The sequence below is a fragment of the Vibrio superstes genome (assembly GCF_003569005.1).
GTDB classification, from domain to species: domain Bacteria; phylum Pseudomonadota; class Gammaproteobacteria; order Enterobacterales; family Vibrionaceae; genus Vibrio; species Vibrio superstes.
In genome coordinates, this window is record NZ_BCUR01000004.1 from 1,587,111 (window position 1) to 1,702,453 (window position 115,343).

General features: G+C 44.8%; 102 protein-coding genes, 1 pseudogene and 1 riboswitch (1 of these 104 only partly in view). Of the genes and pseudogenes, 36 read left to right on the forward strand and 67 right to left on the reverse strand.

The genetic code is table 11. The features are described from left to right. Window positions 1-918 (reverse strand): hypothetical protein (locus D5I41_RS15315; protein ID WP_162892846.1); only part of this gene is annotated, 918 nt, incomplete at its 3' end. A 272-nt stretch (window positions 919-1,190) separates the two neighbouring features. On the opposite strand from D5I41_RS15315, the gene D5I41_RS15320 reads away from it, so the two are divergent. The 4 genes from D5I41_RS15320 to D5I41_RS15335 all read left to right on the forward strand — a co-directional run bounded on the left by D5I41_RS15320 (window position 1,191) and on the right by D5I41_RS15335 (window position 4,452). Further along, window positions 1,191-2,501: a TolC family outer membrane protein gene (locus D5I41_RS15320; RefSeq protein ID WP_119010525.1), complete on the forward strand. Its 1,311-nt coding sequence runs from the start codon at window positions 1,191-1,193 to the stop codon at window positions 2,499-2,501. Between the two features lies 1 nt (window position 2,502). Beyond that, window positions 2,503-3,099 (forward strand): OmpA family protein, encoded by a 597-nt coding sequence (locus tag D5I41_RS15325; RefSeq protein ID WP_119010526.1) that lies wholly within the window; start codon window positions 2,503-2,505, stop codon window positions 3,097-3,099. A 130-nt stretch (window positions 3,100-3,229) separates the two neighbouring features. Further along, complete coding sequence (locus tag D5I41_RS15330) at window positions 3,230-3,580, forward strand: DUF2750 domain-containing protein (RefSeq protein ID WP_017027039.1); 351 nt, start codon at window positions 3,230-3,232, stop codon at window positions 3,578-3,580. 65 nt (window positions 3,581-3,645) lie between these two features. Continuing rightward, a complete protein-coding gene (locus D5I41_RS15335; RefSeq protein ID WP_119010527.1) occupies window positions 3,646-4,452 on the forward strand; it encodes a Cof-type HAD-IIB family hydrolase in 807 nt (268 codons plus the stop codon). On the opposite strand, the gene D5I41_RS15340 is transcribed toward D5I41_RS15335, so the two are convergent. From D5I41_RS15340 to D5I41_RS21255, 4 genes are all read right to left on the reverse strand, one after another. Beyond that, window positions 4,444-4,923, reverse strand: coding sequence for a GNAT family N-acetyltransferase (locus tag D5I41_RS15340; protein WP_119010528.1), 480 nt, complete (start codon window positions 4,921-4,923; stop codon window positions 4,444-4,446). The genes D5I41_RS15335 and D5I41_RS15340 overlap by 9 nt on opposite strands. Then, window positions 4,907-5,533: a LysE family translocator gene (locus tag D5I41_RS15345; protein ID WP_119010529.1), complete on the reverse strand. Its 627-nt coding sequence runs from the start codon at window positions 5,531-5,533 to the stop codon at window positions 4,907-4,909. The genes D5I41_RS15340 and D5I41_RS15345 overlap by 17 nt, the downstream gene beginning before the upstream one ends. A 61-nt stretch (window positions 5,534-5,594) precedes the next feature. After that, window positions 5,595-6,338 (reverse strand): hypothetical protein, encoded by a 744-nt coding sequence (locus D5I41_RS15350; protein ID WP_235868928.1) that lies wholly within the window; start codon window positions 6,336-6,338, stop codon window positions 5,595-5,597. Window positions 6,339-6,349: 11 nt separating this feature from the next. After that, entirely contained in the window at window positions 6,350-6,508 is a 159-nt protein-coding gene (locus D5I41_RS21255; protein ID WP_017027044.1) for a hypothetical protein, read from the reverse strand. Window positions 6,509-6,792: 284 nt separating this feature from the next. After that, a riboswitch (glycine riboswitch) is annotated at window positions 6,793-6,900 on the forward strand. An 85-nt stretch (window positions 6,901-6,985) separates the two neighbouring features. Here D5I41_RS21255 and D5I41_RS15355 point away from each other — a divergent pair. Next, window positions 6,986-8,371 carry an alanine/glycine:cation symporter family protein gene (locus D5I41_RS15355; RefSeq protein WP_119010531.1) on the forward strand — a complete coding sequence of 462 codons (1,386 nt, stop codon included), beginning with the start codon at window positions 6,986-6,988 and terminating at the stop codon, window positions 8,369-8,371. A 421-nt stretch (window positions 8,372-8,792) separates the two neighbouring features. On the opposite strand, the gene D5I41_RS15360 is transcribed toward D5I41_RS15355, so the two are convergent. From D5I41_RS15360 to D5I41_RS15370, 3 genes are read right to left on the reverse strand one after another with little or no spacing between them, the layout of a single operon-like run. Continuing rightward, a complete protein-coding gene (locus D5I41_RS15360) occupies window positions 8,793-9,614 on the reverse strand; it encodes an ABC transporter ATP-binding protein (protein ID WP_235868929.1) in 822 nt (273 codons plus the stop codon). Further along, window positions 9,572-10,621 carry a FecCD family ABC transporter permease gene (locus D5I41_RS15365; RefSeq protein WP_119010533.1) on the reverse strand — a complete coding sequence of 350 codons (1,050 nt, stop codon included), beginning with the start codon at window positions 10,619-10,621 and terminating at the stop codon, window positions 9,572-9,574. The genes D5I41_RS15360 and D5I41_RS15365 overlap by 43 nt, the downstream gene beginning before the upstream one ends. Next, window positions 10,618-11,517, reverse strand: coding sequence for an ABC transporter substrate-binding protein (locus D5I41_RS15370; RefSeq protein ID WP_119010534.1), 900 nt, complete (start codon window positions 11,515-11,517; stop codon window positions 10,618-10,620). The genes D5I41_RS15365 and D5I41_RS15370 overlap by 4 nt, the downstream gene beginning before the upstream one ends. A gap of 231 nt (window positions 11,518-11,748) precedes the next feature. Between D5I41_RS15370 and D5I41_RS15375 the strand changes: the two genes are divergently transcribed. Further along, a complete protein-coding gene (locus tag D5I41_RS15375) occupies window positions 11,749-12,282 on the forward strand; it encodes a cobalamin adenosyltransferase family protein (protein WP_119010535.1) in 534 nt (177 codons plus the stop codon). A gap of 240 nt (window positions 12,283-12,522) precedes the next feature. On the opposite strand, the gene D5I41_RS15380 is transcribed toward D5I41_RS15375, so the two are convergent. Then, the gene (locus D5I41_RS15380; RefSeq protein ID WP_119010536.1) at window positions 12,523-13,152 is read right to left on the reverse strand and encodes a LysE family translocator; all 630 of its coding nucleotides are present in this window, start codon (window positions 13,150-13,152) and stop codon (window positions 12,523-12,525) included. 78 nt (window positions 13,153-13,230) lie between these two features. On the opposite strand from D5I41_RS15380, the gene D5I41_RS15385 reads away from it, so the two are divergent. Further along, window positions 13,231-14,712: a carboxypeptidase M32 gene (locus D5I41_RS15385; protein ID WP_119010537.1), complete on the forward strand. Its 1,482-nt coding sequence runs from the start codon at window positions 13,231-13,233 to the stop codon at window positions 14,710-14,712. A gap of 50 nt (window positions 14,713-14,762) precedes the next feature. Here D5I41_RS15385 and D5I41_RS15390 read toward each other — a convergent pair whose 3' ends face one another. After that, on the reverse strand, window positions 14,763-15,611 hold the full coding sequence (locus tag D5I41_RS15390; RefSeq protein ID WP_119010538.1) for a GGDEF domain-containing protein: 849 nt from the start codon (window positions 15,609-15,611) through the stop codon (window positions 14,763-14,765). A 295-nt stretch (window positions 15,612-15,906) separates the two neighbouring features. Further along, window positions 15,907-16,374, reverse strand: coding sequence for a MarR family transcriptional regulator (locus tag D5I41_RS15395; RefSeq protein WP_119010539.1), 468 nt, complete (start codon window positions 16,372-16,374; stop codon window positions 15,907-15,909). Between the two features lie 286 nt (window positions 16,375-16,660). Between D5I41_RS15395 and D5I41_RS15400 the strand changes: the two genes are divergently transcribed. From D5I41_RS15400 to D5I41_RS15415, 4 genes are all read left to right on the forward strand, one after another. Next, on the forward strand, window positions 16,661-17,746 hold the full coding sequence (locus D5I41_RS15400; protein ID WP_119010540.1) for a DUF3179 domain-containing (seleno)protein: 1,086 nt from the start codon (window positions 16,661-16,663) through the stop codon (window positions 17,744-17,746). Window positions 17,747-18,040: 294 nt separating this feature from the next. Beyond that, complete coding sequence (locus D5I41_RS15405; RefSeq protein WP_235868930.1) at window positions 18,041-18,616, forward strand: hypothetical protein; 576 nt, start codon at window positions 18,041-18,043, stop codon at window positions 18,614-18,616. A gap of 138 nt (window positions 18,617-18,754) precedes the next feature. Beyond that, window positions 18,755-19,357: a DUF3157 family protein gene (locus D5I41_RS15410; RefSeq protein ID WP_119010541.1), complete on the forward strand. Its 603-nt coding sequence runs from the start codon at window positions 18,755-18,757 to the stop codon at window positions 19,355-19,357. Between the two features lie 107 nt (window positions 19,358-19,464). Then, the gene (locus tag D5I41_RS15415; RefSeq protein WP_119010542.1) at window positions 19,465-19,815 is read left to right on the forward strand and encodes an EF-hand domain-containing protein; all 351 of its coding nucleotides are present in this window, start codon (window positions 19,465-19,467) and stop codon (window positions 19,813-19,815) included. A gap of 523 nt (window positions 19,816-20,338) precedes the next feature. Here the strand turns inward: D5I41_RS15415 and D5I41_RS15420 are convergent. From D5I41_RS15420 to D5I41_RS15440, 5 genes and pseudogenes are all read right to left on the reverse strand, one after another. Next, window positions 20,339-20,536 (reverse strand): annotated as a pseudogene (locus tag D5I41_RS15420) (DmsC/YnfH family molybdoenzyme membrane anchor subunit); the annotation flags it as partial. 194 nt (window positions 20,537-20,730) lie between these two features. After that, window positions 20,731-21,902 (reverse strand): IS3 family transposase gene (locus D5I41_RS15425; RefSeq protein ID WP_119010543.1). Its coding sequence is split into 2 segments (ribosomal slippage): window positions 20,731-21,632 and window positions 21,632-21,902, totalling 1,173 coding nucleotides; the frame shifts between segments, so codons are not numbered across the junction. Window positions 21,903-21,954: 52 nt separating this feature from the next. Then, window positions 21,955-22,800: a dimethyl sulfoxide reductase anchor subunit family protein gene (locus D5I41_RS15430; protein ID WP_119010544.1), complete on the reverse strand. Its 846-nt coding sequence runs from the start codon at window positions 22,798-22,800 to the stop codon at window positions 21,955-21,957. Between the two features lies 1 nt (window position 22,801). Next, window positions 22,802-23,422 carry a DMSO/selenate family reductase complex B subunit gene (locus D5I41_RS15435; RefSeq protein WP_119010545.1) on the reverse strand — a complete coding sequence of 207 codons (621 nt, stop codon included), beginning with the start codon at window positions 23,420-23,422 and terminating at the stop codon, window positions 22,802-22,804. Window positions 23,423-23,433: 11 nt separating this feature from the next. Next, window positions 23,434-25,878 (reverse strand): DmsA/YnfE/YnfF family dimethyl sulfoxide reductase, encoded by a 2,445-nt coding sequence (locus D5I41_RS15440; protein WP_119010546.1) that lies wholly within the window; start codon window positions 25,876-25,878, stop codon window positions 23,434-23,436. A gap of 199 nt (window positions 25,879-26,077) precedes the next feature. On the opposite strand from D5I41_RS15440, the gene D5I41_RS15445 reads away from it, so the two are divergent. Together D5I41_RS15445 and napF are read left to right on the forward strand one after the other, a co-directional pair. After that, the gene (locus D5I41_RS15445; protein WP_119010547.1) at window positions 26,078-26,644 is read left to right on the forward strand and encodes a molecular chaperone TorD family protein; all 567 of its coding nucleotides are present in this window, start codon (window positions 26,078-26,080) and stop codon (window positions 26,642-26,644) included. 2 nt (window positions 26,645-26,646) lie between these two features. Next, window positions 26,647-27,156, forward strand: coding sequence for a ferredoxin-type protein NapF (gene napF / locus D5I41_RS15450; RefSeq protein WP_119010548.1), 510 nt, complete (start codon window positions 26,647-26,649; stop codon window positions 27,154-27,156). Window positions 27,157-27,212: 56 nt separating this feature from the next. Here napF and D5I41_RS15455 read toward each other — a convergent pair whose 3' ends face one another. Beyond that, a complete protein-coding gene (locus D5I41_RS15455; RefSeq protein WP_119010549.1) occupies window positions 27,213-27,704 on the reverse strand; it encodes an outer membrane beta-barrel protein in 492 nt (163 codons plus the stop codon). A 74-nt stretch (window positions 27,705-27,778) separates the two neighbouring features. Continuing rightward, window positions 27,779-31,684, reverse strand: coding sequence for an ATP-dependent RNA helicase HrpA (gene hrpA / locus D5I41_RS15460; RefSeq protein WP_119010550.1), 3,906 nt, complete (start codon window positions 31,682-31,684; stop codon window positions 27,779-27,781). A 160-nt stretch (window positions 31,685-31,844) separates the two neighbouring features. On the opposite strand from hrpA, the gene D5I41_RS15465 reads away from it, so the two are divergent. Continuing rightward, window positions 31,845-32,096: a DUF6482 family protein gene (locus D5I41_RS15465; RefSeq protein WP_119010551.1), complete on the forward strand. Its 252-nt coding sequence runs from the start codon at window positions 31,845-31,847 to the stop codon at window positions 32,094-32,096. Between the two features lie 401 nt (window positions 32,097-32,497). Here D5I41_RS15465 and D5I41_RS15470 read toward each other — a convergent pair whose 3' ends face one another. From D5I41_RS15470 to D5I41_RS15505, 8 genes are all read right to left on the reverse strand, one after another. After that, window positions 32,498-33,559: a hypothetical protein gene (locus D5I41_RS15470; protein ID WP_119010552.1), complete on the reverse strand. Its 1,062-nt coding sequence runs from the start codon at window positions 33,557-33,559 to the stop codon at window positions 32,498-32,500. 210 nt (window positions 33,560-33,769) lie between these two features. Next, the gene (locus D5I41_RS15475) at window positions 33,770-34,333 is read right to left on the reverse strand and encodes a recombinase family protein (protein ID WP_119010553.1); all 564 of its coding nucleotides are present in this window, start codon (window positions 34,331-34,333) and stop codon (window positions 33,770-33,772) included. A gap of 447 nt (window positions 34,334-34,780) precedes the next feature. Further along, window positions 34,781-35,374, reverse strand: coding sequence for a hypothetical protein (locus D5I41_RS15480; RefSeq protein WP_119010554.1), 594 nt, complete (start codon window positions 35,372-35,374; stop codon window positions 34,781-34,783). Then, complete coding sequence (locus D5I41_RS15485) at window positions 35,364-36,275, reverse strand: hypothetical protein (protein ID WP_119010555.1); 912 nt, start codon at window positions 36,273-36,275, stop codon at window positions 35,364-35,366. The genes D5I41_RS15480 and D5I41_RS15485 overlap by 11 nt, the downstream gene beginning before the upstream one ends. Window positions 36,276-36,537: 262 nt before the next feature. After that, the gene (locus D5I41_RS15490; protein WP_119010556.1) at window positions 36,538-38,121 is read right to left on the reverse strand and encodes a recombinase family protein; all 1,584 of its coding nucleotides are present in this window, start codon (window positions 38,119-38,121) and stop codon (window positions 36,538-36,540) included. Window positions 38,122-38,220: 99 nt separating this feature from the next. Further along, window positions 38,221-39,054 (reverse strand): hypothetical protein, encoded by an 834-nt coding sequence (locus D5I41_RS15495; RefSeq protein ID WP_147094838.1) that lies wholly within the window; start codon window positions 39,052-39,054, stop codon window positions 38,221-38,223. Between the two features lie 137 nt (window positions 39,055-39,191). Next, window positions 39,192-40,562: a MipA/OmpV family protein gene (locus D5I41_RS15500; protein ID WP_119010558.1), complete on the reverse strand. Its 1,371-nt coding sequence runs from the start codon at window positions 40,560-40,562 to the stop codon at window positions 39,192-39,194. A 110-nt stretch (window positions 40,563-40,672) separates the two neighbouring features. Further along, on the reverse strand, window positions 40,673-41,362 hold the full coding sequence (locus D5I41_RS15505; protein WP_119011530.1) for a sulfite exporter TauE/SafE family protein: 690 nt from the start codon (window positions 41,360-41,362) through the stop codon (window positions 40,673-40,675). 140 nt (window positions 41,363-41,502) lie between these two features. Here D5I41_RS15505 and D5I41_RS15510 point away from each other — a divergent pair, with 140 nt between their 5' ends. Continuing rightward, window positions 41,503-41,952, forward strand: coding sequence for a tellurite resistance TerB family protein (locus D5I41_RS15510; protein ID WP_119010559.1), 450 nt, complete (start codon window positions 41,503-41,505; stop codon window positions 41,950-41,952). Here D5I41_RS15510 and D5I41_RS15515 read toward each other — a convergent pair. Beyond that, window positions 41,949-42,479, reverse strand: a complete 531-nt coding sequence (locus tag D5I41_RS15515) for a 3'-5' exonuclease (RefSeq protein ID WP_119010560.1) — start codon at window positions 42,477-42,479, stop codon at window positions 41,949-41,951. The genes D5I41_RS15510 and D5I41_RS15515 overlap by 4 nt on opposite strands. 151 nt (window positions 42,480-42,630) lie before the next feature. Between D5I41_RS15515 and D5I41_RS15520 the strand changes: the two genes are divergently transcribed. From D5I41_RS15520 to msrB, 4 genes are all read left to right on the forward strand, one after another. After that, a complete protein-coding gene (locus D5I41_RS15520; RefSeq protein WP_119010561.1) occupies window positions 42,631-43,263 on the forward strand; it encodes a DUF2760 domain-containing protein in 633 nt (210 codons plus the stop codon). Continuing rightward, the gene (locus tag D5I41_RS15525; protein WP_119010562.1) at window positions 43,263-45,107 is read left to right on the forward strand and encodes an Hsp70 family protein; all 1,845 of its coding nucleotides are present in this window, start codon (window positions 43,263-43,265) and stop codon (window positions 45,105-45,107) included. Before D5I41_RS15520 ends, D5I41_RS15525 begins: the two co-directional genes overlap by 1 nt. A 77-nt stretch (window positions 45,108-45,184) precedes the next feature. Next, complete coding sequence (locus D5I41_RS15530) at window positions 45,185-48,001, forward strand: Hsp70 family protein (RefSeq protein WP_119010563.1); 2,817 nt, start codon at window positions 45,185-45,187, stop codon at window positions 47,999-48,001. Between the two features lie 197 nt (window positions 48,002-48,198). Further along, window positions 48,199-49,326, forward strand: a complete 1,128-nt coding sequence (gene msrB / locus D5I41_RS15535) for a peptide-methionine (R)-S-oxide reductase MsrB (protein WP_119010564.1) — start codon at window positions 48,199-48,201, stop codon at window positions 49,324-49,326. Window positions 49,327-49,426: 100 nt separating this feature from the next. Here the strand turns inward: msrB and D5I41_RS15540 are convergent, their stop codons facing one another. The 9 genes from D5I41_RS15540 to D5I41_RS15580 all read right to left on the reverse strand — a co-directional run bounded on the left by D5I41_RS15540 (window position 49,427) and on the right by D5I41_RS15580 (window position 58,001). Continuing rightward, entirely contained in the window at window positions 49,427-50,359 is a 933-nt protein-coding gene (locus tag D5I41_RS15540) for an alpha/beta fold hydrolase (protein WP_235868931.1), read from the reverse strand. An 18-nt stretch (window positions 50,360-50,377) separates the two neighbouring features. Next, a complete protein-coding gene (locus D5I41_RS15545; protein WP_119010565.1) occupies window positions 50,378-50,851 on the reverse strand; it encodes a DUF2947 domain-containing protein in 474 nt (157 codons plus the stop codon). Window position 50,852: 1 nt separating this feature from the next. Next, on the reverse strand, window positions 50,853-51,443 hold the full coding sequence (locus tag D5I41_RS15550) for an HD domain-containing protein (RefSeq protein ID WP_119010566.1): 591 nt from the start codon (window positions 51,441-51,443) through the stop codon (window positions 50,853-50,855). After that, entirely contained in the window at window positions 51,431-52,024 is a 594-nt protein-coding gene (gene rimJ, locus D5I41_RS15555) for a ribosomal protein S5-alanine N-acetyltransferase (protein WP_119010567.1), read from the reverse strand. Before rimJ ends, D5I41_RS15550 begins: the two co-directional genes overlap by 13 nt. A gap of 8 nt (window positions 52,025-52,032) precedes the next feature. Next, on the reverse strand, window positions 52,033-53,577 hold the full coding sequence (gene tyrR, locus D5I41_RS15560; protein WP_119010568.1) for a transcriptional regulator TyrR: 1,545 nt from the start codon (window positions 53,575-53,577) through the stop codon (window positions 52,033-52,035). Between the two features lie 92 nt (window positions 53,578-53,669). Beyond that, window positions 53,670-54,743 (reverse strand): YcjF family protein, encoded by a 1,074-nt coding sequence (locus tag D5I41_RS15565; protein ID WP_119010569.1) that lies wholly within the window; start codon window positions 54,741-54,743, stop codon window positions 53,670-53,672. Between the two features lie 4 nt (window positions 54,744-54,747). After that, the gene (locus tag D5I41_RS15570; RefSeq protein WP_119010570.1) at window positions 54,748-56,118 is read right to left on the reverse strand and encodes a YcjX family GTP-binding protein; all 1,371 of its coding nucleotides are present in this window, start codon (window positions 56,116-56,118) and stop codon (window positions 54,748-54,750) included. Between the two features lie 72 nt (window positions 56,119-56,190). Beyond that, window positions 56,191-56,376, reverse strand: coding sequence for a hypothetical protein (locus tag D5I41_RS15575; RefSeq protein ID WP_119010571.1), 186 nt, complete (start codon window positions 56,374-56,376; stop codon window positions 56,191-56,193). A gap of 110 nt (window positions 56,377-56,486) precedes the next feature. Beyond that, a complete protein-coding gene (locus D5I41_RS15580; RefSeq protein ID WP_119010572.1) occupies window positions 56,487-58,001 on the reverse strand; it encodes a fumarate hydratase in 1,515 nt (504 codons plus the stop codon). Between the two features lie 160 nt (window positions 58,002-58,161). Here D5I41_RS15580 and pabB point away from each other — a divergent pair, with 160 nt between their 5' ends. The 4 genes from pabB (at window position 58,162) to D5I41_RS15600 (ending at window position 63,053) form a co-directional block, all read left to right on the forward strand. After that, window positions 58,162-59,520, forward strand: a complete 1,359-nt coding sequence (gene pabB, locus D5I41_RS15585; protein ID WP_119010573.1) for an aminodeoxychorismate synthase component I — start codon at window positions 58,162-58,164, stop codon at window positions 59,518-59,520. Window positions 59,521-59,542: 22 nt separating this feature from the next. Then, window positions 59,543-60,142, forward strand: a complete 600-nt coding sequence (locus D5I41_RS15590; protein ID WP_119010574.1) for a CoA pyrophosphatase — start codon at window positions 59,543-59,545, stop codon at window positions 60,140-60,142. Window positions 60,143-60,270: 128 nt separating this feature from the next. Further along, window positions 60,271-61,671 carry an asparagine--tRNA ligase gene (gene asnS, locus D5I41_RS15595; protein WP_119010575.1) on the forward strand — a complete coding sequence of 467 codons (1,401 nt, stop codon included), beginning with the start codon at window positions 60,271-60,273 and terminating at the stop codon, window positions 61,669-61,671. 191 nt (window positions 61,672-61,862) lie between these two features. Next, on the forward strand, window positions 61,863-63,053 hold the full coding sequence (locus D5I41_RS15600) for an amino acid aminotransferase (protein ID WP_119010576.1): 1,191 nt from the start codon (window positions 61,863-61,865) through the stop codon (window positions 63,051-63,053). Between the two features lie 74 nt (window positions 63,054-63,127). On the opposite strand, the gene D5I41_RS15605 is transcribed toward D5I41_RS15600, so the two are convergent. Beyond that, complete coding sequence (locus D5I41_RS15605) at window positions 63,128-63,772, reverse strand: hypothetical protein (protein WP_119010577.1); 645 nt, start codon at window positions 63,770-63,772, stop codon at window positions 63,128-63,130. Window positions 63,773-63,949: 177 nt separating this feature from the next. Between D5I41_RS15605 and D5I41_RS15610 the strand changes: the two genes are divergently transcribed. Both D5I41_RS15610 and D5I41_RS15615 read left to right on the forward strand, forming a co-directional pair. Then, window positions 63,950-65,818: a putative nucleotidyltransferase substrate binding domain-containing protein gene (locus D5I41_RS15610; protein WP_119010578.1), complete on the forward strand. Its 1,869-nt coding sequence runs from the start codon at window positions 63,950-63,952 to the stop codon at window positions 65,816-65,818. A 4-nt stretch (window positions 65,819-65,822) separates the two neighbouring features. After that, window positions 65,823-66,557, forward strand: coding sequence for a 3'-5' exonuclease (locus D5I41_RS15615; protein ID WP_119010579.1), 735 nt, complete (start codon window positions 65,823-65,825; stop codon window positions 66,555-66,557). A gap of 44 nt (window positions 66,558-66,601) precedes the next feature. Here D5I41_RS15615 and D5I41_RS15620 read toward each other — a convergent pair whose 3' ends face one another. From D5I41_RS15620 to D5I41_RS15645, 6 genes are all read right to left on the reverse strand, one after another. Next, window positions 66,602-67,018: a GNAT family N-acetyltransferase gene (locus D5I41_RS15620; protein WP_119010580.1), complete on the reverse strand. Its 417-nt coding sequence runs from the start codon at window positions 67,016-67,018 to the stop codon at window positions 66,602-66,604. Beyond that, window positions 67,018-67,317 (reverse strand): N(4)-acetylcytidine aminohydrolase, encoded by a 300-nt coding sequence (gene yqfB, locus D5I41_RS15625; RefSeq protein ID WP_186811097.1) that lies wholly within the window; start codon window positions 67,315-67,317, stop codon window positions 67,018-67,020. Before yqfB ends, D5I41_RS15620 begins: the two co-directional genes overlap by 1 nt. 90 nt (window positions 67,318-67,407) lie before the next feature. Beyond that, the gene (locus D5I41_RS15630) at window positions 67,408-68,979 is read right to left on the reverse strand and encodes a BCCT family transporter (protein WP_119010582.1); all 1,572 of its coding nucleotides are present in this window, start codon (window positions 68,977-68,979) and stop codon (window positions 67,408-67,410) included. A gap of 109 nt (window positions 68,980-69,088) precedes the next feature. After that, the gene (locus D5I41_RS15635; RefSeq protein WP_119010583.1) at window positions 69,089-70,378 is read right to left on the reverse strand and encodes a TRAP transporter large permease; all 1,290 of its coding nucleotides are present in this window, start codon (window positions 70,376-70,378) and stop codon (window positions 69,089-69,091) included. Beyond that, the gene (locus D5I41_RS15640; protein ID WP_119010584.1) at window positions 70,375-70,899 is read right to left on the reverse strand and encodes a TRAP transporter small permease subunit; all 525 of its coding nucleotides are present in this window, start codon (window positions 70,897-70,899) and stop codon (window positions 70,375-70,377) included. The genes D5I41_RS15635 and D5I41_RS15640 overlap by 4 nt, the downstream gene beginning before the upstream one ends. A gap of 71 nt (window positions 70,900-70,970) precedes the next feature. Further along, window positions 70,971-72,062: a TRAP transporter substrate-binding protein gene (locus D5I41_RS15645; protein ID WP_119010585.1), complete on the reverse strand. Its 1,092-nt coding sequence runs from the start codon at window positions 72,060-72,062 to the stop codon at window positions 70,971-70,973. Window positions 72,063-72,269: 207 nt separating this feature from the next. Here D5I41_RS15645 and D5I41_RS15650 point away from each other — a divergent pair, with 207 nt between their 5' ends. Further along, window positions 72,270-72,935: a DUF2982 domain-containing protein gene (locus D5I41_RS15650; RefSeq protein WP_119010586.1), complete on the forward strand. Its 666-nt coding sequence runs from the start codon at window positions 72,270-72,272 to the stop codon at window positions 72,933-72,935. Between the two features lie 37 nt (window positions 72,936-72,972). Here the strand turns inward: D5I41_RS15650 and D5I41_RS15655 are convergent, their stop codons facing one another. The 4 genes from D5I41_RS15655 to gyrA all read right to left on the reverse strand — a co-directional run bounded on the left by D5I41_RS15655 (window position 72,973) and on the right by gyrA (window position 78,906). Further along, entirely contained in the window at window positions 72,973-73,626 is a 654-nt protein-coding gene (locus D5I41_RS15655; protein ID WP_119010587.1) for an MBL fold metallo-hydrolase, read from the reverse strand. Window positions 73,627-73,778: 152 nt separating this feature from the next. Then, complete coding sequence (locus D5I41_RS15660; RefSeq protein ID WP_119010588.1) at window positions 73,779-75,374, reverse strand: L,D-transpeptidase family protein; 1,596 nt, start codon at window positions 75,372-75,374, stop codon at window positions 73,779-73,781. A gap of 82 nt (window positions 75,375-75,456) precedes the next feature. Continuing rightward, complete coding sequence (locus tag D5I41_RS15665; protein WP_119010589.1) at window positions 75,457-76,053, reverse strand: GTP cyclohydrolase II; 597 nt, start codon at window positions 76,051-76,053, stop codon at window positions 75,457-75,459. Window positions 76,054-76,266: 213 nt separating this feature from the next. Beyond that, complete coding sequence (gene gyrA / locus D5I41_RS15670; RefSeq protein WP_119010590.1) at window positions 76,267-78,906, reverse strand: DNA gyrase subunit A; 2,640 nt, start codon at window positions 78,904-78,906, stop codon at window positions 76,267-76,269. 285 nt (window positions 78,907-79,191) lie between these two features. Here gyrA and ubiG point away from each other — a divergent pair, with 285 nt between their 5' ends. From ubiG to yfaE, 4 genes are all read left to right on the forward strand, one after another. Then, window positions 79,192-79,908: a bifunctional 2-polyprenyl-6-hydroxyphenol methylase/3-demethylubiquinol 3-O-methyltransferase UbiG gene (gene ubiG / locus D5I41_RS15675; RefSeq protein ID WP_119011531.1), complete on the forward strand. Its 717-nt coding sequence runs from the start codon at window positions 79,192-79,194 to the stop codon at window positions 79,906-79,908. Between the two features lie 480 nt (window positions 79,909-80,388). Then, window positions 80,389-82,671 carry a class 1a ribonucleoside-diphosphate reductase subunit alpha gene (nrdA, locus tag D5I41_RS15680; RefSeq protein WP_119010591.1) on the forward strand — a complete coding sequence of 761 codons (2,283 nt, stop codon included), beginning with the start codon at window positions 80,389-80,391 and terminating at the stop codon, window positions 82,669-82,671. Between the two features lie 70 nt (window positions 82,672-82,741). Beyond that, a complete protein-coding gene (gene nrdB / locus D5I41_RS15685) occupies window positions 82,742-83,875 on the forward strand; it encodes a class Ia ribonucleoside-diphosphate reductase subunit beta (protein ID WP_119010592.1) in 1,134 nt (377 codons plus the stop codon). Between the two features lie 22 nt (window positions 83,876-83,897). Further along, the gene (yfaE, locus tag D5I41_RS15690; protein WP_119010593.1) at window positions 83,898-84,179 is read left to right on the forward strand and encodes a class I ribonucleotide reductase maintenance protein YfaE; all 282 of its coding nucleotides are present in this window, start codon (window positions 83,898-83,900) and stop codon (window positions 84,177-84,179) included. 271 nt (window positions 84,180-84,450) lie between these two features. On the opposite strand, the gene D5I41_RS15700 is transcribed toward yfaE, so the two are convergent. Together D5I41_RS15700 and D5I41_RS15705 are read right to left on the reverse strand one after the other, a co-directional pair. Continuing rightward, window positions 84,451-84,786 (reverse strand): hypothetical protein, encoded by a 336-nt coding sequence (locus tag D5I41_RS15700; RefSeq protein WP_119010594.1) that lies wholly within the window; start codon window positions 84,784-84,786, stop codon window positions 84,451-84,453. A 218-nt stretch (window positions 84,787-85,004) separates the two neighbouring features. Then, complete coding sequence (locus D5I41_RS15705; RefSeq protein ID WP_119010595.1) at window positions 85,005-86,264, reverse strand: molybdopterin-binding protein; 1,260 nt, start codon at window positions 86,262-86,264, stop codon at window positions 85,005-85,007. A gap of 214 nt (window positions 86,265-86,478) precedes the next feature. On the opposite strand from D5I41_RS15705, the gene D5I41_RS15710 reads away from it, so the two are divergent. Next, on the forward strand, window positions 86,479-87,348 hold the full coding sequence (locus tag D5I41_RS15710) for a DUF3943 domain-containing protein (RefSeq protein WP_186811099.1): 870 nt from the start codon (window positions 86,479-86,481) through the stop codon (window positions 87,346-87,348). Window positions 87,349-87,579: 231 nt separating this feature from the next. Here D5I41_RS15710 and D5I41_RS15715 read toward each other — a convergent pair whose 3' ends face one another. From D5I41_RS15715 to D5I41_RS15740, 6 genes are all read right to left on the reverse strand, one after another. Beyond that, a complete protein-coding gene (locus D5I41_RS15715) occupies window positions 87,580-89,868 on the reverse strand; it encodes an acyl-CoA dehydrogenase (protein WP_119010597.1) in 2,289 nt (762 codons plus the stop codon). Between the two features lie 29 nt (window positions 89,869-89,897). After that, window positions 89,898-90,560, reverse strand: coding sequence for a TetR family transcriptional repressor PsrA (gene psrA, locus D5I41_RS15720; RefSeq protein ID WP_119010598.1), 663 nt, complete (start codon window positions 90,558-90,560; stop codon window positions 89,898-89,900). 424 nt (window positions 90,561-90,984) lie between these two features. Further along, window positions 90,985-92,169, reverse strand: a complete 1,185-nt coding sequence (gene nhaA, locus D5I41_RS15725; protein ID WP_119010599.1) for a Na+/H+ antiporter NhaA — start codon at window positions 92,167-92,169, stop codon at window positions 90,985-90,987. A gap of 253 nt (window positions 92,170-92,422) precedes the next feature. Beyond that, complete coding sequence (locus D5I41_RS15730; protein WP_119010600.1) at window positions 92,423-93,538, reverse strand: lipocalin-like domain-containing protein; 1,116 nt, start codon at window positions 93,536-93,538, stop codon at window positions 92,423-92,425. A gap of 9 nt (window positions 93,539-93,547) precedes the next feature. Continuing rightward, a complete protein-coding gene (locus D5I41_RS15735) occupies window positions 93,548-96,001 on the reverse strand; it encodes an ABC transporter permease (protein WP_119010601.1) in 2,454 nt (817 codons plus the stop codon). Beyond that, a complete protein-coding gene (locus tag D5I41_RS15740; protein ID WP_017030064.1) occupies window positions 95,982-96,653 on the reverse strand; it encodes an ABC transporter ATP-binding protein in 672 nt (223 codons plus the stop codon). The genes D5I41_RS15735 and D5I41_RS15740 overlap by 20 nt, the downstream gene beginning before the upstream one ends. 167 nt (window positions 96,654-96,820) lie before the next feature. Here D5I41_RS15740 and D5I41_RS15745 point away from each other — a divergent pair, with 167 nt between their 5' ends. Then, on the forward strand, window positions 96,821-98,260 hold the full coding sequence (locus tag D5I41_RS15745) for a DUF2867 domain-containing protein (protein WP_119010602.1): 1,440 nt from the start codon (window positions 96,821-96,823) through the stop codon (window positions 98,258-98,260). 398 nt (window positions 98,261-98,658) lie between these two features. Here the strand turns inward: D5I41_RS15745 and D5I41_RS15750 are convergent, their stop codons facing one another. Genes D5I41_RS15750 through rsuA form a run of 3 tightly spaced genes read right to left on the reverse strand, consistent with a single transcriptional unit; the run spans window position 98,659 to window position 101,256 of the window. Continuing rightward, a complete protein-coding gene (locus D5I41_RS15750; protein WP_119010603.1) occupies window positions 98,659-99,348 on the reverse strand; it encodes a DUF2913 family protein in 690 nt (229 codons plus the stop codon). Then, entirely contained in the window at window positions 99,345-100,538 is a 1,194-nt protein-coding gene (locus tag D5I41_RS15755; protein WP_017030067.1) for a Bcr/CflA family multidrug efflux MFS transporter, read from the reverse strand. Before D5I41_RS15755 ends, D5I41_RS15750 begins: the two co-directional genes overlap by 4 nt. A gap of 19 nt (window positions 100,539-100,557) precedes the next feature. Continuing rightward, entirely contained in the window at window positions 100,558-101,256 is a 699-nt protein-coding gene (gene rsuA, locus D5I41_RS15760) for a 16S rRNA pseudouridine(516) synthase RsuA (RefSeq protein ID WP_119010604.1), read from the reverse strand. A gap of 191 nt (window positions 101,257-101,447) precedes the next feature. Between rsuA and radD the strand changes: the two genes are divergently transcribed. Together radD and rplY are read left to right on the forward strand one after the other, a co-directional pair. Then, complete coding sequence (gene radD / locus D5I41_RS15765; RefSeq protein ID WP_119010605.1) at window positions 101,448-103,184, forward strand: DNA repair helicase RadD; 1,737 nt, start codon at window positions 101,448-101,450, stop codon at window positions 103,182-103,184. A 176-nt stretch (window positions 103,185-103,360) separates the two neighbouring features. Beyond that, window positions 103,361-103,639, forward strand: a complete 279-nt coding sequence (gene rplY / locus D5I41_RS15770) for a 50S ribosomal protein L25 (RefSeq protein WP_017030070.1) — start codon at window positions 103,361-103,363, stop codon at window positions 103,637-103,639. A 302-nt stretch (window positions 103,640-103,941) separates the two neighbouring features. On the opposite strand, the gene iadA is transcribed toward rplY, so the two are convergent. The 8 genes from iadA to D5I41_RS15810 all read right to left on the reverse strand — a co-directional run bounded on the left by iadA (window position 103,942) and on the right by D5I41_RS15810 (window position 113,079). Then, window positions 103,942-105,114, reverse strand: coding sequence for a beta-aspartyl-peptidase (iadA, locus tag D5I41_RS15775; RefSeq protein ID WP_119010606.1), 1,173 nt, complete (start codon window positions 105,112-105,114; stop codon window positions 103,942-103,944). Window positions 105,115-105,122: 8 nt separating this feature from the next. Further along, the gene (locus tag D5I41_RS15780) at window positions 105,123-105,986 is read right to left on the reverse strand and encodes an ABC transporter permease (protein WP_119010607.1); all 864 of its coding nucleotides are present in this window, start codon (window positions 105,984-105,986) and stop codon (window positions 105,123-105,125) included. A gap of 5 nt (window positions 105,987-105,991) precedes the next feature. Continuing rightward, entirely contained in the window at window positions 105,992-106,909 is a 918-nt protein-coding gene (locus D5I41_RS15785; protein ID WP_119010608.1) for an ABC transporter permease, read from the reverse strand. 6 nt (window positions 106,910-106,915) lie between these two features. Next, on the reverse strand, window positions 106,916-108,421 hold the full coding sequence (locus D5I41_RS15790) for an ABC transporter substrate-binding protein (RefSeq protein ID WP_119010609.1): 1,506 nt from the start codon (window positions 108,419-108,421) through the stop codon (window positions 106,916-106,918). Window positions 108,422-108,437: 16 nt separating this feature from the next. Next, entirely contained in the window at window positions 108,438-110,276 is a 1,839-nt protein-coding gene (locus D5I41_RS15795; protein WP_119010610.1) for an ABC transporter ATP-binding protein, read from the reverse strand. A gap of 297 nt (window positions 110,277-110,573) precedes the next feature. After that, complete coding sequence (locus D5I41_RS15800) at window positions 110,574-111,899, reverse strand: metal-dependent hydrolase family protein (RefSeq protein ID WP_162892847.1); 1,326 nt, start codon at window positions 111,897-111,899, stop codon at window positions 110,574-110,576. Between the two features lie 16 nt (window positions 111,900-111,915). Beyond that, window positions 111,916-112,605 (reverse strand): DUF3299 domain-containing protein, encoded by a 690-nt coding sequence (locus D5I41_RS15805; protein WP_162892848.1) that lies wholly within the window; start codon window positions 112,603-112,605, stop codon window positions 111,916-111,918. Window positions 112,606-112,824: 219 nt separating this feature from the next. Further along, window positions 112,825-113,079, reverse strand: coding sequence for a DUF1289 domain-containing protein (locus tag D5I41_RS15810; RefSeq protein ID WP_119010613.1), 255 nt, complete (start codon window positions 113,077-113,079; stop codon window positions 112,825-112,827). Window positions 113,080-113,240: 161 nt separating this feature from the next. Between D5I41_RS15810 and D5I41_RS15815 the strand changes: the two genes are divergently transcribed. Beyond that, complete coding sequence (locus D5I41_RS15815) at window positions 113,241-113,729, forward strand: META domain-containing protein (RefSeq protein WP_119010614.1); 489 nt, start codon at window positions 113,241-113,243, stop codon at window positions 113,727-113,729. Window positions 113,730-113,759: 30 nt separating this feature from the next. On the opposite strand, the gene D5I41_RS15820 is transcribed toward D5I41_RS15815, so the two are convergent. Continuing rightward, on the reverse strand, window positions 113,760-114,146 hold the full coding sequence (locus D5I41_RS15820; RefSeq protein WP_119010615.1) for a hypothetical protein: 387 nt from the start codon (window positions 114,144-114,146) through the stop codon (window positions 113,760-113,762). Window positions 114,147-114,444: 298 nt separating this feature from the next. On the opposite strand from D5I41_RS15820, the gene D5I41_RS15825 reads away from it, so the two are divergent. Next, a protein-coding gene (locus tag D5I41_RS15825) for an NAD-dependent malic enzyme (protein WP_119010616.1) crosses the window boundary here: on the forward strand, window positions 114,445-115,343 show its 5' portion. It continues 790 nt past the right edge of the window; 899 of the gene's 1,689 nt are visible here — the first part of the coding sequence; its start codon is at window positions 114,445-114,447; the stop codon falls past the right edge of the window.

Below are 115,343 nucleotides of genomic sequence, written 5' to 3' on the forward strand. Positions count from 1 at the left end.
TGCGTCTTCATCAAACGCATTAACTGCGCCAACGACTTGACCTTTGGTCGTGCCCTCATTCAAGGCTTCGAAATCATACACATCGTCATTGCGCGCATCACCTGGTAGGTCATCACCAGAAATAAACTCTGGGGCATCATTCACTGGAGTAACGGCAGGGTCGACAGTTACTGGCTCACCATTTTCGATACCATCACTTGGAGTCAAAAGAAACGGCGGAAGTTCTTCGCCTTTGTTGACTAAAGCAGCTCCGGACTCGGTTAATACGACAGAACCATCACCGTCCAGTTCATAGTTAACTGTATCGGACAGAACCACAGTGACAGTGTCACCATCAAGATCCTCAGTAATATAGCGAGCAACAAGATCACCAGCACCTACACCATCATCTTCGATGAAATTATTCACTAACGTGACTTCAATGGTTGGTAAATTATTTGCTGGCTCTTCTAACAGACTCACCGTTTGAATGACAAAAGTTTCAATCGCATCACTCTGTTCAACGGTAATCTGAGCAGGAAACAACCCGTCTGTCTGAAAATCCGTTGTAGCGATGGTTTGTGCACCGTCTCGTTCTACCGCTCCGGTCGCAGTTAAACTAGAGCCATCGTCATCTCCAGATTGAGGATCATTACCATCTTCTGCGGTAGGATCGCCGCCCTGTTCAAGGGAGTCTAAAACACTCTGAATTCCAGACTGTGCGTCTACAGATTGGATAGAATTTTGTTGAGCGATAGATACTCGCAATTCCGTCACAATATCTTCGGGTATAGTTAGGGGGTTTTCGCCTACGGAAAGGATCACGTCACCATCTTGCGGTACATAATCTAAGGGAGCTATTTTGAGGTTACCTTGAGCATCGACGATCAACCAACCGTCGCCAGCAATGACTTCTTGAGCAAATGAGATACTGTCCATGTGTTCTCCTTAGGCGAGTTGTCCCTAATCTAGATGAAACATGCTGTAACATATTTTTCGCCTCTGAGTAAATTTTATACTATTTTTAGGTTTACATCCCATTAATCTTCTCAAAACGAACGGTAAACAATACGAAGCAATTTGCTCATTCAGTTGTTGTAAATAGTTTTGTATTAACTATTATGTACTTAGTGGCCAAAACGCCGTATTGAAAGCAAGTGAAGGCTTCAGTTTTGGTTAAAAAAAAGTAACGGAATACTAGGGAGTACACCTTGAAAAGGATTAAGCTAAGCGCAGTCGCTCTAGCTACAATGCTGTGCAATCCAGTCTCAGCCCAGTCGTTAGAGCAAGCCATCTCATACACTCTTCAAACCAATCCTACGGTCAAGAGCTCGTATAACGACTTCATGTCTTATGTTTATGAAAACAAAGCAGCCGTACGCGAGTACTACCCGAAGCTTGATTTAAGTGCCGGCGTAGGTTGGGAAGACTACACATATGACGATAACCCTGCTCGAGACAGCGACTTCACTGCGATAGATGCGTCTTTGACGTTCACTCAGTTGATTTGGGACGGTTCAAATACTTTAAACAACATGGATAGAACGGCAGCAGAAGCCGAGTCTCTGAGATATAAAGTAATCAGTGACGCATCTGATATCTCATTGGAAGTCGCCAAAGTGTATCTTGATGCTCTGAAGGCCTACGAGATATTGGCTCTGTCCGAGAGTAACCTTGCCACCCACAAAGAGATCTTTAAAGACATCAAAAAACGAACCGATTCCGGTATCGGTTCGACAGCCGATTTATCCCAGGTAGAGGCTCGTATTGCTAAAGCACACGGCAACCTACTGGCAGCTCAGAACAACTTATTTGACACACACACACAATTTACTCGATTAGTGGGTCAAAGCCCGCAAGGTCTTGTTTTTCCTCGTGCAGACGAAACTACCATACCTCTTACCCTATCAGAGGCTATTGATGTAGCGCTAGAGAAACACCCAGTGATTAAGACAGCTAAAGTGGATGTCGATGCCGCTAAATTCCAATACAAACAGTCTAATAGTCCTAACCTACCTACCTTTACCATTGAAGCTGGTTATGACTATTATGACGATGCAGAAGGTACACCAGGCCGACGTGATGAAATGAACGCGACATTGAGAATGCGTTACAACTTGTTCAATGGTGGCGTCGATAGTGCAAACAAAGACAGAGCCGCTTATCAGATGAATAAGTCAAAGGATTTACGAGATAGAGCCTATCGTAATGTCGAAGAAAGCCTTCGTTTATCTTGGAGTGCATTAGATTTAACCCTACAGCAAAAAGAATTCCTCGCTGACCACGTAGACGCAGCATCAGATACCGTGGTTGCTTACGATAAGCAGTACAAAATCGGAAAACGAACTCTTCTTGATCTATTGAACACTGAAAACGAGCTGTTTGAGTCCCGGAAAGGTTATGTTGACGCTTTATATGCTGAGCAATACGCTAAATTCCGAGTGCTTAATGCTACAGGCACCTTGCTTGAGTCTTTGTTAGTAGACGTTCCTGAACAGTGGAACGAGGCGGTGGAGTACTAAGATGAAAAAATTAATTTTAGCCTCAGTAGTTTCACTAGCACTTATCGGCTGTGCTAACGATACCGAAGAGTACATTGAAACACCTCTTCCAGATCAACAAGCGGACCTTCGCGATTTTGATGGCGATGGTGTTATTAATGCTCGCGACAAATGCCCTACAACACCCAAAGGTGCTCGGGTTAACAACGATGGTTGTGAGGAACTTATCGAAGTCTCCCAAGAGCAGAACTTGAAAATCCTGTTCGAAAACGATTCTGCTGAGGTAAATCCTGTTTTCTCTGGACAGATACAAGGTATGGCCGAGTTCCTGAAACAATACCCTGAAACCTCGATTGAGATACAAGGATTTGCTAGTAACCCAGGTGATCGTGAGTACAACCTCGAGTTATCACGCAACAGGGCACTATTTGTTCAAGATAAGCTTATTGGATTTGGTGTCGAACCCAGTCGTGTTACCATCATCGGTTATGGTGAGGATGAAGTGGAAGATGACACCCCTACAGATGAAGCACTAGAGCGCCGTGTAGAAGCCACAGTCGTAGGCTTTAAAGGTGATTTCATCAAGGAATGGACCATCTTCACCAAGCTACCTAAGTAAACAAAAAAGAGCCCACTTAGATACTAGCCGAGCATTTGCTCGGCTTTTTAATTTACTAGACTGTAATTTGTGCCATGCAAAGAATAAGCATGCTAAAATAGCCCGCATATCACACTGTTAGGAAATAACCATGAGCCAATTGAGCAACGATATTCAGAAAAATCTAGAATTGTTTGTTGAACAAAGCAAAGAAGACAATCGTGTTTGGGGTCTAAAAAACGAAGACGGTTGGCTAGCTTGCGACTCTAGCGAGTTTGCTGAAACTGAAGTTATGCCGTTTTGGTCTGACAAAGCCGATGCCCAATACCACAACGTTGAAGAGTGGGCAGATTTCGAAGTAGTGGAAATTCCTTTGGATATCTTTGTTGAAGACTGGCTAATTACCCTATCAGAAGACGGTGTTCTTATTGGCACCAACTGGAATGCTGAACTAGAAGGCAAAGAAGTAGAGCCAGAAGCGCTGGCTAAACTCTACATCTAAACACGTTTTATTTTATCCCTGCCAATTATTGGTGGGGATTTTTGTTTTTAGGTAGGTCATAAATCATGTATAAACTCATCGCTATCGATATGGATGGCACTCTGCTCAATACCGATAAGGTTATCTCAGAGCAAAACAAACTAGCCATCGCAGAAGCAAGAAAACAAGGCGTTACTGTTGTTTTAGCTTCTGGTCGCCCACTACAAGGTATGGTGGATAGCCTAAATCAACTTAATATGAACAGTAATGAAGACTATGTTCTTTGTTACAACGCCGCGATGATTCAAAATATTGGTACCGGTGAAGTCATTCGAGAATGTTTAACCTCCGGTAAAGACGCTAAGCGTATTGCCCAATTCGCACAACTGCGTGGTTGCAACTATCATGCGTTCAGTAAGATTCATGGGCTCATTACTCCTCGTGATAGTCACTACACGCAGCATGAAGCGAAAATAAACGATCTCACCGTGACTCTAATGGATTTCGATACACTGGAAGATGATCACCCTATCGTCAAAACCATGCTGGTAGACCCTATTGAGATCATACAGCCTATCGCAGACAGTGTCCCTGAAGACCTGAAAAATGATTACTCCGTTGTACGAAGCGCACCGTTCTTTCTAGAGTTCAATAACCCACTAAGTAACAAAGGTGAGGGTGTAGAGGCGCTGGCTAAGCACCTTGGCATTAAGCAAAGTGAAGTGATGTGTATTGGCGATGCGGGTAATGACCATGACATGTTGAAATATGCTGGGCTTGCGGTCGTGATGCAAAATGCCGATGAAGAAACCAAATCTTTAGCGGACTATATTACCGATACCAATAACAACTCTGGAGTGGCAAAAGCCATCGAGAAGTTTGTATTAGCCTAGAGCTTTAGTCATGCAGCGAAGATGCGTTTGAAACCCTAGCTTGTTATAGGTTTCAAGCGCATTATTATTGAAATCCCAAACTTCTACATTCAGCCTTTTGGCGCCGCAATCCACAAACTCTTGTTTGATACGTTCAAACAAAGCCAGACCCACTCCATTTGCTCTATGACCTTCAGCGACATACCACTGATCGATGCTGCCAATTAATTCAGACTTTGTTAGTGGCGAAGCCAACTCATAAAGTTGTCCAGCAATAAATCCGCACACTTCATCACCATGAGTAGCAACAAATACAGCGCACTCTGGGGTATCCAAGTAATTGTCTAACTCAGCTTCTAGCTCTATGGGACAAGGTTTTTTGATCAACTCAGCACAGTGCTCATGATGCCATTGATAAAGAAAGCGCCATAATTCGAGCAATTGTTCCCGCTGTGCGTGCTTGGCCCTATTAACGCTATAAGTAACCGACATTTTGCCATACCACCCTAACAGCTAATGCAATCAACACCACACCCGAGATCTGGTCAATAAGCTTGCCCTTATTACGTAACCTTTCCAAGAATATAGGGCTTGATAGCACTAACGTAATAAAAGTGTACCAAAGGCCATCAACAATTAATGGGGTCATCACCACGGTTGCTTTTGCTGCAGTGCTTTCCCCTACAGCGACAAACTGGCTAAACAAGGCAATGAAGAACAAAGCTATTTTGGGGCTAAGGAGCGAGATCAACAGCCCTTCCTTTGCCGACTGTTTGATGCTTACCGCCTCACCCTTTTCTAATGTGCTAGCTATACCATCAGTGGATGTCAGAGATTTATAGCCCAAATACGCAAGGTACCCTGCTCCACACAGTGAAATGGTGACAAAAAGCACTTCAGATTTATGCAGTACGACCGCTAGGCCAATGACGGTGATAAAGGCATAAAAACCTATACCTATAGAATGTGCCCAGGCAGCGGCAAGGCCATTAAGCCTACCACCGGCCAATGTGTGTTTAGTGACTGTAGCGAGACTGGGGCCTGGAGACATGGCACCAAGTAAGCAGATTACAAATAGCGAGAGCCAGAGATCGAGAGACATTAGGTGATCCGATAATAGAAGTAGAGCTCTATGCTATTGATTTATTTTGATAGGTAAAGCCCTATTGCGATTTTTTCTGTAATCCTATGGCTTCACTGGTTTGATCGATTTTGACTATTTTTGCTTGTTTAGCATCTATACTCTCATCGATCTTCTTAAGTCGATCAGAAGCGACTTTCTTACGATCACAAGAGTCGGATTTGGCATCCCAACTCGTGCCATCTAAATAAATCTGACACTCTTTAACAAGGCTATTGAGGGTGTTGATGAGTTTTGCACGCTGAGTGTGGAGTTCATTGACTTCTTGTTGTAGACGCAGCTGGTCTTGGAAGAAAACTTTAGAGGTCTCTAGGACGTTATTTTGTATTTCGGTGCGCTCTTTCAGCGCCTCATTGCTTGCAGTAAGTTCTTCTACAGCCGTTTCTTGTTCCTCAAGGGTGCTTTTTAGTTGCTTGAGTTCAGTTGACAGCTTTTGATTTTCTTTCTGCAGTTGTGCTGACTTATCTTGAAATTCAGTCACAGATTTCGCTGTTTCTTGTTCACGCTCGTTAGTCGTGATGAGAGTTTGCTCTGCTTCAGACAAGTCGGAGCGAAGTTGATTGTTTTCTGATACTAATGTTGAGTGTTCTTGAATGGTTTTTTGGTGATTTTCTCTTTCAACAATAATCTCTTGATTGGTATTGTGTGAAATAAACGCGCTCCCCGCTGCCACTCCAAGTGCAAAACAAACAACGCCGGCTAAAACCGTAGTTTTTGTATTGCCTGCACGAGCTAACATGCTGGATACATTTTTTTTATCAACCACACACTTCTCCATTAGTGAATCAATTCAGTAATCATCAACACCGCAGTGTAGACCACGAAGGCACCAGATAACACTATAACGACCCATTTCTGTAGCTTTTCGTTGGTGTTATACCGCACAAATAGAAAAGCTAGGGCAATCAATATAACGATAGCCAGTAAACGTGTCATTTTACCTCCTCAAAATCCGTTTTATATCAGTTCTACGTTAAGTCTATCAGTTAAGTATTTGTTTTATTTATTCTAGAACAAAAGAATTTTCTATTATCCCCTTGAAACTGTAATGATTTATGTTAGTTTAGCCGCCTGTAAGTAATTTACTTACACACCTAGCGTTTTTAACGCTAGTTCCGATGAAGACTGCAGGAGAGTGACGTTTTATTACGTCCACCGAAGAAGTAAATCTTTCAGGTTCTTGTTTATACGTTCTTGTTTAACAAGTGAGGACTGCAGTTGGAGGAATCTCTGGAGAGAGCCGTACTACGTTGCCGTAGAAATCGGCCGCCGAAGGAGCAAGCCCTATTTAGGGTGAAACTCTCAGGCAAAAGGACAGAGGAGTGAAATTGCGTTTAACTACTTTTCTGTTAATTTTGTTCTATTGATCCGCGTTCACTCTTCTCCTTATATGTTGTTTATTAAGGGGAAAACATGCCATTTTCACAATCTTCGCTACATTCTGTTTTACAATCCATCGACAATTTTGTCTGGGGTCCACCGCTGCTGATCTTACTCGTGGGTACTGGGGTTTATTTTACCTTCAGCCTAGGTCTTATTCAGTTTAGGCATCTTCCTACTGCGTTAAAGATGGTATTCACCAAATCCGGTGACTCCAAGTCTAAAGGTGATGTTTCCGCCTTTGCTGCACTATGTACTGCCCTATCTGCCACTATCGGTACCGGTAATATTGTCGGCGTTGCTACAGCGATTAAACTTGGTGGACCAGGCGCACTATTTTGGATGTGGCTTGCTGCTCTATTTGGCATGGCGACCAAGTATGCCGAGTGTCTACTTGCAGTAAAATATCGCACCACTGACGACAAGGGCGGCATGCTAGGCGGCCCAATGTACTATCTTCGTGATGGTGTTAAATCGCCACTACTCGCCACACTATTTGCCGTGTTTGCGCTTGGTGTTGCTCTATTTGGTATCGGTACCTTTCCTCAGGTTAATGCCATCTTAGATGCCTCAGAAGTGACGTTAGGCGCTGATAGAACCATGGCGGCCATTATTCTAACTGTGCTCGTTGCTATGGTGACGTTAGGTGGAATTAAATCCATCTCACGCGTCGCGGGTAAGGTCGTTCCCACTATGGCGGTAATCTATATTATCTCCTGCTTGGGTATTCTGGTTAATAATAGTGATCAGATCTTGTCGGCGATAGAGTTGGTTGTGGTCTCGGCGTTTACACCGACTGCAGCAAGCGGTGGCTTCTTTGGTGCGAGCGTGATGCTTGCTATCCAATCAGGTATTGCTCGTGGCGTATTCTCGAACGAGTCTGGTTTAGGTAGTGCGCCAATGGCAGCTGCAGCAGCGAAGACGGACTCTTGTGCTCGCCAGGGCCTTATCTCAATGACAGGCACCTTTTTTGACACCATCATCATTTGCACCATGACAGGTTTAGCTCTCATCATCACTGGCGCATGGCAAACGGATCTCGCTGGCGCAATGATGACCACACACGCATTTGCTGTTGGTCTAAACGCCGACACGCTGGGCCCTATCTTGGTATCTGTTGGCTTGTTGTTCTTTGCGTTTACTACCATTCTTGGCTGGAACTATTACGGTGAGCGCTGTGTGGTTTACCTGTTTGGTACTAAAGCGATCTTGCCCTATAAAGTACTGTTTATCGCCTTAGTGTTCTCTGGTGCATTTATGAAGCTAGATATGATTTGGCTTATCGCCGACATCGTTAACGGCTTAATGGCTGTACCCAACCTGATTGGTTTGATTGCTCTACGCCAAGTGGTCATTGCTGAAACTAAACTGTTTTTCAGTCAGCCACTACCCGGTAAGGTAGCTACCCGTTCGTTATAAATAAAATAGAGCCCACTATCGAAAGATAGTGGGCTCTATTTTAGCTGAAAGATGTCAGCCTGACATTCATACACAAATAACTACCGACGCGTCTTGCCAAGCTCTCTTATCGGTAATCTTCAACAGAGTGCGTTCTTAGATTCCCGCTAACAGCACGCGGGAATGACGATTTTACAGCTATTAGCTAACGGCTGGCAGCTTGAAACTTTCGACCCACCCCCCGTTATTGCCAAGGGCTCTTATCGGTAATATTGGGTTTTCTGTACCGTTAGCTGCCCGTTCAGAGCTCTCGGGGACGACGTTTATTAATCGCATGAACATCCATGAACATCAAAGTAGTGATCTAATAAGGCATACACTTTGTTCGTTCACATTTAGAACGACTATCAATACTTGTGTATCAAAGTCAGACTTGCAGCTTTCAGGTTTTTAATTTTTTCACCGCTAAAATATTGGGATTGCCCGTCACCGTATTGGTTGATACTTGAACCTGATAAGGATAGAGAGTTTGAACCAATTCTTGAGTCAGTATCTTGTCGGGCTTTCCATCTGCGATCAATCTTCCGCTTTGCAATAACATCAGACGATCGCAAAACTCTGCTGCTGTGTTTAGGTTGTGAAGCGCGACGACGACCGTCTTCTGCTCTTTTACCAAACTGTGCAAAATATTCATTAATTGGGCTTCATGGCCAATATCTAGACTAGCACTCGGTTCATCAAGCAATATGATGGGTGTGTTTTGAAGTAAAATTCGCGCTAAATGAACCAGTTGCTGCTCCCCTCCGGAGAGGTGATCCACCGTTCTATCCGCTAGATATTCTATATCGAGTCGCTTTAATGCTATCGCGATTTTTTGCTTTTTTTCTTTAATGCTTAAGTTGGCATTATTCACCAAACCAAGGGACACCAGTTCAGTGACTTTGTAGGGAAACTCAACTCGATTGGACTGAGGTAAATAACTTACCTGGGCGGCGCGTTCACTTGAAGAAAGAGCTCCCAACGATTGCCCTTTTATAAAGACATTGCCGGAAGATGGCGTTAAATAGCCACTCAAGTGCTTTAACAAGCTCGATTTACCCGCGCCATTGGGTCCGATAACACCAATCAATGCGCCTGCTTCCACCTCAAAGTTAATCCCTTGCAAGATGGGTTTACCATTGATTTTAGAGAAGAGCTCAACGGCACTAAGACGGGGTTCATTCATAACAACCGACCTTGTTTTTGCACTCTGACCACTAGCCATAGAAAATAGAGTCCACCCAATACTGCGGTGATGATGCCTGCCTTTATTTCATAAGGAGCAATCAAGTAGCGTCCTAGCAGGTCACACACTAGCAAAAGAATAGCCCCAAATAGTGCTGACAATGGCAACAGGCTGATGTGATTAGCCCCCGTTAACATTCGAACGAGATGTGGCACCATCAGACCAATAAATCCAATGGGACCCGCAATAGCGATGGACATAGCAGTCAGTATCGACGCACACAGCAATAAGGCAAAGCGACTTCTCTGTACGTTCATCCCCAGCCCGTGGGCCGCTTCATCACCTATAGACAGGGTATTGAGCCAACTTGCACGCTTTAAGAGCCATACAGACGCCAATATGATGACAGGTAACGGCCAAGCAATATGTTGCCACAAGCGCCCTTCTAGGCCGCCCATGGTCCAAAAAACGAACTGATTAACCTCATACTGTCTAGCAAATAAAAGCACGCCAAGTGTTGCGCCGCCCAGCAGGGATGAAAGCGCTAGCCCCGCTAAAATAAGATAGAGGGTTTGACCATTGCCTGAGTTTTTCGCCAGTACATAGACAAACATGGCGCAAACCAACGCCCCCACGCTCGCTATCACTGGTGTCCATAATGGATTGGATAAAGAAAGCCCTGTAGCAATAGCAATCACTGCGCCAAAGCTACTACCTGCACTGACTCCAAGAACATCAGGGCTCGCCAAAGGATTTCGAAATAAGCCTTGCGTGCATGCGCCAGCGAGGGCTAACGCACTGCCAGCGGTGATTGCAGCGACAACACGGGGTAAGCGAATATGAACAACGATGGCTGACAAGGTTGGATACTGTGAGCTCGCAACCTCTTGCCCTTCAACAAGCCATAGCTTTAAAAATGCAAATAGATCCGCCAAAGCGATATCAACAGCGCCTAAAGTCAATGCAAACCAAATAGAAAGCAAAAGCACGAACAAAGAGCCATAACTATAGAGTCGGATTTTTGGCAGGCTCGAATCTGCAATCATGGAGCTGGCGCTCCTAGTACCGCTTTGTTGACGAACAAAATGGTCTCAACGATATGTTGGCTATAGGTGCCCCGTAAATTTTCAGGTATTTGATAAACGTCCCCATGCCTAATCGCATCAATGCTTCTTAGTGCGGGATCTGTCATTACCTGATTCATGAAGTTTTCTGCGCCCTGCTCGTCACCATAAATCCAGCCTGGGACAAATAGCACTTCGGGATTTAACGCCACCAGCAACTCTTTAGACATAGGGGTCTGCCCAAACTTGTCCGCCTGTAAATCAGAGACCAAGTTTTTAAAACCGGCTTTATCGACAATGAGCTGCCACGTTGATTGACGAGTGCTCGATGTTCCCCAACTGTTGTAATCGAGTACCTTATAATGATGACTGGTAAATATGAGCTCTTCTTCCAGTCGGCGATCCATTTCCGTCACCATGGCTTCCGCCTTATTTTGCTCATCGACTATCTTGCCCACCAGCTTGATCAGCTGTTTTATCTCTTCATAGGTTGACGGTGTAGGTAATAGAAAGACCCTAATTCCAGCGGCGCGAAGCTGTTCTACACGACCTGCATCGCTCCAATTAGCGGCAAACACGAGGTCAGGTTGATTTACTAATATTTGCTCGACATTGAGATCGAGACGAGGAATTGTCGTTGGCATCTTTCCTGCTACTGCAGAGAAGTGTTTATCATCCACTAGATTTGTGACTGAACTGAACTGCTGAGGCTCTATTAAATCCAGCAAGACTTCATCACTAAATAAGGATTTCGATGAGATTTTTTGTGGTGCTGAAGGCAAATGAACCGCAGTGCCACTTGCGTCCGTAACCGTCATTGGGAAACTCGCCCATGCATTTGACGCACAAAAACAAACAAGTAACAAAAAGACGCGCATAATACTTTCCATAGTCTGTTTTATTCGGGTGTTAATTCACTCTTTACTCTGCTTCCTGCAAGACTAGACTGCGCTTGCAGACGTCCTCTGGTTACCCGCAAAGAAAATTGAAGTAATCCGTGATTTTATCGAATAACAGTGATTAGATATCAGATTGGGACATAGAGTAACAATGTTTCTCTACTAACGCATTGAAACATAGTCTAATTGTAAGCCGAAAAGGACGAATAAATGAAATTCAGTGGTAATATCGATGAATTAGCTTACCCATTCATCTTTGAAGAAAGCCCACTTTGTGATTTTGAGATTCTCACAGATGAACTTTGTACTGTCGTCGGATTAGCGCTCTCCGCTATAGAAAATGCTCAGATACGCAGCTCTCTAGACCAACTGCAGCCAAAGATATTTCATCTTAATGGGTCTATACGTGGAAAAAATGGCATATTCGAGAGCGATATAGAACAGCTCACTAAGGAGTACCATTCCTTTAGAAATAGCGTCGCCGATGATCAAAAGCGTTTCGTTTTACCCCGAGGAACGGGCCCTGTAGTACAACTGCACTACTGTCGCAGTCTATCAAAAAAGGTAGTCAGACAGTTGGTATTGGTAGAAACATCCGGGAAGAATGTTCCAGAGACTCTGCCGAGATTTGCGAACCTGCTAGTGAACTACTTTTTTGCTTTAACCCGCGTACTAAACCAAGAGATGGGGATTGATGAGCCAGAGTACGTCAGTATCAATTATCCTGCGAAACCCAAGCTTTAACGCTGACAGCTATTAGCCTGTCTCTTGATCACAAGTCGGACTTTAGGGTTTCTGTCATGCCCGAGTGCTTTTATCGGGCATCTGTTTGTATAATGCCAGCCCAGAAAGCCCTAGGGGATGACGTTTATTAATCGAATGAACATCCCTGAACATCAAAGTAATGATCGAATAAGGCATGCGCTCTGTTAGAGCACATTTAGATCGACTATCAATACTTGTGTATGAAAGTCGGGCTATTAGCTAGAAGCTGCTCACCATCAACTGCGCTCCTAACGCAACCAACACCACACAGGTACACATCTGCAGACGGTAATTAGTTTTGCCATTTGCTAACAAAGCCTTGGCCTTATCGAGCATACTTGCAAGCCCACACTGCCAAATCATAGCTAATAAAAAGTGTATTGAAGCAAGAAACATGGATTGCAGCCAAAGGTTGCCATTTTGGTCGATGAACTGTGGCAAAAACGCGAGGTAAAACACCGCTGTTTTTGGGTTTAACACATTGGAGAGAAACCCTTCCCGAAGAGAAATATAACGCGATACTCCCTTTTCACTGCTGTCTATATGCAATGCACCTACGCCGCGACGCAGGGAGCGAACCCCGGACACGCCAAGATAGATCAAGTAAGCCGCACCCACAATCTTGATACCATTAAACAAATCGGGACTTTGGCTAATGATAGCGGCTACACCAATAGCGGACCAAGTCGCATGAAGGTATAACCCTAAGCAAATCCCCAAACTCGTAGCATAACCATCCCACTTACCGCCTCGACTGGTATTTCTGATCACCAATACAGTGTCTAACCCCGGTGTAATGGTCAACAAGGTCATTGCGGCGATAAAAGTGTATAAGTCGTTAATCTGCATTGGATTTTCTATTGCTGGCTAGGTTGGAAGCAGGAAGTTTGCTAGTCTAAACCAATTCAACACCCTTAAGGAAGAGATATGTCTGCATTTCAATCACTCAAAGACCATTTCCAAAAGATTGATAACTTTAACCACCTATCGGCAATCTGCGGATGGGATGCGGCGGCCATGATGCCCAGTGGAGGCAATGAAGCCCGTTCACGAGCCATGGCAGAGCTATCCGTGCATGTACACAGCTTAAAAACCGAGCCACAACTAGAAGAGTGGTTTGGCAAAGCCTCTGAGCAATCGCTATCAGCTCAAGACAACGCTGTACTGCGAGAGATGAAGCGAAGCTGGCTTATGTCCAATGTGCTGCCAGCTAAGCTGGTAGAAGCAAAGTCGTTAGCAGGCTCTAAGTGTGAGCATGCGTGGCGCACGCAAAGGGGCAATGATGATTGGCAGGGATTTTCGAAAAACTGGCAACCTGTGGTTGAACTGTCTCAAGAAGAAGCGCAAATACGCGCCGAAGCAGCTGGCCTATCTCCTTACGATGCCATGCTCGATATCTTTGAGCCAGGAACAAACAGCGAATCACTGACCAAAATTTTTAATGATGTGAAGTCTTGGCTTCCAAGCCTAATAGACACTGTCATTACTAAACAAAGTACTGAAGCAATTATTGAATCAACGGGCACCTTTGACACCTCAAAGCAAAAAGCGCTGGGCCTTGAGGTCATGAAACTTCTTCAGTTTGATTTTAAACACGGCCGCCTCGATGAAAGCGTACATCCATTTTGTGGCGGCGTGCCGGAGGATGTCAGAATAACCACCCGCTACGATGAAAAAGAATTCATGCAATCATTAATGGGTATTGTTCATGAAACGGGTCATGCACGCTATGAACAGGGCTTACCTTCCTCTCTTTCGGGCAATCCGGCTAGTGAAGCTCGCTCAATGGGTATTCATGAATCACAATCGCTATTCTTTGAGATGCAGCTTGGGCGCAGCGCTCCCTTTATAGGTCACCTCAGCCAGATGGCCACTAAGCAGTTCACCTCACATGACCCGTCACTGTTTGAGCCTAGTAATCTGAACAAGCTTTACACTCGCGTCAAAAAAGACTTTATCCGCGTTGACGCCGATGAACTCACGTACCCAGCACACGTTATTCTTCGCTTTGAGATCGAGCGTGACCTCATCAACGGTAAGATCAGCTACAAAGATGTCCCTGAACTATGGGATTCGAAGATGCAGTCTTATCTAGGACTGTCTACTGCTGGAAACTATAAAAATGGTTGTATGCAGGATATTCACTGGACCGATGGTGCCTTTGGGTATTTCCCAAGTTATACACTGGGTGCTATGTACGCGGCGCAGTTTATGGCAGCGATGAGAAAAACCGTAGATGTTGATGCCGCACTTCATGCTGGAGACCCAAGCCCTATCTTCACTTGGTTGTCAGATAACATATGGTCCAAGGGAAGCTTATCAACCACCGATGCACTGGTTAAAGCCGCGACAGGTGAGACACTAAACCCTATGCATTTCAAACAGCACCTGCAAAATCGTTATTTGTAGATTCATTCAGAGCACCTAATTTAGGTGCTCTGACACTCATTTAGCGTAACCTAGATATCATACGAAAGATCATGAAAATGGCATCGATTATTGCGGCCATTATTCTTCACCTTGTATAACGCCTTATCGGCTTGAAAAAATAAACGCTCAAATTGATTTTCGGCCAAAGGCGCAACGGTAGTACCACCAATACTTAAAGTGACGTCAAAGGGGGCAGCTTCAATCGGCAATGGTATTGATTTTTGTAGCCTAGTCATGACCTCTTCGACCTCTGTTGGTGAAGTATTAGGGCACAGAATAATAAACTCATCACCGCCCCAGCGGGCCAGTAAGTCATAACCTCGGATTTGCTTACGCAAATGCTCTGCAACCAGTACTAAGACCCTATCACCCACTTGATGCCCATACTCATCATTCACTTTTTTAAAGTGGTCAATATCGACAAGGATCATTGAGGTGTCTGTCAAATAGCGCAATGAGCGATCTAGTTCCTTTTTGGACAATTGTTCGATTGCCCGCTTATTAAAGGTGTTGGTTAAAGGCTCTATCTCAGCCATTCTCCTTTGCCTGCGAAACATATTATGAATACCATACGCAATAAGAGCGAGGCCAAGCAGGGCTAATACATCACCAACGAACACATCTACTACAACATTGCCATTGACTAGCGACTTAAATTCACTCACCTCTTCTAAAAATTCATGAGTTTTACAGACCATTAATGACACTAGCCCTAGCTTAACGGTGCAGGCAAGTGTGGTTCGACCGAACACATATATCGTTGTCAACAAAATTAAAGAAGCCGCCTCCAAAAGAAAGTCGGTTTTATCAAGAATTTGAAAGCTAAGGTATAAAAAAGCAGGAAACAGTGCACTAATGGCTATCAACAGATAGTTCATAGTAAGATCACCTTAGCCAAGACAACGTGAAAGTATTGGCTTATTAATGCTTATTATAAGTTGCGGTAAAACACTTAATTCGGTCATTTTAAAATACTAAGGTCTGTGCTGGCTAAGAAAATCAAGCTTAACGCCTTGTTACAAATGTAGCAAATCGACCTTCACACTTCTCAAAGGAAATAATTGCCTTTACGGAGGCAAGTGCCCTGACCTACTCTAGCTTTTGTAAAGCGTCCTCTCAATGACAGCACATTCAGAGGACGTCTTATCCTTCATTGAGAAAACCCAGCTATTGCTACTTATGATGGGCAAGCAAGGCTTTAGTGCATAGACGTGTCAGTTCTTTGTTTTCTTCTTCGGTCAAACAGTCCATGAACTCGGTACGGGTTTCGAAAACCACTTCACTACACACCTTCTTGATCTCTTCGCCACTTTCAGTCAATGCAAGCAATTTAGTTTTCTGATTGTTATCGTCTTTCATTGTCTTTACCCAGCCACGCTTAACCATATTGTCCACTGTGCGTTTTGCCGTGCTTCTATCGTACATTAGATAATTCGCTAGGCTTTGCTGTTTGATGGGCTGATTCTCAAAAATAATATGCATCCCCAGCAACATCTCAAGAGTAACATCAGCGTGCTCACGCAACTTCCCATGCACTAGGTTTCGATGAAGCCTGGTTAACACCGTCATCAAGAATAATGGGCTGTTCTCTAGAACCGGCAGTCGGCGTAGATCTTTTGCAAAAATAGAGTCAGTAGACATAGTGAGTTCTCATTTCAAAAGAAAGTCTTACCCTTCTTTTTATTGTTGTTTATACAACAATAGCAAATATCTAAGGCAATGTCTTGTTTTCATAACGCGCGTTCACAGGTGTCCCTTCACTGCCTAAAACCAACTTAAGCTACTGATATTATGCAATAACCAACTTTAGATCATAAATTGCTCTATTTTTGTTGCATGAGCAACATAGATTGATTATAGTGACCGTATTGTTGAGGGCGCAACATAAACTGCAGGATGCAAAAATAATTAACTAAGAGAGACTTACATGAAAAAAGTAATCTTTAATGTATACGCTGCGGCACTGGCTTCTACTGCCATATTTTGTGCCATTTTAATGACTGAACCTGGACAATCTCTGGCAGTGCCAAGAGACTGGGTTCTGGGATACTACAAAAACCTTTCCGTATTTATCACGCTACAACTTATAGCCTTAGCTGGTTTATGGATTCTTAGCGAAAAGTGGAAAATGTGGAGCCGAAAGCTGATGTCCTTAGCAACCATTGGCGTGTTCATCACTTTCTGGGCTGAGTCTCACGCAATGCCAACGGCATTCCCTACTGAACAATTTAGCGCCGAGTATTTCACTGTAGAAGAAGCGGATGAAAAGATCCCTGCCGAAGATCAGCGTGTCTACGTGGTCGAGCAAGGAGATGAAGTGCGCATATTCCCTCGTTACCATATCCAGTTGCCACACGTTGCAGGTTGGAAGAATGAAGACACCGATTACGCTATTACGTTTTGCGGCTTGTCCAATCTGCCTATGGTTGTGGAAACAGACTATGGGTTGGGCGAAGCAGACTTACAAGTACTAGGTCAAGCTCACAATAACCTGATATTTAAAGATGTGAATAACGGCACTGCTATCCAGCAAGCAACCATGCAGTCTGAATTTACCGACCACAATACGACAGTTGTTCCTAACACTATGATGGATTGGCAAGAAGCAAAAGCCTTATATCCTGAAGCACAGGTCTATCTCTATGCTGCTGACCGCATGATTGATGGTCTGCTATATGACCTATTCGAGCAACCACTTATTAACCAGCGTGATTTGGAACTTGAAACATTTATCTTCCCGACATTGTCACTCACAGATCAACGCATGAATCCTAAGACAGAGATCTTTGGTTACGATAACGGTGAAGGACAACAGATAGCGATACACCCTGACTTTGCTCGCAACAACGATGGTTACCAGTTTGAATTTGGCAACGAGACACTAAGAATTGAAACTGATGGCAGTATCGTTCGTCTAGTAAACGCGGATACCATGCAGCAATTACCCACCCACAACGGCTTCCACTTTGGTATTTGGGCTGAGTACTTCCCTGAATCTGAGATTCTTCAGTAAATAACGGATAATCGTAATAATCCATATTCTTGATGGGCTGTTGTGAGCAAAACGAAAATGTGACACCTTGAAGAGAGACTATTTAACTCTCTGATTTATTTAAGTAGATATAGCACTAACCCACTACGAAAGGGGCTTTATGTTCTGCTGTATTAATAGATGGATTTATTTCGAAGCGGCTTAAGGGCTATAAATTAGACACGCTTTATTTTAAAGCATTAATAAACCCCATAACTCCCCTGACAAGATGATCTTGTCATTGAGTATTATTGATAGAACGTTTCTGGAGAAATCATGATCAAACACTATTCCATCGTCGCTTTAGCTTTCTTATTATCGGCGTGTACCACCGCTCCACAGCAGGGTGATACCGTACTTGAAACGCGAGTCCTAGAGTCTAATACCATCACAACCTCAGCCGCTGTCATTGACATCGATTATGAAGAACGTTCAGTCACTATTGAGAATCAAAACCGTATTGTCGTGCTATATGTGACACCTGAAGTTACACGCTTCGACGATATTAAGGTTGGGGATTTTGTGACCACTGAATATACAGAAACTGTCGCAGTGCATGTACAGACTCAAGATGGTGAGACCCGTATTCAAACCTCTGGTGACTTAGACAAGGCAAAAGAGAGTGTTGATGCAATGGAGCAAGTTCAAGTCGTATCAGATATTTTAGCGATTGATACTACGTTGGGTAACGTCACCTTAAAACAGCCGCACGGTGGTGAACTGACTCTACCTGTTGAATACCCAGAAAATCTACACAATGTCTCTGTTGGCGACCAAGTAGTGATGACCTATACCAAGGCCGTGATTATCTCCATTGACAATCAATCTCAAGAGATGCCCGTTACTCGTTAATAAAGGGCAGAGACTCCGCCTTTTATTACCTACAGCCTAACTTAACCGTTAGGCTTTTTTGTTTCTGTCATCCTTATATGGCTAACGATGTACTGCTAAAATGGAACAGCAAACATCAACACACTCTAGGATGCGTAAATGAAGTTAACCCGATGCAGCTCTTTTCTTGGCCTATTGCTCGTCAGTAACGTCTATGCTGGTCAGCAAATTGTTCAATTAGACGATGGTCGCCAAGCTGTACTCAGCGACGATTTTACTTGGAAGTACCTATACGTCTCCGGTGATGAAGAAGCAGTAGAGCCCACCTCTGTGGCCCCAAGTAACCTCCCTACTACACCCGAAACACGCACCTCCATTGCCGCCTCTACTTCTTTGATCGCAGGTGCCAGCATAATTGTGGTTGATGGCGACAATACCAAAGTTGCTGTAGAGCACTCAGGCGTAGAGATTCACCTTGTTAGTGCGCAGTGGAGTGACGGCCATTTAGTCATTGACACTGAGATCACCAACAATGGTCTGCAACCCGTGATAAAGGCTGACCTCAATATTGATATTTACGATCTGCAAGGCAACTTGCTTGCGAGTGAAGAACACGCGGCATTTCGTTCTATCAAACGCATGGCGGATACCTATCTGCGCCCTCAACAAACCAAGCAAGGCTCGACAATAAAAATTGAGGTAACAAAGCACGAACAATATCAAATTTCATCTGAAATCAGTGAGTTAGATCATCGAGGATAATTTGCTTTTTCATTCAGCCCGTGTCTTTGCACTACTTTACATTAGCTTACACTGATATTCATTCAGGGGCCTATGTTTAAGATGTACAAACAAACGAGGACAGAGCCATGAAAAGCAAATTAACACTATCAATCCTAGCGCTTCTTGGTCTTTCAATTGCACTGGGTGTTAATGCGGCAGGTCAAGCGCGCGGAATGAAAAGCGATAGCCCAATGCCAAACTTTACTGCAATGGATACCAACAGTGATAATAAAGTTAGCGCCGATGAATTCAACGCCTTTAAAGCGCAGCGCATGCAGCAACGCGCTAGCGAAGGACGACAAATGAAAAACGTCTCTAAAGCGGCGACCTTTGATACCCTAGATACAAATGGTGACGGTTATATCGACCAAACAGAGTGTCAAAACCAGCCTTGCGATGGCAGTCGTAAAAGAGGTGGACGAGGACAAAACTCATAAAAGAGCGCTAAAAAAAAGTGAGTGCCGAATTCCTCGTGCACTCACTTTTTTCTGATAGCTGTCAATCTAACTCTTAAACACGCCGCGAACAGGCCAAGTACCTATGTCGGCCCAGTCATCCCCGAGTGCTCTTATCGGGGATCTCAGTAGCCCAAAGATTGCCGATAAAAGCACTCGGCAATGACGAGTATGGTGATGTAGTGTATTAAAGTCAGACTGTCAGCTTTTAGCTTTTAACTTTTAACTTTTAACTATTAACTATTAACTATTAACTATTAACTTTGACCTATCTAAAGACCCGTGGTCATATGCAAGCTGTAAAATAGACCGCGGCCAATGAGCTCCGAGATCCAGATAATCTACCTCTTTAACACGCCGAGCACCTATGTCGGCCCAGTCATCCCCGAGTGCTCTTATCGGGGATCTCAGTAGCCCAAAGATTGCCGATAAAAGCACTCGACAATGACAGGTATGGTGATGTGCTGTATTAAAGTCAGACTGCCATCTTTTAACTTTGACCTATCTAAAGACCCGTGGTCATGTGCAAGCTGTAAAATAGACCGCGGCCAATGAGCTCTGAGATCCAGATAAGTACCAGCGCAACGCCAAGATTAATTGGGTTTACTGATGCTTTGTTAATTAATGGCATAATCCAAATCAACAAACCAAACACTAACAGCGCCACTTGCAACAGCAAGTAGAAACCTAAGCCGTCTACCTCTTTAACACGCCGAGCACCTATGTCGGCCCCGTCATCCCCGAGTGCTCTTATCGGGGATCTCAGTAACCCAAAGATTGCCGATAAAAGCACTCGGCAATGACGAGTATGGTGATGTAGTGTATTAAAGTCAGACTGTCAGCTTTTAGCTATTAACTTTGACCTTGATATGACCCCGTAAAAGTAGACACGGGGTTTTAATTTATTAGTTCGAAAGCATTGGGACTAACTCCATCGAGTGTCCCATGCTTTCTTACTGAATTATAATAATTTACGATATAAAGTCGACTTTGGGTTGTCATTTGCTGACGTGATATTTCACCAAGATTACTCATCCACTCTTTTTTGTACTGTGCAAAGAAGCTCTCTGCACACGCATTATCCCAACAGTTTCCTTTCCTAGACATACTCACGGTAATGTTCCGTTTGTGATGCCAAAGCAATGTATTTTCAGCTGTATATTGGGTTCCTTGATCTGAATGAAATAGTAATTTGTTACCGTCCGGCTTTCTGATCTTCCATGCTCGATTAAGTGTCTTTATGACTAAATCAGCATTGTTTATTTTGCTCGTACCCCAACCAACGACTTTTCTTGAGTATAAATCAAGAACTACACACAAATACTGCCAACCATCCAGACACCTAACCTGAGTAATATCGGATACCCAAACACGATTAGGGTCGGCGACGTTAAACTCTCGATTCAGCAGATTAAAAGCGCTAATGGCATTTGATTTGCTTGCTGCACGACCAAAGCTACGTTTACAAGCTCGAGAGCGATAGCCCATAGCTTGCAATAAGCGTTGGACCTTCGCTTTACTGCACACAAAGCTGTTTTCTATCGCGAGCTTCCAAAGCTTCCGATAACCAGGAATACAGTGTTGTTCGTCGCTGGTAGCCTTGAGAAAATCAGATAATGAACGATTCTCTACAGACCGCTCACTAGGTTCGCTGTTCAGCCATTTATAATACCCTGAACGAGAGACTTCAAAGAGATGGCAAAGCCATTTAATCGGTCGCTTGGCACTATGGTGCTTAGCTATAAATTCAAATTTTATTCTTTTCGACTGTCGAAGTAGTCCTTCGCCTTTTTTAACATATCATTCTCCATTTCAGCCCTTTCAAGCTGCTTTTTAAGACGAGCCACTTCTCGCTCTAGTTCAGCCAAAGAAGACTCTGGGCCCTCGTTCTTAATTGGGTTTGAAGTTTGCTTAGCTGATGTCAATTCGCATCTCCATTTACTCAAAACAGCAGGATGTATTCCTAATGACTTTGCGATTGAGTTTACTGTATCCGGAGACTCTAGTGACGTTTGAACAGCGTTTCTTTTAAACTCGTTGGAAAATATTCGTCTTTGTTTTACTTGCATGACACCTAATCCTTAAATTAGGTGTCTACTTTATCGAGGTCATATCACCTATCTAAAGACCCGTGGTCATGTGCAAGCTGTAAAATAGACCGCGGCCAATGAGCTCTGAGATCCAGATAAGTACCAGCGCAACGCCAAGATTAATTGGGTTTACGGATGCTTTGTTAATTAATGGCATAATCCAAATCAACAAACCAAACACTAACAGCGCCACTTGCAACAGCAAGTAGAAACCTAAGCCGTCTACCAATTCAGAAGCCTTCACCACTGACGATTGAATATCACCAATGAGAGTCATCTTACCAACTGTCGCCAGCAAGCTGATTCCAATAGCGATAACCGCAAGGATTGCAATGTTACGATCTACTGTGAACTTACTATCGTTTGCGAACACAATCACCCATTGTGAGAACAGTAAGCCCGTAACCACCATTGTCATCACAAAGCTCATTGGCGTATAGATGTTGTTCCAGGTCGGTACCGTATCAATCATGTAAACGCTGATCATCGAGTACATGAAGATAACACCCAAAGCCATAGCCACCAGCATCAGCAGTTTCTGAACGCCAGCGCCCCCCTTCTTAAACACAGACAGTAGCCATTGTAGACCACCTACAGCGAAGAAAGCTGCGCCAAAAAAGACTTCATTAGATAGCCAAGCTGAGCCCAGCATATTAAATGCATTAAATGCTCTTAGCGGAGAGCCAAGGTGAGTGGTAGAGAACAGAAAACCAATACCCATGATTGCCCAAAGGAAAAACATCGGCACTTTATAGCTGTTTATCTTGTCCTCGTCATAACCTTTAGCAAGAGCGCGCGCACTTACTAGCAGATATCCGCCCACAGCAGTTTGTGCAAGAACGGTAAAAAAGATCAAAGACCATTCGTGAAAGATCATCTTACACCTCCTTAGGGTTAGCTAGGAAACCGCTAGTATCGCCGGTCGCTTTCGCATTCTTGTTAAGCTTGATAACGATGTTAGGTAGCGTTTGGGTTGACGAGGGCAAAGGCGCCACATCCGCATTCGCACCGTATTTTTCACGAAGGGTGTTAATCTCACCAAACTCCAATGCGCGAAGAGGACAAGACTCTACACACATAGGTTGCATGCCTTGACCCACACGCTCGTAACAGCCATCACACTTAGTCATATGGCCTTTCTTCGCATTGTATTGCGGAGCGCCGTATGGACACGCGTTAGCGCAGTGTTGACAGCCAATACAGATGTCTTCGTTCACCACCACTAAGCCGTCTTCATCACGCTTATGCATCGCACCCGATGGGCACACCTTGACGCACGCCGGATTAGTACAGTGGTTACAGGCGATAGAAAGATAGTAAGAGAACACATCTTTCTGAACCCAGGTATCGCCATCTTGAACAAAACCACCCCCCGCATATTCATAAATGCGACGATAGTTGCTCTTAACATCTAGGTCTCGATAATCTTTACAAGCAAGCTGGCAAGTTTTACAACCTGTGCATTTACTTGAGTCTATGTAAAAGCCGTATTGTTTCATTACTTCCTACCTTATGCTTTGCTCAATGCTTTGATTTGAACGAGATTCGTGTGTTGCGGGTTACCCTTTGCCAATGGACTTGGTCTTTGGGTGGTAAGCACGTTGATAGAGCCCGCATGATCGATTTTCTGACCATCAGGGGCATACCAAGCGCCCTCACCTAACGCAACAACGCGAGGTAGGATACGTGGCGTAACCTTAGCCGCGATATGCACTTCACCACGGTCGTTGAAGATACTGACCATATCGCCATTCTTGATTCCACGCTCTTCGGCATCAATTGGGTTAATCCAAACCTCTTGTGGAGCCGCGGCTTTTAGCAAAGCAACATTGCCATAAGTTGAGTGCGTTCTCGCCTTGTAGTGGAAGCCGGTCAACTGTAGTGGATAGGTATCTATTTTCGGGTCATTGTGGCCTTCAAACGAATCGGCATAGACAGGAAGTGGGTGAATCACATCCCCTTCTTTTAGCTCCCAAGTTGCCGCAATCTCGGCAAGTGCTTCAGAGTAGATCTCAATTTTGCCACTTGGCGTATTAAGCGGGTTTGCTTGCGGATCCTTACGGAAGTCTTCATAGGCGATGTAGTCACGATTGTACTGACGCTTATAAATGCCCAGCTCTTTCATCTCTTCAAAAGTCGGTAGAGATGGGTCTTGCTTGCGAGTCTCAGCATACAAGTGTTCAACCCACTGCTCTTGTGTTCGACCTTCAGTAAACTCTTGTTCTACGCCCATGCGTTTTGCAAGCTGCGAACACATTTCATAGATACTCTTAGCTTCAAACTGTGGCTCAATCGCTTTTTGCGCGTAGATAAAGTACGGCGCATTCGCCGCTTTACCGTCCATTGCCCAGTCATCTTGCTCTGAAGTAGTTAAGTCTGGAAGAATGATATCCGCATATTTAGCCGATGACGTCATATGGTTATCAACCACTACAATCATTTCACACGCTTTATCATCTTGTAGGATGTCGTGCGTGCGGTTGATATCAGAGTGCTGATTGATCAAACAGTTACCTGCGTAGTTCCAAATCATCTTGATTGGATTTTGTAGACGCTCAACACCACGTACGCCGTCGGTTTTATCCGTCATTTCTTCATGACGGTAGATAGCGTCCGTCCATAGGAACATAGAGATAGAGGCCTTAACCGGGTTTGCTACCGTAGGGAAACGCACAAACGGAATGTTAATATCACTCTCACGAGCACCCGTTGAACCGCCCGCGACACCCACAGAGCCTGTTAGCAAAGAAAGCATTGCGATAGCACGGCAAGCTAGCTCACCATTTGCTGTACGCTGTAATCCCCAGCCTTGGTGAATAGCACACGGCTTATTAGTGCCCATTTCACGAGCAAGCTTCACAATAGTGTCAACAGGGATACCGGTGATCTTAGAGGCCCACTCAGGCGTTTTTTCAATACCGTCTGTATCTTTGCCTAGGATGTAAGACTTATAGTCACTGTTCTTAGGCGCAGAAGCCGGCAGTGTTTTCTCATCAAAGCCCACACAGTATTTGTCCAAGAACTCTTGGTCTACCAGGTCTTCTGTGATCATCACATAAGCCACACCCGCAACCAGCGCAGCATCGGTAGATGGGCGAATTGGAATCCATTGGTCTTCACGGCCACCAGCTGTGTCGGTGTACCTTGGATCAATGATGATGGTTTTTGCGTTAGATTTGTTTTTGCTCTCCACGTAGTGATGGATCAGACCACCACCGGACATGCGAGTTTCTGCTGGGTTGTTACCAAACTGAACATTCAGCTTAGTGTTCGCCAGATCAGAGAAAGAGTTGTTGTTTGCCCAACCGCCGTAGGTGTAGCTCAGCCCCTTGGCAATCTGCGCCGTAGAATAATCGCCGTAGTGGTTCAAGTAACCACCAGAAAGGTTCATCAAGCGCGCAATGAGGGTTTGTGCTGGCGGCCATGACTTAGTTACTGTGCCGCCTAAGGTACCTGTACCATAGTTTAGGTAGATAGAATCGTTACCATAATCTTTGATAAGACGCTGCATTGTACCCGCAACTTCATCGTATGCCTCTTCCCATGTGATACGCTTAAATTTGCCTTCACCACGTTTGCCTACGCGCTTCATTGGGTATTTCAAACGGTCAGGGTTGTAGACGCGGCGACGCATTGAACGGCCACGCAAACAGGCGCGAACTTGCGTACTTTCACCGTAGACATCACTGCCGGTGTTATCCGTTTCTACGTATTTGATTTCACCATCTTGTACGTGCATACGCAGGGGACAACGTGAACCACAGTTTACTGTACATGCACTCCATACCACTTTTTCATCAGAACTTTGTTTGACGGCTGCTGATACTGGGCTGGATTTAAATGGAAGGCTGATACCACTGGCCAGCGCTGCAACACCCCCTACTGCTGAAGACGCTTTTATGAAGCCTCTTCGAGTAAGGTTCATTACGCCTGACTCTTGATTATTTTTTGTCATTCTAAGGTGCCTTTGTTCTAGTAATTACTACTACTTTATAGCTAGTGGGATAATTGACACTAATAGAAAAACCCTTGATTGATTGATATCAAGTACAGCTCAAAAATAGTTTTTACGTGCTAGAACTTAGAGGCAAACCATAGACAGTGAAATGAATTTAAATATACTAAATCGTCATCATCTATGCGGATTTTTACGAATGATTCTCAATACAGCTAAGCTCGTCGGTTCCCTCTTTTATGAGCGCTGGACAAAACAAGAATTAGCCCAAATTTTAGCCGCTCTGGCTGAAGAAAACGTCGTTTCCGAGCCATGTATTGATGCGCTAGAGGCGCAATCTAAAGAAGCACTAGAGCACAGTTTTTCCCACCTATTTGAAGGACTAGGCGATATGCCTGCTCCTCCATGGGGTTCAGTGTATCTTGACAAAGACCGAGTGGTCTTTGGCGATTCGACCGTGGAGTATCGTGCATTTCTTACCAGCCATGGAATATCGCTCGACACGGGCTTGAGAGAGCCGGAAGACCAATTTGGCTTGACCTTGTACGCCTTTTCTCAACTGCTTAGCGAGGAAAAAGAACAAGCAGCCAAGCGATTACTTGAGTACCATCAGCTTCCTTGGGCACTCCCTTACTTAGACTTGCTTGCTGAGAAAGCCGATAATCCGTTCTATAGCGTTTTGGCTGTTGATATCAAAACTTGGCTGATGCAAGTTTCAACTGAATTACAATTAAACATTGTAAATAGAAAGCTGTATCTCGATTAACTATGTCCGACGCTATTGATACGAACCGCAGAGGCTTCTTAACCCGTTTATCCAAACCGGTTACCACGCTAAGTGCGCAAGCTGAACCGACACCAAGAGTAGCAGCTCGCCCACCCCAAGCGGTAGATGAAGCCCTGTTTACTCGTCTGTGTGACGGGTGCGGAAAATGCGCAGGTGCTTGTCCTAACAGTATCGTGCACGTTCGCGAGGGCTTTGCACGTATCGATATGGACTACAACGAATGTAGCCTTTGCCAAGAATGCACCAAAGTGTGTCCCACTGGCGCGCTCAATGTAAACGTCAAAGGGCACATAGATCTTATTCCAAGCTTTTCACAAGGGTGTGACAACTACCTTCAGCTTGCTTGTACTCTATGCCAGTCCAGTTGCACTCTCGCCGCTATTCACATAGAGGAAGATGAACTGCCACGGATTGATACCCAGCGATGTAACGGCTGCGGGCAATGCCAGTCTTCGTGCTACGTTAACGCCATCACTATGGTGGCAAGCTAGATTCAACTCAAAAAAAATGCTCCTAAATAGGAGCATTTTTCATGCTTGATTGGGTATTACAGAAAGTGGAATGTTGCGTTTAGCGTGAACGAATCAATGTTGCCAGCATCACCGACCTCAAAGTTTTGGTATCCCGCGCCCACTGAAATCATATCAATGACGAAGTACTCTACGCCTACGCCGTACATCAAATCATAGCCGTCATCGCTATCTGCACTCGCTCGACCACTCACATCGTAGCGGTTTGCACCAAGGCGACCGTATATGTGCACAGGGCCTAGGTCTACACTTGGCTTAATGCCCACGTAGAAAGAGTCAGCATCGAACTCTTGTCCATCAAACTTAAATTTACCGTGATTCCAGTAGCCTGCCTCAATACCGATGATCGGTAAGATACCTGTACCTACATGTAGGCCAAATGTAGTGTTGTCATCGCTACCGAAAGAAGCTTGACCTACTGCACCACCCGCGTATAACCATGAATCTGCAGCTGCCATAGACGAAACACTCATCAGACCAATGGCAAGAGCATGTTTAACGTACTTCATTCTAACTTCCTGTTTTAGTTGTGGTTTTACTTTGTCACATTATGAACCATAAATGACAAAATCACAGCATAGAATTACGCATTATCAATAGCATTTCGGATGCGTTTATCAGAAATCGGATACGGTGTGCCCAATTGTTGAGCAAAAAAACTGACTCGCAATTCCTGAAGCATCCAATGAATCTCTTTGACTGATTCAGGTACTACCGCGCCCTTTGGTATCTTATTCTTTAGCTCTTGGTACTCTTTCGCCACAGCCTCGATCTTGAGGAGTTGCAAACGGTCGCGGTTAGGGTCGATAGGTAGCTTTTCCATACGCCTTTCAATAGCACGCATATAACGCAAAATATCCGGCAATTTCTTCCAGCCACAATCGGTGGCAAAGCCTTTGTAGATAAGCCCTTCCACTTGCGCCTTAATATCAGACAAGGCAAACGCCATGCTAAGGTCAACACGCCCTTTCAGCTTTTTATTGATATTAAAGGCAGTGGTCAAGATCGCTTCTACCTGCTTTGCAATATCAACCACAGTATCACCAAGCTCTGCACGTACATGCTCTTTCAGCGCTTCAAACTTATCAGACTCCCATACAAGTCCGCCCTGCTCTTCAATCAGCTTATCAACACCACAAGCAATGCAGTCATCAATAAGATCCAGCACCTTTCCAAACGGGTTAAAATACAGGCCTAGTTTCGACTTGTTCGGCAGATTCTGATGCAAGTACTTAATTGGAGAAGGAACATTGAGCAAGACCAAACGGCGCTGACCCGCTTGCATCGCTTGTTGCTGTTCATATTCAGTCTCAAACAGCTTGATTTCAACGCTTTGCTTGGCGTCGACAATGGCTGGATATGCCTTAACTTGATACCCACCACGCTTTTGTTCATACACACGCGGGATCTCACCAAAGCTCCATGTGTGGAGATCTTTTTGTTCGATGTCGTCATCCGCCACCTTAGAGAGGGTTTGTTGTACCTTCTCTTTTAGGCTGTCTTTAAGTTCATACAGATCCGCATGCTCTTTCAATTTGCGATTGCGATGATCGACAGCGCGGAAGGTAACCTTAAGGTGATCTGGGATCTGCTCTAACTTCCAGTCTTCTCTTAGTACCTCTACGCCCGTCATACGGCGCAGCTCTTTCTCTAGGCTGTCAAGCAATGGGGCTTCCATTGGCGTAACTCGAGACAGGAACGCATCCGCATAATTAGGCGCAGGTACAAAGTTACGGCGCAATGTTTTAGGCAATGCCTTGATTAAGCTCACCACCAGTTCATGACGAAGGCCTGGGATCTGCCAATCAAACCCTTCTGGCTGAACTTGGTTTAATACCGGTAACGGAATGTGCACCGTGACACCGTCACTATTATCACCAGGCTCAAACTGATAACTCAGCTTTAACTTTAGGCCGTTTTGATGCCAAAAGTTTGGATAATCTAATTCAGTGACGTGCGATGCGTCACCACGAAATAGCATCTCTTTTTCAAAGTTAAGTAACTCAGGATTGGCTTTACGCTCTGTATTCCACCATGTATCAAAGTGGCGGCCTGAGATGGCATCGGTTGAGACTCGCTGATCGTAAAAGTCAAACAACTCATCGTCATCCACCAAGATATCGCGGCGACGAGATTTGTGCTCAAGCTCTTCAACTTCTTTTAATAGCTTACGGTTTTGCTTAAAGAAGTGGTGCTTGGTTTCCCAATCCCCTTCCACCATAGCGGCGCGGATAAACAACTCTCGACAGAGCGTTGGATCAACCGGGCCATAGTTTACAGTGCGTTTTGGCACGATCGGAATACCGTATAAGGTTACTTTTTCGTGAGCCTGCACTGCGGCTTGTTTCTTAGACCAATGGGGTTCACTGTAGCTGCGCTTTATAAGGTGTTTAGCCAGTGGTTCGATCCATTCTGGTTGAATCTTAGCCACAATACGTCCCCACAGACGGGAAGTCTCCACCAGTTCAGCCGTCATTACCCATTTAGGCTGCTTCTTAAACAGGCCTGATGCAGGAAAGATATGGAAGCGAGCGTTACGAGCACCTTGGTATTCATTTTTTTCTTGGTCTTTCATGCCTACATGCGACAGCATGCCACTGAGCAATGCACAATGTACTGACTGATAGTCTGCAGGTTCATCGTTGACCTTAATATCCAATTCACGCAATGATTGGCTAAGCTGGAAGTACAAGTCTTGCCACTCACGAACGCGCAAGTAGTTGAGATAGTCTTGCTTGCACTGACGGCGGAACTGATTCCCCGATAATGCTTTCTGCTGAGTCTTGATGTATTCCCATAGGTTCACAAAGCTCAAGAAGTCCGAATCTTTATCAAAGAATCGACGGTGCTTATCATCTGAGGATTGCTGTTTATCGCTTGGGCGCTCACGAGGGTCTTGAATAGATAGCGCAGAGGCAATGATCATCACCTCTTTAGCACAGCCAAGACGAGGCGATTCAATCACCATACGTCCAAGGCGAGGGTCAATCGGTAACCGAGCTAACTTACGACCAATACCCGTTAGGCGCTTACGCGGGTCGTTAGCGGTCGGGTTGATGGCACCAAGCTCTTCAAGGAGTCGCACACCGTCTTGAATGTTGCGGCGATCTGGTTTTTCTACAAATGGGAAGGCTTCTATATCACCAAGCCCTAAAGCCGTCATCTGCAGAATAACGGACGCAAGGTTAGTGCGCAGTATTTCTGGATCGGTAAATTCAGGACGAGACAAGAAATCCTCTTCTGAATAAAGCCTGATACAAATACCCTCAGCAACACGGCCACAACGTCCTTTACGCTGGTTTGCACTCGCTTGTGAGACCGCTTCAATAGGCAGTCTCTGTACTTTGGTACGATAAGAGTAGCGACTAATGCGCGCTGTACCTGGGTCAATGACATAGCGAATGCCCGGTACTGTCAAAGAGGTTTCTGCAACGTTGGTTGCCAGTACAATTCGGCGACCACTATGAGACTGGAAGATCCGATTTTGCTCAGACGATGAAAGCCTTGCGTAAAGCGGCACGATTTCGGTATCGCGAAGGTTGCGTTTACTCAGAGCATCTGCGGTATCACGTATTTCACGCTCACCGTTCATAAAGATCAGGATATCCCCTAGCCCCTCATCACAAAGCTCATCAACCGCTTCAAAGATACCTTCAAGCTGGTCTCTATCGACATCATCTTCTCCAGACAAGGGACGATAACGAGTATCAACCGGATAGGTACGACCTGAAACCTCAATAATAGGCGCATCGTTAAAGTGCTTAGAGAAGCGCTCTGGATCGATAGTTGCCGAGGTAATAATGATTTTAAGATCAGGGCGCTTAGGTAAGATGTTTCTCAGATAGCCCAGAATAAAGTCGATGTTGAGGCTTCGTTCATGCGCTTCATCAATAATAATGGTGTCGTATTGGTTCAAGTAGCGATCATGCTGTATCTCTGCCAGTAAGATACCGTCTGTCATCAATTTAACTTGAGTATTTTCACTGATCTTGTCGTTAAAACGCACCTTATAGCCGACGAATTCGCCTAGCTGCGTTTCCATCTCTTCGGCAATACGACTCGCCACTGAACGCGCCGCAAGACGCCTTGGCTGAGTGTGACCAATTAAGCCCTTTTTACCTCGTCCTAATTCTGCACAGATCTTAGGAAGCTGTGTCGTCTTGCCAGAGCCCGTTTCACCGGCAACGATCACCACCTGATTCTCTGCAATCGCCTTGGCGATATCATCGCGCTTTTGGCTTACCGGTAAGATTTCAGGGTAGTCAATGGTGGGCGTATTCGATTGGCGAGACTGCACCGTCATCATGGACTTGGCAATATCTAATGCGATTTCATCAAACACGGTATTTTTAGCACTCTCTTTCTTGATGCGACATGCGCCTTGAATGCGTTTAGATAGGCGAAAGCGATCCTTTATCATGCACTCTTTAAGAGCGGCTTTAAGAGAGGTAGCGGTGTTTGTCTGTTTTTGAGGCTGAGATTGGGTCAAAACGATTCCGAACTGATAACTATGAAAGGTATAACTCGCTAAATTGTATCACAATAGGCTTAAAAATCGTGTATTTGGTTCAGCGATAATTACCTTGCAATGATCCATTTAGGCTGGGTTGCGTAAGTGTTTTCACTCTTCTTTGGCAAGCGAGGAACGCATGGAACTTCTAATTGAATCTCTGGAAGGTGATATTTATTTGGCGTATCAAGTTCAGGGGACGCACAAAGCGCCGTTGCGAGACCAACACAACAACCCTAGGACTTTTCGTAGCCTTGAGCAGGTGCGAGAGCACTGCTCAGGGGAAAATTATCAATCCGCCTCGCTATTGCAAGCAACCGCATATGATGAAATGTGTGGCTTTGGTGAGTCAGAGAGAAATGCTACTGTTATGAACTTAAATTGGTTTTAGTGCCTTTGCAGTTTATCGGTCACACATAAAAAAAGAGGCTCTCTATGAGCCTCTTTTTTGTGTATCGCTTGTTTGTTTTAGAAATCAAACTGCAAATAGACGCTATTGTAGCTGATAGTACGCACACACTTTATTTGAGCTTATACTAAAGTTATTATGTGACCGTGCACCCATAAACTTTAGCTTGTTATGATTTAAATACTCTGATTCCCCAGTTAAACTTTTGACGGCTAGTACGCTTAATAAGCGCACACTTAGCGCATTAACTAAGTTTACTTTGTCAGTGAGGCTCTCAGACCGTCTTTAAGCGGTCCTTTAACGGTAACTCTAGAGCTACTTCATATATTAATGCCTCACCACAAGTCCTCAGGCCTATTTGTGCATTGTTTGAAAGTGTTTTCTTAGTACTCCAAAGCAATAGTATCTTGTTCCCACATCTCAGCAATCAATCTTCCATTACTCCAGTTACTAGCATCCATCCCTAGAGCATCCGCAGTTAGTTGAATAATCTTGTAATGCCATTTTTCATACTTAGGTTCAGTCGAGTAGCCACCACCAATCCAGAAACCATACCTATCCCAATGCAAATTATTAAGTGCACTAAGGCTTGGCATCATATCATCAGGTAATGCACTCAAACGCCCAGTAATGCGTCCTACACGGCTTTCATATTGCTCTTGTTCTGCTTGCTGACGCAACTCCTGCTCAGCCTTAACGTTTGCCTCAGCTTGCTTCAGCACATCCCCTAGGGAGCGTTCTCTTGGCTGGTGGATAGCATTCTGTGCTTCCTTGCTCATTTCACTCATTACAACATCCTGTCTTTCAAAGAACTCCTTAACCATTTGCTCTTGCTGGTCATAATCATTTCTAGTCTCAATAGTCTCCAAACCACCACAAAGTTCAGCAAACTTGCTTTCTACCACATCCCATTCATTCACATTAATGCTAGTGCCTTTAGCCTCAATGCCTAATCGTTCCATCTCCAGAATCAGAACATCCTCAGGGCTCTTTGCTTCCCTACCTGTAAAGTCATCTTCACTCTCAGCTGAAACATACTTGCTCAATTGCAAAGAGTATTCCTTGAACTTCTGAGTGAAAGCACGATCAAAAGCATGCTTGTCTTTATACTCAGTTGACGCACTCTTAAAGTACTCTAAGCCCTCACCATGCTCATTCCCTAATGTCCTATTCACACTTCGAGGCAACACTACCAAGTTCTCAGCCACCAGTTTTCCACCTTTCGAGCTAGGGTATCTATGTCCCACCTCATAATTGAATCTTGTCTTAATTTTTCCGTTCTCACGGTGTATGCCCTTAGCCAAGTTGCTAAAGCGTCTTACATTTAACACAGCAATCAATTCTTCAAATGTATCCGGTAATTGGTTCGAGCCTCCACGCTCTGCCATCCACCACAGCCAGCTATATGCCCCACTATTCATAAACTCATCACTACGGCATTCCATACACTTGCCATACAGCACTGTACGCCTCCGTTTTCTACACGACTTACACGTTTTAATACTGCTCATTCAAATCTCCATTTCGTAACCATTTTCAATAGGGGGACTAGTTTTAAAGTTTACGTATAAAACGTCTCGTAGGCCTTATACGCCAATGGATACGGCTGTTTTTTACTGTTGCACTTTCCCTTGCGCGGTTCACTTTCCAATCAACTACTTTTCTGCCCAGTTGCGAACCACAGTTGAACGACCTAGTTTCAAATGCCTAGCCACTTCGCTTTGTCCCATACCTTGCTGTTTTAACTCCTGTACAGCCACATAGTTCTTTGAACCTGTCGGACGACCCAAGATCTTGCCCTCACCCTTGGCACGCTCTAATCCAAGCATGGTACGCTCACGAATACGGTTTCTTTCAAACTCAGCAAAGCTAGCCATCATCTGCAACATTAAACGACCCTCAGTGCTGCTCAAGTCACTCACTGGAAGATCGTGCACAAACAGCTTGATACCCTCGCTTGCTATCTTGTCCACTGTCATCTGTACATCAATCGCATCTCTCCCCAATCTGTCCAGTTTCAAGACATGTAGCTCATCCCCACTTTCAATTTGGTTTTCTATCATCATTCTAAAGTTCTCCCTGTCCATAGCAGGAACCGAGCCCGAGACCTCATCACTAATTACCCGGTCCGTGTTGATGCCCATACTTTTGAAAGCCTCTACTTGGTTCTCAATATTCAGTTCAGCTTTCGATACTCGCGCATATATAAATTGCCTCATTCTCATTTCCTGTGTTGTGCCATAAAAGGGTGTGTCATTGTCATATTGTATCATTAAGTCTCTTGTCTAGTTTTATGACACATTAAAACAGCATTCCGTGCTTGTACCATAAAACACCCGTTTAATGACACAGTTAATTCCAGTAAAAAACCAACCTCAATTGGCTGGCTTCATAGTTGATAATACTGCGAACTTACATGTTGTGAATCTGACTACCTAATGCCACTTTATTTAGGGTTCTTGGAAACCGACTTCCCCTTTTGCAGTTAATGCGATGTGCCTATATCGCACATACCTCGAGCACCCAAATTCATTTCTTAAATGTATGCATCTTTATATATTCGCTTGAATATAAGGCTTCGGTATAAGGTTATTGGAGGGTTTAAGCTTGTATAAAAAAGCCCCTGATTTTACTCAAGGGCTACACAGTAATTAGATGCTTGTTGCCTAATCGATAATAACGATCCTGCTTTTTTCAAGCTCCTCTATAATGCCTTCTACAACGCCATTCTGCATTGCAGATTTATGTGTATAAAGCGCACCACCAGCCTCTAAATTAACATTAGACATCCATAAGACGTTTGCTTTCTTATCTAGCAGCTGAGCTGTCACACTTGCTGAGTTATCAAAACTGAACATTGCTGTTGATGTGCCCGTGGTAGACGCAGTAGCCGTATTACCCCAAACATTCATGTCAGTGTTCGAATTGTTAAATGAACCCACATATCCTTTTTGTGTTTTACCAATTGAGCTTTTCACTACAAGCACATGGCTAACACCTTGCTTATCTATGTAATCAAGCATTTCTTCATTCGTACGCGCGAACTCAATACTTGTGCGAACTGAAACAACATCAACATTCTCGTCAGTCAACTCTTCAATCAGCTTATCTTCAACTTCAAAATTGTTAGCTACAAAAACACCAAGCTTGGTTACATTCACATTGGTAACGGTTGGAGCAAATCTTGATTTACTATTCGTAGACTGACACCCCACAGTGACCAGAGAAAAAGCTAGTACAAGCAATAATTTAATTTTCATTGCTCAACTCCTCGCTTGATCCTTTAGCTATGTCTAATTGACCACTTAGACCACCATCACGCATCATAAAATCATAAGTAATAACAAAATGCTGGCCCGTTTCCCAATCCATTCCAGCGTTAATTGCATCGTTCTCGTCAAATGTATCTTCTACAATGGAACCTTGGGGATTTCGGTACCTTATTTTTATACTTTGTAGTTTTGTCATGGATAGTTCGTATATATGAGTGGTGTATTCTGAATTGTAACCTTCAAATATAGTTCGGGTATTGCCAGTAGAACTTGTCTTAATATATCCAGTTTCTTCATCAACAACAGTCAACTCAGTGCCTAGAAACTCATATCCTGCCTCAAACATTCTACTTGAACCAACAAGTGTAAATACTGCGGTATGCAAAGGTAATGGAATGTCGGACAATAGTATCTGATTAACACCAGGAACAAGTTTCGTTCTACCAGCAACTGTTAATTGATTTTTAGAGGATACGCTAGGGTCATCATATAAACCTTGCAAACTAGTTATGTTAACAATGAAGTATGTATTCTCGTTGTTATTGGGTACAGAAATGTCACCAGAATCAAAGTCATTATAAGCTTCATAATTACCTTCAGACCAAAGTAGCCCGTCGTTATAATAATCCTCACCTTGTTTAACATCTAACAAATGGTTAGTTGCCTGCAATGGCATCCAATATCCATTGATAGGCATACAAAGAGTATTGTAGTTGAGGCAGTCCTGTTCATAACTAATCTCTGGAGCTGGCATTTTTTCATGACCATACCCGAATACTGAAAAGATTATATCTTTGTCTTGTCCATCACTAGGTGAATTTGAACCACCATCACCGCCACCACAACCTACTAATGTAGAAGCAATCACCAAAGCCAATAAACTGCGCATTTACAAATTCCTTTTATTTGTATTCATATATAAATTCTGCGCAGAAAGTAACAGAAGGCAAAGGGGGGCCAATACCCATTTCGTGCCACTTACACAACTGTATAGGTGATCTATCTCACATAAATTATGGTAAAGAGAATTACCATTTAATTTCCAAATACATCCCTATTAATTCATTGATTTGATTGATAAAAAAACACGCATGCAACAAAAAAGCCCTAAGCTATTAACTCAGGGCTTATTGGTAACTTTGTTCTTCAGCTTAATTCTTTTCGTAATCGTAATCTGTCAATTTCCAGATACCTTTTTTACCCAATCTCCTAATCGCTCTTGAAGGTGTCTTTGCACTCTGGAAAACCTGTTTCACTCTAGCCCCTGACCTCTTATCAAAATGCTCAATAGATACCAAAGAGCACCTATCAATATTGCCTAACTTTATCTTAAAATGATTTAGCATCCGCCTAAGTTCTTCTCTAGCATGAATCTCTATTTGGCCACTCCCCGAACCACCAGCTAAATCAATCAACTCATACATTGAGTTTACACTTTGAAGCTTACCTGTAGACAATTGAGCTTTTGCTATGTCACTTTCAATATTTGATATGTCAGCTTCAATAACGTTAATTTTTCCAGCCAGTTCGCCAATCGACCTATTAACACTCACATTTGAAACATCAAGTTCCAATAAAGAATCTAATTTCTTTTGCAAAACCAAAGCTTCTACAACTAAAGCATCTCTTTTAACTTCCAACTCATTGCTTGAATCAGTAACCCAATAGTTGAAGTACATAGGTCTGATAATCTGGTCTTTTAAAAAGTTCAAGAAAACATCAAATCTAAACAAGCCATGCTCACATGCCCCATTTACACCATTTTGGCATTGAAAGTAGCTAACCCCTTGTCTCTTTGAAGTAATGAAAAGCTCTCCACCACACATGCAACTACCATTATTTCTAAGCAAATTACGATGGCTACTAGTACTTCCCATCCTTATGTTCTTTGCCCTATCCGCTATGCACAGTTGAACTTTGTTAAAAAGCTCAGTAGAGATGACTTTGGGGTAGTAATCCAGAACAGGATCACCAATAGCTACGTTCTTTCTATCAACACTTTTAGTAGGTTGGTATTCGCCAAGAACAGTTCTAGCTTTAAGTAGGATGGATATATTGGCAGGACTCCAATCCTTGCCTCTTGCTGTTTTGAAGCCCATAGAATTGATTTGCTTAGCAACTTTCAAGTTACCCAGCCCTTGAGAGCTTAACTCAAAAACCTTACGAACAATCTCTACTTTGTCATTTACAACAAAGCTCATGCTGTCATCAGTTACATTTAACCAGAACGGGCACTTACGTGTTTTTTTAGAGCCCTTCGGATTAGCCCTTTTAGCTTCCCACACAGCTTGCAAACGCTTAGACTTTACTTCGCTTTCTTCATTAGCACGCTGCATAGTCGCACCCGCTATTATGAAGTCAGAAAAATCCATATCACTGGTGTAACGACGTTTATCAATCAAGGTAACAACATCAACATGATCAGTTATATCCATCAATTGACGCATTGCTTTCTTTATCTTTTCACGGCTAAGTCTATCTAAACTTTCCACCAACAAAACGCTATTGGATGGGATCTTGCCTTGCTGACAAGCCAAAAGAAATTGACCTAAACCTGCATCCTCATGTGCATTGCTTCCAGTCCAAGCACTTACACCAAGATCTTCATAGGTATCCTCAGATAACTCAAGCTGATGCTCTATGCAGTATTTCTCAGCTAAGTCAGTCTGTCTTCGAATTGAATCCCCTGTTTCCTGTCCTTTTGATGAGAAACGCTTATAACTGTACGCCTTCAACTAAACCTCCTGATACAAAAAAGCCCCAGATTTCTCTGAGGCTTATATTCTACTTTATAGGTCTATTGTCAAGGGTATCGAATTGTAATTTCAACCTTACTAATTAGATAAACCGTCTATAGTGAATTGCACAGAATCAATAGCATCGTTATAACTATAGGGAACGGAACTCTCATCATTTTTTAATTCCCAAGAGATGCTGACAATATCACCATTTATAGAGTAAACGTCCCCCAAATAGTATTCGTACAATCCTGTTTCTGAAATATACTTATATAGACTAATGTTATCTAAATAAAACGGAGGCACATCCCCTCCCGAGCCAAAGTTTCTTTTGTACATATAACGGATATGAATTTCAGGGTAACGACCAGCATCATCAAATTCCGTTAGGTATAGAAACTTATTAGGATATGGGCCACCCGTGTATCGATATTCAAGTATTAACCTAATGAAATCGTTATTAATATTGTATTCGAACAATGGTGTTGAACCCGAACCGCAAGGGACAGAAAGAGCATCATTTTCATATATAGATACCAGATCTTCTACTTTCCTATATCGAACATCCTTATCACATAGCTGAATATCTTTATCTATAATCAAAGGGATTTCAGGCTCTACTGGCTCACTTGGATCTCCACAATCAGCACAAGGTTCAGGATCTACAGGTGGCTCGATAGGAAGCCCACCGCTCGGAGGAAGCAACAGTGGTAAATCAGGCAAAGGAGGCTGAATAGCTTCACAATCATCACATATTTCTGGTGGGATTGGAGGCAGTGGTGGCAGTCCTCCTTCTGGTGGGAGAATCTCAGGCTCTGTTGGTGGTGACGGTTCTACAACTGGCGGTTCTACAGGTTTTTGAGAGCTACTGTCATCACCACCACCACAACCAACCAAAAGTACCAAAAAACACAAAGCATATTTTTTCATCATCACACCTCTAAGAATAATCCTGTCACTCTAAATCAAACTTAGAAAGTTGAGTGCCCATTTCATGCCAAGAGCAAAAAAAAAGAACCTATCTTGGATAAGTTCTTTTAAATTGTATGTTTCATATCGCTCGTATTTTATAGGTCTATTGTCAAGGTTACGCTATTGTAGTTACTGCCACCCTTGATACGTCCGTATTGAGACGATTTTTCAAAGATTGCTGAGCGGTGGTGTATTGAATAACCTAACCAAACACCGTCCATTGGTCGATAGTTAAACATCGAACCAAGGTTAACATCCACAGAGAAATCTAAATAGTTCAAGAAGTTGTTAGGTTCATAGCCCTTCTCATCAAATTCATTTTGCTCCAGTGAGTTGATCTTTGAGGTGTAAGACATACCTTCTGCAACACCAAGACGCCAGTCAAACGGCCAAGGTATGGTGTAATATGCCTTGATAGCCAGAATGTATTCTTGGCTTGAGGCTTGGTCATCGTTACTCCAGTGCCAACCGAAACCAGGAGTTAAGTAGATATCTAACGGTAACCCAAACAAACTATCTGTTAGAGGGTGTCCATAGAAAATAGTCGTGATTTGGCTGTTATATGGGTCGTCTTCAATATCACCACCGAGAATATCACCTAAGTTCGATGGCGTTCCCCAACCGTGTGCAATACGCACATAAGGCTTGTTAGAAAGGTGTGATTTACGCGGTTTGTCGGGGTCGTTGAAGAAGCCGATACCCAGGTAGTATTCTGTTTGCACTTGGTCATCGATAACCACTGCATCTTTGGCATTACCATCGAGTATCTGTACGCTAGCCGCGCCTAATAGATAGAAATTCGATATAACGTGGTAATTGGCACGAACACCAACAAAAGTGTCGACACCTGCATCGATATCTTCACCGAGGCCATAATAATAGGAGTTAAAATCACTGCTTTTCAAACGCAACGTACCATAGGGTTGTAACGTCAAAGAGCCAAATTGATACTCACCTTCGGTACCTATTGTTCCATACCAATTCCCATCGGTATCCGTCATTATTTCCGAGTAAGCTAACCATTGGTCAGTGTATTGATATTCTCCTCTGATACCTAAATCGAGTTCATCAGCTCCATATTCATTCTGGATTTCTGCAGGGATATCAACGAAACGAAGTCGTCCTAAAGCCGAAATATTCCAATCACTGTCCTTAGGGTTGTACAGGTATCCCCCTAGGGTTAAGCCTTTCACATAAACGTATTCATTCTCAAAATACAACATTGGAATAAAGGTACTAACGCGCTCAGCATCGTCTAAATCTAATCCATTTACATAGGGCACAGAGGCACTACGCACCACACCTGCGAGGCCCCAGGTTTGCTCTGGATTCTTTTTGGTATTCTCCGCGAGTTGAGGTTCTTCCGACTCGGCTGTTTGGGTCACCGGTCTTTCTTCCGCTATCGCAGCATTGGATAGGCAAACAGCGATCGATGCAGCCAGCATCTTGGGGTGAAATTTGTTCATAGAGTCCTTTCAAAGCTTAAAACTAGCGACAAGGCTAAAAGTCACTATTTATTATAGGCTTACAATTCCAAGAAAGGTAAATATTGTTTTCGGTGCATGTCATTTGTCGGTTAAGAAAGGCCTTGCCAGATGGCGCTCGAACCACTCACTAGGCAAAGAACCAACGAGATACGTCTCATCCACTCTTTTGACAGGTAGTTTACCGATCGCATTGCGACCCAATAACCTAGCATAGCCGCAGGAATAAGTGGCACGGTTAGCCAAAAGTGCTTCATAGTAAATAACCCCATGCCCATAAGCACTATCAAGGATAAGATCGAGCTAAACACAAAGAAGGCCGACAAGTTACCACGCAGGTTATTCGCATCCTGATGCTGGAGTAACAATGCCATTGGCGGCCCTCCGATACTGGAGCTAGTTCCCATAAATCCGGACATAAACCCTGCCACAAACATACGCTTGGGCGTTGGCTCAAGTCGAAATGGCAAGGCACTCACTAAAACGGCGAGTAACACAAACAGTCCAAGTCCCAACGACAGCATACTAGCGGAAACGTAAAGCAGAATTGCGCCTCCCACTAAAGAGCCAGGAATACGCCCGTACAGAGCGAGCTTTAGTCCGCCAATACTGATGTTAGAGCGGAACTTAAAGGCGTTGATGAGTGACACCACCAGCGCCACTAGACAAATAGGCGCGGGGACATAATCTATTGAAATTTGAAATAATAATGGCGCGGCAACAATCGCTAATCCGAAGCCAATAGCCGTTTGAACAAAGGCTCCCACAAAGATTAATAACATGGCAATAAGGGATGAGGTTTCAAATATACCTAGGTCAGGCATCATAACTCCAAAGTAGTTTTTCAAAATTCACTATTGACTTCATTCCCTATAGTCCTGCATATAATGGATAAACGATAAAGAATCATGAGGTCGATCACATGTTCAATAAAATCCATTCTTTGTTTAAAGAGCTATTAGATGGCAACGATCTTGCCACTCACACACAAAAACAGCCTAAGCTCGCTATTGCTGCTTTATTGTGTGAGGTGACTGCCGCTGACCATGAACAAACGCCGCAAGAGTTAGAAGCAGAGCAGCAGATGCTGCAAAAACTGTTAGATGTAACTGCCGAAGACGCCGCTGCACTGCTTGAAAACGCACGGCAACAAGCAAATCAATCCGTTTCTTTGTATGACTTCACTTCGCAATTGAGAGACTTGCCTCGAACTGAACGAAGTGATCTCATTAAAGCAATGTGGACGGTCGCCTATGCCGATGGAGAGCTTGACCCTATTGAGGAGTCCGTCATCCGCAAAGCTGCTGAACTCATCTATGTGGATCACAGCGACTTTGTAAAAACAAAACTAGAGGTACAAGACGGCAACTAGAGCATAGCTAACGCAAGCTTTGCCAAGTTATAAGCATCCGTATAACCTGAATGCTGCCTGCCTTCCCACTCAATGTTTAACGCTTCTTGCGCCGCTCTGTGACCAATTCGTTTTTCTCTAAGACGATGTTGCATGCGGTACAAGGTAGCGAGGTTTACAAACTCAACAAACGGGAAATCAATCCCTTTCTCTTTACATTCGTTGCGAAAGATAATGTCATCTCGCCCCCAGCTTGCGTAAATCTTGTTCGCGCCGCCAAAATTTTTGATCATCGACTTCATCACGTATTCAAGAGGCCTACCCTGCTTTTCAATCTTGCGCGCAGAGATCCCCGTCAATTGAGTACAAAATGGTGAGACTTCGTCTTTTTCAGGCTTCACATAATATTGCGCGCGCTTAACGATTTCTTGCTTAGCTAGATCAATCTCCGCTAAACCAATTTCTATGATTTCACCTGTAATGCCCTTGCCGTTTTCATTCCAGCAACACATTTCTAAATCAAAGCAAACAACTCGGTTATAGTTCATTAAATCTTGTTCATGAGCGATATTAATTGTCGTTAAGTTTACCCTAATTTGACATACTCAAACACTAACTAAATGTATTTAAGTACTTGAATTTCTATTCAAGCGCCCGCACATTTAGAGCAATTACATTATACCTAATGAGACTCTAATCATGATCATCGACCTATCCGTGTTACCCAACACGTTTGATATGCTTCACGCAGGTTTAGCTGCGTCAAGTGTCGTCCTTCTGGCTGTTGCTATCGCTCGCAAGCCAAAAACCATTGAAAAGATCGTCGAAAAACCCGTTGAGAAACGTGTTGAGGTTGAAAAACCTGTAGAAAAAATCGTTGAAGTCGAGAAAATCGTCGAAGTAGAAAAAGTCGTTGAGAAAGTGGTTGAAGTTGAGTCAAAACTCAAAACAGCCTCAACGGACTCTGCACTGCAACTGCTGTCACTGCTGCAACAAGAAGCTCGCTTAGTCGACTTCCTTAAGGAAGATATCTCTTCGTTTGCTGACGAAGAAGTAGGTGCAGCCGCTCGTGTTATTCATAGTGGCGGACAGAAAGTGCTTAAAGACTACGTTACGCTATCACCGGTTCGTAGTGAAACGGAAGAAACACAAATTCAAGTGGCTGAAGGGTTTGATGCTCAAGAGATTCGTCTCGTCGGTAACGTTACGGGCAACGCACCCTTTACCGGTACGCTGATTCACAAGGGTTGGAAAGCCGATAACATCGAGCTTCCAAAGCTGGCTGAAAACTACAACGCTAACATCATCGCACCTGCGGAGGTTGAGCTGTAATGAGTGAATCTGCAAAGTACATTGTCGGTATCGATTTAGGTACCACCCACAGCGTTTTATCCTTTGTTGATAAGCAGCAAGAAGAAGCTAAGGTAGAGGTAATGCCAATTCCTCAGCTTAGTGCGCCAGGTCAAGTAGAAAGCCTAAATCAATTAGGGTCTTTCATTTACCAGCCTAGTGAACATGAAATGGGCGCAGGCTCTCGTACCCTGCCATGGACTGAGTCTCCAGAAGCGCTTGTAGGCTCAGTTGCGAGAAAGCTTGGCAGCAAGACCCCAATTCGTTTAGTGGCCAGTGCCAAGTCTTGGCTAGGTCATGCGGCAGTAAACCGTCGTGAAGCCTTCTTGCCGGCAGGCAGCCCCGAAGAGATCAGCAAGGTTTCTCCTCTGCGCGCAACAGAGCTTTACCTAGAACACTTGATGCAAGCATGGGATCATGCTCACCCAGAGCATAAACTTCACCAGCAAGACGTTACGATTACGGTTCCAGCGTCCTTTGACCCAGCTGCACGAGATCTTACCGCAGAAGCGGCGCGCAATCTTGGTTTACACCATCTTACTTTGCTGGAAGAGCCACAAGCGGCGCTGTACAACTGGATTGAGAAAACCGGAGATGACTGGCGCAACCAATTAACGGTTGGTGATGTTGTCTTGGTTGTCGACGTTGGCGGTGGTACTACTGATTTATCGCTCGTAGCAGTAACAGAAGATGAAGGTAACCTGACCCTAGAGCGTGTTGCCGTTGGTGAGCACATCTTGCTTGGCGGCGATAACATGGACCTTGCCCTAGCCTATCGCATTAAGATGAAGATGGCTCAAGACGGCAAAGAACTGCAACCTTGGCAAATTCAAGCCATTGTGCACGCATGTCGCGACGCAAAAGAAGCACTGCTTAACGATAAAGAACTGCAATCTGTACCCATTGTTATCCCAAGTCGTGGCTCCAAGTTAATGGGTAGCACACTTAAAACCGAGCTGACCTCAGAAGAGGTACAACAAACCCTTGTGGATGGTTTCTTCCCTGTTGTTGATATTGACGAGCATCCAAAGCAAGCACGACGTGGCGCGTTAACGCAGATGGGTCTGCCATATGCGCAAGATGCAGGTGTGACAAGACACATTGCAGCCTTCCTTAGCAAGCAAGCAGAGTCAACCGCTGATGTGTTTGGTGGCATGTTTGGCTCTGATAAACCTGACTTTGTTAAGCCTACAGCTATCTTGTTTAACGGCGGCGTACTCAAGGCCGATACACTGGCTGAGCGTTTGTTTGAAGTGATTAACTTATGGCTAGCCGACGCTGACGCGCCAGAAGCTAAGCAACTCCTCGGCTCAGACCTCGATCTTGCGGTATCTTCCGGTGCTGCCTACTATGGTCAAGTTCGTCAGGGCAAAGGTGTTCGTATCCGTGGCGGTATCGCTTCGAGCTACTACGTCGGCATCGAAAGCGCCATGCCAGCCATCCCCGGAATGGCACCACCAATGGAAGCACTGTGTGTGGCACCCTTTGGTATGGAAGAAGGATCTTCAGCGGATGTACCAAGCCAAGAATTCGGTCTGGTAATTGGTGAACCTGTTCACTTCCAGTTCTACGGCTCTACCATTCGCCGTGAAGACAGCCCTGGTACGCACCTAGATTACTGGCAAGACGGCGAACTCGATGAGCTTCCTGAAATCCATGTCACCCTAGATGCGAAAGAAGGCCGTCAAGTCGGCGATGTGGTTGCGGTTAAACTGGCGTCTCGCGTAACCGAGCTTGGCACTCTCTATCTTGAAGCAATTGCAGCGGATAACGGTCAAAAGTGGCACGTTGAATTTGATGTGCGAGAAGAAAACGCGTCAAGCTAATCTATAATTCCAAAGACCTTAAACAGCACTGATCTCTTCAGTGCTGTTTTCTCCACCCTTGTTGCTCCGAGTTAACTATGACATCGTCAAAGACACCTGCATCATCAAAAAAATCTCGCTTTCTCGTCGGCATTGACCTTGGTACCACCAATACTGTGGTCGCATTTTGTGAAAACACTGAACCGCTTAAAGAATCTCCTCTGCAACTGTTTGAAATTGAACAACTTGTGGGGCAAGGGGAAGTAGCACGCAGACCGCAGCTGCCTTCTTTTAGATTTCATGCTACAAAGCAGCAGTTTTCCAGTGAGGCCCTGCAGTTGCCGTGGACGCAGCAACAGGTTGCGGGCGACGTTGACAATGTCATTATCGGAGAGTGGGCGAGAGAATTAGGCTCTCAAGTGGAGGGAAGACAGGTTTCCAGTGCCAAAAGCTGGCTCTCCCATGCCAGTGTAGACAGAGAGTCAGACATCTTGCCATGGGCCGGTGCTGACGATGTTGAAAAGGTTTCTCCGGTGATTGCCAGTGCCAGTTACTTAAACCATATTAGGCAGGCATGGAACCACCGAAATCCGATCAATAGACTTGAAGAGCAAGAAGTTGTTATCACGGTTCCAGCCTCTTTTGATGAAATTGCCCGAAACCTTACCCTAAAGGCCGCCTCTGTTGCGGGCTTAGATAAGGTGTTGCTACTAGAAGAGCCTCAAGCGGCCTGCTATGACTGGTATGCACGCTTTGAACAGCAACAGGATCCCGATCTTTCAGATATCCCTCTCATTTTGATCTGTGATGTGGGAGGCGGTACCACCGACCTTAGCCTTATCCAAGCTAAATACACAGAAGGTGAACTGAGCCTTAACCGCATTGGCGTAGGTGAGCACCTCATGCTAGGCGGTGACAACATCGACCTTGCCCTTGCTCATATCAGTGAGAAAAAGCTGAACAACAAGACACCAATGAAGGCCCAAGCGCTGAGCAAGCTGATTTCCCAAACTCGGCGTGTGAAGGAGAACTTGCTTGGCGTGAACGCGCCAGAAGAAGGCAAAGTCACCCTGCTGGGTGGCGGTTCTCGCCTGATTGGCGGAGCACGCAGTGTGGCAGTTACGCGAGAAGAGGTTCAACAACTTGGATTAGAAGGTTTCTTCCCTCTAACACAATTTAATGAGCTACCTAGCACCAAGCGAAGTGCTGTTGTGGAATTTGGCCTTCCCTATGTATCCGATCCAGCCGTTACCAAACACGTGGCGCAGTTTTTGAACCAGCATCAATCCGCTTGCCAAGACGCTTTAGGTAATAGCCAAGAACACGCTATCCCTGTTGCGCTTCTCGTCAATGGCGGCGCGTTCAACAGTCCGTTGATCAAAAAACGTATTCAAGATGCCCTTGAATTATGGCGTGATGATTCTATTACCCTGTTGGATAACCCACATCCAGACTTTGCCGTAGCTTATGGCGCTGTGGCATATAGCAAAGCACGTCGCGGTGCTCAGCTTAAGATTGGTGGTGGTAGCCCTCGCTCCTACTTCTTACACCTAGCGGGTAAGAATAAAAGCCAAGCACTATGTCTCCTCGGTAAGGGTAGTGAAGAAGGCACAGAAGTGCGCTTAACGGGAAGACGATTTGCACTCACTCTCGACCAACCCGTTCGCTTTAATCTGTTGACCACAACTATGGACAGTTTGAGCGATGACTCAGTCCCCAACAATGGAACACTTCACACCGTAGATAGCGACCTAATGCAGGCTCTTCCCCCTTCTATAGCCTCTCTTGACAGTGGTAGTGATGAGGAACTAGAGGCAAATCAAAAGCGCAGAGTAGAAGTGCAGCTCAGCAGTAAGTTGACAGAAGTGGGGACATTGCAACTAGAGTGTGTGGACATCGAAAATGATGACGACCGCTGGCAGGTCGAGTTTGAGGTTCGTAATCAAAAAACCGTTGAAGAGCAGCAAATACCGGCGAACCTAACTCAATCCAAGCAACTCATTTCTACGCTTTACAGTGGCAGTAAAAAGCAAACTGATGCCAAAGAAATCAAGATGCTTGCCAAGCAACTAGAACGAAACTTAGGTAAACGCGATAGCTGGGACTTAACCGCCTCTCGTCATCTATTTGATGCCTTTGCACTGGGTAAAAAACGTCGCCGCCGCTCTGAGCCGCATGAGAAAAACTGGCTAAGATTGGCGGGTTACAGTTTAAGACCCGGATTTGGTGATCCCGTTGATTCGTGGCGAATGGAGCAAGTGTGGCCACTTTACCAGCAAGGTATTCAGTTTAAGAACCAACAAGGGTGGAGCGATTGGTGGATTTTTTGGCGTCGAGTCAGCGGCGGTCTGAATCAAGATCAACAAGAAAGTATTCTTGCCGATATTGCCAAATATTTGCATCCAGGGGCGCTCAAAAATCCACAAACAGCCAAGGTGGCCCATGAAAATGGCTACGAGGCAATGGTGCGCCTATCGGCCTCCCTTGAACGACTGCACTTTGACGACAAAACGCTACTCGCGAACTGGTTTATGACTAAAGCATGCCACTTAGAAAGTTATCGAGATGCGCACTGGTGGGCACTGGCACGTCTTGGTAGTCGAAGGCCATTGTATGGCAGCCAGCACAATGTTATCCCAGTAAACGAGATCAATAACTGGTTACTCACCTTGCTTGAATTGGACTGGAATAAACAAAGCATGGCGGCTTTTGCCGCAGTAATGATGGCTTGCAAAACCGGTGATAGAACCCTTGATGCAACAGAAGAACTAAGACAGAAAGTAATAGATAAAATCACTGGCAGTAAGGTGCCACAAACTTGGTTGCATCTTCTCACCACTGAGGAGGCATTCAATCAGGAAGAAGCTCAAAAAGCCTTTGGCGATACCCTGCCAACGGGTTTGCAATTACTATAAGACGACTAGCACTCTGATAAACCTTCTATTGCCCCTGCATTTAAGGGGCAATCTTAGCCTTTTCCTGAACCATTCCCTTCAATCCCTCGTACTACTATTGTTAATTAAAATCGATAATTAGTAAAAATCGTGAAATTTTTTCTTGGTTTGTACTCTCCTATTAAGAGACTATTCAACAAAGAAAGACGAGGTCTCAAATGAAACGACTGTCTACCGCACTTTTCACAATTGTAATTGCTTCTCCTTTCGCATGGTTGGTGTCTAGCAACTCTATGGCTGACGACGCAAAAATGCCCGACGCAACCAACATTAAAGTAGCAACACTTGCTGGTGGATGTTTCTGGTGTACAGAAGCCGATCTAGAGAAACTGCCTGGGGTCATCGACGTTGTCTCTGGTTACGCCGGAGGGTCCGAGGTTAACCCAACCTACAAACAAGTGGCGGCAGGCAAGACCGGCCACATTGAAGCGATACAGGTTACCTATGACGCAGACTCAGTGACGTATGTAGAAGTACTAGACCAGCTGTTTCGCCATATGGATCCCACCGACGACCAAGGCTCATTTGTGGATAGAGGGCGACACTACCGACCTGCGGTGTTTTATCACAACGAACAACAATTCAATACCGCCAACGCCTTCATTCAAGATATAGAACGGTTGGGTGTGTACAAGAAACCCCTGAAAACAGAGCTGATCGAATATACGACCTTTTATGATGCTGAAGATTATCATCAGGATTACTACAAAAAGAATCCGATTCGCTATAAGTACTACCGTCACGGCTCTGGACGCGATCGCTATCTCGATAGCATCTTTGGCAAAGATCGTGAAGAGTCAGGCATGACCTTGATAGCAATGATTGAGGCTGATAAAGGCGTCGATACACAGCGCTACACAAAGCCAAATGATTCTGAGATCAAGGGTATGCTGACTGAACTTCAGTACTACGTTACTCAGCAAGAAGGGACAGAGCGCCCATTTAAAAACAAGTATTGGGATAACAAAAAAGACGGGATCTACGTGGATATCGTCTCAGGAGAACCTTTGTTTAGCTCCACAGATAAGTACAAGTCAGGCACAGGCTGGCCTAGTTTTACCAAGCCGATCAATGACCGTTTTATTACGGAGCACAAAGACAGCAAACTGTTCTACACACGTATAGAAGTAAGAAGCCGGTTTGGTGACTCGCACCTTGGGCACGTGTTTGAAGATGGTCCTGAGCCTACTGGATTAAGATACTGCATTAATTCGGCGTCGTTGAAATTTATTCCTAAAGATCAATTAGCTAAAATGGGATATGAAGAGTTCTTAACACTATTTTAGAAGATGCACGTTTAGTGTATGATTTTCTTAGCGGCTAAGTTAACCACGTTGCAATGGCTAACCAACTGCTTAGAGCACCGGCCCTCGGGCCGGTTCTTTTTTATTGATTTATGCCCTTTAGAAAAGAAATCAAAGCCTCATTAATTCTCTCCGCTTCCTCATATTGCAAAGCGTGCCCTGCACCCTCCACTCCTATGAATTTGTGATCACTGGGTAAATAAGAACGAACCTTCTCTGATTGACTAAAACTCAGCAATTGATCTTCCTTACCCCACATCAGTAGCGTGGGAATATGATTCTTGCTTAGACTTTCTAAAGCCCGTTGGCTTGATTGCTGCAATGCCTGAATTGCAGTCAAATAAATCGCATTGCGAAACCCTTTTATTCTCATCTGCTCCTGATAACGCTGTTGCCAGTGACCAAGCAATTCAGGTTCTACAAAGTCTTTAACCTGCTCTGTAATCATGTTGGGAAGATAGAAAGCATACGTGAGGTAGCGGCCAATAATCGGCAGTTTAAGCGGGCCAATATTAACCGGTTCATTCAAGGGTGAAAGAAGACTCACACTAGCGACCCTTTGGGGGTGCGATTGGGCATAGTTAGACACAATAGCGCCGCCCATAGACAAGCCAACCAAATGTACAGCTTGGTCGATGTGCAAATAGTCTAAGAGGTGTTCAAGTTGGCTGGAAAAGAGCTCTAGGTTATATCGCGTATTGGGACGGGCGGAATAGCCTCTGCCGAACAGATCAAACGTCAGTACGCGAAAACCAGACTCTTCTATGGCCTTGGCATTTCGCTCCCAGGCAAAGCTAGGAACTGAGAAGCCATGCACCAATACCACAACAGGTAAATCACAGCCACCAGCAATGCGATAATTCACAATGCCAAGTGGCAGCTGCGCAATAGTGAGGCCCGGGTGATTTTTTAACTCTTGGGTTAAATAGCGACGTTCTAAGTTTCGCCAGAAGGGCAACATGGTCAACAATAGAATGAGTAAAAAAAACGCTAATAATCCTAACTCAAACCACACATGCCACCCCCTCAATTCTTAAGGACGATTACCGAGTTTTACTTGTCCATCAGTGGTAAACCATAGTGCCTGTTTACGACGTCGGCCAATTAATATTGGGCCATCGTCGAAAAACAAAAAGTTTTTCCAGTGTTGTTTGAATATCGACCAAGTCGTTTGAACGACATTGTACTTTTCATAGCAGAAATAAACCGTGACATCGTCTTGCCAATCAATGTGTTCAATCACAGCTTCAGGCAACCCCTCATCATCGGATTCCCAATTACTCATCCAGTTTACCGAGTCAGACCAATTAGCCCCTGACGTCGGCCAATCTTGGCTGCTCATGCGTTCTGAGTCTGGACTTTGTTTACTGATGTTATCCTTCCAAAACTGAGCACTTTTTGCCTGCGACATAGGCTTAATTTCCGCTAAGTCCTCTGACGGAATAGGCATGGATTGGTGGGTAAAGATCCACTTGCGTGAATATTCATCTAGCGATATATGGTCCATATTACTCATCTTTTAGCCAGCCATTTTCAACGGCTTCATCTATGATCTGTAGCGCCTTCTGCCACAAGGTTTCTGAGCCTTGCTGAATGCGACCGTTGATAGCAATGACTTGGCTGCGTTTCACTTGATGCTCAACCCAGCTTTGCCCTTGATTATGATAGTTCAATAACATCGGAATGAATCGATCTAACGCCTTAGCAAACTTGGCATCATCGGTTGTCGCCGCTTCAAATTCATCCCAAATGGCACGCAGTTCTTCTCTTTGGCCTTGTGGTAGGTAGCCAAATAAACGATCCGCAGCTAGCAATTCTTTTTGTTCTTGCTCTTTGGAGGCCACCGCGTCATAAACGAAGGTGTCCCCCGCATCAATTTCAACAATATCATGCAATAGCAGCATCTTTAAAACGCGAGCAATGTCTACTTCTGCATTGGCGTGCTCTTGAGTTAGCATAGCCATGGTAGCGACATGCCAGCTGTGCTCTGCGCTATTTTCAAGGCGACCTTGCGCGCTCTTTACTCGGGTTCTTCTGAGTACATTCTTAAGCTGGTCAATCTCCATCAACATTTCAAGTTGCTGATTTAATCTTTGCATGCTTCCATCCAGTTTTCGTTAGTAAGTGACGTCAACACATGGTCTTGCCAACGCCCATCAATCAATAGGTAATCCTTAGCGATCCCTTCTTTTACAAAGCCCATTTTTTCTAGGACCTTAGCACTTCGCTCGTTATGGGGAAGGTAAGACGCCTGAATTCGGTGCATATTAAACTGCTTAAAAAGATAGTGACAGGCTTCTTTCAGGCTAGAATGCATTAGTCCCTTACCCTGCTCCTGTTCATCGAGGGAATAGCCAAGATTACAAGCGTGAAACGGATAAGCGACAATGTTGCTAAAGGTCACGACACCTAACACCTTGCTCTCGTCATGATTCAAAACTAGAAGGTACAAACCTTGTCTGAGTTTTTCTAATTCCTCAAGGCGAGCTATCTTATATCTCCATCCTGCTAGGGTGTAAAAACCTTCATCTCTGAGGGGATCCCAAGGCTTTAAAAACGCTTTATTGCGAACAAAGTATTCACACAATATCTTCGCATCCGAGCGAGTAACAGAGCGAATCGTCGGCTCTGAAACAGAAGTACTTTTCTTGACCACTAAGGGCTTATGAGTGAAAAACATCTCCAAACCTATTTCTTCCCGATCTCATAGTCGCGAAGCTTATTCGCAATTGAGGTGTGCGAGACATTCAGCCTTTTTGCGAGTTTTCTACTTGATGGAAAGGCTTGATACAACTTTTCTAGCACCTGAGATTCATGCCGCTTCATAATATGATCCAATGAACCATCAAGGTCTAGCTTCGCCTCCCCTTTGGACAGCCCATCAAGGGTAGGAAGATGAAAGTGCTGGGTCGACAACTCAGTCCCCTCAAGCTCGGTGAGCGCGCGAAGTACGGCATTGTCGAGCTCGCGTATATTACCCGGCCAGCTATAGCTAATTAAGGCGTCCATTAAACTTGCAGAACAGCTTGGTTTATCAATACCCAGCTGGGCACAGTGTTTTACCAGCAGCATATCCAGCAAAGGGGCGATATCTGACGATCTGTCGCGCAGTGGCGGAATTTTAAGATTCAATACGTTAAGACGGAAATAGAGGTCCTGACGGAAGGTGCCCGACTCTATCAGTTGCTCTAGCGTATGCTTAGTAGAGGCTATCACGCGCACACTTACACTCACCTCTTTATCTTCACCCACACGCCTAAAGGTGCCATCTTGCAAGAATCTCAACAGTTTGCTTTGCAAGTGTGCGGACATCTCGCCAATCTCATCGAGGAAAACGGTCCCTCCATCGGCATTCTCAAAGATCCCCTTATGGGGTTTTCCTTGGTGAGAAGTGCTTTGCGCATGGCCAAATAGCTCGGTTTCTGCCACATCATCGGGCATAGACGCACAACTAAGAACAATAAAGGGGTTTGCTGCGCGATGAGAGCGAGCATGACAGGCACGAGCAAGCATTTCTTTACCTGTACCAGTATTGCCTTCAATTAGTAGGGGCTGCTCGAGCATAGAAAGCTTCTTGGCTTGAGTAATTAGCGCTTTGTGTCGGTTGGATATCCCCACAAAGTGTTCAAATCCAAGTGGGTCGCTATCGGAAACCAACTCAGTTTGACCATGGTCATGTCGGGATTGTCTTAACTGAAACACGGTACTTGCATGCACAGAAGTATCGCTGTTTTGCATCAAGTGGACAGGAATGATCTCCATCTGATAATCGATACCGCCAATCACAACGCTTTGTTTAACCCGAGCAGCAGAGTCTTCTAGCCAAGCTTGATAAGAGAACTTAGGGAGCAGTTGACTAATGGAGCTGCCTAATATTGACTCTTCACTACTGTGGAATAACTGCTTGGCTTTTTGGTTAGCCATATCAATCTGGCCATTAAGCCCAACAGAGATAAGCGCTTCTGACAGGTTATCAAGTACCGCTGTAAGTTCCGTGTTCTTGCGCTCGCTGGGCATAAACTGAATACGCCTAACATCAGACACACCTTCAATGCGTCTGATTTGCGCCATCAAAGCACTAAAGGATTCAAAGTCTAATTCTGGGCAATTAAGATAAATAATACCGACAGGGTCGATCTCTATGCCTCGCAAGTCTAGATTTTGCGAGGTTAAGATATCCAGCAGTTCGCGGGTTAAACCTAAGCGATCTTCACACAATACTTGTAAGCGCACGTCTGATTCTCAAGTGTTCAATAATGTTTACATGAGTGTCTAGCAGAAGCGCATTTCAGTCAAGCAATATCAGGGATTAGAGCAAGTTAACCCTACTCTCTTTCTTCACTATTTTGTAAACGATGTTTAACAGATACCAATACTTGGTCACGAACATCTCGCAATCGCAGACGATTATCATCGGAAAATGGAATTGGTCTCATCAGCTGCGCGGCCTTAATACCCAAACGCGCCGTCAGCAAACCAACACCTACCCCTTGTGCCGCGCGAGTCGACAGTTTGGCAGTGAGATCCATGGATAAAAGATCCATACCGGCATCCATAGCGAGCTCAGTACCACCCGCTGCTGCCATATTAATTAAAGTCAATCGTAGCAACTGAATTCGAGACCAGTACCCCAGCTCTACGCCATATTCTTTAGCAATGCGATTGATAAGGGATATATTTCTCCACGCCACCAGCAACATATCAGCGGCTGCCAAAGGGCTCACCGCAACCATCACCGCGGCCTCTGATGAATACTTGGCAATGGCTTTGTTGATCTTCTGATCCACTGGGGATAACACATACCCCTGATACAAATCCAACATGTCACGATCAGAATGATTGTCACTCTTATGTTGCGACCATTTAGACAGACCTACATTTTCAACACCCGATGCGGTCATTGTCTTGAAAAGAGAATCACAAAACGGCCCGGCATAACCATAGTCGTTGTTGTCATACAGCTGTTGAGCCTTCATTTGCACGTCACCTTGGTGACGAAGACGCCTCATTTTAAGTAACTCGCGCAGTAACGCACCCGCCCCTATCGCGAACCCACCGGTTAGCAACACCGTCCATGACAAGCTCAGAAGGTTGTTCGCTTGAAACGCACCAATAAAGGAGTCAACCAGTTGCCATGCACTTAAGCCTCCCAAGGTGGCAAACAACAGCTTCCAGCGCAGGGGCACTCGACGTCGATTGAACAGCGTCTCTACCTTCTCTTCGATCGGCTCATCTTCTGCTGTAGCAATAGGCTCGGCCTTGATAAATTGGTGATCTTCAAAGGTTTGCTTTGTTCCAAGATCTGGCTGCGCCCCTTTATATTGAGTGTCGAAGCTTTCCTCGCTCTCTTTAGCGTCATCTGAACGCGTAAACACCTGTTTTTGTTTATATTCGTTCAAAACATTACCTCAACTTATCGCCCAGCAAGAACTGCATCACCTTATCCATACCGATATGTGGCAGCGGCGTTGCTTCAACATAATTTTGCGGTCTAAAACTGACAAAATCGAACCCCTGTTTATCCCAAAAATCGGCTTTGGGCAGGGTTGCTGGCACCTCTCCAGGATAGAGAGTGAGCGTGTTTCCTTCGATTGTGGTGCCATTAATAACGGCAATAGAGTTCCCTTTCTGATCGACAAATCCTGCATCCGTCGATTTTATCGAAGCGAACGGCATACACTCCATTGAGACACTTTCAAAGGAGACATGCTGCCAAATCGGCTGCACCAAATGTCGAAGCAACAAATTCAAATTTGAGTGTTGATCAGGAGTAATGTGGTCAGCTTTGGTTGCCGCAAACAGCAACTTGTCGGTTCTTGGTGAAAACAAGCGACGAATTAGGCTGTTTTTTCCGTAGCTGAAGCTCTTCATTATTTCGGTAAGCGCAACCTGCATATCGCTAAAGGCATGCTCACCCTGATTAAGAGGCGTTAGCACATCAACCAATAAGATTTGTCTATCGAAGGAAGAAAAATAGTGTCGATAGAAGGGTTTAATAACCTGTTGCTGATATTCTTTGTAGCGCTTGGACAACAAATTGATTGCGCTCCCCTTTGTGGGTTTGTCCTTAAAAATATAAGGAAAAAACAGCACTACAGGTGCGTCCGCCAATTCGCCCGGCAATACAAAGCGTCCTGGCTGTATCAGTTGATAGCCCTTTGATTTGAGATCTAATAATAGCTTGGTATATTGCGCTGCGACTTCATTGATAAGCTTGTCGTCATTAAATTCATCGTAATCAAGGTGTTGGCTACGAGCTAACCATGTCTCGACGTCAGGAAGATCTATCTGCTGAAGACGTAATAACTGCTGCTCAGACCATGCTTGAAAATCCATCTCTAACATCGGTAGATCCAGCAACCACTCTCCTGGGTAATCCACTAAGTCCACATATAAGGTGGCATGACGACTGAGCAATTTTCGGGCTTTGCTACTCGGCTTATATTTAATTGCGATACGAATTTCACTCACATCACGAGTAGGCGTTGGCCATTGCGGGGTTTCAAGTGTCAAAGATTCATAAGAACCGTCTAGATTAAATCTAGGAGTGAGAAGATTTTTTTGTGGCACTCTTCGTGCACCTAGCACCCTAGCATCTCTCTGCGCCGCCAATAAAGGCAGGTTGTCATGAGTTGACGTATGTAGCAGCTGATCCACAAAGGAGGTAATGAATGCAGTCTTTCCTGCACGAGAAAGGCCGGTGACACCAATTCTTAGGTGTGCATCCAGCCCTCTATTAAGTAGTTGTTTTGCTTCGTTTGTTATTCTGTTCATATCACGCTCCTAAGCTCAAGATATTGAATTACTCTCCAAATATCCAGCGTTAGAGCGCAACATTAACAAGATTTAATCATCGACAATGAGCTTAAAAATGACAAACAGAGCGAGTTCCAAAAGAAGTGTAAGTACTATGGTGATGGTAATGTACTTCTCATGGAAAATGGCAATACCATTGAGAATAAGGTCATAGCAAAGGAAGCCACCGATAACGACGGCAACGATGATCTGAAGAATTTGTACAAAGCGTGGCATAACATCCCCTGTTAATAAAAGTCACAACATAATTGTATCAGCTATCTCGCTGAATTTTCGAAAAAAAGCGCAATCTTTGATTGCGCTTCATCCATTTAGATTAACTAAAGTTAATCCATTTCAGCAATTTTGACCTTCCAGGTTTCTGGACCAATCTGGTGTGCATTGGCACCGCTTGAGTCTACCGCAACGGTTACCGGCATATCTTCAACATCAAATTCGTAGATCGCCTCCATGCCTAGCTCTTCAAATGCAATCACCTTGGCACTCTTGATGGCTTTAGAGACAAGGTAAGCAGCGCCACCCACGGCCATTAGGTACACCGCCTTGTTTTCTTTAATAAGCTCAACTGTCTGCGGGCCACGTTCAGCCTTACCTATCATGCCGGCAATGCCTGTTTTCGACAGCATCATCTCAGTGAACTTATCCATGCGTGTTGAGGTGGTTGGGCCGGCAGGTCCTACGGCTTCGTCACCCACTGCATCCACAGGGCCTACGTAGTAAATAAACTTGCCTTTAAAGTCGACACCTTCTGGCAAGCCTTCACCGCTTTCTAACAGCTGTTGAATACGTTTGTGGGCTGCATCACGGCCAGTCAACATCTTGCCTGATAGCAATAAGGTCTCGCCAGTTGTCCAGGTTTCAATATCGGCTTGTGTGACAGAGTCCAGATTCACTCGGCGCGCTTTTGCACCTGCATCCCACGAGATTTCTGGCCAGTCTTCTAGTTTAGGTGGAACCAAATTCGCCGGGCCCGACCCATCTAGAGTGAAATGCACGTGTCTGGTTGCCGCGCAATTTGGAATCATGCACACAGGCTTAGACGCTGCGTGGGTTGGAGCGGTTTTGATTTTCACATCCACAACAGTGGTTAATCCGCCAAGGCCTTGAGCACCAATACCGGTTTTGTTGGCACGCTCGAAGATCTCTAAGCGCATCTTCTCTTCTGTAGTTTGTGCGCCTCGCTCCATCAATTCATGGATATCAACGGGATCCATTAAGGATTCTTTTGCCAGTACCGCCGCCTTTTCTGCGGTACCACCAATACCTATACCTAGCATACCCGGTGGACACCAGCCTGCGCCCATGGTTGGCAAAGTTTTTTCAACCCATTCTGCTACGTCATCGGATGGGTTTAGCATTACCATCTTGGTTTTGTTTTCTGAACCACCGCCCTTAGCGGCAATTTGTACCTCAACCTTGTCACCTGGCACCATATTAATGTGCACAACAGCAGGTGTATTGTCTTTGGTGTTTATGCGCTTGCCCGCAGGGTCTAACAAAATAGACGCTCGAAGCGGGTTATCTGGATTGGTGTAGGCTTGTCGTACGCCCTCATCAATCATCTCTTGTACTGTGACGTCGGTATCTTCCCACTGCACTTTCATACCAATGTTCACGAAACACGTCACAATGCCAGTATCCTGACATATCGGTCTGTGGCCTTCTGCTGACATTCGAGAGTTAATTAGGATCTGTGCAATCGCATCCTTTGCCGCAGTGCTTTCTTCGGCGTGGTACGCTTTTTCTAACGCTTGCACAAAATCAAGCGGATGGTAGTAAGAGATGTATTGAAGTGCATCAGCGACACTGCTGATAAGATCTTGCTTACGAATTACGGTCATTCGCGGAGCCCCTTTTGGTCAGTCTGAATCCGTTTCATGCACGATTAAGCCTATGACTTCACGTGCGTTCTGAACTTGAGATAAATCTATGATACTCTTGAGGCGATTCTCAAACCACACTCACCTTTACGGTGTCGTCACATTTCAAGCAATTTGATAGATGTCTGATTTAAATATTCAAACCGAGCAACTCATTTACCGAAAGGATCTTGCCCTAGATCTGTTCGAGAAAATAGAACACTACCCTTACGCTATGCTGCTACGTTCCGCATCTGATAATCACCCAAACAGTCGTTACGATATTTTGGTGCATTCACCACAGATTACAGTAGAGACCTATGCCGACGTGAGTGATGTAACAATAGAAGGCGAGCTTTCTCAAGTTACAGAGGATCCTTTCGAACTCTTGCGAAGACTGCAACAGCAATACCTCCCTTATTCACATACCGATACACATCTACCCTTTATTGGTGGCTGGCTTGGCTACTTTGCTTATGATCTTGGCAGACGCATCGAAGACTTTAAAAACATTGCCAAACGCGATCTTAACGCGCCGGACATGGCGGTGGGCCTGTATGAAAAGGCATTAGTGGTTGATCACGAGCTCAAACAAGCCTATTGGGTTGGACAAAACCTCAACGGTGACAATATGCCTTCCCGCTCTCACGAGCTTAATGTTGAGCACCCTTCGTTCCAGTTAGAGACGCCTTGGTCTGCCAATATGACCAAATCGCAATATCAGCTTAAATTTGAGGCTGTTCAAGACTATCTGTTAGCGGGTGATTGTTATCAAATCAATCTAGCTCAACGCTTTAGCGCAGGTTACTCAGGCAACGAGTGGCAGGCATATAAAACCCTAGAAAATGAGAACAAGGCGCCGTTTTCTGCATTCATTCGATTACCGCATAATGCAGTGCTCAGTATATCACCAGAGCGTTTTTTATTGGCTCACGATAAACAAGTCGAGACCAAGCCGATTAAGGGCACAAGGCCACGCTTTAACGATCCCTTGAAAGACAAACAGCAAAGAGACGACTTACAAACAGCAGAAAAAGACCAAGCCGAAAACCTGATGATCGTGGATCTGCTGCGCAACGACATAGGCCGCGTCTCCTCCCCAGGCAGTGTGAAAGTCCCGCATTTGTTTGAGATTGAAAGCTTCCCTGCAGTTCATCATCTGGTGAGTACGATTACCGGGGTACTGGATGACCAGTATGACGAGTACGATTTGCTTCGCGCTTGCTTTCCTGGAGGGTCAATTACTGGCGCACCCAAGGTTAGAGCCATGCAGATCATAGAAGAGCTTGAGCCTCATCGTCGCAGTGTTTATTGCGGCAGCATTGGCTATATCAGTCGATGTGGCAATATGGACACTAGCATTACCATCAGAACGCTTATTACAGAAAATCATAAGATCCATGCGTGGGCAGGCGGTGGATTGGTCGCTGACAGTGAGTGTGAATCAGAATATCAAGAAACCTTGCATAAACTTGGCAAAATTCTGCCAGTATTAGAATAGTGAATTGTTCAGAGAGGAAGGCATGACCAAAGACGAGTTTTTATTAAGATTTAATCTGAGTAAGCCTTCTTCCTACGATACACAAAGCCTGCAACGACTGGCTCATTTTGACCAAGATGTGCTAAGGCCTGCTGCCGTATTAATCGGTCTTGTTGAGCGTAGCAATCGTCTTCATGTCATCCTTACTAAGCGCGCAGCACATCTCAAGCACCATCCTGGCCAAGTGAGCTTCCCTGGAGGAAAGTACGAGCAAGATGACTTACTCCTTAGTGTTACCGCTGTAAGAGAAACCCATGAAGAAGTGGGTATTGACCCCTCATTGATCACGGTAGCGGGCGCTTTGCCCCCGTTACCTACTGTAAGCCAGTTTGCAGTGACTCCTTACATTGCTTTTATCGACCCTAACTACCAGTCAAAGCTTGATTCCAACGAGGTAGATGAGGCATTTGAGGTGCCCGCCGAGTTTCTCTTTGCACGCCAGAACCTCTCAAGTTTCCATTTCCAGTTAAAAACCGTCACCCACAAGGTGTTTGCTATCCCCTATCAAAGACACTTTATTTGGGGAGTCACTGCGCAAATTATTGATGCAATGCAAAGACAGCTCACTTATTTGATGGATTAAACACCGCTTAATAAAAAATACCCATGAAATAGGCACTCTTTACTTGATGCAAAATTATTGGTGAGTAAACTGAGAAGTTCTATTTAATTTTCTATTTCTCGATAGCATCTATTGGAGAGTAATACCAAATGACTTACGCGCCTGTAACAGACGTACTTAGCGGAAAGCTCGAAGTAAACAGTGAGATCACTGTTCGTGGCTGGATCCGCTCACGTCGCGATTCCAAAGCTGGAATCTCTTTTCTCGCCATCTATGACGGCTCTTGTTTCGACCCGATTCAGGCCGTGGTCCCAAATAGCTTAAATAATTACGATGAAGAAGTACTAAAACTGACTACAGGTTGCTCTGTAGAAGTGACAGGTACCGTCGTAGAGTCTCCAGCAAAAGGTCAAGATTTTGAGCTAGCTGCAACGGCTGTAACAGTAGTTGGCTGGGTTGAAGATGCTGATACTTACCCAATGGCTAAGACTCGTCACTCTATTGAGTACCTTCGCGAGGTTGCACACCTTCGCCCACGTACAAACGTGATTGGCGCTGTTGCTCGCGTGCGTAACTGCTTGTCACAAGCGATCCATCGTTTCTACCACGAGCAAGGCTTCTTTTGGACTTCAGCTCCACTAATCACAGCATCTGATGCTGAGGGTGCAGGCGAGATGTTCCGCGTATCTACTTTGGATATGGAAAATCTACCGCGCACTGATAAAGGCAATGTGGACTACAACGAAGATTTCTTCGGCAAGGAGACATTCCTTACCGTATCCGGTCAGTTAAACGCCGAAGCGTATGCATGTGCCCTAAGCAAGGTGTACACCTTTGGTCCAACGTTCCGCGCAGAAAACTCAAATACCAGCCGCCACCTAGCGGAGTTCTGGATGGTTGAGCCAGAGATCGCATTTGCTGATCTTGATGATGCTGCGAAACTGGCTGAAGACATGCTTAAGTACGTGTTCAAAGCCGTTCTTGCAGAGCGTCGTGATGACCTAGAGTTTTTTGCTCAGCGCATTGATAAGCAAGCGATCTCTCGCCTTGAGCAGTTCGTAGACGCTGACTTTGCACAAGTGGATTACACAGACGCAATTCAAATCCTACTCGACTCTGGTCGTGAGTTTGAATTTGACGTTGAGTGGGGTATCGACATGTCATCTGAGCATGAGCGTTACCTTGCAGAAGAACACTTCAAGGCACCGGTAATCGTTAAGAACTACCCGAAAGACATCAAAGCCTTCTACATGCGCTTGAACGACGACGGCAAAACTGTTGCTGCCATGGACGTTCTAGCACCTGGCATTGGTGAAATTATCGGTGGTGCTCAGCGTGAAGAGCGTCTAGACATTCTAGACGAGCGCATGATTGCTATGGGTATCGACCCTGAACACATGAGCTGGTACCGCGACCTACGTAAATACGGCACAGTGCCACACGCTGGTTTCGGTCTTGGTTTTGAGCGCTTAGTATCCTACGTAACAGGTATGGGTAACGTTCGTGACGTGATTCCATTCCCACGTACACCACGCAGCGCGAACTTCTAAGTCGATTGCTGTTATAAAAAACCGCCGTTTGGCGGTTTTTTTGTGTCTAGTTTTCAGGAAAAGTTGATATCAGACAGGTGTTACGGATTACATTGCTAAATTAATTACAAATCTGTTGTTTTGCCGTTTTTCTACAGGTATAAATGAAGACTGTCACATTCCATTAATCCACAATTACACGGACGATACTCATGTTTGAAAAAGTAGTAGCAGCCCCTGCAGACCCTATCCTAGGTTTAACTGAAGAGTTTAAAAAAGATGTACGTGATACCAAGATCAATCTTGGTGTAGGTATCTACAAGAACGAACAAGGTGCAACCCCTGTGTTGGCCACTGTAAAAAAAGCAGAACAAGCCATTCTTGAGACCGAAACCACCAAATCTTACCTAACGATCGAGGGTACAGCAGAATATGGTGTTGCGGTTCAAAAACTACTTTTTGGTGAAAACAGCGCTATCGTTTCTGAAAAGAAAGCAAAAACAGCTCAAGCACCAGGTGGTACCGGTGCATTGCGTGTTGCTGGTGAGTTCATCAAGCGCCAACTAAGCGGCGCTAAAATCTGGATCAGCAACCCTACTTGGGCAAACCACAAGGGCGTATTCACTGCAGCTGGTGTTGAGATTGCTGAGTATCGCTACTACAACGCTGAAACCAAGGCGAAAGACTTTGATGCCATGCTAGCGGACCTTGCCCAAGCAAATGAAGGCGACATCGTTCTACTGCACGGCTGCTGTCATAACCCAACAGGCATCGACCCTACCGCTGACGAATGGCAAGCACTGGCTAAGCTAGCAGCAGACAAGAAATTGATACCACTGTTTGACTTCGCGTACCAAGGCTTTGCTAAGGGCGTAGAAGAAGACGCTGCAGGCCTACGTGCGTTCGCTGAGCAAAATAGTGAAATCCTAGTCGCGAGTTCTTTCTCAAAGAACTTTGGGCTGTACAACGAGCGCGTTGGTGCATTTACTCTAGTAGCGGCTAACGCGGAAGTTGCACAAACGGCTTTCTCTCAGGTTAAAGGCATTATTCGTTCAATCTACTCTAACCCACCAGCTCACGGCTCTGCGGTAGTGACTCACATTCTAAACAATGCTGAACTGCGTAAAGAGTGGGAAGCAGAAGTGAAAGAGATGCGTGACCGTATTCAAGAAATGCGTACGCTGTTTGTTGAAACCCTGAAAGCACAGGGCGTTTCTCGCGACTTTAGCTTTATTGAGCGTCAAAACGGTATGTTCTCTTTCTCTGGCCTAACCAAAGAGCAAGTAACACGCCTTAAAGATGAGTTTGCTATCTACATCGTAGGTTCAGGCCGTATCAGCGTTGCTGGCATGACCAAAGACAACATGTTGCCACTGTGCAAAGGCATCGCAGCCGTACTTTAACAGCCGTACTTTAAGTACTCTCAAACAAAAAGGCTGGTGTTTACCAGCCTTTTTTATTTCTGTAATTACTTACATCAAAAGCGAAGTTTAGCCACTATCCCACCCTGATCTAGGGTTGAGTCATCATTCCAGATAGTTCGGCCATACGCCCCAAGGGAAAAGTGTGTCGTGAAGTAATAATCTAAAGAGAGCTCAAAAGAAGACTCATGAGTGAGATCGTACTCTAGGTACTCGAGAACCATATTCCCTTCTAAAGCGTCAGTGAATCCGTAGTTGACCCCGGCAAACACCCCTAGCAAGAAGTCTTGTTCTTTCGCAATCGTCGAGCCATTGCTGTCTCGAATTTTAACGCTAACACCACCAAGCTTTACACCCGCATAGAGATCGCCGTTATCCATTACCGCAAAGCGCCTTGCTCCAGACACAGTGACATAGTCAGCCCTGTCGTTCTCATCGCCGTGATGAGTAAAGCGACCCTTGTATTGAATGTTGGTAATCCAGTACTCATTGACTAAAAATCTCAGATTTATATCACTGACCGTGACACCATCCCGGCCCTCAAGCACATCCGAGTTGAGTTTACCTCCACCGATGGCCACACTTAAAAAGTTATAATTTACCGGTGCATCATACGATCGAAAGCCCCAATCATAGGCTTCGCTATCTACAGCGAATAATGAACCTAAACTAAACAGTGCAATCGATGAGTATTTGTTCATGCGCTCTCCCTGTCATGAAAAAAGACAAATAAATGCCTATATTCAACCATAATAGTAGACAATAAATGATGATAGTTTAGTGACTTAACAATGATTTAGCGCCAAACTACTATTTATATCCTCTTTTTTTCGTTTTACGATGAACGATGCACTCAATCGCGATAATTAAGGCGCCTCATGGAAGTTGAACTACTCGAAATAAAACAGTTTCTCGCTCAATACCCCCCCTTCACAGACTTGCCTGATGAAGTACTCAGTCAGATAGCGCTTGAAACTGAAATATCCTACATCCGTAAGGGAGATGCAGTGGTTTCCTTAGGCGAGGCCATCTCTGATTTCTTCGTGGTTCGCAGTGGCGTTGTTGAGATCTCCAAGCGGAACGGGTCTTTGTTCAACCGATTGGACGAAGGTGCGGTATTTGGGCAACTGGCGCTATTAAGTAATGGCAAGGTGATGTTTCCAGCTAAGGCCATTGAAGACTGCCTGCTATATTGCATACCCGCTGAAACCTTTCAAAACCTGTATGACTCTTATGACTCATTCGCTGATTTCGTTGCGGTTGAAGACAGTACGCGACTACGTCGAGCCATTGCCAACACCGATGATAATGACCTCACAACGGCAAAAATCACCGCAATGATTAACCGTCCAGCATCGACCATCTCTGAATTTTCGTCTATCAGAGATGCGGCAATACAAATGGACGATGAGAATACGTCTTGTCTTCTTGTAGTGGACGATGAAGCCCACAGCAACGACAAACTACGCGGCATACTCACAGACCGAGATTTATGTACCCGCGTGGTAGCTCAAGGCGTATCACCCGATGACACGGTGAAGTCGGTGATGACCCAAGACGTTATTACTTTAGACAGCAACGCTTATGTCTATGAAGCCATGTTAACCATGCAGCGCTTCAACGTTCATCACTTACCTATTCTTAGAAAAAACAAACCCATCGGCGTTATCGAAGCCAGTGATATCGTGCGTTACGAATCGCAAAACTCTTTACTATTAGTGAGCTCTATCTTCCAACAAAACAGCGTTGATGATTTAGTCACTCTTTCTGAGCAGGTTAATGATAGTTTCGTCAGATTGGTCAACGAAGATGCTAACTCTCACATGGTGGGAAGTGCGATGGCCATCATAGGGAAAAGTTTTAAACAGCGCATCATAGAGCTTGCTGAAGAAGAGCTTGGCCCCTCGCCTGTTCCATATTGCTTTCTTGCTCTTGGTTCAATGGCGCGTGATGAGCAACTGATTGTAACCGATCAGGATAACGCCATTATTTTATCGAACAGCTTCGATAAAGAAAAACACGATGAATACTTCGCTACCCTTTCTCAGATGGTCAGTGACGGATTGGATCGTTGTGGCTACCCATACTGTACCGGTGACATTATGGCAACCAACCCTATTTGGCGAATGACTCAAACCGAATGGGAAGAATGCTTTGCAGACTGGATTGATAATCCTAATGCTAAGGCCTTGCTAAATGCGTCAATATTCTTTGATTTAGTCGGTGTACATGGACAAATCAAGTGGGCAGAAAAGCTCAATCGTTTTATTACTGAGCGCGCTAAGAACAACTCGAAATTCCTATACTGCTTGGCACGAAATGCACTCAACCGAACGCCTCCATTAGGCTTTTTCAAGAGCTTTGTAATGGAAAAAGACGGTAAGCATAAAAACTCCATAAACCTTAAGCGCCGCGGTACCGCGCCACTGGCCGACCTTATACGCGTTCATGCGCTGGCTGTGGGCTCAACCCAGCAAAACTCTTTTGAACGCCTAGATGACATCCTTGATTCGGGAATTTTGCCTAGAGGAAGAGCGCAAGATCTTAAGGATGCACTCGAGTTTATTTCTCTGGTGCGCATACGACATCAAGCCATTGATATCAATGAAGAGAGAGAGCCCGATAACAACATAGAGCCAGAAAACCTTTCTGATTTTGAAAGACGTAACCTTAAAGATGCTTTCCAGATCTTGAGTAATGCTCAGAATTTCTTGAAATTTCGCTATCAAGGCACATCGTTGAAATAATAATATGTTTAAAAAAACAGATGAAAGTCAGGTGCCTGTGACACCTACCAAAGATTGGCAAGCGCATTTCAATGCCTTGCTTGAGGAGAGTAAACACGGGCATATTAAACGCTTCTACGAGGCGGGCACTATCGACCATAAAACACCACTGAAAGATGTCCCCTTTTTAGCGTTAGATTTTGAAACCACTGGGCTTAATTCAGACAAAGATGAAATCATCTCCATAGGATTAGTCCCATTTGACTTAAATCGAATCTATCTTAAGCAAAGCAAGCAATGGCTTATCAAGCCGCAAAAAGCCCTTAATGCAGACTCTGTGGTGATCCATGGTATTACTCACTCAGAGCTTCAATACGCTCCAGATATCATGAACGTTCTACCTGAGTTCCTTGATGCTATCGCAGGTAAGGTGTGCGTAGTTCATTATCGACAAATAGAACGCAGCTTTTTAGACAGTATCCTTAGGCGTAGAGTCAACGAAGGCATTCAGTTTCCTGTGATTGATACCTTGCAGATCGAGTGGCAAGTGCAGCAAGAATACGCTGCTGGCTTTATGAATCGCTTGAAGGGTAAAAGGCCCGGCTCTGTGCGTCTTGCTAAGAGTCGTAAGCGCTACAACCTGCCTACATATACACCTCATGATGCGCTAGTGGATGCCATCGCTACAGCCGAGCTTTTGCAAGCACAAGTCGCTCATCATTTCAGCCCTGATACTGCAGTCGAAGAGTTATGGCTATAGGGCCTTGGGCTTAAAGTTAAGTGTTAAGGGCTTAGGCAATTTCTTTAGCTTAACGCTGTACGTAACACCCAATGCTGAGGCTCAGCGTCAGCGTTGGGGACCTTCTGCCAGCCAAGTCGAGTGTATAGGGTTGGCCGATTAGTGTAGACATAAAGGTGCTGCTGATTCAGGTCGCCACACTGTCGCGATGCTTCCTCGATAAGCTTCGACCCTATCCCACTCCCTCTGCAATCAGGTTTAACCAAAAGTGCGTTTATCCAAACTACTTTCTTATCCGTGAATGGCTGCTCAAAACGAGAAAATGCGATTCCTCCCGCCAATTTCCCATCACACAAGGCAAAGATTGGCTGGGGATAGTCAGGTGATGAGATAACAATATCTTGTGACCATTCATCGATACACCAAGCTCGAAATTGAGAGCTTAGTGGTTTGGATGACTCTACAATCTGCACTTGTTTCATCAATCGACCAATTGGTACTCAATCACAAACAATTGGGAAATATCGGGGTAAATATCGGAGATGACCTGTTTCAATACAGGCAGGGTCATATTTTCTTGAACAGCATGGAATTCCGTAAGGTTTGCAAACTGTATCGGTGTCACCGACTTGATCTGCAATCGACAAAACGCACGCCCCTGCTCAAAAGTTGCCACGTCAACGATAGAGCCTGGCGCATAATCACACTCATTGGCATCTCGGATGGTGATGGTTTTCTTTCCAGCCAAGATGTCATGTTCAAAACGTTCAAAGAACGTCATGGTTGATAAACTCATTTTATTTCCTTTGTTCACAAAAAAGGCCTGATGAATCAGGCCCTTTACTCTTACTTGGTCTTTCAACTGTTAAGCTTAACGCTCTTCAGTTGCCATACCCATTAGCAAGCTCACACACATGGCAAGCAATACAAAGGTAAATGGCAGAGCGGTAGAAATCGCACCAGCCTGTAGGGCCTGTACTGCTTCTGAACCACCAACCCAAAGCATCGCAACCGCGATTGCGCCTTCCATAAATGCCCAGAATACACGTTGTGGCATAGGAGCATCTAGCTTACCACCAGCAGTAATACTATCAATGACCAAAGAACCCGAGTCAGACGATGTTACGAAGAACACCATAACCAAGATAATCGCGATGATAGATAGCATGTTTGCCATTGGCATAGCGTCAAACATCTCAAACATTGCTAGAGAGACGTCGGTTAGACCTTTAGTACCTAGAATACCCACATTGTTGATCACTTGGTCAATCGCCAAGCCACCAAACGTAGACATCCAAATTAGAGTCACTGTTGTTGGTACAATTAATACTGCAGTCATAAACTGACGAACGGTACGGCCCTTAGAAACGCGAGCGATGAACATGCCTACGAATGGGGACCATGAAATCCACCAAGCCCAGTAGAATACCGTCCAACCTTGGAACCACGCCTCGTCATCACGACCGTGCGGATTACTCAGTGGGATAATGTTTTCTACGTAAGCCGTCAATGTTGTTGCGATACTACCAAAGGTAACGTGGTAGCCAATAAACAGCACAAACATCAACAAAACAAAAGCGATGATCATGTTGATGTTTGATACCAACTTAACACCGCCGTGCATGCCACGCATTACAGACACAATCGCTAGTAAGGTAACAAAACTGATTACGGCAACCTGCAAGCCAAAGCCAGCATCAATACCAAACACGTGTTGAATACCACTTGCCGCCTGCTGAGCACCCAGACCGAGCGATGTTGCAAGGCCAAATAACGTCGCAAGTACAGCAAGAATATCAACAATGTGACCAGGCCAACCCCAAGCGCGATCACCTAAGATCGGGTAGAAGATGGAACGGATAGAAAGCGGTAAACCTTTGTTGTACGCAAAGAAAGCCAGAGAAAGCGCTACAACACCATAAATAGCCCAAGGGTGAAGACCCCAGTGGTACATAGTCGCACCTAGCGCTAGCTTCGCAGCTTCTGGAGTATTCGCTTCCACATTAAGCGGAGTCTCATACCAACCAGTGAAGTAAGCAACCGGCTCAGCCACACTCCAGAACATCAGACCGATGCCCATGCCGGCAGCGAATAGCATCGCAATCCAAGACATCACTGAGTATTCAGCGACTGCGTCTTTACCACCTAAACGGATTTTGCCGTAAGGCGACACAATCAATGCTAAGCAGAAGACTACGAAAATGTTACCCGCCCAGATAAACAAGGCATCAAAGGAGCCGATAATCTGCCACTTTAGGCCATCAAGTGCGCTTTTGGCGGTATCTGCATCCAGAAACACCATTGCCAGTAGAAAAAGAATGGTCAGGCCAGCACTCGCGGAAAACACCGCATTGTGCACATCAAAACCCCATTTTTGGACATTATCTTGTCCAATCTGATAGTCAGTACTGTCAATACTGTACTTATCAATTCCCTTGGTCATTCGACCTCCCATGTTTGCACAAAAAACGTACCGATTACGATTACATCATGTAATTAACTTTCAATTATAACTGAACAAGACTCTTTTTTCGATAAATCAGGGAATTAAGTTACATAGTTAACCCGTACATACCCGGAAACAGCAGCAGGGTCGCGAGCACGACTACTTGAATTGCGATAAACGGCATAACCCCTGCGTAAATATCTCTTGTCGTAACCTGTTTAGGCGCAACCCCTTTCAGATAGAACAAACTGAAGCCAAATGGTGGTGTTAAAAAGGAGGTCTGTAAGTTCATCGCTACCAGTATGGCAAACCACACCATATTGATGCCCAGAAGCTCAGCAACCGGAGAGATCATAGGAACGATAATGAAACAGATTTCCACGAAATCAATGAAGAAACCCAACACAAGAATGACTAGCATTACTAGGATCAAGAAGCCCCACTTCTCGCCCGGAAGTTTGAGTAACCATTCTTCTACTATGTAATCTCCGCCTGTGTAGGTAAATGCCATAGAGAATGCAGTAGCACCGAGTAAGATGGCAAACACCATAGCCGTGACCTTTACGGTTTCTTTCGACGACTCATACAATAAGGTCCAGCTAAATTGTCGATACAGCAGCGCTAATACGATTGCGCCCGCACCACCTAGAGCGGCAGATTCAGTGGGCGTTGCAATGCCCGCAAAAATAGAACCAAGCACGACGACGATCAACGCTAAAGGCGGCACTATTGCTTTTAAAGCCGCAATCACTTCTTGTTTACGGCTTTGATCATCAAGCTTAGGGATGGATTGAGCGGCCTCGGGCTTGAAAAAAGCGTAGATAGCAATATACAAAACATAGGCAATCACCAGCACTAAGCCCGGCCAAAGGGCTGCTTTAAACAAATCGCCAACAGGAACACCCAGTACATCGCCCAATAATATAAGGACAATAGAAGGCGGAATAATCTGACCTAACGTACCGGACGCACATATGGTGCCACAGGCAAGCTTCTTGTCGTAGTTGTACTTCAACATTACAGGCAGAGAAATCAAGCCCATCGCCACCACCGATGCCCCCACTACCCCGGTCGATGCTGCAAGCAGTGCGCCAACCAAGACGGTTGAGATAGCAATCCCTCCTCGCACTCCGCCAAACAGTCTCCCCATGGCTTCTAGTAATTGTTCAGCCAAGCGAGTTTTTTGCAGTACCAAACCCATAAATATAAACAGTGGCACAGCCATCAATACGGTGTTCTGCATTATCGATTCTATGCGATAAGGCATGAAGGCAAATATATCCCAGCCCTCTGACCACACCCCAAATAGCAGCGCTATACCGCCAAAGGTAAACGCCACTGGAAAACCAAGCAATAGCGCAAACAAGGCTACCGCAAACATAATAATCCCTATCATGCTTGTTCCTTCTTATGCGTATCCGCGTTAAGTAATTGACTAAGAGACTTGCACAGCAGCCCCAAGCCACTTGTAGCAATAAAGAAAAATGAGACTGGAATAACCGCCTTGATTATCCATCGATAAGGTAATCCGCCGGGGTCACCCGACTGCTCGCCAATATCATAAGCCTGATAGGCAAAATCAATGCCATACCAAGCAATCAATAAACTGAACGGCAGCAACCAAAAGAAGATTCCAAGAATATCAATAATGGCCTGTACCTTCGGTGAGAAGCGTTCGTAGAAGATATCCACACGCACGTGGCCATTGGTTTTTATGGCGTAGGGTACGCCGAGCAAGAATACCGCAGAAAACAGATGCCACTCTAACTCTTGAAAAGCGATAGACACGTCATTAAATACATAACGCATCACAACATCGTAAACAACGTTTGCTACTAAAAGCAAAAACAACACACTGGAGATATGCCCCAGTGCGTCGCTAATTCTATTAAAAAATCCCTCTAATGCAGTCAGCAATTGACCTCCATGTCTGCTGAAACTAATGATTTATGTGGACCTTCAGCTCACACTGAAAGTCCACGGCTTGTTTACTGATCCGTCGTAGCACTATTGAGATAAGCTCGTTTAGAGATATCACTCCAAGAACGAGTTTGCTCTAAATACTGCGCTTGAGACATTTGAATTTTCTTCGCCATCTCATCTTTAGCAGCGTGCTCTGCCAGTAAACGGTCGTTCACTGCGCGAAGTTCTTTCATCACCTCAGGCGGGAAGTTTTTCACCTGTACATCAGGGTATTCCGTTCTGATACTCGCCCAGTTCTTACCACTTTCATGGGTTGACTGAATATACATATCGTAGGCTGCTGTGCGCATAGCAACGCGTAAGATCTCTTGTAGATCGGCAGGAAGCTTATCCCACGTTCGCTTGTTCACTAGGAATTGAAGCTCTGTTGCCGGCTCATGCCAACCTGTGTAGTAGTAAGGTGCGATCTTATGGAAGCCCATACGAAGATCGAGAGAGGGACCTACCCACTCTAGTGCATCGATGGTTTTTCTTTCCAATGCGGTGTAAAGCTCACCCGGTGCAATATTGGTTGGTTTAGCGCCAAGCTCTGCAAGGACTTCTCCGGCAAAGCCCGGAATACGCATTTTCAGACCTTGTAAGTCATCAACACTATTGATCTCTTTTTGGAACCAACCGCCCATTTGAACGTCGGTGTTACCCCCAGGAAAAGACATAAGATTGTGTGGGGAGTAAACCTCTGCCATCAGCTCCATACCACCGCCGTGATAGAACCATGCATATTGCTCTTCAGCCGTCATACCAAAGGGCATTGTTGTAAAGTAAAGAGTATTTGGAACCTTGCCTTTCCAGTAATATGAAGCCGAGTGCCCCATGTCATACTGGCCTGATTTAACCATATCAAACACACCAAATGGCGCTTTGTGTTTATTTGATGAATCAACGCGGATTTGCAATCGACCGTTAGACATTTTTTCAGCCATAGCGGCCATGTTTTTTGTCGCATCGCCGAAGATTGGGAAGTTAGGCCCCCAAGTTTCCGCAAGCTTTAACTTGTATACCTTGTCCGCAGCAACGGCTGTGCCTATGCTCGCCACCCCAATTAGGACCGCTAAACTACGCACACATGCCTTTGCCCATTTTGATTTCACTACCATGTTATTTGCTCCTCGTGCAGTCATAATTGTCTACAAAATCAACTAACTATGGACCAGTTTTATATAGGATGCTAAATAGTTGTTAAAAGTGTGTGTTACTCGATCTTCTTTAGGAAGTTATTACATTTTTTATCAAATAATGTCTAAGCTGAATGATCAGCTAAACATGGACTCTCGTAGGTGTGTTAAAGCCACAATTTGGTCGTTATGTCATCACTTCAATTAACCAATGAAAAATTCATATTAGGAAGAACCAGTCGAGGCCTATTGCTCGCTTGCTACCTATTAATGTCGGTTTGGCTAAGCTCTTTCTCCAATAGCACCCAAGGGACCATTGGCATATTTTTGATATGCGCTTGTGCCCTAGCAATGGTGATCTACACCTACAAACGAGGCGTGGTGCGGTTCACTATTACCGACACCCATTTTCAACAGCATACGTTTAAGGGAGGATGGGTTGTGAAGTGGCAGAACGTATCGTCCCTCGGGCTATGTCGTAGTCACCAACCCACTCAAAGCTCCGAGCTACCTTGGATTGGCTTACGACTTAAAGACCCTGTTCCATTCGTAAAGCAAGCCTGCCCACGATTAATCACCAATTTACTCCTAGAACAAAGATCGCTCTTATATCTAGGTGCAAGAGAAACAGAAAAAGAACACTTGTTCCAAGACCAGGTTCTAGATTCATCACGGGTCGAACTAAAAGATGGGGAAACCATCAAAGGGCTACAGGCATGCCTATATCACAGGATGCATTATCAAAGAGAATATTGGGGATACGATATCTTTATCTCAACGGCTGATTTGGATAGAGATGGAGAAGAGTTTGTAGGTTTGTTACGGAAGTATTTGGCAGGTTCGAGATCAAACTAAGGCCATAGAACCACAGAGTTCTATAGCCTTAAGTCCCTTAATACAATGGCATTTCGTCTGCGACGAATGGATTACTCACTCGTTCAGAGCCGAAGGTTGACTCTGGGCCATGGCCTGGAACAAATCGAGTTTCGTTTCCTAGAGGCCATAGTTTGCTCTTAATAGAGTTAATTAAAGTATTAAAGTCACCCTTAGGAAAATCTGTACGTCCTACCCCACCCTTGAACAGTACATCGCCTACGAAAGCAAGACTTGCGGACTCACTGTGCAATACAACGTGCCCTGGGGTATGACCTGGGGTGTGAATAACATTCAACGATTGATTACCAAAAGTGACAACGTCACCCTCATCGAGCCATTGGCTAGGCTCAAACGCTTCAGTCAGAGGAAAGCCGAACATTTGGCTTTGTCCTTCTAGCCCTTGTAGCCAGAAGTTGTCATCTTTGTGCGGACCAACGATCGGTTGGTTCAAGGCTCTTGCGAGTTCTTCACTGCCACCAACATGGTCTAAGTGGCCATGGGTCAGCACTAATTTCTCTACCTGAACTTGCAACTCTTCGATCATCATCAGTAGCTGCTTAACATCACCACCTGGATCGATAACAACCCCTTTCATCGTCTCATCACACCAAACGATAGAGCAGTTTTGTTGGAAAGGGGTTACTGGAACAACTTGATACTGCAACGCCATGAAAAACCTTTTATTTTAATGAATATTTTAATGAAATTTGTCGAAACACTTCAGCAGAATATGACAGTTTCTAACTCTAAACTCAAGCATGAGCGTGCCAAGAGCACGCACCATAGGCTTCTATAGAAACAAACGGCTTGTTAAATCGCGATCTACTCTACAGGTTGTCGTTGAATCACTAAACTAGGGGACTTTGGGCGTGTGTCATATCCATAAATGTCATCTCTAAAATAGATGCGACCTGACTCAATCCAAGACGTCTTATAAATAAGATGTACAGGAAGCCGTCTTTTGAGTGGGATACGCGCATTCGCTTTCTGCCCAATGGGTGAGATGTTACTTTGTCTAAAGCCCTGTGTCTTTGACAAGGTATAGGCAAACTTGTCTGCATGCTGTACCCGAATACACCCTGAACTGAACGCTCTTGATGGTTTATCAAACAGGTATTTAGCAGGAGTATCATGCAGGTAAATGGCTCGACGATTGGGCGTATTGAACTTATACGCGCCTAGCGCATTGTAGCTACCTGATAACTGTCTCATACGAAACGGGAATGTCTTTGCATTTACCCGACTCCATTGAATAGCGCCGTGGTCTATAACCACAGGATCTGACCATCCTTTAATGACTTGAATCCCCCTTTCACTGAGGTAGCCGGGGTTGTAACGCAAGATCGGGATAATATCTTCACGCATGATTTTAGGTGGCACGTTCCAGGTCGGGTTCAATACCAGCGAATCCATCTTTATTTCTAGCATAGGGGTTTTGCGTTTTTGCTTACCGACAATCACCTTAGATGAGAATGCCACCTTGCCTCTAAAGTAATAGTTCAGATCGAAACTCGGCAAGTTCACAACGACTAGCGCACTTCGTTGCATTGGCCATAAACGGCTTCTTTCTGCATTGAGAGCTAACCTATGAATGCGATCTTCAATGGGATAGTTGAGCCATTCTATGGTCTTAGGTCCAATTACACCATCCGCATTTAAGCCATGTTGGGTTTGAAATCTCTTAACTATGCTCTTCAACTCTTTCCCATACCAATCTTGATCTTCTATTGATAAAGGTATGCTTAGCCCCGATAGCTTTAGGCGGGAAAGCAAGATCTCTTTATCGGTAATGGGATCCCCCACTCTAATAAGGGCATCGGATGAATAGAGCGCTAGGTCGTCATTGATCGCTAATTGCATCTTATCGATTGCAGATTGGTAATCTCGATAGCTTTGAGAGTTTGGTCCTAAGGTCATTAAAAACGCTGTTAAAGCGCTGCTCTCTACCGAGGTTTCAAATTCAGCTATAACGTTTTCTGGAGGGTCTGCCCAGTCGGAAGGTAAACCCTGTCCGTATAACCAAGTATCTTTGTTCTCCCGCAACAATTCGCGATAGCTAAGAAAGGCGAGCATTAGGTCTGTTGCCAGCAAATCGTACTGGTAGTATTGCTCAGAGCTTCTTAGTTGGTGAAGTTTTTGCAGTCGCTGATCGAAAAACGGGCTGAGTTCGGCTAATACCACCATCTCTATGATGTCTTCAAATACTTGTCTATCATGAGGCTGCAGCCATATCAGTTGATGGCGATTTGAGGAGTAGATGGATTCGGTGAGTTGTGGGTAGCGAAATGTCTGTTCTATTGACGATGAAGAGCTAATCCAACCTAAGGTATGGAACATGCTTTGTGAATAGGCAGGGGCTGAAAGGACGAAACAGACAAGTAAGCTTGCCCATATCGTCCCTTTCTTGCACAAGGTCATAGCTTACACTCAATACCGATACTGGTTTAAGTATGGCAAACAACCACTGTTTTAACGAAAAAATTTAGTAAGGAAATTCTAGCTAGACATCGAGGTCGTGTTTGCCGTGAGAGGCTTTGGCTTTCAGATAATTTTCATTGCCACTTTTTACATGCGCCATCGTATTGATCACTTCGTCTATACCAATGCCATGTTCTTTCAATTCACGAATCTTCTTAGGGTTGTTAGTCACCAAACGAATGCGTTCAACATCAAGTGCAGCCAACATTTGAGCTGCCTCTTCGAAATCACGTAAATCATCAGCAAAACCTAAATGATTGTTCGCTTCATAGGTATTAAGACCCTTGCTTTGCAACTTGTAGGCATCAATCTTATTGTAAAGCCCAATGCCACGACCTTCTTGACGCAGATACAGAAGAATACCGCCCTGCTCGGCCATCTTATTTATCGTTTCATCCAACTGCTCACCACAGTCGCAACGGGACGAGTGAAACACATCGCCAGTCAAACATTCAGAGTGCATGCGAACGATAGGCGCTTTTTGATTCTTATCAGCCGATTTAAAGACCATAGCGACATGTTCTTTGTCCGTTTTTAAACCATGAAAAGAAAGAAGCTCAGCATCAATATCGCTTTTTGTTCCAACTTTTAAATGCACGCGGGCTCTTACTTCTGCCATAACTCTGTCTCTATCTTAACAATGGGTCGATCCCAACCTTAGGATCAGTAACTATAGGTTTAATATTGGGTTAAATGATATCTTTTCAAGCCTTTGACCTGCATCAATTTTTTAAATAAACACTCAAAATTCTAAAAAGACTGCTTCTGTATACGACGGGTATAAAAAAACCGAGCTATATAAGCTCGGTTTTTATGCTAATCAAAGAAGACGTTATTCTTCGCTAGCTTCAGAATCGTTAGACTCTGTTGGTGTTTCTGTCGCTTCTGAAGATTCAGCAGTTTCAGACGAAACGTCCTCTGCGTCTTCTTCAACTAGCTCTGCTTCGTCGATTTCATCGATGCGCTGAAGCGCCACAACATTCTCACCTTCCATAGTACGGATCAAGGTAACACCTTGGGTGTTACGTCCCACTTGGCTCACTTCGGATACACGGCTTCTTACCAGCGTGCCACCGTCAGTGATGACCATGAACTCGTCGCCTTCTTCGGTTTGAACTGCACCGACAACACTGCCGTTACGCTCTGAAACCTTGATAGAAACCACACCTTGAGTTGCACGGCTCTTCGCTGGGTACTCAGAAATAATCGTACGCTTACCATAGCCATTTTCAGTAATGGTTAGAATGTCGCCTTCGTTATGAGGAACAATCAAAGAAACCACTTGGTCGCTGTTAATGAGCTTGATACCACGTACACCGGCTGCTGTACGACCCATGCCACGAACTTGTGATTCGTTAAAGCGAACTACCTTGCCTGATTTCGAGAACAACATGATGTCGCTATCGCCGTCAGTAATGTCTACACCAATCAAAGAATCTTCGTCGCGCAAGTTAACCGCAATCAAACCATTGCTACGTACGTTAGAGAATTGGTCTAGTGAGGTTTTCTTAACCGTACCGTCTGCTGTTGCCATGAAGATGAACTTATCTTCACTGAACTCAGAGACAGGAAGAATAGCAGTGATACGCTCACCCTCTTCCAACGGTAAGATATTCACGATTGGCTTACCACGAGCTGTACGGCTTGCCAATGGCAATTGGTACACCTTCAAGCGATAGGTCTTACCGCGAGTAGAGAAACATAAGATGTTATCGTGGGTATTCGCCACTAGAAGACGCTCGATATAATCTTCGTCTTTCATCTTGGTTGCGCTCTTACCACGGCCACCACGACGCTGTGCTTCGTAATCGCTTAGGATTTGGTATTTCACGTAGCCTTCGTGAGATAAGGTCACTACTACATCTTCTTGAGCGATAAGCTCTTCCATGTCGATGTCATGGATAGCAGCTGTGATTTCAGTGCGACGCTCATCGCCGTAACCTTCACGAATCGCTTCTAGCTCTTCTACAATCACTTCCATTAAACGTTCAGTGCTTGCAAGAATGTGCATTAGCTCTGCAATTTCGTCTAATAACGCTTTGTATTCGTCTAGGATCTTCTCATGCTCAAGACCGGTTAGCTTTTGTAGACGAAGGTCTAGAATGGCTTGCGCTTGTTGCTCAGTCAGGAAGTACTGACCATCGCGGATACCAAATTGTTCTTCTAACCACTCAGGACGCGCGGCATCAGTACCAGTGCGCTCTAGCATGGTTGAAACAAGACCTAGGTCCCAGCCGCGAGCAACCAAGCCCGCTTTTGCTTCGGCCGGTGTCGCTGCTTTACGGATAAGCTCAATGATCTCGTCGATGTTAGCCAGTGCGAGCGCAAGGCCTTCAAGGATATGAGCGCGATCACGTGCTTTGCGCAATTCGAAAATAGTACGACGTGTTACCACTTCACGGCGGTGATCAACAAACGCCTTCAGCATCTCTTTTAGATTGAAGTGTTTTGGTTGGCCCTTATCAAGAGCAACCATGTTGACACCGAAAGTCGTCTGCAGCTGTGTATGTGCGTAAAGGTTATTTAGAACCACCTCACCCACTGCATCACGCTTACATTCAACAACGATACGCATACCGTCTTTATCAGACTCATCACGAAGCGCACTAATGCCTTCTACTTTCTTGTCTTTTACTAGCTCAGCAATCTTTTCGACTAGGCGAGCCTTGTTAACTTGATATGGGATCTCAGTAACGATGATGGTTTCTTTGCCTTTGCTATCTGTTTCGATATCAGTTTTAGCACGCATGTAAACCTTACCGCGACCCGTGTGATACGCGTCAACAATACCTTTACGACCGCTAATAAGCGCCGCTGTTGGGAAGTCTGGACCTGGAATGAATTCCATCAACTGATCAATAGTGATGTCTTCATCTTTGATAAACGCCAGACAGCCATCAATAACCTCGGTTAGGTTATGAGGTGGAATGTTTGTCGCCATGCCCACTGCGATACCCGACGAACCATTCACCAAAAGGTTAGGCACACGAGTTGGCAGTACTGCAGGAATTTGTTCTGTACCATCGTAGTTTGGTACGTAATCGACTGTCTCTTTCTCAAGGTCTGCTAGCAGCTCATGAGCAATTTTAGACATACGTACTTCGGTGTAACGCATTGCCGCTGCAGAGTCACCATCGATAGAACCAAAGTTACCCTGGCCATCCGCTAGCATGTAACGCAATGCAAAAGGCTGCGCCATACGAACGATAGTGTCATAAACCGCGCTATCACCGTGTGGGTGATATTTACCGATTACATCACCAACGACACGCGCTGATTTTTTGTAAGGCTTGTTCCAATCGTTACCCAACACATTCATCGCGAACAAAACGCGTCTGTGTACAGGTTTCAAGCCATCTCGAACATCAGGCAGTGCACGACCCACGATGACGGACATCGCGTAGTCAAGGTACGAGCCTCGAAGCTCGTCTTCAATATTTACCGGTGTGATCTCTTTCGCTAGATCGCTCATAGAGCCATTATCCCTCTATTATTAGATCGTCTTTTCGATTCCTATAAGAATAAAAAAATATAACACAATTTTCGGGGATTCTGCATTACTTTCACTATCAGATCCCCCCTGTGTGATGTGCGTTCTTGACTAGATGGACATAATTTAGACTATTCATCAATTATGGTTTAAAAAACAATCAGTTCGCCCTGTAGATGGCTACAGACATCTCATCGGCATTAACGGAAATGCATTCCATGAATAGTTGGGGTTATAATGTGGAAAATTTCAAAAAGCGTAGTGACTATGGAACAAGGAAAAAACGTCGATCCTGCCGAGATCAAAAAATTTGCCGATATGGCGTCTCGTTGGTGGGACAAAGAGGGGGAATTTAAACCACTGCATCAAATCAATCCCCTTCGATTGCAGTACGTTCAGGACTCTATCGGTGGTCTGTTTGGCAAAAAAGCCCTAGATGTTGGTTGCGGTGGCGGCATTCTTGCCGAAAGCATGGCCCTTGAGGGTGCACACGTCACAGGTCTTGATATGGGACGTGAGCCACTGGAAGTGGCTAGACTTCACGCATTAGAGACAGGCGCAAAGCTTGACTATATCCGTATGACCGTAGAAGAACACGCCGCTACTCATGCGGGGCAATACGACGTTGTCACCTGTATGGAGATGATAGAACACGTACCAGACCCACAATCGGTGATTGCTTCCTGTGCGGCTTTAGTGAAACCCGGTGGCCACGTCTTCTTCTCGACCCTTAATCGCAATCTTAAATCTTATTTGTTTGCAATTGTTGGCGCCGAAAAGGTATTGAAGTTGCTTCCGCAAGGCACACACGACTACAACAAGTTTTTAAAGCCTTCTGAGCTGATAAAAATGGTGGATGCCACACCACTTCAAGAAAAGGGCATTACTGGCCTTACCTACAACCCTCTGTTTGATACCTATTCATTGGGACGCAATGTGGATATTAATTACATTGTGCACACCCAAAAAGTCGACAAAGCGTAGTACTTTTCTCTCATTTGCTCTCTGGTTTGAAACTTGATTAAACGGAGAGCATTTTGGGTAGAACTAGTCCGACTTTCATTCAGTTTTTAAGCAAGTTGCTCCCTGTTTAAGCGGAGCATTTTTTCAGCGGTAATCGATCCATTTCTTTGATAAAGATCAAGTAAATTTTTTTTTACCTTGTTTGATTTTAAGTCACCCACAAGCTGTGCAAAACCCCAAGCCAATTTCTCTATAAACTCATAAGTAAGTGAACGCTAACAGAGAAAATTCCATACACCGTTTATCCACAGAAGATTCTTAAGCTTAAACTTGAAAACTCCCCCCAACCGCACTATCTTGTAAGTCGTTAAAGGGAACACCCCTATATGTAGTGTTTCTATCTCACGAAAGAGGTAGATATGGATCACAAAGCCGTCAATATTTTTCTGCAAAAGTTAAAAAATGTGGCTTTAACCATTGATGTTATGGATATCTAACAGAATGAATCAAAAACTTACCGTCACAAAGCGTCACGGACGCAAAGAAGCGATAGATCTAGAAAAGATCCATCGCGTGATCACTTGGGCTGCAGAAGGCCTAGATAATGTCTCTGTTTCTCAGGTCGAGCTGAAATCACAGATTCAGTTCTATGACGGGATCACCACCTCAGATATCCATGAAACCATCATCAAAGCCGCTGCCGATCTGATCTCTGAAGAGACCCCTGATTATCAGTTCCTGGCGGCACGCCTATCTGTGTTCCATCTACGTAAAAAAGCGTACGGCCAATACGAGCCACCGACGCTATTTGACCAAGTGTCTAAAATGGTTGATGCGGGTAAATACGATGAGCACTTACTTGAAGATTACTCTCGTGAAGAATTTGAACTCATGGATTCTTTCATCGACCACAGACGAGATCTCAACTTCTCTTACGCTGCGGTGAAACAGCTTGAGGGCAAGTACTTCGTACAAAACCGTGTAACTAAAGAGATCTATGAGAGTGCGCAATTCCTCTATATGCTGGTTTCTGCATGCCTGTTCTCTAAATACCCTAGAGAAACTCGCCTAGATTACATCCGTCGCTTCTATGACGCTGTATCTATGTTCAAGATCTCGCTACCTACGCCAATCATGTCCGGTGTACGCACCCCTACTCGCCAGTTCAGCTCGTGTGTTTTAATTGAGTGTGGCGATAGCCTTGACTCTATCAACGCAACAGCAAGCTCTATCGTGCGCTACGTTTCTCAACGTGCTGGTATCGGCATCAATGCGGGTCGCATTCGTGCACTAGGCTCTGAAATCCGTAACGGTGAAGCGTTCCACACAGGTTGTATCCCATTCTACAAATACTTCCAAACAGCGGTTAAATGCTGTTCTCAAGGCGGTGTGCGTGGTGGTGCAGCCACAGTATTCTATCCATTGTGGCACGGTGAAGTTCAAAATCTAATGGTTCTTAAGAACAACCGTGGCGTTGAAGAAAACCGTGTTCGTCACATGGACTACGGCGTTCAGCTAAACAAACTGATGTACCAACGCCTAATCGAAGGCGGCAACATCACCCTATTCTCGCCTTCGGATGTCCCTGGCCTTTACGATGCCTTCTTCGAAGACCAAGATGAGTTTGAGCGTTTGTACACTCAGTACGAGGGTGACCCTAGCATCAAGCAAGAGCAAGTTAAGGCGATTGAGTTGTTCAGCATATTGATGCAAGAACGTGCCTCTACTGGCCGTATCTACATTCAAAACGTTGATCACTGTAATACGCATAGCCCTTTTGACTCTAAGGTTGCACCTGTGCGTCAGTCGAACTTATGTCTTGAGATTGCACTGCCGACTAAGCCTCTTTCTAACGTCGATGACGAGACTGGCGAAATAGCGCTGTGTACGCTGTCTGCGTTTAACCTAGGTGCTATCAATGAACTAGACGACCTTGCTGAGCTTTCTGAGCTAGTCGTTCGTGCACTCGATGCGCTGCTTGATTACCAAGACTACCCGTTACCTGCTGCTCGTGTTTCAACAATGAATCGCCGCACCTTAGGTGTGGGTGTCATTAACTATGCTTACTACCTAGCGAAAAACGGTGTTAAGTACTCTGATGGTTCAGGTAATGCTCTAACGCACCGCACGTTTGAAGCCATTCAGTACCACCTGCTTAAAGCATCGGTAGGACTGGCTAAAGAACAAGGCGCATGTCCTTCATTCCATGAAACCACGTATGCTCAAGGTATCCTACCAATCGATACCTACAAGCGCTCACTCGACAAGACTTGTGAAGAGCCCCTTCACTACGACTGGGAAACATTGCGTAAAGACATCAAGCAGTACGGTTTGCGCAACTCAACATTGACGGCCCTTATGCCATCTGAGACCTCTTCTCAGATCTCTAACGCAACCAATGGTATTGAGCCACCACGCGGTTACGTTTCAGTTAAGGCATCTAAAGATGGCATCCTGAAGCAAGTAGTACCTGAATTTGCACAATACAAAGATAACTATGAGCTACTTTGGGATATCCCAAATAACGATGGTTACCTAAACCTTGTAGGCATTATGCAAAAGTTTGTAGACCAATCTATCTCTGCAAACACTAACTATGACCCTAACAAGTATGAAAGCGGCAAGGTACCAATGAAGCTATTGCTTCGTGATCTACTTAACGCGTATAAGATGGGTGTTAAAACCCTTTACTATCACAACACTCGTGATGGTGCGAAAGACGACCAGAAAGATGTGGTTGTTGAGCAAGAAGACGACTGCGCAGGCGGCGGTTGTAAGATTTAATTTTTTAAGCTGAAGGGGTGTGCATTCACCCCTACTTTGCTGTTTAACTTATGGAATAATTGAGGTTGAGATGACCTATAGTACTTTTACTCAAAACAAAAATGACCAGCTTAAAGAACCTATGTTTTTGGGACAGCCGGTTAACGTTGCTCGTTATGACCAACAAAAATTCGAGATCTTCGAGAAGCTAATCGAGAAGCAACTGTCGTTTTTCTGGCGCCCGGAAGAAGTGGACGTATCAAGCGACCGTATCGACTACAACAAGCTTCCTGACCACGAAAAACACATTTTCATCAGTAACCTGAAGTACCAAACACTGCTTGATTCAATTCAAGGTCGTAGCCCGAACGTAGCGCTACTGCCACTAGTCTCTCTACCAGAAGTAGAGACTTGGATTGAAACCTGGTCATTCTCAGAAACGATTCACTCACGTTCATACACGCACATCATCCGAAATATCGTGAATGATCCTGCCACTGTATTTGACGACATCGTCGAAAATGAGCACATTCTAAAGCGCGCAAAAGACATTGCACACTACTACGACGACCTTATCCAAGCGACTAATGACTACCATCGCTACGGCGAAGGCAAGCATGAAATCAAAGGCGAAATCGTAGATGTGAATCTTCATACATTGAAGAAAAAGCTTTACGTATGTCTGATGTCAGTTAACGCCCTAGAAGCCATTCGTTTCTACGTGAGCTTTGCCTGTTCATTCGCCTTCGCTGAGCGCGAGCTTATGGAAGGTAACGCGAAGATCATCAAGCTGATTGCACGTGATGAAGCCCTTCACCTATCTGGCACGCAGCATATGATCAACTTGCTACGTAACGGCCAAGATGACTTTAGCTTCATGCAGATTGCTGAAGAGTGCAAACAAGAGTGTTTTGACCTGTTTAAAGAAGCGGCAGAGCAAGAGAAAGAGTGGGCGGAATACCTATTCAAAGACGGCTCTATGATCGGTCTTAATAAAGACATTCTTTGCCAATACGTAGAATACATCACTAACATTCGCATGAACGCGGTTGGCTTGGATGCTGCTTACCCTGAAGCAACAAACAACCCTATTCCATGGATTAATGCTTGGTTATCTTCGGACAACGTTCAAGTTGCACCACAAGAAGCTGAAATCAGCTCTTATCTTGTGGGTCAGATCGATAACGAAGTGTCTGCGGACGATTTTGAAGATTTCGAACTTTAACAAAGAGAGTCAGGCTTAAACGATGCACAAGGTTACAATTAACAAGGTTACCAGTTTAGTTAATTCGAAAAACACCACACTTCTAGAGTCTATGGAAATGTCGGGGTTAAAACCTGAATTTAACTGTAGAGATGGTCATTGTGGAGCCTGTCGCTGTAAAGTAAGCTCTGGTGAAGTTGAGTACATTGGTTTCGCCATGGCTTACTTAAAAGAAGATGAAATCCTGCCCTGCATTTGTCGGGCAAAGTCAGACCTCAAGCTTGAAGATGTTAATGTTCATAACGACATACGTTCCGCGTCTTAGCTAGCCAGAACAGTTCCTGAACAGTCCCTAAAAAGTAAAAGGCCCCAAACATCTTGATGTTTGGGGCCTTTTTTGTATTTCGTATTAAGCTCTTACACTTATACCAATCGTACTAAATAACGGGTCATCCTAGCTTGTTAAAATACTCGATGACTGCGTTAGAATTTTTGATTGTAGAATAACTACTTATCGAAAAATTCTGCCTTGTCCTCGAGAATTTTTCCTACGCTATTTCTGATCACTTACTTAATGTGATTGGTATTAGAAGCAATTAACCAGCGACGACAGGTACCCAGGTATAGGGAGCTTCGGCGTTATTAAAGCGATTGCGGCTTTGACGTACCATCCAGTGATTATTTCCTAGCACGGTCTCAGCATCGTTTTCACTAACATCTTTACTGCCCATTAAATGTCCATCATCGTCAAACAATTTGAGTCTATAGTTAGCGGTTTGTTGAACTCGGTTATTGAGATTTGCACGGTTGAGGATAGAGACACTTCGCCACATAGCCAGCAAATTAATTTGATCTGAATGATCAACCTCTCCGAGCAACACCTGATCCGTACCTACTTTGTACCAGATCTCAATCCTTGATTGGTTTTGCATAACATCCTCCCTAGCCGTTAGTGAGCCAACCCTTTTTCAAGAGCGAGCCACCATTATAAACCTCGTTGCACCGTAGAGAAGTAGTGAATTATTCTAAATTAGAAACACCTAGATAATTTCTTAATTTACAATCACTTAGCCTTTAGAACAAAACGTTATATTGTAATCAAAGGGCTAAAAGTGCTGGTCGAGCCTGTTAACGAAAAATGCAGAAAAGATCACAAAGTGGTTATGCTGGACGCGACTCTGGTCACACTTCCGTAGTCTACAAACATCTCTTCATCATTTAAGTGACGGCGTAGCATATCGATAGCGATAGCAGAAATCACTACATTGCGCGCCTTGAAACTGTAATCTCTTTTAAATACAACGGATTGGGATAGGATCTTATCCTGTGTCTCAAGTATAAATTGCACGCCACCTGACTCTGTATTCGCTATGATTAACGCGTTACTGCCTGATCTTTCGAATAAAAATCGCTCATATAAGCCATCGATTGTGTTTAAATAATCACCAGACTCAGAATGACTCAATAAGTTAGAAATGTTCACTGAATTGATATCGACATGGTGTTTAAGTGAAGCATCTGACAACCAATGATGGAAGTATCCTTGGGTAGCACAGTCAAACACATTAAGTCCTATTCCCTGCTCTTTCATCAATGAAATCGTAAAGTCACGAACTTCTTGATTTACCGATAGCGTATTTAAGGATAGTTCTTGCTCGACGCTAGCAATAAACCCATTGATCTGTTCGCTGGTGTCGCTGTAGAAAACCTTTACTTCGATAAAGGGTAATGCCGAGCGATACCCTAGCGACACGCCAACAGGCAAATCTAAGGCCTCTATCTGATTGGCAATGCCTGATTCCGATAAGCCAAAGGTATAGATGCGATGAATCTGTTTCTGGCTTACTGAAGAGAAGTTTTGCTGAATGTGAGGGAGGATCTCTCCTGCCACCATCGTCTTAAATTCGTGAGGAACCCCTGGGGTGAAATAGCATAGAGCACCATGAATATTCACCATAAAGCCACAAGCTGTGCCTCTAGGGTTGTCTAGAATCACACTGCCTTTAGGTAGCATCGCTTGCTTGATGTTCGATGAAGGCATAGGTCTTTGCCACTGTTGATACATAAGCTCTAAACGCTCAACCCACTCGCTATAAAGCTGTAACTCTACACCGGCACATAAAGCAGCAGCTTCAGCGGTCAAATCATCACTGGTTGGCCCAAGACCTCCGTTCACGATAACGATGTCGTGGTTATCAGCTAGGATAGAAATCCCCTCAGAGATGGCCTGTAAAGAGTCTCCTACCGTGGTACGAGTCGTCATTTGAAAACCACGCTCAAATAAAAATGCAGACAACCAACTGGCATTGGTATCGACTATGTCACCAAACAGCACCTCTTCACCAGTACTAAGCATTGCAATTCGAGGCGTTTGCACTACACGTGCTTCATCTTTTTTTTCTTGAGTCATAATCTGTGTCTTTAATTGCAGAAGGGAGTTTAAAATAAAACAGTGTTAGGTTAACAAAAAGTTAACTACACTTCGTAGTGTTTACGCCGTGCCGTAAAACAAAAATGTAATAATCGTAAGTCACTGTTTTATTTAGCCATAAAATAATAGATAATTGTGAAATGGATCTAAATATTTTGCATGGGAGCATCTAGTGCAGTTTAAAAAAATTGCCATGTCGTTGTTAGGCCTTTTTAGCACTACCGCTGTCGCTGAGTATGACACAAGTAAACATATTGAGTTCTCTTATGTCCCAAACTGTGAGAGTTCATATCAATATTGTGCCAATAAATCAGTTAATTACTCAGCCTTATCATTAGATGATCATGAGCCTGATCTAGAGTTAGACGCAGCCAAAACTCCTATGTACCTCACTATCTCTGATGGTCGTGACTGGGATTACCTTGCGGAACAAACCTATACCATTTTAGGTTTGAGTGTCGCAACAGTAGGTCTTATGACTCTTCTTCCTGAAAGTATCACTAAATGGGAAGACGATGACAGAGACCTGAGTAAGTTGGGTGATAAGTGGGTTGAAAATGTAAAAGCGGGTCCCGTATGGGATCGAGACGAACACGTTCTCAACTACATAATGCACCCTTACTTCGGCGGTGTGTACTATACCGCGGCAAGGCACGCAGGATTTAATGAGTTTGAATCATTTGCCTACTCCTTCACTATGTCTACTTTCTTTTGGGAGTACGGTGTAGAGGCGTTCGCAGAAGTTCCATCATGGCAGGACCTTTTTGTAACACCCGTTTTTGGTGCTGTGGTCGGTGAACTCATGTTGCAAGGCGAACAGGAAGTATTAGCCAATGGCGGTCGTGTTTGGGGCTCAGAAACCATGGGAGGAATCTCTCTGTTTTTCTTAAACCCTGTGGGCAAGATTCACTACTGGATAACGGATTCCTGGGGTGGAGACACAGAAGCAAGCTTTGTCACCAACCCATGGTTTGGTTATCAAGATGCAGCTGTATTTGCGTTAGATGCTGGCGCACCTTATGACAGGCAGTTCATTGGTATGCAGGTCAGTTTAAAGTTCTAATACCAATCACAGTAAGTAAGTGGTCAGAAATAGCCTAGGAAAAACGCGGGATAACAAGGCAGAACTTTTTGATAAGTAGTCATTCTACAATCAAAAATTTTAACGCCGTTATCGAGTGTTTTAACAAGCTAGGATGAGCAGTTATTTGCTACAGTTGGTATAACCTAAAGTTCAAACGAAAAAATCGCGCCTAGGCGCGATTTTTTTTACTGCATCCTCTACTACTTAGAGTTATGCAGCATCATCGTTTACTGGGCGAATGCCCTGTGGTCTTTCGGTACGAACTTCCCCAAAGTCATGGCTAAAGTGATCCACTTGGATAGCACGGTAACGAAGTTTATCCGCTTCAAGCACTTTATTGACCTCTTCCTGAGACAAGATCCCCAGCTCTTTCGCTAAGCTGAGCTTTTGCTGCAGAGGTTGTTTCTTGTCAATGCGTCCATCACGAATCGCCTTAGTCACCTTTTTCTCAATAGGCGCAACAGACAACATGGCGTCAAACGCTCTTTCCATGATACCAACGGCGTCGTCTTCTTTATTACTCACATAGCAAAGTTTGGTTAAACGCTCTCTGTGTTCACCCTGCTCCATGAGTAACTGAGCCACTTTTAGGGTCACGGCATCACTTGGTGGTTGGAAATGATTACCAATAGGGAACACCAACGCCTTCATCGCATATTTTGCCCAACCTACAGGGAAGTTGTCATACGCCTGTTGCAGAGCTTTCGCACCATTGTGTAAGCAGTGCTCTACGGCATATTGTACAAACGCGAGGTCTTTTTCTTGTTCGCCTTCGTCGTGGTATTTCTTTAACGCCGCTGAAGCCAGATATAGATAGCTCAACAGATCACCTAAACGCGCTGAGATCAGCTCTTTCCGTTTAAGGTCTCCACCCAGAGTCAACATTGCAAAGTCAGAGCTCACAGCAAGCGCACGGCTCAACCTCGTCATGTGCTTATAGTAGCCTTTTGTTTTGCCGCTCACTGGCGAAGATATTAAGTGCGAGCCAGTTAGGGCTGACCCCAGAGCGCCTAAGCTGTTTTTAGTCGCATGGGTAATATGTTTAAACAACAAGGTATCAAACTTACCCGCAGCTTTATCGGTATCAGCCTCTGAGGCTAATTCCATCTCACTTAACACATAAGGATGGCAACGTGTTGCGCCTTGACCAAATATCATCAAGTTACGAGTTAAGATGTTAGCGCCTTCCACGGTTATCGCAACTGGGATACCGTAGTAGTGATGTGACAAGTAGTTCATTGGACCTTGTTGAATCGCGCGCCCCGAATGGATATCCATAGAATCATCAAGAATAGTACGCGCCATCTCGGTCATGTGATACTTAGCAATTGCCGTCACAATGCCTGGTTTCTCTCCGCTATCAAGCGCTGTCGTAGTTAAGGTGCGACTTGCTTCTAATAGATACGTTAGCCCGCCTATTCGACCTAGGCTCTCTGCAACGCCTTCAAAACGGCCAATAGACAAACCAAATTGTTTGCGAACCAGCGAATATGCACCCGTTGTTTTAGCCGTTAGGTGCCCTACTGCCGCGCCAAGTGCGGGTAATGAAATACCTCGGCCTGCTGATAGGCATTCAACTAGCATACGCCAGCCTTTACCTGCGTAGTCGGCCCCGCCAATGAGCCAGTCAATTGGAATGAATACTTTCTCACCACGAGTCGGCCCGTTCATGAACGCAAGCCCTAGTGGATCGTGCCTCTCACCGTTTTCCACCCCAGGGTGTGAGGTTGGAATGAGCGCACAGGTAATACCAAGGTCTGTGCCCTTGCCTAATAAATTTTCAGGGTCTTGAAGTTTAAACGCTAAGCCCAGTACCGTAGCGACGGGGGCGAGAGTGATGTATCGCTTATTCCAACTTAGCTCAATGCCTAATACGGTCTCGCCATTATGTTCTCCATAACACACATGGCCACTATCAGGGATCGCACCCGCATCGGAGCCTGCTTCAGGACCGGTTAATGCAAAACATGGGATGTCTTGACCATCGGCTAATCGAGGAAGCCAATAGTTTTTCTGTTCATCAGTACCATAGTGGGACAACAGCTCACCAGGGCCTAAAGAGTTAGGCACCATCACTGTCACAGCAGCACTTAAGCTTCGCGAAGCAATCTTGGTCACTATGGTAGAGTTCGCAAGGGAAGAGAACGCTCGCCCTCCATATTCCTTAGAGATGATTAAAGAGAAGAATCGCTCTTTCTTTAGGTAGTCCCACACTTCCTCGGGAAGGTCTCTGTCCTTTTTGACGACTTGATAGTCATCAATCATATCCAACAATGTCTCTACTTGGTTATCAACAAAGCTTTGCTCTTCAGCGGTTAAGGTAGGTTCAGGGTAAGCGTGCAATTTCTCCCAATCTGGCGAACCGGAAAAAAGGTCTCCTTCCCACCAAACACTACCCGCTTCCATTGCCTCTCTCTCAGTGTCTGACAGTGGCGGCAATACTTTCTTGAACATCTTAAATGCTGGGTCACTAACCCATTTCCTTCTATATGAAGTCATAACCTTCCCCTTCCCTTAATGGTTAATCTTTAATCTGCGCACATACCCGAGGCCAAAAATGGAACAATTTGATCGAACATGGCTTCGACATCGGTATTTACTTCAAACTCACTATTGGCGATCTCTAATAGCGCCTCACTTGAGGCCATAGTGAAAACACACGTCCCCAACGTAAAATGCAATCGCCAAAACAATGTTTCTTTGTCTAGATTTGGATTCGCTTGAATAACAGCCTGAGTGAACCTATCGAGCACGTGTCCATAACGCGTTGTAATGAACCATCTAAGGTGACCTTGCACATCGCTGTAGCCTCTGCCTACAAGCAGTAAGAAGCGACTCGCTCCCCTATCAAACTCTTTATCAAGATTGGTTAATGGGGCCTTTAGGGCGTAGAAAACATCTGTCATTGATACGTTCGTAGTTACATCCGTAAATACATCCGTAGGAACATTCGTACGCAAGTCTAAAGACTCAAGTTCACGTTCAAGCTGTGGCATAAACTCTTCTAAATACCGATCGAGTACCGCTCTGATCAGCGTTTTCTTATCCCCAAAGTGATAATTCACCGAGGCAAGATTGACATTGGCTTGGCTGGTTATGGCGCGCAAAGACGTGTCTTTAAAGCCTTTCTCTGCAAACAAAGACTCTGCGACCTCTATGATCTTCTGTTTTGTTCCCAATCTTGCGCCCATATTCAATCACCTGTATTAAACACACGTTTGAATTTAACAAGAGCGCAACATGAAAGCAACAACAAAAGACAGAAGAGATCTGACCAGATCACATTTTAAGCAACGCAAGGGCGATTTAGTTATTTAAAAACAGTGTGTTAAGAAATCTAGGAAAATAGTTGGGAAGGATCACAAGAAAAATAGAAATTTAATTGAACTCTTTCAGTGAGTCCCAGTCTTATATTATGTAAGCAACAGAGCAGTATGAATTAGCTTTGAATGAATTCGATTTTTTACTGTTGATTACGACCACTGTTATTTCTTTTGACTCCTATGTTTTGTATAAGCCCAGTCCGATTTGATTGGGCTTTTTTTTGTCCAAATTTTACCCATAAAAAAAGGGAGAGCTCTACAGCTCTCCCTTTCTAATCATCAATTCTTACTATTAAGACTGAGCTTCCACTGTTGAAGCTTCGTTCTCAGCCTCTGCCTTCTTTGGGAGCGATACGCTCAGCAAGAAGTAACCTATCACAGCCGCTAGAGTTGAGCCCATCAGGATACCCAATCGTGCGTGTGTGTTGAAGTCAGCATTGGCACCCGTAAAGGCGAGTGATGCAATAAACATCGACATGGTAAAGCCGATACCACATAACACAGATACTGCGAAGATATGGCGGAAGTCGATACCCGCAGGAAGCTTAGCAACGCCCGCTTTAACCGCTAACCAGCTGAAGCTAAAGATACCCAGTGGCTTACCTACTAGTAGGCCAAGTGCGATACCCATAGGTAGAGCTGAGCCCAAGGTCGAGAACGAGATCCCTTCTAGTGATACACCTGCATTTGCGAAAGCAAAGATAGGTAGAATCATGAACGAAGACCATGGGTGCAGTGCATGCTCAAGATGTTTCAGTGGAGAGTGCTCGCCCTTGTTACCTTTTAGAGGGATAGCAAAACCAATTACAACACCTGCTAGTGTAGCGTGTACGCCAGACTTAAGAACTGCGAACCAAAGAATCGCACCCACTAATAGGTACCATTTCAATGGAGTCACTTTCTTGTGGTTCATGAAGAACAGCAAAGCTGTCATCGCAAAGCCGATAGCCAACGCCGTTGTAGAAAGATCACTGCTGTAGAACAGAGCGATAATAACAACAACACCAAGGTCATCAATAATAGCCAGCGCTAGTAGGAAAACCTTTAGGCTTACTGGTACGCGCTTACCCAGTAGTGCCATGATACCTAGAGCAAAGGCGATATCTGTAGCCGCTGGAATAGCCCAACCCGCTAGTGCATCAGCATTGCCCATGTTAAACAGTACGTATACTAAAGCAGGTGCAACCATACCACCTACCGCTGCAATAGCAGGGAAGATAGCAGTTTCACGAGACTTTAGAGCTCCTTCTAGGAGTTCACGTTTTACTTCCAAACCAATGAGCAGGAAGAATAGCGCCATTAGACCGTCGTTTACCCAATGTTCAACAGACATGCCTAACACGTAAGAATGGAGAGCGCCTTGATAAGCTTCGTTAAGAGGAGAGTTCGCCACAATCATCGCTAGCGCAGCTGCGATAACAAGGATGATGCCTCCGGCTGATTCCATCTTAAAAAAATCTTTTAGCATTTGACTCATATTTAAACCTATACATTTGTGATTCGAATCACACAACTAAGTGGCAGCTAGTCTACCTATTGTTACCGTAAAAAAAATTCGATTCTTTATACTAAACACTTCGGAATATACGAAGTAACAAGTAGGATGCCTATAGTTGAACCATAACAAAAGGCAAAAAAAAGCCTCTGAGATACTAAAATAATACAAAAAGAATTTAGTCTAACATCCTCCGGGGCAACTCAACCTAGCCTATATAGAGTAGACCAATAAGTCAGTAGCCGATCAATTGAAGATAACCCGTGGCATTGATACTGCCTGAGGCTTCAATTCGACCTGACCATGAAGGTATAGAAAGATTTGTCCACTGCTCAAGACGCGACGTCTTAGCCGTCAGAAAAATATTGTACTCAGGCACATTTACCACCCATTGCAAAGGCAGGGTCTTGCCGTTACTTAAGGTGCTAGAACCAATAGCGTGAATCTCTATATCATCATGCTTAAGTGCTACGTGACCGCCATCGGGTGTGTAAATGTTGCCATAGTTGTAGGCGTCTATATCTCCATGATGACGAGTTTTCGTCACAGACAGCACTCTTCCATCTTGGAGCCTGAACATAAACTGATTATAGCCCCTTTGATCCTCACCAAGGATGTCAGTTCCCCATACCTGATTGAACACCGCCATACCAGACACCTCTATAGCTTGATTGCCTATGGTCAGTGTGCCTGAGCTATTAACGTAAGGAGCAGCATAACCATAGAACGCTCTAGACATCAGCTCGTGAGTTACCTGATAGCCATTTTCTCCCAGCGGGATATAAGGCTTATCCAGACTATTGGCTAGACTAATGTCAAACTGATCCGATGAAATGGACAACCGACCCGGCATTGGAAAGCCGGAGAAAGAGCGCAGAGTCCAATTATCGATTGAAAGCTGGTATGGGCGCTGGCGCATACCGACCAAGCCTATCCCACCTCTCGCAAATCGTTGATCTCGAAACACTTGGTCTGGTGTGGTGACAATGGCTTGAGAGGTATAAATCTGTGGAGACTCCCAGCCTGTTCCCTGATCTTCAGACATAGAGATTCGAAATAAAAACCACTGCACAAGGTATTCATTGCCTTGGTCATCATTAAGCATGGCAATGTATCGCCACACTTCATGCTGAAACTTAGGATGCATTCGAAAATCGTTGGGAAAATTAATTCTAGGACCAGGCAATACCGGCTCAAAGGTATCATCAACCTCACTCTCAAGATCTTCTATGGTCAACAGAGGCTGCTGATCTGCGCTCCAAAGTTTATAAATCCCTATCCCCACACCAATAGAAAGTGTCACAAGAATAGTGATTAACAAAAATAGACGTTTATTAAAGGTTATTTGCATTCTTTCGCTCTATAACGCATCACGCAGTGATTTCATCGGTGTACGACGAATCACTTGCAATACAGGTATGGCTCCCGCCAACATTAAGGCTCCAACAGTGAGTGCCAATGTACCTAAGTAATCCCATGGAACCACATGCAACTGCATACTCCAGCCAAAGGTTTTCTTCAAAATAAGTTCTACCACATTGCTCGCGAGCGCCATGCCTAGGGGAATCGCCACACATGAAGACACCAAACCAAATGCGAACAGTTGTGCCCCGCCCACAAACACCAGTTCTTTTCCTGAGACTCCAAGACAGCGAAGCAAGGCAACATTGCGCAATCTCGACGCCTCGCCAGCAAGAGTCGCGAAGAAGATACCAAAGACGGCGACGATCAAGGTTAGGTTGCCTAAGGTATCAGTAATGCCGAAGGTTCTGTCAAAGATCTTCAGCGCCTGCTCGTGAATGGTATTGTTGTTGACCACCCGCTCTGCCGGCGTTCGATAGATAGAGATTAGTTTCGAGGTCAGGCTATCGGCTTTGGATTTATCGTTGAGCACGACCCCTAAGCCAATGCTTCCTTGTCCTGGCAGTAACAAGCGCCAGCTATTCTCCGATAACAAGACCTGATCATAGGGGTTTCCATAATCATAATAGACCCCTACCACACGCCATTGCTGACCAACAGGGGCAGGCAGAGAAATGTAATCCCCGACTCTAATGTTTCGTTTCAGAGACATAGACTCACTGATCATCACGCTACGAGAATGATGTAAGTGATGCCAATAGTCTGGAATGGTGACCTTCTCTGATAACGAACTTTTCTCTCCAGCACTATCACCTGTGCTGACAAGATTAATATTGCTATCAAGGGTCACCAGTTCAGTTTCCCAGCGCTGCCATACTTCTTTCACTTCTGGCTGTTTTTCAAGCCAAGCGGTCATTCTAGGCGCAGCATTGACTGTGGGATGAATATAGACATCCGCTGCAAGGCGCTGAGATAGCCACTTATCAGTGGTTTCTCTAAAGCTTCCCACCATAGTTTCAACGCCGACGTTCGCGGTTATCGCTAACATAAAGGCCATTAGCGCCACACCACGATAGCTCATGGAAGCCGCTGCATCAGCAAAGAACCAACGCGCTCTCACCCAGCGTAGACGATAGGAAAGATAGGTGAATAGCTCAAATATGATGTACGGCACTACTAAAGCAACGCCCACCAGCATAAAAGCGAGAATGCTAAACCCAGCATAAACCCCTTCACCAAACTGAAGAATAAATACAGCGGCAAATAGACAAACAGCAGACAGTACCGCTTGCCAGAAAAATTCTTTGCCCGCAAAGCGAACTAGGGATAAACGAGCAGTCAGACGAATTGGCTGTGAACGTATCAAGCGGACTAAAGGCCACGTACAAGAGAGTAAGACCCCCAAGATCGCCATACCCAAGCTTTTAAGGCTCCAAGTCCAGCTCCAATTGATCACAAGATCGATACTTGCGTTATAAATAGCGCCAATACTCATAGACACAGCAGGCAGTAATTGATTGGCGAGCATTAAACCCAAAACATTACCTGAAAGCCAACTCACCACTACCAGAATCACCAACTCTAAACTGAGAGCAGCCACCAACTGCCCACCGGAAACACCTATTTGGCGCAGCACGCCAACAACGGTTTGCCTTTGAATGAACGAGAGCGACATGGCTTGATAAAAGATGAACAAACCAATTAAGAATGACAGCATTCCCATTGCAGTGAGATTGAGATGGAAGGCTTCAGTTAGGGAGACCAATTCTGCACGAGTATTTTTACGCAAGCTCATACCCTCAGGGAGCATGGCGCGAATCTTATCCAGCTTTTCTTGGCTCATATTTCCGCAGCCAATCAAAGAAAAGCCTGTGCCTCTTCTTAGATTACGAGTGACCGCCATATCAACGATAAGGTTGGAGCCCTTAACTAACTTTTGGTGATCCACTACAAGAGGGCCTAGCTCTTTGCCGTCATGCAACTTAAGGCGTTGACCCTCTTCCCATCCCATGTACTTCATGTAGGTGTGATTCACCAACACAGGATATGGGGGCTGCATCATTTTAAGTATTGGGTTTTCTAGAATATTAGTTCTAAAAAATACTTCAGCAGTTGCCAAAGCATCAATGCCTAATAGCTGAACTTCGCTCCCCTCATCAGTTCGAGTGCGGTAAATATCAAACGGAATACATTGATTGAATCCTTCACGACGCATCTGGACATAGAAGCCCTGAGGAATGGTATTAGAATTACTCTTAGATTGGATACGGTAAGGCAAAGGGTTTGAGAAAAGGCGTTCACCGTGTGTATAGGAGAGCTTGGCATGTTGGTTAATGGCTAAAACACCCACCAATACCGAAATACCAAGGGACAGCCCCAGCCAGACTAAGATCATCTGCAATGGGTGCCGCTTGTAATGACCGAGTAGCGCTTTAGCTATGGGCCATAACATGCAGTTGCCCTCCTTGCAGACGCGCGGTCTTTTCCATATAGGCTGCAACTTTCTCACTGTGTGTCACCAGCAGTAAGGTGCAGTTAAATTCTTTGGTTAATGAAGAGAACAAGCGCATCACCGCTTCTGCATTCTTTTCATCTAGGCTACCCGTTGGCTCATCCGCCAAAAGAATCGACGGCTCCATATACAAAGCTCGAGCGATAGCGGCACGTTGTTGCTGTCCACCAGATAGCTCTTCTGGATATCGGCCCAATAAAGGCATGAGGTCTAAGGTAGCTAATATCTGACGCCACAACTGGCTGTTTTCAGGTAGGCCCTTTAACTGGCGGCAAAAGCGAATATTGTCAGCAACGTTAAGTGTGGTTAAAAGGTTATATTGTTGAAAAACATGGCCAATGTGATTGCGACGATAGCGAGTACGATTATTCTCTTTGAAATTATGCATGTCGTAATCGTCAAACCAGATTTCGCCAGAGTCGACTTTATCTAGGCCTGCGATCAGGTTCAGAAGTGTACTCTTACCTGCGCCAGATTCTCCCATAAGTGCTATTTGCTCACCTCTGCCAATCGTTAGATCAGCACCCTGTAATACCGGGTGAAATTCTCCACCGTCAACAAATCCTTTGCTAACACTTACCAGTTTCAACATTAATGGTTACCTTTTACCCATCTTAAGCTCACCTAAATATTCAATCTCGATAATGAGGGGTATCTTTTGAAAAATATGGTGTATTTTTCAGCAAGATCATGAAAAAGTGAGGGTTTTCTGCAAATAGTATACTCTTATCTATAGGATAGAACCAAGCAGGAATCAGGATGAACTCAAAAAAGGTATTGGTGGTTGGCGCGTCTGGCTATGTAGGCTCACAACTTGTACCACTGTTGCTGGAAAAGGGACACCAAGTTACTGCTAGTGCTCGAAACCCGATACTGCTGAAAAGCCGGATTACCAACCACCCTGATCTCACGTTTGAAGAGCTAGATTTAGCCAACAAACAACGGACGCTGGACGTGGTTAACGATTACGATTTAGTATTCTTCTTGGTGCATGGTATGAACCATGGCCACGACTTTCTTGAATATGAGTTATCACTGGCTCATCACTTTGCCGATGCACTTAATCAGAACCCTATTGGTCAGGTCATCTACCTAAGTTCTCTGCAGCCTCAAACTGGTGACTCTGAGCACCTTAAAGCGCGTCGAGAGACGGGCAATATTTTGCGCCAAACCAAGGTACCGATTATCGAACTTCGCGCAGGGGTTATTATCGGTCCCGGTTCCGCCGCCTTCGAGATCATGCGCGATTTTGTCTACAACCTACCCGTGCTTATTACGCCAAAGTGGGTAGATTCGCGAGCCAACCCTATCGCACTGCAAAACCTTAATCATTATCTCTTATCTTTGGTCAATGAAACGCCAACTAATAGTGAGTTTTATGAGGTCGGTGGCCCGGACACCCTCAGCTATCGAGAGCAATTTAAGCGTTTATGTAAGGCCACCAATAATCGATACCGCCTATTTGCCACTCCCCTACTGACTCCCGGCATGGCTTCGGTATGGCTAGGTTTGGTTACTTCTGTACCCAGTAACATTGGGCGTGCATTACTCTCGGGCCTAAGCCACGATTTCGTTGCAGACTCTCAAGCAATTCGCACTCGCTTTCCTCAGACTCTTCTTTCGTACCAAGAGATGATCACCGATACACTCAGCCATGAAGATGAGTTCGCTCGCGGTAAGGTGTGGGGGTACGACCCTGCGGCTCTAAAACGTTGGCAACCAGGCTATGGTTACTTCCCGAAACAAGCAGGCGCCAGCATCACCACATTAGAGAGCTCTGAAGACTTATGGAACGTAGTGAAAAAGTTAGGAAGCCCTGAGGAGGGTTACTTCTTTGCCAATGTTTTATGGCGCACTCGAGAATGGTTAGATCTCTTTGTCGGAGGCGGCCGTCCTAAAAGACGAGTGCCTGAAGGGCCAAACTTAAAGGTCGGTGACAAGATAGACTCGTGGAAGGTGATTCGTATTAAAGAAAACCAGTTTCTTTCATTGCTGTTTGGCATGAAAGGTCCCGGACTAGGACGCTTGGAATGTACCATTATTGACCATGGTGATCACAGAGAGCTAGACGTTCGCGCCTGGTGGCATCCAAAAGGCTTTTTTGGACTCCTCTATTGGTACGCAATGTTTCCTGCACATCTGTTTATTTTTAAGGGGATGGTGAGGGCAATTTGTCGGAAAGCTAGAGTCGAAATTTAAAGTGATTAACGACCAGCTTTCAGCCTAACTTGCATACACTGAACACGTCATTGCCGTAGTCTTTTCTGGGTCGGCACCCCGCTGAGCCGGCATCCCGCTGAGCCGGCACCCCGGTCGGTAATTTCTAGACTCTTGAGATCCCCGATAAGTGCACTCGGGGATGACAAGAAACAGGCTTTAAGCTACGAGCTTCCAGCATAACTTTTCCTACACTGCAAACACTGAACACGTCTTTACTTAAGTCTTTTCTGGGTGGCACCCCCGCTGGGCAGGCATCCCGCTGGGCCGGCATCCCGCTGAGCCGGCACCCCGGTCGGTAATCTCTAGACTCTTGAGATCCCCGATAAGTGCACTCGGGGATGACAAGAAAAAAGCTATCAGCTATCAGCTATCAGCTATCAGCTATCAGCTTTAGTTTGATATTCATCTAATGAAAACCCAAGAGGAATTTCAGCAAGAATCGGGCCTTGGTTGCTTGGGTAAATTAAATACTCACCGTGGTATTTAACCTTAGATTTATAATCTGTCTGCTTGTGAAGAATCATGCCGCAGCGCAATGCTTGTTGAATGAATTGCGCGTGATTGCCTCGAACATAAAAGCTCATTGGACGCACTAGCTCTTCACCACCATCAAAGCAGGATTCACATTGATCGGCGCACAATACAAACGAGCTTTCACCATCGGTAAATACCTGGCTTTTTGCAGATTCAGTCAGGTCATACTCGTTGGTCACGCTCCAACCTAGCCCTTCCATATCGTCCATTAACTGTTCGATCTGTTTATCTAAGACAGGTTTCACTTGTAAGTCTTTACCAAAGAACATGCCATAGAAGTCTGATAAGGTTTGAAAACGCGCATAGAGCCCCGTTTTGCTCCCTTGGCTTCGGCCCTGCTTCTGCCACACAATCAAGTCTTTTGCCATCAAGGTAGCAAAGCGTTTTTCCTTGATGCTCTTGGTAATCCAACGCAGCAAAGAGTTAGTATTGCTTACTGGCGTATCCGCCAATTTCCCAGATTTATGCTGTTGGTCTATGTCCAACAAAGCCGCATCGACTAACTCAAGCATTTGTTCTGCGTAGCTTTTCACTGTTTAGATTCTCCGTACACTTTATAGATTACGATAGATAACACGGCGCAAAGCGCCATCATAGTCAGCATTGGCCAACTTTCATCGCCCGGTAAATGAGCCACAATAAAGCCCATTAAAGAGCCAATACCAAAACGTAAGGTGCCTGCAATGGATGAGGTTGTGCCAGCCATGTTCGGGTATTTATTTAACAATAGGGCCATACCATTACTACCAATAGTAGAAATGGTACCCACATAAAACATCACGCAAGGCACGATAAAGACTAAACCAAGATCAGCCACCCAGCAGATGAACAGTCCTATGCCCGCTAGAAGCTGAATAGTCAGTCCAAACATGATCATCTTGTTTGAGCCGTACTTCTTCACTACTCTGCCATTTAGCGTAGTAAACATCACCAAGGTTAAAACATTTAGACCAAATAAGTAGCCGAAGTCTTGTGGCGCTACGCCATAGATATCGATATAAACAAAGGCACCCGCGGTTAAGAATACGAACATGCCCGAGAATGAAAACGCGCCACATAAAACCAGCCCCATCGCTTGGCGGTTTCTAAGCAGCCCTGCGTAGTTGCGTAAGGAGGTCCGTAGATGGAAAGGCTGTCGATTTTCTTTCGCCAGAGTCTCTGGGATTTTGTAATAAATAGCCACCAGCATGATGACAGAGAACACCGCTAGGATACCAAAGACCGCTCGCCAACCTGCAATAACTGAAACATGGCCACCAATCAGCGGAGCAACCAGTGGCGCGACAGTCATCACTAGGGTGATAAAAGACATGGTACGAGCAAAATCTTCTGCCTCAAACATGTCCCTAACCACAGCTTGAATCACTACAGCGGCAGCCGCGCCTGCAAAGCCTTGCAGTAGCCTTACCCACACCAACATTTCAACTGAATGTGTAAAGGTACAGCCAATTGCGCCAACTAAGAACAGGCCTACACCACCAAGCAACACGGGCTTTCGACCAATACTATCGGCTAATGGGCCATAGAATAACTGACCGACGGCAAAGCCTAAGGTATATATAGTTAGCGTGATCTGCACGTCCCCTGGCATGACACCAAAGTCTTCGGCAATCGCAGGCATAGCAGGCAGATACATGTCTATAGCAAGGGGCGTTAATGCGGAGATCGCCCCTAATAGTACAAACATCATGAAACTCAGCTGAGTCGCTGATGGTTTCGTCATAGTGTTTTTATCCTAGTGATTATTTTTTGAAGATGGAGTCGATCTCTTGTTGAGTCAGATCGCGATACTCCCCAAGCTCCAGTGTGTCATCAAGTTCGATAGCGCCGATGCGCTCTCTATGAAGCCCCACAACCTTGTTACCTAGCGCGGCAAACATACGCTTCACTTGGTGATACTTACCCTCGTGAATAGTCAGCAGTACTTCTTTCTCACCCACTATTTCCATTTGCGCAGGCAAGGTCGGTTCACGCTCATTGCGAAGTAGTATTCCTTCGGAAATCTGTTGCTGATAATGATCTTGCACAGGATCTGCAAGCCATACTCGATAGGTCTTATCACATTTGTGTTTAGGAGAGGTAATGCGATGCGACCATTGCCCATCATCGGTAATCAGAAGCAGACCGGTAGTGTCCACGTCTAATCGACCTGCAAAGTGCAAGTCTTCATAGCGAACCTCGTCAATAAGAACGAATACCGTATGATTGAAACCATCTTCATGAGAGCACACCACCCCCTCAGGCTTGTTCATCATCAAGTACCTTGGTCCACGAAGAACAATAGGACGGTCTTGCCATTCAACGGTTTGCCCGTCTTTGACTTTAACTGAGCCAGATTTCACTGCAGCGTCATCAACCGTTACATCACCACTTTTGATCAACTTAGTGGCGTCTTTACGGCTAATGCCCAGCCCATCACACAAATACTTATCTAAACGCATCTTAACCTAGGAGTTTTTAAAGGTTTGAAATATCGCCCTACCGCGTCATAGCGAATCTACGACCCTTGGTACGAATACCAATAAAGAAGAAAAGTTAAGCCTAGTGGGGATATTCCTTTTTAAGGAAGTCGGATAGTATAACTGGTTTGAATGATTCAAACTTCAATTTTTTCAGGAAATAGTATCCAGTCATGTACCAACTGAGGCCCTATCAAGCCGACTCTGTTAAGGCGGTCGTCCACTACTTTAGAAAGCGCAGCGAACCGGCAGTCATCGTCTTGCCTACTGGTGCAGGCAAGAGTTTAGTCATTGCCGAACTTGCTCGCCTTGCAAAGGGAAAGGTGTTGGTAATGGCGCACGTTAAAGAGCTCGTTGAACAAAATCACGCTAAGTATGAAAGCTATGACCTCACTGGTGCGATCTTTGCTGCAGGATTAGGCCGAAAGGAAACCGAGCAACAAGTGGTGTTCGCCTCAGTGCAATCCGTGGCTCGAAATCTAGAGGCCTTTAATGACCCTTTCTCTTTACTGGTCATTGATGAATGCCACCGCGTACCGGAAGATAAAAACAGCAGTTACCAAAAGGTCATTAGTCACTTAAAGGCGCTTAACCCTAACCTAAAGATATTAGGACTGACTGCGACGCCCTACCGTCTAGGTCTTGGCTGGATATATCAATACCATACTCGCGGTCAGGTGCGCTCTAACGAGGCTAGATTCTTCAGAGACTGCGTATTTGAGTTGCCTATTCGCTATCTATTAGATCAAGAGTTTCTGACTCCGGCAAAGATCATTGATGCTCCGCTATTTAGTTACGACTTCTCAGAAATCTCACCCACACACATGGGACGATATAGAGAATCGGATATGGATTTGGTCATTGAGAAATCAAAACGCGCTACCCCGCAGATACTCAACCAAATTGTTACGCTTGCCAAAAACCGCAAGGGCATAATGATATTTGCCGCCACCGTTAAGCATGCACAAGAGGTGCACGCATTATTACCGGAAGGGGAAGCGGCCATCGTTATTGGTGATACCCACACCAAAGAGCGAGACCGAATCATAGAAGAGTTCAAACAGCAAAAGATCAAATACCTGGTAAACGTGTCAGTTTTAACCACTGGATTTGACGCGCCACACGTTGACCTTATTGCGGTGCTCCGCCCAACGGAGTCTATCAGTCTCTATCAACAAATTATTGGTCGTGGTCTCAGACTCTCAGAGGGTAAAAGCGAATGCTTGGTTTTGGAGTATGCTGGTAACTGCTACGACTTGTATCAACCAGAGGTAGGTGCTCCACAACCGGATCCTGACAGCGAGATCGTCACTATTCCCTGCCCCGCTTGCGGCTTTAACAATAATTTCTGGGGAAAAACCGCTGAAAATGGCTTTGTTATCGAGCACTACGGTAGAAAGTGTCAAGGTTATCTTGAAGATGACGATGGCGAGCGTGAGCATTGTGACTATCGCTTCAGAGCGAAGTACTGTCGCGAATGTGGCGCGGATAATGATATCGCTGCACGCATTTGTCACGAATGCGATGCAGTACTGGTGGACCCAGACAAAAAACTCAAAGAGGCGTCAAACCTTAAAGATGCTCTGGTGTATGAATGCACGGATCTTGAGTTTTCCGTCATGAAAGACAGCAAAGGAAAGAACTTTTTAAGAGTGGTTTACCTGGGAGAAAGTGGCAATAAAGTCGGCTTGAATTTCTACCTCAACACCCCTGCACAAAAGAAAAGTTTTCACTCACAATTTGTCAAACTGCATCTTGCTGACAAACATCAAGAGTTTGACGGATTGTCTCCAACTAAGGTTGTCAATCAACAACATAGATTTAGACTTCCCAAGTTTGTTATTGCTCGCAAAGAAGGCAGATTTTGGAAGCTCAGAGATGTGATATTCGACAATGAGTTTATGCTGTAACTATTGCCTATTCATCTGCTAAAATGGCGCAGAATCCTATTGCTCGATTTTGTATTGAGTGGTAGTATCCGCGCTCGCTTTGACGATTTATCGTTTTAAAGCGAATCATATCGAAGACTAGGTCGCTAAGTCTTTGATGAAAATCTTTTTATTTTACTAATTTGAGAGTAAATACTATGAAATTTGAAGCAGTAGTACGTACTGAACTAGGTAAGGGTGCGAGCCGCCGCCTACGTCACGCTGGCCAATTCCCAGCAATCGTTTACGGTGGTGAAGCAGCGCCAGTATCAATCGCGCTAGTTCACTCTGACGTGATCAACCAAATGGACAAGCCAGAATTCTACGAAGTTATCACTCTAGTGATCGACGGCGCTGAAGTTAAGGTTAAGCCACAAGACGTTCAACGTCACGCGTTCAAGCCAAAAGTTGAGCACATGGACTTCATCCGCGTTTAATTCCCTACCAAGGAATTATACCGGATTAAATCCAGCCCTTTTGCATATATAAAGAACTCGGTCTTACCAACTGTAGATTCTTAAAAATTAGAAAGCCCGATTGCTACCAACAATCGGGCTTTCGCCTTTCTGTAATATCAAAAATAACGAGTTCCTACCAAGGAGTGCCTGCTCATCGATGCACTCCACGATACTGGCCTGCACCAAACTGCCCTTCCTTTGATATCGAACATAAAAAATCCCAGCCTAAAGCCGGGATCTTAGAGATTGCCAAATCAGGCTATTGAGAAACCAAACATTCGCTACTCAAACGTGCCTTTTACTATGGCCTCGCCTTCTGAAACCATGATTCGGCCTTTTGCGACGGTATGAGTTAGGCCTAAGCTTTCTTTATCCAATAGGACAATGTCTGCATCGTAGCCCACTTTTAATTCGCCCTTCAATTGGCTCAATCCAAGTTGTTTGGCAGCGTTCTTGGTGATTGGCAACAAGATATCAGACAACTCAAGGCTAAATTGATTAACGCCTCGGCGAATCTCTTCAAGTAAAGAACTTGGCGTGCCAACACCCATACCTACAATTCGAGTTCTATCTTGATTCCACTTAGGCAGTGAGCCACCAGCATCTGAGCTAAAGGTAAAGTTATCCTTAATCCCTAACTCGATAGACAGCTTGGTCGCTTCAGCACATGACATCGCTTTTCGGCCAGAGTCCAACATCTCTTGAGAAACCGCTGTCCCGTCTATGGTAGCGCCTCTCTTGGCCAGCTCCACCGCTTGAGGCCAAACGTCTTCTCTATTGATATGAGTCGGTACAAAACGCTCAGCTTGGTAATCCGTTTCATCCAATACATCGAGAAGTTGAGTTAACCCCTTCTTACCTGCTCCGGCGTGAACAGTAATGATGCCGGCTTTACCTGACACCAAGGCTGCATTACGCACCTGAGCCACTAGTTCCGCTAACCCCTCATGGGTGATATAAGGACCACGATGATCGGACACGGCCAACTTCACCCCTACAACAGGGTCAATGAAGGCTATATCTCGCATTACCGAACCGGTAATGGTTGGTGAGGGCAAAAAATAGGACCCAGTGATCATATAGGTGCTAATACCCTCATCACGAAAGCCCATGGTTTTGGCAAACAAGCTTTCGACGTGACGAGATAAATCATCAGTACCTAGCAAGCCGAGCGCTGTGGTGACACCGTTCAGTGTTTGATCCGTTAGTTTGAGTTCAGGTGTACGTGTTGCATAGCCGCCCTCACCTCCACCACCGATAAAGTGTTGATGGGTATCAACAAACCCAGGTACGACGCACGCACCCTTTGCATCAATCACCTTATAGTCGCCAATTAGGGCAGACTCATCGATATACTTCTCTATGGCAATGATCTTGCCACCAGCACAGAGAATATCTTTATCCCCAAGAAACTCAGGCGCATGCACTGAGCCATTTTTAATTAATAACTGCATAGTAATCCTTAGTTTTTAGGGTCTAGAGCCGAGCGAATGCCATCGCCTAAGACGTTGCATGAGAGCACCGTCAAAAAGATACATAGCCCAGGGAAAAGCGTTAGGTACATATAGCCATCTACCGCCATGAAATCTCGGCTCGACGCAAGCATGGCACCCCATTCTGGCGAAGGCGGTTGAGCGCCAAGCCCCAAGAAGCTCAAGCTGGCTGCAGTCAATACTGACGTACCGACACGCATGGTGAAATACACCAGTACACTGCTGATGGTTGAAGGAATAATGTGCTTAAACATGATCCTTGGCGTACTTGCGCCCATGGTTTTCGCCGCGCGAACGTATTGAGAGTTCATCACTGATAATGTTTGTGAGCGCACGATACGCGCAAACATTGGGGTACTGAAGATAGCAATGGCAATTATCACATTCACAATACCGCCGCCAAGTACCGCAACAATACCGATGGCTAGCAAGAAACTTGGAAAGGCAAACAACACATCCGCTGCACGCATGATGATGGCATCGGCAATACCGCCGTAGTAGCCACTGATCACACCAAGAACCGTACCAGCAATTACGCCTATGGTTACCGACACAAAGCCAACAGAGAGCGAAATACGAGCACCATATACAAGGCGTGCAAAGTTATCACGACCATACAAGTCTGTACCTGCCCAATGCTCCCACGAAGGAAGACTCAAGATATTGTTGTAATCCACATCTGTTGCGGTGAAATGCAAAAATATCGGCGCGGCGATGGCCATAACTACCATAGTCAGCAAGATGCACAATGCGACAATAGCTGTTTTCTCTCGCTTAAAGCGAATCAAAAACATGCTAAAAGGAGAAAGAGTTTTACTCGAATTAGTATCCATAATTCCTACTTCATTTTGATCTGTGGGTTCACAACGGAATACAAGACATCAACCACGAAGTTGATCAGCACGAAGTGAAACGAATAAAGAATCAATAGCGCCTGCACCACCGGGTAGTCCCTAGCATTCACGCTGTCGATTAAGAACGAACCCAATGCAGGCAAACCAAAGATGCTCTCAACCACAATCGAGCCGCTCAATACAAAACCAATCTGCAAACCAATCACGGTAATGATGGGCAACATGGCATTACGAAATGCATGCTTGATCAGTACTCGACTCTCCATCAAACCCTTGGCTCTGGCTGTTTGGATATAGTTTTCAGACAACACGTCTAAAAATGCTGAACGAGAGAAGCGCGCAATGATGGCTGTGCCCACAGTTGCCAATGTTAACGATGGCAACACTAGATCATGCAAGCCTTCATAGCCCGTGGGGTTAAACCAGCCTAGCTTAACGGCAAACACCTGGATCAGAATCAAGCCCAGCCAAAAATCAGGCACTGAAATCCCCGAGACGGCGACAACCATACTCACTCTGTCAGGCAAGCGAGATTGATAAACCGCAGCAATAACGCCCAGCAAGATACCAACAGGGATAAACCACAAAGAAACCAAAGCAAGAGTAGCTGTGACCTTGTAACGCTCACTGATAAGGCTGACCACTGAGTCACAATTAATCATGGACTTACCAAGATCAAGATGCGCAAGGTTCACTACGAAATGCTGAAACTGAACCAACAAAGGAAGGTCTAGGCCCAATTGATGACGAACGGCTGCAATATCCTGACTGCTGGCATCTAAGCCAGCAATCATTTTCGCAGGGTCGCCAGGTAACATGTGAACGAACAAGAATGCAATCACGGCAATGAGGAACATTACCCCGATCATGCCTAATAGTCGTTTTACAATATACTGCGACATGCTTTATTACTCGTAGTGAACGTCAGTGATAGCTAAAGAGCCGTCTGGCAGCATATTGATGCCCTGTACGCTCTTAGATTTAGCCCAAAGTTGGGTATCGACTGTTGTCCAAATGCCGGCAGCGTCATTCCATACGGTGGATTGAACGTTCTGGTAGATCTTCGCTTTTTCCGCTGTATCTAGTGTTTTTTGGCCATCAGCCAACCATTGATCAACCTTGGCGTTTTTGTAGTAGCTGTAGTTAGATGTTCCTTGTGAACCGAACAGTGGACGGGTAGCCCAGTCAACGGTGGCTGATGATGAAGACCAACCGGAATCAAAGATCACCGGCGGAGTACCGTCGTTATTGATGCCGTCGCCTGCCGAGTAATGGCTGGCCACATCACGAGGAACAATAGTGGTATTAACACCGATCGCTTGTAGTTGCTGTTGAATAAACTCAGCACTACGCATGCTGGTTGTTACGTTCTTCGCCCAGATAACCGCATCAAAACCATCGGCATAGCCGGCTTTTGCCAAAAGCGCTTTCGCTTTTGCTACGTCATAGGTATATGGAGTTTGCGCTGCAAAGGTTTCAATTTTCTCAGGTACGATGGATTTGAGAGTGCTGGCATCACCGCCGAAAACAACCTTCTTATAAGCGTCCTTATTGATGGCAAAGTTCAGAGCCTTACGTACATCAACATTAGCTAAGATCTCATTTTGAGTATTCAGCGCATAATAACGAGCGATGATAGATGGAGAAGCAACCGCATCAAGTTTTTTGTCACTGCTCACTGCAGGCTTCATGGTGTTTGGCAACTGAAGCATCACCTGAGCTTGACCGCTCTTAAGCATTGCAAGGCGAGAACCCGCCTCTGGTACAGCGCGGAATTCAAGATGCTCTACCTTAACGGGTTCGCCCCAATAAGTAGGATTCGCATCCATAGTGATTTTTGAGCCACGGATCCATTTATTCAGTACATAACGGCCCGTACCTACTGGGTGCGCCTTGATATCATCACCGTATTTTGCAATTGCAGCTGGGCTAATCATGCCCTGACTTGGGTGAGTGATGTTGTTGATAAAGGTGTTCGACGGTGCTTTAAGCTTCACCTCTAATACGCTATCAGAAATCACATTGAAGCTTTCTACGTTGGACAGCAAAGAGGCACGACGCTGCTTCTTATCAATCTCATCTTGGAAGTTAAACTTAACGGCTTCTGCATTAAATGGCGTACCATCGGTAAATTTCACGCCCTCACGCAATGTGATGACATAGGTTTGGCCATTATCGCGAACTTCATAATCCGTAGCGAGATTAGGCTGAACCTTCATATTCTCATCAAACTTAAACAGTCCATCATAGATAGCATTTGCCACGCTCATATCTAAGGTTACGCCTGCGTTGTGAGGGTTCAACGTCTGGACAGTGCTGGTTGAGGCGACAACCACTTTATCTTGGGCTGCAAATACGTTGGCACTCAGGCCTAACGCAACTGCAAGAACTAAGGTTTTCTTTGTTGTGTTCATGTGCATTCCTTTGTAATTATTCGGTAGCGGAGAAATGGGTTGATGTGTGTTCTATCAATTGAATAGGTTTTGGATATTCACCAAAGGGGAAGATTGGATCAGGTATGTCATCCGTTAACAATTCAAACTGCTTGGGGGCTGAGCGCTCTGTATCGATAGAAGGGATCGCAGCCAGTAGCTTTTGCGTGTAGCTGTGTTTTGTGTCCTCAAATACCTCCTGACGGTGGCCTATCTCAACCAATTGACCCTTAGTCAAAACCGCGACTCTATGACAGACGCGCTCAATCACGGCCATATCATGTGAGATGAAGATAAATGAGATGCCAAATTCATTTTGAAGCTCAAGCATCAGGTTCAAAACGGTCGCCTGTACTGAAACATCTAACGCAGAGACTGATTCGTCTGCCACAATGATTTTTGGCTGGGTAGTCAGTGCTCGAGCAATGTTCACCCGCTGTAACATGCCACCGGAAAACTCGTGTGGGTAGTGACGATACAGCTCTGACTTAATGCCTACTTTATTAAGTAGTTCCTTGGCTTTCTTCTCTCTCTCGCCCTGTGACATTTCAGGGTGATGGATGATGAACGGCTCTTCAACACACTCCCCTATCGTCATTTGCGGATTAAGAGAAGCAAGAGGATCCTGAAAGATAAAAGAGATGTCTTTCTTGATGTTTTTACGTTGTTCTGAGGTAGGATTTAGTAGATCAATACCCTGATAAGCAAGGCCACCCGTTGCCTCTTCTAGCAGGCCTAGGATGGCGTTTCCTATAGTGGATTTACCAGAACCCGACTCACCAACAATGCCTAGGGTTTCGCCCTTCCAAAGCTTGAAGCTGACATCATTCACAGCGTGTACCTGATGAGTCACTTTGCCAAAGAAGTTGTGTTTTCTAGGAAAAACTACATGCAGTCGATCCACGTTCAATAAGGGCGCTTCACTGTAGTCTACCGGGCGACCGGGGATCTCCACCGATGTTGAGTTTCCTTTCAGCTCTTCTTCCATGGTCAGAACAGGAAAACTGTAAGGTACTGCGCGACCACGCATTGAGCCTAGCTTAGGTGCAGCCTTTAATAACGCCTTTGTATAAGCGTGCTGAGGCGCTAAAAATACTTGATTGAGCGTCCCGGTTTCAACAATGTCACCGTGATACATAACGGCGACTCGGTCGGCAACCTCATGCACAACCCCCATATCATGGGTAATAAAGATGACCCCCATTCCAAGCTCTGCTTGAAGTTCTCGAATCAAGCCGAGTATCTGCGCTTGTATAGTGACGTCTAATGCTGTGGTCGGTTCATCAGCGATGAGAAGCTTGGGCTTACAGGCGAGTGCCATGGCGATCATAACCCGCTGACGCATACCACCGGATAACTGATGAGGATAAACCGTTAGCACCTGACGGCCCGACGGAACACGCACGAGATCTAGCATACGACCGGCTTCTTCGATGGCTTCTGCTCGAGAGGTCTTTTGATGAATCTGCACCGCTTCAGCGATTTGATTGCCCACTGTCATTAGCGGGTTTAAGGAAGTCATGGGGTCTTGAAATATCATGGATATCTCATCGCCACGGATCTGCTGAGCTTGACGTCGACTCATTGACACCATCTCTACTGGTTGGTCACTGAGTTTACTGTCATGGAGATGTATTTGGCCTGATTTGGCAGCCTTGTTTCCGAGCAAACCCATAATGGCCTTACTCATAACAGATTTACCTGATCCAGATTCACCCACTACTGCGAGAATTTCGTTCTTGCTTACGTCGATGTTAACGTCATGAAGAACACCCTTCTTACCCTGCATGGTATTAAAAGAGACATTGAGATCACTGATCTGAAGAAGTCGGCTCATTATTTCCCTGCCTAGATTATTCGTAATGAATACCTAGGATAAGGATTTACAGCGTCATGTTTAATATAAAAAAATGAAAACTATAATTGCGCCATGTTTATTTGTTTAACATTTAAAGAAATATTCTTGCGAACAATATTCAAATATATTAATAGAAGCAGCTATATTTTAGTCAAAATTTTTACCATTGACCGCTCTAAAAAAAGTGGGCGATTTCCCTAAAAATAGTCTTTGTTTTCATCACGTTAAAAAACCTAGTCTTTTTATGACTAGGTTTAATATCAATTAAACTATCGACTAGTTAATAGTCGTGTTTTTATAAATATTTCCATTCTTCATTATAAGATGGAAATTAGCTGATGGATTACTCAATACAGAGAGATCCTCAAGTGGATTCCCATCAATTAAAATCAAATCCGCAAGTGCACCCTCTTTCACAACACCTAGTTTCCCAGGGTATGGGTTTCGAGGTCCAGACATTGCCAGTAATTCAGCATTGCCAGAGGTTGCTTGACGCAGTATTTCGTAGTTAGAGAACCATTTGCTGCGGTTAGTAAACTCTTCATTCTGACGAGACATTAGAGCATGATCACCAATCACGTCTGTACCAAAGGCCACCTTCTTATAGCCTTTTTTCTTGATCAAACTAAAGGTGTTATCCAATCCCTCAAATGCCTGTGCAAATTTTGCTTTCTGAGCATCATTCACACCTGCTGGTGTATTGATATACACCAAGGTTTGTACACTAAGCCACGCGTCTTTCTCAATCAACAGATCCATATTTTCTTCATTGATAAAGTTGGCATGCTCTATCGATTGCACGCCAGCATCTAGCGCCATACGGATACCATGATTGTTGTATACATGGGCAGCAACGTAAGTATTCCAGTTTTGAGCCGCCTTGACTGCGACCTCCACTTCTTCAGGTAGAAACTGAGTCACGTCCAACGGGTCAGTCGGTGAAGCAGCCCCTCCACCGACAAGCAACTTAACCTGGCTCGCACCCTTTCTCAATTGCTCTCGAGCACCGGTCAAGACTTGGGGTTGACCATCAACAATCTCAGTATGCCCTCCTCGAACAAAGGGATCTGGATCCGTGGTATGTAACTTAGGTAAGCTGTTAGGCATTCGATAATCAGCATGACCGCCAGTTTGAGTCAACACGCCTCCTGATGGATAGATCCTTGGGCCCTGAATAATCTCTTGATCAATGGCTTTCTTTAGTGAAAAGGTGTTCCCCCCCATATCGCGAGCAGTAGTGAAGCCCCTAAGCAGCATAGCTTCCGATTCTTCCACTTGGCCAATAGCAAAGCGATACTCATCAGCCACCATCATTTCACTAAAGCCCAACTGCAAAGACAAATGCACATGTGCGTCAATAAAACCCGGTGTCAATGTGCGCCCATCACCCTCCACAATCGTATCGGATTCTTGTGCCGCGATCCCTTTAGAGATAGTTTTAATGGTATTGCCTTCAATCAATACATCCATATCCGATGCCAAACCATTGGTCGTGCCATCAAATATATTTACGCCTTTAATGAGTATTCTATCTTCAGCAAAAACTGAAAATGATAAACTTGATAGTAATAAAGAAGAAATAATAGTGTTTTTACGAAACATATTTTTACCTATAAATTTATTTAGCCATATATTCAACATTTTCTGCATCCATTTGATAAAGACTCTCAACCTTATTTATTCCATCATAATAAGTAGCGTTATCTGTATTTAATTCGGTTTCTAGTTTTCCACTTATCCATAACGGGTCTTCCAGAGAATTCATTGCTATTCCATCGTCATAAGTCACTAGAATAATTTGGTTAGCCGCTGGTGCCGGCGTGTGAATGCATTGCCCAGCAATGGGCACCAAAAAGAAACGAGTGACTTTCATTCCGTCCATATCGATAGGCACCAAGTAGCCACCTATTATCCAATTCTTATCAATAACCTGAGGGTTAGGAGAGTAGATATTCCTCCTATTCATCTCAGTAATCTCACTCCGTACACGGTATAACTCGTTGGCATCTAACCCTTGCTTCTCGAGCTGCGACTCTAGTGAAGATAATTTATCCTTGATGAACTGCTGAGATTCACTGTCTAATTTAACGTTGGATTTATTCAATACATCTTTTAATCCTGAGTACTCTCTTAAGGTATTAATATTCTCGTAAGACATATTTTCAAAGGGGTTATCGACTGTTTTTGTAGGTATAACTAATGACTCCCAACTCAACTGCTTTTCGTCATTAAATATTCCGAAAGCATAGACATTCACAGAATAAATAAAAAACAGTGCCACAGATTTCATTATTAGCTTTAAGCCCATATTTCGCCTCTCACTAAAAAATATGCAGAATAACCAGCAGTGGGCTAACCCACTCATCATGTGATATCCGCAATTATAAGGAGAAGGATGAAATGATGAACTTCAGTTTGATGGATCACACCCATCAAACTCCGGTATCGGAGAATATAATTAACAAATGTAGTGATGAAAGTAGGCAGTCAACAGCCAGGTTACTGGGAGAAAAAGTAGGACACAGGGTTAGTCGAACAGATCCGCTTGAGGATTGGTAGGTTCTGTTACGGTCGTTTTTGGCGAGGATGGGTTGTTTAACATTTTACGGCGATAGCGCTGACGGCATAGTTTGATCACGTGTTTCTTTTTATTGGGCGACATTGTTTGCCATTCAAAGCGTTCATCTCGATTGCGCATGCATCCTTTGCAATAGCCTCGCTCGTCAGAGCTGCACACGCCAATACAAGGGCTGGGCACATCAAAAAAATCTAATTGTTCCATTTACACCCCCATATTCAACCCTTGAATCAATACCCAACAGTATTCATCAAATAGGTCTATTATTCAATGAATGTCATTGCAATTACTGACGTATAACTGACATATTTCTCTTTATTTGTTATACACTTGGACCATCTTCTTCAAATATCTGGAGTCTTTAAATGTACAAAAAAATAACGGCAATATCAGCTGCACTGCTAATTTCAGCTTGTTCAAGTATGGGCGGTAATGATGCGGATAAGCAAGCTATGGATAGCAAGGCTGAAATGGAAATGAGTGCCGAAACTTTGCAAGTCAATGAGCAAGCACTACAGCATCACCATTGGGTATTAACTCATATTGACGGTAACGCGGTAGAGGTTGAAGAGAACTTCAAAGCTCCGACCCTAGAAGTTGGCGAGAAGATGACGACCAACGGCAACGCTGGTTGTAATAACTTCTTTGGTCAAGGTGAACTTAAAGACGGTAAGTTCCGCATCCAACAGATGGGAATGACTATGAAGATGTGTCCAGAAGGTGTAATGAACACTGAGATGGCATACTCAAAAGCACTTTCTGAATGGAATGACGTCGTTCTTACTAAGCAGACAATGGAACTAAAAAGTGCAGAGCATACTTTGACGTTTCAACTGAAAGACTGGGTAAACTAAACCCAAGTGTGTGGGTCGTCTATGGGCGACTCACAACGTTACCTTCCAAAGCTCTTCATCAATACACTCAATCTTCACCTCTGCACGAGCGCAAATAGCCTCGATTTGTTCTTGTTCAAACGAATAAGGCAAAGAGATCTCAAGTGATGCGATGTTTTCCTGTTTTGCAATTCTCAGCAGCTTAACCAAGTTCTTCTCATCACTGTGCGTGGAAGATAGCTGATTGAGGGCACTCTCCCACAGTTTCTGTTCTGAGTTCTGTGCTTTATCAATTTCTTGTTGCCACAGCGTGCCAAAGATAGGCGCTATGCTGTGAATGACATCGACAAAACGCCAGCGATGACCACGACTACTCTCACCCAAAAAATGGGTGTAGTCGAAGCGAACAGCGTTACTTTGCATCTGGCTAATAGTCATTGTTCCCACAGAATTTGCGTTAGGATTAGTCAAAAATTGGCTATGTTATTGATAACTATCAGCCGATACTCACAACAGTACAAGACTGTATGAAATAACGTTCCACTACACCAACAATCAATTCCTAATTGATATATATGTAACTGGTTGTTAACAGTTTAGTTAACTATTTCGACACTTATTTGCCCTGTGGGGAAACATTTGACAAAAAATGATCACTGCGTCATTCAATTTACAAATGGGATAACTTACAATGCCCTTCGCTGAACTCTTCTCTACTCTCCAACTAGGTTAAACGATGAAAAACGACAAAAGACCGCTTTATATACCACACGCAGGGCCTGCACTTCTAAGTACTCCACTGCTCAACAAAGGAAGCGCATTTACCGCTTCAGAACGGTCCTACTTTAACCTAGACGGTTTGTTGCCAGAGACAACAGAAACAATTGCAGAACAAGTGGAACGTGCTTATCAGCAATATCAACAGTTCGACAATGATATGGATCGCCATATTTACCTGCGAAATATTCAAGATACCAATGAAACCTTGTTTTACCGCTTAGTACAAAATCACATCTCTGAGATGATGCCTATCATCTATACGCCGACCGTTGGCGCAGCATGTGAAAAGTTCTCTAATATCTATCGACGCGGTCGCGGCCTTTTCATCTCATATTCTAATAGAGACCGTATCGATGACCTTCTCAATAATGCCTCTACGCATAACGTAAAGGTGATCGTTGTAACCGACGGCGAACGTATTCTAGGTTTGGGTGACCAAGGTATCGGCGGTATGGGTATTCCTATTGGTAAGCTTTCTCTGTATACCGCCTGTGGTGGTATCAGCCCAGCTTACACATTGCCAATTGTTTTAGATGTGGGCACCAACAACCCGCAGCGCTTAGCCGACCCTATGTACATGGGATGGAGACACCCTCGCATTACTGGTGCTGAGTACGACGAATTTGTAGAAGAGTTCATCCAAGCCGTTCAGCGTCGCTGGCCTGAGGCTCTGGTTCAGTTTGAAGACTTCGCACAAAAGAATGCAATGCCACTATTGAAGCGTTATAAAAACCGCATTTGCTGTTTTAATGATGACATTCAAGGAACCGCTGCAGTGACTGTAGGCTCACTGATTGCGGCCTGTCACGCAGCAGGTAGCAAGCTGTCAGACCAACGCATTACCTTTGTGGGTGC

What these genes read in the sequence shown, in the direction of transcription:
- D5I41_RS15335 (WP_119010527.1), top strand. Translation starts at nt 3,646, where the DNA reads ATGTATAAACTCATCGCTATCGATATGGATGGCACTCTGCTCAATACC.
- iadA (WP_119010606.1), bottom strand. Translation starts at nt 105,114, where the DNA reads ATGCAGTTATTAATTAAAAATGGCTCAGTGCATGCGCCTGAGTTTCTT.
- D5I41_RS15325 (WP_119010526.1), top strand. Translation starts at nt 2,503, where the DNA reads ATGAAAAAATTAATTTTAGCCTCAGTAGTTTCACTAGCACTTATCGGC.
- D5I41_RS15430 (WP_119010544.1), bottom strand. Translation starts at nt 22,800, where the DNA reads ATGATCTTTCACGAATGGTCTTTGATCTTTTTTACCGTTCTTGCACAA.
- radD (WP_119010605.1), top strand. Translation starts at nt 101,448, where the DNA reads ATGTACCAACTGAGGCCCTATCAAGCCGACTCTGTTAAGGCGGTCGTC.
- D5I41_RS15355 (WP_119010531.1), top strand. Translation starts at nt 6,986, where the DNA reads ATGCCATTTTCACAATCTTCGCTACATTCTGTTTTACAATCCATCGAC.
- rsuA (WP_119010604.1), bottom strand. Translation starts at nt 101,256, where the DNA reads ATGCGTTTAGATAAGTATTTGTGTGATGGGCTGGGCATTAGCCGTAAA.
- D5I41_RS15505 (WP_119011530.1), bottom strand. Translation starts at nt 41,362, where the DNA reads ATGTTATTAATCTTTGTGGGAGCCTTTGTTCAAACGGCTATTGGCTTC.
- D5I41_RS15470 (WP_119010552.1), bottom strand. Translation starts at nt 33,559, where the DNA reads ATGGAATGCCGTAGTGATGAGTTTATGAATAGTGGGGCATATAGCTGG.
- D5I41_RS15580 (WP_119010572.1), bottom strand. Translation starts at nt 58,001, where the DNA reads ATGACCGTAATTCGTAAGCAAGATCTTATCAGCAGTGTCGCTGATGCA.
- D5I41_RS15810 (WP_119010613.1), bottom strand. Translation starts at nt 113,079, where the DNA reads ATGGAACAATTAGATTTTTTTGATGTGCCCAGCCCTTGTATTGGCGTG.
- D5I41_RS15615 (WP_119010579.1), top strand. Translation starts at nt 65,823, where the DNA reads ATGTTTAAAAAAACAGATGAAAGTCAGGTGCCTGTGACACCTACCAAA.
- D5I41_RS15375 (WP_119010535.1), top strand. Translation starts at nt 11,749, where the DNA reads ATGAAATTCAGTGGTAATATCGATGAATTAGCTTACCCATTCATCTTT.
- D5I41_RS15600 (WP_119010576.1), top strand. Translation starts at nt 61,863, where the DNA reads ATGTTTGAAAAAGTAGTAGCAGCCCCTGCAGACCCTATCCTAGGTTTA.
- D5I41_RS15485 (WP_119010555.1), bottom strand. Translation starts at nt 36,275, where the DNA reads ATGCGCAGTTTATTGGCTTTGGTGATTGCTTCTACATTAGTAGGTTGT.
- D5I41_RS15495 (WP_147094838.1), bottom strand. Translation starts at nt 39,054, where the DNA reads ATGAAAAAATATGCTTTGTGTTTTTTGGTACTTTTGGTTGGTTGTGGT.
- ubiG (WP_119011531.1), top strand. Translation starts at nt 79,192, where the DNA reads ATGGAACAAGGAAAAAACGTCGATCCTGCCGAGATCAAAAAATTTGCC.
- D5I41_RS15440 (WP_119010546.1), bottom strand. Translation starts at nt 25,878, where the DNA reads ATGACAAAAAATAATCAAGAGTCAGGCGTAATGAACCTTACTCGAAGA.
- D5I41_RS15650 (WP_119010586.1), top strand. Translation starts at nt 72,270, where the DNA reads ATGTCATCACTTCAATTAACCAATGAAAAATTCATATTAGGAAGAACC.
- D5I41_RS15520 (WP_119010561.1), top strand. Translation starts at nt 42,631, where the DNA reads ATGATCATCGACCTATCCGTGTTACCCAACACGTTTGATATGCTTCAC.
- D5I41_RS15435 (WP_119010545.1), bottom strand. Translation starts at nt 23,422, where the DNA reads ATGAAACAATACGGCTTTTACATAGACTCAAGTAAATGCACAGGTTGT.
- rimJ (WP_119010567.1), bottom strand. Translation starts at nt 52,024, where the DNA reads ATGTTTTTCACTCATAAGCCCTTAGTGGTCAAGAAAAGTACTTCTGTT.
- D5I41_RS15665 (WP_119010589.1), bottom strand. Translation starts at nt 76,053, where the DNA reads ATGGCAGAAGTAAGAGCCCGCGTGCATTTAAAAGTTGGAACAAAAAGC.
- D5I41_RS15745 (WP_119010602.1), top strand. Translation starts at nt 96,821, where the DNA reads ATGAACTCAAAAAAGGTATTGGTGGTTGGCGCGTCTGGCTATGTAGGC.
- napF (WP_119010548.1), top strand. Translation starts at nt 26,647, where the DNA reads ATGTCCGACGCTATTGATACGAACCGCAGAGGCTTCTTAACCCGTTTA.
- pabB (WP_119010573.1), top strand. Translation starts at nt 58,162, where the DNA reads ATGTCTGATTTAAATATTCAAACCGAGCAACTCATTTACCGAAAGGAT.
- D5I41_RS15530 (WP_119010563.1), top strand. Translation starts at nt 45,185, where the DNA reads ATGACATCGTCAAAGACACCTGCATCATCAAAAAAATCTCGCTTTCTC.
- D5I41_RS15740 (WP_017030064.1), bottom strand. Translation starts at nt 96,653, where the DNA reads ATGTTGAAACTGGTAAGTGTTAGCAAAGGATTTGTTGACGGTGGAGAA.
- D5I41_RS15510 (WP_119010559.1), top strand. Translation starts at nt 41,503, where the DNA reads ATGTTCAATAAAATCCATTCTTTGTTTAAAGAGCTATTAGATGGCAAC.
- nhaA (WP_119010599.1), bottom strand. Translation starts at nt 92,169, where the DNA reads ATGAGTCAAATGCTAAAAGATTTTTTTAAGATGGAATCAGCCGGAGGC.
- D5I41_RS15705 (WP_119010595.1), bottom strand. Translation starts at nt 86,264, where the DNA reads ATGACTCAAGAAAAAAAAGATGAAGCACGTGTAGTGCAAACGCCTCGA.
- D5I41_RS15805 (WP_162892848.1), bottom strand. Translation starts at nt 112,605, where the DNA reads ATGGGCTTAAAGCTAATAATGAAATCTGTGGCACTGTTTTTTATTTAT.
- rplY (WP_017030070.1), top strand. Translation starts at nt 103,361, where the DNA reads ATGAAATTTGAAGCAGTAGTACGTACTGAACTAGGTAAGGGTGCGAGC.
- D5I41_RS15655 (WP_119010587.1), bottom strand. Translation starts at nt 73,626, where the DNA reads ATGGCGTTGCAGTATCAAGTTGTTCCAGTAACCCCTTTCCAACAAAAC.
- D5I41_RS15445 (WP_119010547.1), top strand. Translation starts at nt 26,078, where the DNA reads ATGATTCTCAATACAGCTAAGCTCGTCGGTTCCCTCTTTTATGAGCGC.
- D5I41_RS15365 (WP_119010533.1), bottom strand. Translation starts at nt 10,621, where the DNA reads ATGATTGCAGATTCGAGCCTGCCAAAAATCCGACTCTATAGTTATGGC.
- D5I41_RS15815 (WP_119010614.1), top strand. Translation starts at nt 113,241, where the DNA reads ATGTACAAAAAAATAACGGCAATATCAGCTGCACTGCTAATTTCAGCT.
- D5I41_RS15385 (WP_119010537.1), top strand. Translation starts at nt 13,231, where the DNA reads ATGTCTGCATTTCAATCACTCAAAGACCATTTCCAAAAGATTGATAAC.
- D5I41_RS15645 (WP_119010585.1), bottom strand. Translation starts at nt 72,062, where the DNA reads ATGGTAGTGAAATCAAAATGGGCAAAGGCATGTGTGCGTAGTTTAGCG.
- D5I41_RS15700 (WP_119010594.1), bottom strand. Translation starts at nt 84,786, where the DNA reads ATGCAAAACCAATCAAGGATTGAGATCTGGTACAAAGTAGGTACGGAT.
- D5I41_RS15735 (WP_119010601.1), bottom strand. Translation starts at nt 96,001, where the DNA reads ATGTTATGGCCCATAGCTAAAGCGCTACTCGGTCATTACAAGCGGCAC.
- D5I41_RS15500 (WP_119010558.1), bottom strand. Translation starts at nt 40,562, where the DNA reads ATGAACAAATTTCACCCCAAGATGCTGGCTGCATCGATCGCTGTTTGC.
- gyrA (WP_119010590.1), bottom strand. Translation starts at nt 78,906, where the DNA reads ATGAGCGATCTAGCGAAAGAGATCACACCGGTAAATATTGAAGACGAG.
- D5I41_RS15370 (WP_119010534.1), bottom strand. Translation starts at nt 11,517, where the DNA reads ATGCGCGTCTTTTTGTTACTTGTTTGTTTTTGTGCGTCAAATGCATGG.
- D5I41_RS15635 (WP_119010583.1), bottom strand. Translation starts at nt 70,378, where the DNA reads ATGATAGGGATTATTATGTTTGCGGTAGCCTTGTTTGCGCTATTGCTT.
- D5I41_RS15795 (WP_119010610.1), bottom strand. Translation starts at nt 110,276, where the DNA reads ATGAGCCGACTTCTTCAGATCAGTGATCTCAATGTCTCTTTTAATACC.
- D5I41_RS15340 (WP_119010528.1), bottom strand. Translation starts at nt 4,923, where the DNA reads ATGTCGGTTACTTATAGCGTTAATAGGGCCAAGCACGCACAGCGGGAA.
- D5I41_RS15575 (WP_119010571.1), bottom strand. Translation starts at nt 56,376, where the DNA reads ATGCCACGCTTTGTACAAATTCTTCAGATCATCGTTGCCGTCGTTATC.
- D5I41_RS15800 (WP_162892847.1), bottom strand. Translation starts at nt 111,899, where the DNA reads ATGTTTCGTAAAAACACTATTATTTCTTCTTTATTACTATCAAGTTTA.
- D5I41_RS15360 (WP_235868929.1), bottom strand. Translation starts at nt 9,614, where the DNA reads ATGGCTAGTGGTCAGAGTGCAAAAACAAGGTCGGTTGTTATGAATGAA.
- D5I41_RS21255 (WP_017027044.1), bottom strand. Translation starts at nt 6,508, where the DNA reads ATGACACGTTTACTGGCTATCGTTATATTGATTGCCCTAGCTTTTCTA.
- nrdA (WP_119010591.1), top strand. Translation starts at nt 80,389, where the DNA reads ATGAATCAAAAACTTACCGTCACAAAGCGTCACGGACGCAAAGAAGCG.
- D5I41_RS15550 (WP_119010566.1), bottom strand. Translation starts at nt 51,443, where the DNA reads ATGCAAAGATTAAATCAGCAACTTGAAATGTTGATGGAGATTGACCAG.
- D5I41_RS15710 (WP_186811099.1), top strand. Translation starts at nt 86,479, where the DNA reads ATGTCGTTGTTAGGCCTTTTTAGCACTACCGCTGTCGCTGAGTATGAC.
- D5I41_RS15755 (WP_017030067.1), bottom strand. Translation starts at nt 100,538, where the DNA reads ATGACGAAACCATCAGCGACTCAGCTGAGTTTCATGATGTTTGTACTA.
- D5I41_RS15715 (WP_119010597.1), bottom strand. Translation starts at nt 89,868, where the DNA reads ATGACTTCATATAGAAGGAAATGGGTTAGTGACCCAGCATTTAAGATG.
- D5I41_RS15730 (WP_119010600.1), bottom strand. Translation starts at nt 93,538, where the DNA reads ATGCAAATAACCTTTAATAAACGTCTATTTTTGTTAATCACTATTCTT.
- D5I41_RS15395 (WP_119010539.1), bottom strand. Translation starts at nt 16,374, where the DNA reads ATGTCTACTGACTCTATTTTTGCAAAAGATCTACGCCGACTGCCGGTT.
- D5I41_RS15785 (WP_119010608.1), bottom strand. Translation starts at nt 106,909, where the DNA reads ATGTCGCAGTATATTGTAAAACGACTATTAGGCATGATCGGGGTAATG.
- D5I41_RS15455 (WP_119010549.1), bottom strand. Translation starts at nt 27,704, where the DNA reads ATGAAGTACGTTAAACATGCTCTTGCCATTGGTCTGATGAGTGTTTCG.
- yfaE (WP_119010593.1), top strand. Translation starts at nt 83,898, where the DNA reads ATGCACAAGGTTACAATTAACAAGGTTACCAGTTTAGTTAATTCGAAA.
- D5I41_RS15345 (WP_119010529.1), bottom strand. Translation starts at nt 5,533, where the DNA reads ATGTCTCTCGATCTCTGGCTCTCGCTATTTGTAATCTGCTTACTTGGT.
- D5I41_RS15480 (WP_119010554.1), bottom strand. Translation starts at nt 35,374, where the DNA reads ATGAAAATTAAATTATTGCTTGTACTAGCTTTTTCTCTGGTCACTGTG.
- D5I41_RS15820 (WP_119010615.1), bottom strand. Translation starts at nt 114,146, where the DNA reads ATGACTATTAGCCAGATGCAAAGTAACGCTGTTCGCTTCGACTACACC.
- D5I41_RS15545 (WP_119010565.1), bottom strand. Translation starts at nt 50,851, where the DNA reads ATGGACCATATATCGCTAGATGAATATTCACGCAAGTGGATCTTTACC.
- D5I41_RS15465 (WP_119010551.1), top strand. Translation starts at nt 31,845, where the DNA reads ATGGAACTTCTAATTGAATCTCTGGAAGGTGATATTTATTTGGCGTAT.
- asnS (WP_119010575.1), top strand. Translation starts at nt 60,271, where the DNA reads ATGACTTACGCGCCTGTAACAGACGTACTTAGCGGAAAGCTCGAAGTA.
- D5I41_RS15660 (WP_119010588.1), bottom strand. Translation starts at nt 75,374, where the DNA reads ATGACCTTGTGCAAGAAAGGGACGATATGGGCAAGCTTACTTGTCTGT.
- D5I41_RS15380 (WP_119010536.1), bottom strand. Translation starts at nt 13,152, where the DNA reads ATGCAGATTAACGACTTATACACTTTTATCGCCGCAATGACCTTGTTG.
- msrB (WP_119010564.1), top strand. Translation starts at nt 48,199, where the DNA reads ATGAAACGACTGTCTACCGCACTTTTCACAATTGTAATTGCTTCTCCT.
- D5I41_RS15390 (WP_119010538.1), bottom strand. Translation starts at nt 15,611, where the DNA reads ATGAACTATCTGTTGATAGCCATTAGTGCACTGTTTCCTGCTTTTTTA.
- D5I41_RS15630 (WP_119010582.1), bottom strand. Translation starts at nt 68,979, where the DNA reads ATGACCAAGGGAATTGATAAGTACAGTATTGACAGTACTGACTATCAG.
- D5I41_RS15570 (WP_119010570.1), bottom strand. Translation starts at nt 56,118, where the DNA reads ATGAACAGAATAACAAACGAAGCAAAACAACTACTTAATAGAGGGCTG.
- D5I41_RS15410 (WP_119010541.1), top strand. Translation starts at nt 18,755, where the DNA reads ATGAAGTTAACCCGATGCAGCTCTTTTCTTGGCCTATTGCTCGTCAGT.
- D5I41_RS15475 (WP_119010553.1), bottom strand. Translation starts at nt 34,333, where the DNA reads ATGAGGCAATTTATATATGCGCGAGTATCGAAAGCTGAACTGAATATT.
- D5I41_RS15405 (WP_235868930.1), top strand. Translation starts at nt 18,041, where the DNA reads ATGATCAAACACTATTCCATCGTCGCTTTAGCTTTCTTATTATCGGCG.
- D5I41_RS15400 (WP_119010540.1), top strand. Translation starts at nt 16,661, where the DNA reads ATGAAAAAAGTAATCTTTAATGTATACGCTGCGGCACTGGCTTCTACT.
- D5I41_RS15790 (WP_119010609.1), bottom strand. Translation starts at nt 108,421, where the DNA reads ATGAACACAACAAAGAAAACCTTAGTTCTTGCAGTTGCGTTAGGCCTG.
- yqfB (WP_186811097.1), bottom strand. Translation starts at nt 67,317, where the DNA reads ATGACGTTCTTTGAACGTTTTGAACATGACATCTTGGCTGGAAAGAAA.
- D5I41_RS15590 (WP_119010574.1), top strand. Translation starts at nt 59,543, where the DNA reads ATGACCAAAGACGAGTTTTTATTAAGATTTAATCTGAGTAAGCCTTCT.
- nrdB (WP_119010592.1), top strand. Translation starts at nt 82,742, where the DNA reads ATGACCTATAGTACTTTTACTCAAAACAAAAATGACCAGCTTAAAGAA.
- D5I41_RS15610 (WP_119010578.1), top strand. Translation starts at nt 63,950, where the DNA reads ATGGAAGTTGAACTACTCGAAATAAAACAGTTTCTCGCTCAATACCCC.
- D5I41_RS15515 (WP_119010560.1), bottom strand. Translation starts at nt 42,479, where the DNA reads ATGAACTATAACCGAGTTGTTTGCTTTGATTTAGAAATGTGTTGCTGG.
- D5I41_RS15415 (WP_119010542.1), top strand. Translation starts at nt 19,465, where the DNA reads ATGAAAAGCAAATTAACACTATCAATCCTAGCGCTTCTTGGTCTTTCA.
- D5I41_RS15780 (WP_119010607.1), bottom strand. Translation starts at nt 105,986, where the DNA reads ATGGATACTAATTCGAGTAAAACTCTTTCTCCTTTTAGCATGTTTTTG.
- psrA (WP_119010598.1), bottom strand. Translation starts at nt 90,560, where the DNA reads ATGGGCGCAAGATTGGGAACAAAACAGAAGATCATAGAGGTCGCAGAG.
- D5I41_RS15330 (WP_017027039.1), top strand. Translation starts at nt 3,230, where the DNA reads ATGAGCCAATTGAGCAACGATATTCAGAAAAATCTAGAATTGTTTGTT.
- D5I41_RS15620 (WP_119010580.1), bottom strand. Translation starts at nt 67,018, where the DNA reads ATGAAACAAGTGCAGATTGTAGAGTCATCCAAACCACTAAGCTCTCAA.
- D5I41_RS15605 (WP_119010577.1), bottom strand. Translation starts at nt 63,772, where the DNA reads ATGAACAAATACTCATCGATTGCACTGTTTAGTTTAGGTTCATTATTC.
- D5I41_RS15525 (WP_119010562.1), top strand. Translation starts at nt 43,263, where the DNA reads ATGAGTGAATCTGCAAAGTACATTGTCGGTATCGATTTAGGTACCACC.